Annotated in this window: 96 protein-coding genes, 2 tRNA genes and 1 riboswitch (1 of these 99 running past the window's edge); of the genes, 70 read left to right on the top strand and 28 right to left on the bottom strand. The window is 50.5% G+C overall.

The window, feature by feature from the left end:
* Both ACYZZ0_RS07100 and ACYZZ0_RS07095 read left to right on the top strand, forming a co-directional pair.
* Positions 1 to 371, top strand: partial view of a protein kinase domain-containing protein gene (locus tag ACYZZ0_RS07100; protein ID WP_461535903.1) — the end only. The gene continues 1,882 nt to the left of window position 1, outside the view; 371 of the gene's 2,253 nt are visible here — the last part of the coding sequence; its start codon lies beyond the left edge, outside the window; the stop codon is at positions 369 to 371.
* A 23-nt stretch (positions 372 to 394) separates the two neighbouring features.
* Positions 395 to 1,636, top strand: a complete 1,242-nt coding sequence (locus tag ACYZZ0_RS07095) for a hypothetical protein (protein WP_461535902.1) — start codon at positions 395 to 397, stop codon at positions 1,634 to 1,636.
* Between the two features lie 25 nt (positions 1,637 to 1,661).
* On the opposite strand, the gene waaA is transcribed toward ACYZZ0_RS07095, so the two are convergent.
* A complete protein-coding gene (gene waaA, locus ACYZZ0_RS07090) occupies positions 1,662 to 2,948 on the bottom strand; it encodes a lipid IV(A) 3-deoxy-D-manno-octulosonic acid transferase (protein WP_461535901.1) in 1,287 nt (428 codons plus the stop codon).
* A 175-nt stretch (positions 2,949 to 3,123) separates the two neighbouring features.
* Here waaA and ACYZZ0_RS07085 point away from each other — a divergent pair, with 175 nt between their 5' ends.
* The 13 genes from ACYZZ0_RS07085 (at position 3,124) to ACYZZ0_RS07025 (ending at position 18,523) form a co-directional block, all read left to right on the top strand.
* On the top strand, positions 3,124 to 4,362 hold the full coding sequence (locus ACYZZ0_RS07085; protein WP_461535900.1) for an FAD-dependent oxidoreductase: 1,239 nt from the start codon (positions 3,124 to 3,126) through the stop codon (positions 4,360 to 4,362).
* A gap of 37 nt (positions 4,363 to 4,399) precedes the next feature.
* On the top strand, positions 4,400 to 5,152 hold the full coding sequence (locus ACYZZ0_RS07080; RefSeq protein WP_461536177.1) for an aldo/keto reductase: 753 nt from the start codon (positions 4,400 to 4,402) through the stop codon (positions 5,150 to 5,152).
* A gap of 61 nt (positions 5,153 to 5,213) precedes the next feature.
* Complete coding sequence (locus tag ACYZZ0_RS07075) at positions 5,214 to 6,083, top strand: hypothetical protein (protein WP_461535899.1); 870 nt, start codon at positions 5,214 to 5,216, stop codon at positions 6,081 to 6,083.
* 13 nt (positions 6,084 to 6,096) lie between these two features.
* Positions 6,097 to 7,290 carry an alpha/beta hydrolase gene (locus tag ACYZZ0_RS07070; RefSeq protein WP_461535898.1) on the top strand — a complete coding sequence of 398 codons (1,194 nt, stop codon included), beginning with the start codon at positions 6,097 to 6,099 and terminating at the stop codon, positions 7,288 to 7,290.
* A gap of 17 nt (positions 7,291 to 7,307) precedes the next feature.
* The gene (locus ACYZZ0_RS07065; protein ID WP_461535897.1) at positions 7,308 to 7,694 is read left to right on the top strand and encodes a VanZ family protein; all 387 of its coding nucleotides are present in this window, start codon (positions 7,308 to 7,310) and stop codon (positions 7,692 to 7,694) included.
* The gene (gene tamA, locus ACYZZ0_RS07060) at positions 7,691 to 9,436 is read left to right on the top strand and encodes an autotransporter assembly complex protein TamA (protein ID WP_461535896.1); all 1,746 of its coding nucleotides are present in this window, start codon (positions 7,691 to 7,693) and stop codon (positions 9,434 to 9,436) included. The genes ACYZZ0_RS07065 and tamA overlap by 4 nt, the downstream gene beginning before the upstream one ends.
* Positions 9,433 to 13,137, top strand: coding sequence for an autotransporter assembly complex protein TamB (gene tamB, locus ACYZZ0_RS07055; RefSeq protein ID WP_461535895.1), 3,705 nt, complete (start codon positions 9,433 to 9,435; stop codon positions 13,135 to 13,137). The genes tamA and tamB overlap by 4 nt, the downstream gene beginning before the upstream one ends.
* A gap of 226 nt (positions 13,138 to 13,363) precedes the next feature.
* Positions 13,364 to 13,843 carry a ProQ/FINO family protein gene (locus ACYZZ0_RS07050; RefSeq protein WP_461535894.1) on the top strand — a complete coding sequence of 160 codons (480 nt, stop codon included), beginning with the start codon at positions 13,364 to 13,366 and terminating at the stop codon, positions 13,841 to 13,843.
* The gene (locus ACYZZ0_RS07045; protein ID WP_461535893.1) at positions 13,843 to 15,603 is read left to right on the top strand and encodes a DEAD/DEAH box helicase family protein; all 1,761 of its coding nucleotides are present in this window, start codon (positions 13,843 to 13,845) and stop codon (positions 15,601 to 15,603) included. The genes ACYZZ0_RS07050 and ACYZZ0_RS07045 overlap by 1 nt, the downstream gene beginning before the upstream one ends.
* 80 nt (positions 15,604 to 15,683) lie before the next feature.
* Positions 15,684 to 16,301, top strand: coding sequence for a hypothetical protein (locus ACYZZ0_RS07040; protein WP_461535892.1), 618 nt, complete (start codon positions 15,684 to 15,686; stop codon positions 16,299 to 16,301).
* A gap of 86 nt (positions 16,302 to 16,387) precedes the next feature.
* Positions 16,388 to 16,783: a hypothetical protein gene (locus ACYZZ0_RS07035; RefSeq protein WP_461535891.1), complete on the top strand. Its 396-nt coding sequence runs from the start codon at positions 16,388 to 16,390 to the stop codon at positions 16,781 to 16,783.
* A 156-nt stretch (positions 16,784 to 16,939) separates the two neighbouring features.
* Positions 16,940 to 17,710 (top strand): gamma-glutamylcyclotransferase family protein, encoded by a 771-nt coding sequence (locus ACYZZ0_RS07030; RefSeq protein WP_461535890.1) that lies wholly within the window; start codon positions 16,940 to 16,942, stop codon positions 17,708 to 17,710.
* Between the two features lie 105 nt (positions 17,711 to 17,815).
* Entirely contained in the window at positions 17,816 to 18,523 is a 708-nt protein-coding gene (locus ACYZZ0_RS07025; protein WP_461535889.1) for a class I SAM-dependent methyltransferase, read from the top strand.
* 54 nt (positions 18,524 to 18,577) lie between these two features.
* Here the strand turns inward: ACYZZ0_RS07025 and ACYZZ0_RS07020 are convergent, their stop codons facing one another.
* Positions 18,578 to 19,339, bottom strand: a complete 762-nt coding sequence (locus ACYZZ0_RS07020; protein WP_461535888.1) for a 5'-methylthioadenosine/adenosylhomocysteine nucleosidase — start codon at positions 19,337 to 19,339, stop codon at positions 18,578 to 18,580.
* A gap of 234 nt (positions 19,340 to 19,573) precedes the next feature.
* Between ACYZZ0_RS07020 and ACYZZ0_RS07015 the strand changes: the two genes are divergently transcribed.
* The 10 genes from ACYZZ0_RS07015 to ACYZZ0_RS06970 all read left to right on the top strand — a co-directional run bounded on the left by ACYZZ0_RS07015 (position 19,574) and on the right by ACYZZ0_RS06970 (position 34,716).
* Positions 19,574 to 21,850 (top strand): ATP-dependent helicase, encoded by a 2,277-nt coding sequence (locus tag ACYZZ0_RS07015; RefSeq protein WP_461535887.1) that lies wholly within the window; start codon positions 19,574 to 19,576, stop codon positions 21,848 to 21,850.
* Positions 21,851 to 21,920: 70 nt separating this feature from the next.
* Positions 21,921 to 23,294, top strand: coding sequence for a UDP-glucose dehydrogenase family protein (locus tag ACYZZ0_RS07010; protein ID WP_461535886.1), 1,374 nt, complete (start codon positions 21,921 to 21,923; stop codon positions 23,292 to 23,294).
* A gap of 8 nt (positions 23,295 to 23,302) precedes the next feature.
* A complete protein-coding gene (locus tag ACYZZ0_RS07005) occupies positions 23,303 to 24,313 on the top strand; it encodes an NAD-dependent epimerase (protein ID WP_461535885.1) in 1,011 nt (336 codons plus the stop codon).
* Between the two features lie 209 nt (positions 24,314 to 24,522).
* The gene (locus ACYZZ0_RS07000) at positions 24,523 to 26,541 is read left to right on the top strand and encodes a hypothetical protein (protein WP_461535884.1); all 2,019 of its coding nucleotides are present in this window, start codon (positions 24,523 to 24,525) and stop codon (positions 26,539 to 26,541) included.
* 397 nt (positions 26,542 to 26,938) lie between these two features.
* A complete protein-coding gene (locus ACYZZ0_RS06995; protein ID WP_461535883.1) occupies positions 26,939 to 27,424 on the top strand; it encodes a hypothetical protein in 486 nt (161 codons plus the stop codon).
* A 47-nt stretch (positions 27,425 to 27,471) separates the two neighbouring features.
* On the top strand, positions 27,472 to 28,287 hold the full coding sequence (locus tag ACYZZ0_RS06990) for an FTR1 family iron permease (RefSeq protein ID WP_461535882.1): 816 nt from the start codon (positions 27,472 to 27,474) through the stop codon (positions 28,285 to 28,287).
* Positions 28,284 to 29,708: an FAD-dependent oxidoreductase gene (locus ACYZZ0_RS06985; RefSeq protein WP_461535881.1), complete on the top strand. Its 1,425-nt coding sequence runs from the start codon at positions 28,284 to 28,286 to the stop codon at positions 29,706 to 29,708. Before ACYZZ0_RS06990 ends, ACYZZ0_RS06985 begins: the two co-directional genes overlap by 4 nt.
* Positions 29,709 to 29,743: 35 nt before the next feature.
* Positions 29,744 to 30,322, top strand: coding sequence for a hypothetical protein (locus ACYZZ0_RS06980; RefSeq protein ID WP_461535880.1), 579 nt, complete (start codon positions 29,744 to 29,746; stop codon positions 30,320 to 30,322).
* A 15-nt stretch (positions 30,323 to 30,337) separates the two neighbouring features.
* Positions 30,338 to 31,744, top strand: coding sequence for a hypothetical protein (locus ACYZZ0_RS06975; RefSeq protein WP_461535879.1), 1,407 nt, complete (start codon positions 30,338 to 30,340; stop codon positions 31,742 to 31,744).
* Between the two features lie 110 nt (positions 31,745 to 31,854).
* Positions 31,855 to 34,716 carry a cytochrome D1 domain-containing protein gene (locus ACYZZ0_RS06970; protein WP_461535878.1) on the top strand — a complete coding sequence of 954 codons (2,862 nt, stop codon included), beginning with the start codon at positions 31,855 to 31,857 and terminating at the stop codon, positions 34,714 to 34,716.
* A 209-nt stretch (positions 34,717 to 34,925) separates the two neighbouring features.
* On the opposite strand, the gene ACYZZ0_RS06965 is transcribed toward ACYZZ0_RS06970, so the two are convergent.
* Positions 34,926 to 35,708, bottom strand: coding sequence for a carbon-nitrogen hydrolase family protein (locus ACYZZ0_RS06965; protein ID WP_461535877.1), 783 nt, complete (start codon positions 35,706 to 35,708; stop codon positions 34,926 to 34,928).
* 52 nt (positions 35,709 to 35,760) lie between these two features.
* Entirely contained in the window at positions 35,761 to 36,687 is a 927-nt protein-coding gene (locus ACYZZ0_RS06960; protein ID WP_461535876.1) for a LysR family transcriptional regulator, read from the bottom strand.
* Positions 36,688 to 36,794: 107 nt separating this feature from the next.
* Between ACYZZ0_RS06960 and ACYZZ0_RS06955 the strand changes: the two genes are divergently transcribed.
* Positions 36,795 to 37,172, top strand: coding sequence for a YybH family protein (locus tag ACYZZ0_RS06955; RefSeq protein WP_461535875.1), 378 nt, complete (start codon positions 36,795 to 36,797; stop codon positions 37,170 to 37,172).
* Positions 37,173 to 37,255: 83 nt separating this feature from the next.
* Here ACYZZ0_RS06955 and panB read toward each other — a convergent pair whose 3' ends face one another.
* On the bottom strand, positions 37,256 to 38,125 hold the full coding sequence (panB, locus tag ACYZZ0_RS06950; RefSeq protein WP_461535874.1) for a 3-methyl-2-oxobutanoate hydroxymethyltransferase: 870 nt from the start codon (positions 38,123 to 38,125) through the stop codon (positions 37,256 to 37,258).
* A 425-nt stretch (positions 38,126 to 38,550) separates the two neighbouring features.
* On the opposite strand from panB, the gene nhaD reads away from it, so the two are divergent.
* Positions 38,551 to 39,798 (top strand): sodium:proton antiporter NhaD, encoded by a 1,248-nt coding sequence (nhaD, locus tag ACYZZ0_RS06945; protein WP_461535873.1) that lies wholly within the window; start codon positions 38,551 to 38,553, stop codon positions 39,796 to 39,798.
* Positions 39,795 to 40,043 carry a hypothetical protein gene (locus tag ACYZZ0_RS06940; RefSeq protein WP_461535872.1) on the top strand — a complete coding sequence of 83 codons (249 nt, stop codon included), beginning with the start codon at positions 39,795 to 39,797 and terminating at the stop codon, positions 40,041 to 40,043. Before nhaD ends, ACYZZ0_RS06940 begins: the two co-directional genes overlap by 4 nt.
* A gap of 94 nt (positions 40,044 to 40,137) precedes the next feature.
* On the opposite strand, the gene ACYZZ0_RS06935 is transcribed toward ACYZZ0_RS06940, so the two are convergent.
* Positions 40,138 to 40,224 (bottom strand) — tRNA-Leu (locus ACYZZ0_RS06935).
* An 88-nt stretch (positions 40,225 to 40,312) separates the two neighbouring features.
* Positions 40,313 to 42,154 (bottom strand): dihydroxy-acid dehydratase, encoded by a 1,842-nt coding sequence (ilvD, locus tag ACYZZ0_RS06930; protein ID WP_461535871.1) that lies wholly within the window; start codon positions 42,152 to 42,154, stop codon positions 40,313 to 40,315.
* A gap of 726 nt (positions 42,155 to 42,880) precedes the next feature.
* Here ilvD and ACYZZ0_RS06925 point away from each other — a divergent pair.
* The 4 genes from ACYZZ0_RS06925 (at position 42,881) to ACYZZ0_RS06910 (ending at position 47,685) form a co-directional block, all read left to right on the top strand.
* On the top strand, positions 42,881 to 44,293 hold the full coding sequence (locus tag ACYZZ0_RS06925) for a COG3014 family protein (protein WP_461535870.1): 1,413 nt from the start codon (positions 42,881 to 42,883) through the stop codon (positions 44,291 to 44,293).
* Between the two features lie 14 nt (positions 44,294 to 44,307).
* Complete coding sequence (lpoB, locus tag ACYZZ0_RS06920; RefSeq protein WP_461535869.1) at positions 44,308 to 44,937, top strand: penicillin-binding protein activator LpoB; 630 nt, start codon at positions 44,308 to 44,310, stop codon at positions 44,935 to 44,937.
* 72 nt (positions 44,938 to 45,009) lie between these two features.
* Positions 45,010 to 46,482 carry a DUF6844 domain-containing protein gene (locus tag ACYZZ0_RS06915; protein WP_461535868.1) on the top strand — a complete coding sequence of 491 codons (1,473 nt, stop codon included), beginning with the start codon at positions 45,010 to 45,012 and terminating at the stop codon, positions 46,480 to 46,482.
* A 15-nt stretch (positions 46,483 to 46,497) separates the two neighbouring features.
* Positions 46,498 to 47,685 (top strand): hypothetical protein, encoded by a 1,188-nt coding sequence (locus tag ACYZZ0_RS06910; RefSeq protein ID WP_461535867.1) that lies wholly within the window; start codon positions 46,498 to 46,500, stop codon positions 47,683 to 47,685.
* 137 nt (positions 47,686 to 47,822) lie between these two features.
* Here the strand turns inward: ACYZZ0_RS06910 and oppF are convergent, their stop codons facing one another.
* The 5 genes from oppF to ACYZZ0_RS06885 form a co-directional block, all read right to left on the bottom strand.
* Positions 47,823 to 48,830 carry a murein tripeptide/oligopeptide ABC transporter ATP binding protein OppF gene (gene oppF, locus ACYZZ0_RS06905; RefSeq protein WP_461535866.1) on the bottom strand — a complete coding sequence of 336 codons (1,008 nt, stop codon included), beginning with the start codon at positions 48,828 to 48,830 and terminating at the stop codon, positions 47,823 to 47,825.
* On the bottom strand, positions 48,827 to 49,822 hold the full coding sequence (oppD, locus tag ACYZZ0_RS06900) for an oligopeptide ABC transporter ATP-binding protein OppD (protein WP_461535865.1): 996 nt from the start codon (positions 49,820 to 49,822) through the stop codon (positions 48,827 to 48,829). Before oppD ends, oppF begins: the two co-directional genes overlap by 4 nt.
* Before the next feature lie 12 nt (positions 49,823 to 49,834).
* Positions 49,835 to 50,773 carry an oligopeptide ABC transporter permease OppC gene (gene oppC, locus ACYZZ0_RS06895; RefSeq protein WP_461535864.1) on the bottom strand — a complete coding sequence of 313 codons (939 nt, stop codon included), beginning with the start codon at positions 50,771 to 50,773 and terminating at the stop codon, positions 49,835 to 49,837.
* 3 nt (positions 50,774 to 50,776) lie between these two features.
* Complete coding sequence (gene oppB, locus ACYZZ0_RS06890; RefSeq protein WP_461535863.1) at positions 50,777 to 51,703, bottom strand: oligopeptide ABC transporter permease OppB; 927 nt, start codon at positions 51,701 to 51,703, stop codon at positions 50,777 to 50,779.
* Between the two features lie 243 nt (positions 51,704 to 51,946).
* Complete coding sequence (locus ACYZZ0_RS06885; protein WP_461535862.1) at positions 51,947 to 53,584, bottom strand: peptide ABC transporter substrate-binding protein; 1,638 nt, start codon at positions 53,582 to 53,584, stop codon at positions 51,947 to 51,949.
* A gap of 967 nt (positions 53,585 to 54,551) precedes the next feature.
* Here ACYZZ0_RS06885 and ACYZZ0_RS06880 point away from each other — a divergent pair.
* Positions 54,552 to 55,820, top strand: coding sequence for an OprD family outer membrane porin (locus ACYZZ0_RS06880; RefSeq protein ID WP_461535861.1), 1,269 nt, complete (start codon positions 54,552 to 54,554; stop codon positions 55,818 to 55,820).
* 99 nt (positions 55,821 to 55,919) lie between these two features.
* Here ACYZZ0_RS06880 and ACYZZ0_RS06875 read toward each other — a convergent pair whose 3' ends face one another.
* Complete coding sequence (locus ACYZZ0_RS06875; protein WP_461535860.1) at positions 55,920 to 56,585, bottom strand: outer membrane beta-barrel protein; 666 nt, start codon at positions 56,583 to 56,585, stop codon at positions 55,920 to 55,922.
* A gap of 366 nt (positions 56,586 to 56,951) precedes the next feature.
* Between ACYZZ0_RS06875 and queA the strand changes: the two genes are divergently transcribed.
* From queA to secF, 5 genes are all read left to right on the top strand, one after another.
* The gene (gene queA, locus ACYZZ0_RS06870) at positions 56,952 to 57,995 is read left to right on the top strand and encodes a tRNA preQ1(34) S-adenosylmethionine ribosyltransferase-isomerase QueA (RefSeq protein WP_461535859.1); all 1,044 of its coding nucleotides are present in this window, start codon (positions 56,952 to 56,954) and stop codon (positions 57,993 to 57,995) included.
* Between the two features lie 76 nt (positions 57,996 to 58,071).
* Positions 58,072 to 59,190 (top strand): tRNA guanosine(34) transglycosylase Tgt, encoded by a 1,119-nt coding sequence (gene tgt, locus ACYZZ0_RS06865; protein WP_461536176.1) that lies wholly within the window; start codon positions 58,072 to 58,074, stop codon positions 59,188 to 59,190.
* A gap of 198 nt (positions 59,191 to 59,388) precedes the next feature.
* The gene (gene yajC, locus ACYZZ0_RS06860) at positions 59,389 to 59,727 is read left to right on the top strand and encodes a preprotein translocase subunit YajC (RefSeq protein WP_461535858.1); all 339 of its coding nucleotides are present in this window, start codon (positions 59,389 to 59,391) and stop codon (positions 59,725 to 59,727) included.
* Positions 59,728 to 59,804: 77 nt separating this feature from the next.
* Entirely contained in the window at positions 59,805 to 61,673 is a 1,869-nt protein-coding gene (gene secD, locus ACYZZ0_RS06855; RefSeq protein WP_461535857.1) for a protein translocase subunit SecD, read from the top strand.
* Positions 61,674 to 61,683: 10 nt separating this feature from the next.
* Positions 61,684 to 62,616, top strand: coding sequence for a protein translocase subunit SecF (gene secF / locus ACYZZ0_RS06850; protein WP_461535856.1), 933 nt, complete (start codon positions 61,684 to 61,686; stop codon positions 62,614 to 62,616).
* Positions 62,617 to 62,708: 92 nt separating this feature from the next.
* On the opposite strand, the gene ACYZZ0_RS06845 is transcribed toward secF, so the two are convergent.
* From ACYZZ0_RS06845 to ACYZZ0_RS06825, 5 genes are all read right to left on the bottom strand, one after another.
* Positions 62,709 to 63,698: a hypothetical protein gene (locus ACYZZ0_RS06845; protein ID WP_461535855.1), complete on the bottom strand. Its 990-nt coding sequence runs from the start codon at positions 63,696 to 63,698 to the stop codon at positions 62,709 to 62,711.
* Positions 63,699 to 63,804: 106 nt separating this feature from the next.
* Entirely contained in the window at positions 63,805 to 66,099 is a 2,295-nt protein-coding gene (locus ACYZZ0_RS06840; RefSeq protein ID WP_461535854.1) for a nitric-oxide reductase large subunit, read from the bottom strand.
* A gap of 108 nt (positions 66,100 to 66,207) precedes the next feature.
* Positions 66,208 to 66,855, bottom strand: a complete 648-nt coding sequence (locus ACYZZ0_RS06835; RefSeq protein ID WP_461535853.1) for a hypothetical protein — start codon at positions 66,853 to 66,855, stop codon at positions 66,208 to 66,210.
* 126 nt (positions 66,856 to 66,981) lie between these two features.
* A complete protein-coding gene (locus ACYZZ0_RS06830; RefSeq protein WP_461535852.1) occupies positions 66,982 to 67,797 on the bottom strand; it encodes an inositol monophosphatase family protein in 816 nt (271 codons plus the stop codon).
* Positions 67,798 to 67,914: 117 nt separating this feature from the next.
* Positions 67,915 to 69,573, bottom strand: a complete 1,659-nt coding sequence (locus ACYZZ0_RS06825) for a DUF6931 family protein (RefSeq protein ID WP_461535851.1) — start codon at positions 69,571 to 69,573, stop codon at positions 67,915 to 67,917.
* A gap of 98 nt (positions 69,574 to 69,671) precedes the next feature.
* Between ACYZZ0_RS06825 and trmJ the strand changes: the two genes are divergently transcribed.
* The 10 genes from trmJ (at position 69,672) to iscX (ending at position 77,279) form a co-directional block, all read left to right on the top strand.
* A complete protein-coding gene (trmJ, locus tag ACYZZ0_RS06820; protein WP_461535850.1) occupies positions 69,672 to 70,427 on the top strand; it encodes a tRNA (cytosine(32)/uridine(32)-2'-O)-methyltransferase TrmJ in 756 nt (251 codons plus the stop codon).
* Positions 70,428 to 70,478: 51 nt separating this feature from the next.
* On the top strand, positions 70,479 to 71,276 hold the full coding sequence (cysE, locus tag ACYZZ0_RS06815; RefSeq protein ID WP_461535849.1) for a serine O-acetyltransferase: 798 nt from the start codon (positions 70,479 to 70,481) through the stop codon (positions 71,274 to 71,276).
* 297 nt (positions 71,277 to 71,573) lie between these two features.
* Positions 71,574 to 72,053, top strand: a complete 480-nt coding sequence (gene iscR, locus ACYZZ0_RS06810; RefSeq protein ID WP_461535848.1) for a Fe-S cluster assembly transcriptional regulator IscR — start codon at positions 71,574 to 71,576, stop codon at positions 72,051 to 72,053.
* A 106-nt stretch (positions 72,054 to 72,159) separates the two neighbouring features.
* Positions 72,160 to 73,374 (top strand): IscS subfamily cysteine desulfurase, encoded by a 1,215-nt coding sequence (locus ACYZZ0_RS06805; RefSeq protein WP_461535847.1) that lies wholly within the window; start codon positions 72,160 to 72,162, stop codon positions 73,372 to 73,374.
* 46 nt (positions 73,375 to 73,420) lie between these two features.
* The gene (gene iscU, locus ACYZZ0_RS06800; RefSeq protein WP_461535846.1) at positions 73,421 to 73,834 is read left to right on the top strand and encodes a Fe-S cluster assembly scaffold IscU; all 414 of its coding nucleotides are present in this window, start codon (positions 73,421 to 73,423) and stop codon (positions 73,832 to 73,834) included.
* A 54-nt stretch (positions 73,835 to 73,888) separates the two neighbouring features.
* Positions 73,889 to 74,221, top strand: coding sequence for an iron-sulfur cluster assembly protein IscA (gene iscA / locus ACYZZ0_RS06795; protein WP_461535845.1), 333 nt, complete (start codon positions 73,889 to 73,891; stop codon positions 74,219 to 74,221).
* Entirely contained in the window at positions 74,211 to 74,765 is a 555-nt protein-coding gene (gene hscB / locus ACYZZ0_RS06790; RefSeq protein ID WP_461535844.1) for a co-chaperone HscB, read from the top strand. Before iscA ends, hscB begins: the two co-directional genes overlap by 11 nt.
* A 55-nt stretch (positions 74,766 to 74,820) precedes the next feature.
* Entirely contained in the window at positions 74,821 to 76,692 is a 1,872-nt protein-coding gene (gene hscA / locus ACYZZ0_RS06785; RefSeq protein WP_461535843.1) for a Fe-S protein assembly chaperone HscA, read from the top strand.
* 5 nt (positions 76,693 to 76,697) lie between these two features.
* Positions 76,698 to 77,036 (top strand): ISC system 2Fe-2S type ferredoxin, encoded by a 339-nt coding sequence (fdx, locus tag ACYZZ0_RS06780; RefSeq protein WP_461535842.1) that lies wholly within the window; start codon positions 76,698 to 76,700, stop codon positions 77,034 to 77,036.
* A 42-nt stretch (positions 77,037 to 77,078) separates the two neighbouring features.
* Positions 77,079 to 77,279: a Fe-S cluster assembly protein IscX gene (iscX, locus tag ACYZZ0_RS06775; RefSeq protein WP_461535841.1), complete on the top strand. Its 201-nt coding sequence runs from the start codon at positions 77,079 to 77,081 to the stop codon at positions 77,277 to 77,279.
* A gap of 40 nt (positions 77,280 to 77,319) precedes the next feature.
* Here iscX and ACYZZ0_RS06770 read toward each other — a convergent pair whose 3' ends face one another.
* Positions 77,320 to 78,282: a hypothetical protein gene (locus tag ACYZZ0_RS06770; RefSeq protein ID WP_461535840.1), complete on the bottom strand. Its 963-nt coding sequence runs from the start codon at positions 78,280 to 78,282 to the stop codon at positions 77,320 to 77,322.
* A gap of 186 nt (positions 78,283 to 78,468) precedes the next feature.
* Here ACYZZ0_RS06770 and ACYZZ0_RS06765 point away from each other — a divergent pair, with 186 nt between their 5' ends.
* The 11 genes from ACYZZ0_RS06765 (at position 78,469) to der (ending at position 89,997) form a co-directional block, all read left to right on the top strand.
* On the top strand, positions 78,469 to 78,897 hold the full coding sequence (locus ACYZZ0_RS06765; protein ID WP_461535839.1) for a hypothetical protein: 429 nt from the start codon (positions 78,469 to 78,471) through the stop codon (positions 78,895 to 78,897).
* Between the two features lie 112 nt (positions 78,898 to 79,009).
* Positions 79,010 to 79,504, top strand: a complete 495-nt coding sequence (gene purE / locus ACYZZ0_RS06760) for a 5-(carboxyamino)imidazole ribonucleotide mutase (protein WP_461535838.1) — start codon at positions 79,010 to 79,012, stop codon at positions 79,502 to 79,504.
* Between the two features lie 150 nt (positions 79,505 to 79,654).
* Positions 79,655 to 80,731, top strand: a complete 1,077-nt coding sequence (locus ACYZZ0_RS06755; RefSeq protein WP_461535837.1) for a 5-(carboxyamino)imidazole ribonucleotide synthase — start codon at positions 79,655 to 79,657, stop codon at positions 80,729 to 80,731.
* Positions 80,732 to 81,097: 366 nt separating this feature from the next.
* A complete protein-coding gene (gene ndk / locus ACYZZ0_RS06750) occupies positions 81,098 to 81,529 on the top strand; it encodes a nucleoside-diphosphate kinase (protein ID WP_461535836.1) in 432 nt (143 codons plus the stop codon).
* Positions 81,530 to 81,609: 80 nt separating this feature from the next.
* Positions 81,610 to 82,770 carry a dual-specificity RNA methyltransferase RlmN gene (gene rlmN / locus ACYZZ0_RS06745; protein WP_461535835.1) on the top strand — a complete coding sequence of 387 codons (1,161 nt, stop codon included), beginning with the start codon at positions 81,610 to 81,612 and terminating at the stop codon, positions 82,768 to 82,770.
* Between the two features lie 154 nt (positions 82,771 to 82,924).
* Complete coding sequence (gene pilW / locus ACYZZ0_RS06740) at positions 82,925 to 83,704, top strand: type IV pilus biogenesis/stability protein PilW (protein ID WP_461535834.1); 780 nt, start codon at positions 82,925 to 82,927, stop codon at positions 83,702 to 83,704.
* Positions 83,694 to 84,791 carry a RodZ domain-containing protein gene (locus ACYZZ0_RS06735; protein WP_461535833.1) on the top strand — a complete coding sequence of 366 codons (1,098 nt, stop codon included), beginning with the start codon at positions 83,694 to 83,696 and terminating at the stop codon, positions 84,789 to 84,791. Before pilW ends, ACYZZ0_RS06735 begins: the two co-directional genes overlap by 11 nt.
* 199 nt (positions 84,792 to 84,990) lie before the next feature.
* A complete protein-coding gene (hisS, locus tag ACYZZ0_RS06730) occupies positions 84,991 to 86,259 on the top strand; it encodes a histidine--tRNA ligase (protein ID WP_461535832.1) in 1,269 nt (422 codons plus the stop codon).
* A 158-nt stretch (positions 86,260 to 86,417) separates the two neighbouring features.
* Entirely contained in the window at positions 86,418 to 87,188 is a 771-nt protein-coding gene (locus tag ACYZZ0_RS06725) for a YfgM family protein (protein WP_461535831.1), read from the top strand.
* Positions 87,163 to 88,347, top strand: coding sequence for an outer membrane protein assembly factor BamB (gene bamB / locus ACYZZ0_RS06720; RefSeq protein ID WP_461535830.1), 1,185 nt, complete (start codon positions 87,163 to 87,165; stop codon positions 88,345 to 88,347). The genes ACYZZ0_RS06725 and bamB overlap by 26 nt, the downstream gene beginning before the upstream one ends.
* A gap of 204 nt (positions 88,348 to 88,551) precedes the next feature.
* Entirely contained in the window at positions 88,552 to 89,997 is a 1,446-nt protein-coding gene (gene der / locus ACYZZ0_RS06715) for a ribosome biogenesis GTPase Der (RefSeq protein WP_461535829.1), read from the top strand.
* Between the two features lie 55 nt (positions 89,998 to 90,052).
* Here the strand turns inward: der and xseA are convergent, their stop codons facing one another.
* Positions 90,053 to 91,414, bottom strand: a complete 1,362-nt coding sequence (gene xseA, locus ACYZZ0_RS06710) for an exodeoxyribonuclease VII large subunit (protein ID WP_461536175.1) — start codon at positions 91,412 to 91,414, stop codon at positions 90,053 to 90,055.
* A 292-nt stretch (positions 91,415 to 91,706) separates the two neighbouring features.
* Between xseA and guaB the strand changes: the two genes are divergently transcribed.
* From guaB to ACYZZ0_RS06685, 5 genes are all read left to right on the top strand, one after another.
* Positions 91,707 to 93,176, top strand: coding sequence for an IMP dehydrogenase (gene guaB, locus ACYZZ0_RS06705; protein WP_461535828.1), 1,470 nt, complete (start codon positions 91,707 to 91,709; stop codon positions 93,174 to 93,176).
* A gap of 141 nt (positions 93,177 to 93,317) precedes the next feature.
* Positions 93,318 to 94,895 (top strand): glutamine-hydrolyzing GMP synthase, encoded by a 1,578-nt coding sequence (gene guaA / locus ACYZZ0_RS06700; protein ID WP_461535827.1) that lies wholly within the window; start codon positions 93,318 to 93,320, stop codon positions 94,893 to 94,895.
* Between the two features lie 212 nt (positions 94,896 to 95,107).
* Positions 95,108 to 95,298, top strand: a riboswitch (Lysine riboswitch).
* Positions 95,299 to 95,655: 357 nt separating this feature from the next.
* Complete coding sequence (locus ACYZZ0_RS06695) at positions 95,656 to 97,245, top strand: Na+/H+ antiporter NhaC family protein (RefSeq protein WP_461535826.1); 1,590 nt, start codon at positions 95,656 to 95,658, stop codon at positions 97,243 to 97,245.
* A gap of 126 nt (positions 97,246 to 97,371) precedes the next feature.
* Positions 97,372 to 97,815 carry a CesT family type III secretion system chaperone gene (locus tag ACYZZ0_RS06690; RefSeq protein ID WP_461535825.1) on the top strand — a complete coding sequence of 148 codons (444 nt, stop codon included), beginning with the start codon at positions 97,372 to 97,374 and terminating at the stop codon, positions 97,813 to 97,815.
* Positions 97,816 to 98,105: 290 nt separating this feature from the next.
* Positions 98,106 to 100,877 (top strand): DUF4135 domain-containing protein, encoded by a 2,772-nt coding sequence (locus ACYZZ0_RS06685; RefSeq protein WP_461536174.1) that lies wholly within the window; start codon positions 98,106 to 98,108, stop codon positions 100,875 to 100,877.
* 42 nt (positions 100,878 to 100,919) lie between these two features.
* Here the strand turns inward: ACYZZ0_RS06685 and ACYZZ0_RS06680 are convergent, their stop codons facing one another.
* From ACYZZ0_RS06680 to hemA, 8 genes are all read right to left on the bottom strand, one after another.
* The gene (locus tag ACYZZ0_RS06680) at positions 100,920 to 101,351 is read right to left on the bottom strand and encodes a tetratricopeptide repeat protein (protein ID WP_461535824.1); all 432 of its coding nucleotides are present in this window, start codon (positions 101,349 to 101,351) and stop codon (positions 100,920 to 100,922) included.
* 51 nt (positions 101,352 to 101,402) lie between these two features.
* Entirely contained in the window at positions 101,403 to 101,675 is a 273-nt protein-coding gene (locus ACYZZ0_RS06675) for an EscF/YscF/HrpA family type III secretion system needle major subunit (RefSeq protein WP_461535823.1), read from the bottom strand.
* 65 nt (positions 101,676 to 101,740) lie between these two features.
* Positions 101,741 to 101,989, bottom strand: coding sequence for an EscE/YscE/SsaE family type III secretion system needle protein co-chaperone (locus ACYZZ0_RS06670; protein WP_461535822.1), 249 nt, complete (start codon positions 101,987 to 101,989; stop codon positions 101,741 to 101,743).
* Positions 101,979 to 103,724 carry a type III secretion system inner membrane ring subunit SctD gene (sctD, locus tag ACYZZ0_RS06665; RefSeq protein WP_461535821.1) on the bottom strand — a complete coding sequence of 582 codons (1,746 nt, stop codon included), beginning with the start codon at positions 103,722 to 103,724 and terminating at the stop codon, positions 101,979 to 101,981. Before sctD ends, ACYZZ0_RS06670 begins: the two co-directional genes overlap by 11 nt.
* Positions 103,725 to 104,055: 331 nt before the next feature.
* Positions 104,056 to 104,793 (bottom strand): HesA/MoeB/ThiF family protein, encoded by a 738-nt coding sequence (locus tag ACYZZ0_RS06660; RefSeq protein WP_461535820.1) that lies wholly within the window; start codon positions 104,791 to 104,793, stop codon positions 104,056 to 104,058.
* Positions 104,790 to 105,650: a peptide chain release factor N(5)-glutamine methyltransferase gene (gene prmC / locus ACYZZ0_RS06655; RefSeq protein WP_461535819.1), complete on the bottom strand. Its 861-nt coding sequence runs from the start codon at positions 105,648 to 105,650 to the stop codon at positions 104,790 to 104,792. The genes ACYZZ0_RS06660 and prmC overlap by 4 nt, the downstream gene beginning before the upstream one ends.
* Positions 105,647 to 106,738 carry a peptide chain release factor 1 gene (gene prfA, locus ACYZZ0_RS06650; RefSeq protein WP_461535818.1) on the bottom strand — a complete coding sequence of 364 codons (1,092 nt, stop codon included), beginning with the start codon at positions 106,736 to 106,738 and terminating at the stop codon, positions 105,647 to 105,649. The genes prmC and prfA overlap by 4 nt, the downstream gene beginning before the upstream one ends.
* Positions 106,739 to 106,811: 73 nt before the next feature.
* Positions 106,812 to 108,140, bottom strand: a complete 1,329-nt coding sequence (gene hemA / locus ACYZZ0_RS06645; protein WP_461535817.1) for a glutamyl-tRNA reductase — start codon at positions 108,138 to 108,140, stop codon at positions 106,812 to 106,814.
* Positions 108,141 to 108,577: 437 nt separating this feature from the next.
* Between hemA and ACYZZ0_RS06640 the strand changes: the two genes are divergently transcribed.
* The 6 genes from ACYZZ0_RS06640 (at position 108,578) to ACYZZ0_RS06615 (ending at position 115,341) form a co-directional block, all read left to right on the top strand.
* A complete protein-coding gene (locus ACYZZ0_RS06640) occupies positions 108,578 to 110,368 on the top strand; it encodes a tetratricopeptide repeat protein (RefSeq protein WP_461535816.1) in 1,791 nt (596 codons plus the stop codon).
* A gap of 24 nt (positions 110,369 to 110,392) precedes the next feature.
* Positions 110,393 to 111,010, top strand: a complete 618-nt coding sequence (lolB, locus tag ACYZZ0_RS06635; RefSeq protein ID WP_461535815.1) for a lipoprotein insertase outer membrane protein LolB — start codon at positions 110,393 to 110,395, stop codon at positions 111,008 to 111,010.
* 113 nt (positions 111,011 to 111,123) lie between these two features.
* Positions 111,124 to 111,861: a hypothetical protein gene (locus tag ACYZZ0_RS06630; RefSeq protein WP_461535814.1), complete on the top strand. Its 738-nt coding sequence runs from the start codon at positions 111,124 to 111,126 to the stop codon at positions 111,859 to 111,861.
* Between the two features lie 101 nt (positions 111,862 to 111,962).
* Positions 111,963 to 114,173: a TonB-dependent hemoglobin/transferrin/lactoferrin family receptor gene (locus ACYZZ0_RS06625; RefSeq protein ID WP_461535813.1), complete on the top strand. Its 2,211-nt coding sequence runs from the start codon at positions 111,963 to 111,965 to the stop codon at positions 114,171 to 114,173.
* Positions 114,174 to 114,256: 83 nt separating this feature from the next.
* Entirely contained in the window at positions 114,257 to 115,195 is a 939-nt protein-coding gene (gene ispE, locus ACYZZ0_RS06620; RefSeq protein ID WP_461535812.1) for a 4-(cytidine 5'-diphospho)-2-C-methyl-D-erythritol kinase, read from the top strand.
* Positions 115,196 to 115,266: 71 nt separating this feature from the next.
* Positions 115,267 to 115,341, top strand: a tRNA-Gln gene (locus tag ACYZZ0_RS06615).
* The last annotated feature ends 2 nt before the right edge of the window (positions 115,342 to 115,343 follow it).

Here is a 115,343-nt window from a genome sequence, read left to right as displayed (position 1 = left end):
ACCGGGCTTATGAGGCTGAAATAAAAGGGCTTTTTGTGCTGCGGGTGACGATTATGCGGCAGGGTTTTATCCCTATGGCGCAAAAGGAATTCAGGAAAAAGGTTGGTTGGGATACGCAAAAACAAAAACTTGGTTCATTCGAAGAAATAATAGCAAGGCAGCTGGCTTTTTTTTACTGGCTTAATACAGGTAAGGGCATAAGGCCAGAACTTAGTTTAAAGGCACGAATATCTGAAGTGTACACGCATTTTCATATTGACGTATCTTCAGATGATCTTGATTTTGATTGCAGGCTTTTAGGAAGTACATCACCTTATTCAGATAAAGGTCAGGCTTCAGATTTGTTGAGAAAAGATCCTTATTTTAAGTAAGTGGTAGTGTGGAGGACAAAGCTATGAATAAGATTTTTCAGGCGTTTAAATGGTTAGCTTTTGTTTTTTCATTGTGTATTTTAAATTGTTTTTCTCAGGACTCGTATTATAAAATTTTTGATCGAGATAACGCTTTAAATCCTTTCGCCGTTCTGAAGGTTGAACATAAGGCTTCATCACATAAGGTAGTAATGAAGTTATATTACAGGTATCAAGGTTCGACTTATCCTCATGTGGTCCTGACCACTGACAGCCCTTTGTCAGTACATTTTGCTTTACCACAGCTTGTTCATATGCTGCACAGCCATTGTGCACAAACTAATGATTTTTGTGCAGCCCTTGTTTTGCAGCTGTCGGGAGATCCGGATTATAAATTGACCTGTAATATCGCACGGCCTCCTTCATTCAAGAATACTTCGGCTTTTACATCCAACTATGCGAAGGAAAAGGGAGAAGATATCAGTACTTTTTTTGTCTTACATCAGCCCAAGTTGCCTACTGTTGATGATTCTTCAGACGATGATGACGATGATGCTGCTTTTGTCACAGTCACTCGGGAAGAAGTTAAAACCAGAGCCAAATCAAAGTCTACAGCTAGTTCTGTTGATGCTGAAAAAGATTTGTACGACCCTTGGTTACTAGCCCTGCAAGGTATTAAAGAGTGTATATGCCAACTGGGTACTGTTTATCCAGATATAGTTACTGTCCCAGGTGAAATGAAAGTATGGGAAAGCTTTTCATCTGGTGAGTGCCATCATAAGATTGAGGATGATACTGTAGTTTATCGTTACGACCCTTCTTCAATGGAATTTGAAATTGCTTCCGGAGGTGTGTCTGGTATATGTGTCCAAGTCATAGTGCATGCTGAGTATGATAGTTTGAGAACATCTCTTATGAGGCAACCGACTGCTGGAGTGTTTGAGGAGGAAACACTTCAACAGCAGCTTGAAAGGCTATCTATGAAGGTTCCCGACAAGATAGAGGAAAGCAAGCGGAGAGGAGTTGAAGATCTTAACGATCAGCAGCTTGATAAGATGATTGTCAAAATAAAGCCATTTGTTGATCTACAGGGTTTAACTGTAGCTAAGATGAAAGAGGCGATGGAGAATGCAAAAGCCTTGGGTACATCGCTAGCATTACTGGTATGGGACGAGGACTTATTGAATATTGATTTTGAAGAGTTTGAAAAGAATAAACCGTTCCAGGAAAAGCTTTGTCAAAGACTGGTAGATCGGGCTATTGCGGCTCATCAAAGTGTGAATTAAATATGAATTAAACAACCAATGGCTCTTATAAAGAGCCATTGGTTGTTTTCTGGATATTTCGCATGAGTGAGGTCGTTACACCTTGGTTGCGTGTTATAACTTTATGAGCTGCTGATGACAAAGAGCTTCTTTTACTACTGTGATCACAAAGAATTTTAAATGTGGAAGCAATAGACTGTGTTGTATCTATTACCTGAATACCTCTTTCTTGATTAAGAAACCGAAACACTTCCGAAAAATTAAATACATGTGAGCCAGTAACAACGGGCTTCTTTAACGCTGCCGGTTCCAGCATATTATGCCCACCGGAAGGAATCAGACTACCCCCTACAAACGCAATATCTCCGGCCGCATACAAAACCAACAGTTCTCCCATGACATCAGCTACAACCACAGAGGTGTCTGCTTCAACTGGACCCTGAGTGCTGTAACGTGCCGTTTTTTCACCGGCCTTTACGCTGAGTTCGTAAACCTGATTAAACCGTTCCGGATGACGTGGAACCAGCACCAGTAAGGTATTCGGGTTTGTCTTTCTCAACTGTTTGCAGGCATCCAGCAACAACTCATCTTCACCTTCATGAGTACTACCGGCAACAATGATGCAAGTGTCATCAGGTTTATGCTGCAACCACTGCTGGCGCAGCGCCTTGCCTTTTTCATGGACACTGTCAGGGATGGAAATATCGAATTTGATATTACCGGTCACTTCCATTTTATCTGCCGGCAACCCCAATTCGATAAAACGCTGACCGTCGGGCTCGGCCTGGGCGGCGATCAGACTCACTTTGGACAGCATTTCACGGGTCAGTTTACCCAGTTTGCCATAACCTTTGGCGGAACGTTCTGACAACCGGGCATTGGCAATCATCACCGGAATATCACGCTGATGACATTGGTGAATAATATTGGGCCACAGCTCGGTTTCCATGATGATAGCGATTTCCGGCTGCAACCTGTTCAGGAAGTTGCTGACAGCCCAGGGGTAGTCATAAGGTGCATAGACATGAAACACCTTGTCGCCATACTGCTTTTTGACCTGTACCGAGCCAGTGGGCGTCATGGTTGTAACAGCAATGCGGTGATCCGGATATTGCTTTAACAGCGCTTTTACCAAGGGTGCTGCGGCAATACTTTCCCCTACAGAGACCGAATGCACCCAGATGCAGGGCTTTGACTCAGGCTTCGGGAAAAAACCAAACCGCTCTCCCCAGCGTTTGGCATAGGCCGGAGCCCGCCAGGCACGGTACAGCAGGCGCAGGAAAATGGCGGGAAATAGCAGGTGTAACAACAGGTTATAAAGTGTCCGGTTCATACCCGTGGCAGGCCGTCAGTTCATTGGTAAAGCGTAAATGTTACCTGTTTGCGGCAAATTGCAGAACAATTATTCGGGTACTTACGGCTTAAGTGTGGCCAGTATTGGGCGTATACTTCAGGTCTTTCCTCTATTTTAGTGAGGGCGTCAGCCCTGTTTCTTATCCATGAATGACATGTCTTCATCTGCACACGCAGAACTACAAACGCTTGAAACCGATGTTGTGATTGTTGGTGGTGGTATTGCCGGGTTGTGGCTGTTCCGTACTCTCAACAATCTGGGGTATCAGGCGGTATTGCTGGAAAACAAGACCCTGGGCGGCGGCCAGAGCACCAAGTCTCAGGGTATTATTCACGGTGGCATTAAATATGCTCTGTCCGGCAATCTGACCAAGGCATCCGAATGTATTGCCGGTATGCCGGGTCGCTGGCGCAACTGCCTCAATGGTGAGGGTGAAGTGGATCTGCGGGCTGCCCGAGTACTGTCCGAGCATCACTACATGTGGGCGCCAGGTGGTCTGTCCCGGCTGACTTCTTTCTTTGCCAGCAAGGCACTGCGGGGGCGGGTGGATTCCGTCAAGAAGAAAGATCTGCCGGAAGTTTTCAATAACCGCAAGTTCAACGGCAAGGTTTATCAGCTGAATGAAATTGTGATGGATATTGCATCCGTCAATGAGGCGCTGACCGAAGGTGTGATAAACCGCACGCTGGAAGTAAACTGGGATCAGGCTGATCATCAGGGCAGCACCAAACTGCTGGCAGAGAATGGTGAGATTCAGGGCATTGAAATTCAGGGTGCTGATCAGCGTTATATCCTCAAGGCCAAACGCTATGTGCTGACCGCCGGTGAAGGCACTGCAGATCTGCTGAAAGCCTGGGGTGTCTCCACTCCTGAAATGCAGCTGCGCCCGCTGCATATGGCTCTGGTAAAACACAAGTATCCACACCCGCTTTATGCTCACTGTCTGGGTACCAATATTGTTCCCCGCCTGACCATTACCAGCCATCCGACCGAAGATGGTGAATGGGTATGGTATCTGGGAGGCGATATTGCCGAGAATGGGGTGAAGCAGGAACCGGAAGAAGTGATTGCCCGTGGTAAAAAAGAGCTTAAAGATCTGCTGCCCTGGATTGATCTGAACGATGCCCAGTGGGGCACCCTGCGGATTAATCGGGCCGAGCCGAAACAGAGCAAGCTGTTGCGTCCGGATCAGGCATTCTGTAAAGCTGTGGGTAACGGGCTGGTTACCTGGCCGACCAAGCTGGCGCTGGCGCCGAATCTGGCAGATGAAGTGCTGAAAGAGCTTCGTGGTGCCGGGATTGAGCCTTCAGGTAATGATGGCTTTGCCATGCCGACTGACCTGAACAGTGCCCGTCATTGTGAACCGTTCTGGAGTGGCTGTTTTGATAAATGACCAACCTTTAACCCGACGCTCGCTGGGTGATACCGGAATGGATGTTTCGGTACTTGGCTTTGGTACGGTCAAGCTGGGTCGGGACAAGGGCGTGAAATACCCTCACGGTTTTACTATTCCAGATGACCGTGAAGCTGGTGACCTGATTGCCATGGCCCGCGATCGTGGTATCAATTTGATTGATACCGCTCCGGCCTATGGCACCAGTGAAGAACGGCTGGGCAAACTGCTGCAGGGGCAGCGTGATCAGTGGCTGATTTGCAGCAAGGTGGGAGAAGAGTTTGAAAATGGTGAATCCCGTTTTGACTTTACTCCGAAACATATCCGTTCCAGCGTTGAGCGCTCCCTGAAACGGCTGAATACGGATTGTATTGATATGCTGCTGGTTCATTCCGATGGCAATGACCTGCAGATTATCAATGACTATGAGGTATTCAATACGCTGGACCAACTGAAGCAGGAAGGTTTGATCCGGGCTGGCGGGATGTCTACCAAAACCGTGGAAGGTGGTATCGCCACTCTGAAGCACAGTGATATCGCCATGGTGACCTGGAATCTCAATGAGCAGGCCGAGATTCCGGTTGTGGATTATGCGCTGGAGCACAACAAGGGTATCTTTATTAAAAAGGGGCTGGCCAGCGGTCATGCCTGCCTGCAGGGTGAAGATCCGGTTCAGGCCAGTCTGAACATGTTGCTGGGCCACCAGGGTGTCAGCAGTGTGATTGTCGGAACCGTTAATCCGCTGCATTTGCACCACAATATTCAGGCTGCAACCAACGCCTGCAAGTAGCAACTCTGTGGATACAGAAGGTTGTGGATAAATAAAACCTGCGGCTGATTCAGGGAATTGAATGATTCTGAAAAATGAATCACCGGATGATTATCGTACTCGACCTGTCCGGGTACGGTTTGACGGTGAAAGCTATTGTGTCGAACCATTTGGTGACGCATACGATTTCAGTACCATGCGCAGCCGCAGACAACCTCTGAATGCGTCGGCATTGCCTGCCCCGGGCGAACCCTTCGAGCTTGAACTGGCCAACCTTGGCGTATCAACATGGCTGCGCCTCGAGATTGACGGTAAGAACTATCTGGCGCTGGTCTTTCACCGACGTAACCGGGGAGATCAGGTTTTAAAGCTGGTTTCGGGTTATGTACCAACAGAATACCTTGATGATCCCGGTAAGATGATTCTGCAGGAAATCTCTGAAGAGGTACTGCTGCAGACTAAAAAAGGCTTTTGTCGTTTTGCGCTGGATGATCAGAAGTTACCCTGGCCTTATCTTGACCTGAAACCTGACCCGGTATCGGTTTTATTGCAACCTGAACCTCCGCCTTTTGCAACCTGTCTGCAATGGTTTATCAATAATCAGGCAGCCAATGCCTGTGGATATATCGATACCCGGGTTTCATCACTGCAGCTTATTTATTCTTTTTCTGCGGTACTGCCAGAAACTGTGCTCAGAGCCAGTTCGGCGGAGGATGAACTGGTAGATGGCCAACTGTTAACCCGCTTTGATCCTGATTGCCAGCTGGTGTTCGCGGCACTCGGCAAGACTGATGACCTGACCGGTGACTTTTATTGTCTGGCTGACGGCAAGTTACAACCGGTGGACTGTAGTAACGCATCTCTGTCCGAAGCCTTTGTGCCACGGCAGGATGTTTTCGTATCGCAATCCAGTATAAAAGCGGGCAAACTGGTTTCATTGCCAAAATTATAAATCCTTCCGCTTTATGAAACGTTTACTGATTCTTTGTCTTTTCGCAGTCGGGTTGGGAATTTTTATCTTTTCCAGTCAACCCGAAGGCGAGCGCTTTCAGCCTGCAAAACGTGCCTTTCCCGAGCCGCAGCAAGACTTTCAGGCTTATATTGCAGAGGTACGATCCTATCTGGAAGAAGTACGTGTTGATCCGACACCGGAAGTCAAACAATTGGGTGTTGACCTTAATTCACCGGTACAGGTGTTTCCTCCTGAAGGTGTAACAACCCGGGGTCGTTTTTTACTGCTTCATGGACTTGGTGATTCTGCCTACTCATGGCGGGATATGGCCTTCAGTCTGGCCCAGCAGGGTTTTGAAACCCGCACCATTTTGCTGCCCGGACATGGCAGTCGCCCGGGCGATATGCTCAGGGTTAGTGCCCAGCAGTGGCTTGAGACCGCAAGGCAGCATTTTGCCTTTATGCGTGGAAACAATCAGTTGCCGCTCTATGTTGGGGGCTTCTCAACGGGAGGCCTTCTGGCAACTCAACTGGCGCTTGAGAACCCGGATATTGCCGGATTGTTGCTGGTGGCCCCGGCCTGGCAGGTTGAGGATCAGGATCTGCTCAAGCTGACTCCGTGGGTTGAATATATTCGGCCATGGTCTGAAATATCGGAAGATCTCGGACTGACACGTTACCGCAGTTATGCCACGCACTCCTATGCTGCATTTTATAACTTGCAACAGAAGCTGATGGCTGACTGGGGTGATAAAAGGCTGGCAATGCCGACAGTGGTTATCGCTACCAAAGAAGATTCAACGGTCGACAGTAAAGCTATTCAGCAGTTGTTTGAAGAACGTTTTGTCTCACCCAGTCGACAGCTGATCTGGTATGACGCCGACCAGAAAGAAGTTGAAAGCTCCCGGTATATGCAAGACTGGCCAGGTGCTGATCCGGTACTGCATATTCTGTCCCAGTCTCATATCAGTCTGATCAATTCACCGGTAAACAAACTGTTCGGTCGTCATGGCAGTACCCGCTTCTGCAAAGGACGGGATGAAGCCAGCCAGCAGCAATGTATGGCTAATCAACAGGTCTGGTACGGTGCCTGGGAAATGGAATCACCGGATCAAACGGTTATTGCCCGCACAACCTATAACCCGCGTTATGAACGACAGCTTGAGGTGATTATCAAAACCCTGACGGCTGGCAGTACCGCACAGTAAACGAAGAGAAACAGAGTGTGAGCTTTATCAAGAACCATTACACGACCCTGAACCGGATTGCTTTGGGGCTGGCGCTCACAGGTATCATGGCTGTTTGCCTGATGCCAGCCAGTCAGCTGCCCGCGGTAAATCTGTGGGACAAGCTGGAACATGCTGCGGCATTTTTTGTGTTGGCCATTTTGGCTGATGCAGCTTTTCCTGCAACCGGGTTTGGCTGGCTCAAGGGCAGTTTGCTGGCCTGTTATGGTGCACTGATTGAAATACTGCAGATCACTTTAACGGCAGACCGGATGTTTGAGCTGGCCGATATTGTGGCAGATGTCAGTGGCATCGGTTTTTATCTGCTGCTGATACCGGTTATCAGGATGATACCCGTACTGAGGTGGCGCTGGCAGGCTCTATGACCGTCGCTATGACCATTCGGCTTCGCTGGATACTACTGTCCCTTCTTGTTTTCGGTTTTCCGGCTCTGGCAGAGCCGGTTCGTCTTGTTTTATCCGGACTCCAGGGGCCTTTGGAGCGCAATGTCCGGCTCTATATTGATACTCTGCCGGCGATTGAACCACACCAGTTCAAGCTGATGCGACGAGAGATCCGGCAGTCAGTAGAGCAGGGGCTGATGGCACTGGGTTACTACCAGTCGACGATCACCATAGAACGAAATACCAGCGACCCGCAGCAAATTGATATTCATGTTGTCAGAGGTGCTCCGACAGTTATTCAAAAGCTGGAGATCAATATTTCGGGAGAGGCTTCAGGTGACAAGGCTTTTCAGAGTTTGCTGGAGCAGCTGGATATTAAACAGGGGCAGGTACTGAATCAGGGGCTGTATGAAGAAGTTAAAGACCAGTTAAATGACCTGGCTCTGTCCCGGGGATATTTTGATTCCCATATGAGTAAACACCGGATTCAGATATCAGAAGATCTGAAGTTTGCAAATATTGATATTCAGCTGGAGTCCGGTCAGCGTTATCGCTTTGGTGAAATTCGCTATGGTCCCATGTCGCCGGCGACCCGGGACCTGCTGCAAACCATGATCAATATCCGGCCGAACAGTCCATTCAAAGCGATAGAACTCAGTCGTTTAAACCGGGATCTCTCTGCTACCGGTTATTTTTCCCAGATAGATGTGCGGTTGCTGAAATCGGAAAGCAAAGATTTTGCGGTGCCCGTTTATGTTGGCGTTGTTCCGAAAATTGATCATGAAATCGAAACCGGGATTGGCTTTTCTACCGATGAAAAATATCGCCTGTCGTTAGGCTGGAAACGTCCGTGGTGGAATGAAAAGGGACATAGTTTTTCTACTGAAGCCAAGCTGTCAGGTGTGAATAGCGAGGTGCATTCCCGCTATAAAATTCCTGCCGGTGACCCGCTGAAAGAATATTACAGTCTCGAAGCCGGCTACAAAAAGAAGCAGATCAAGGATACAGACAGTGAGCTGTTGTCAGCCTCGGTTCATCGCTGGTCCCGCAGGACAGGAAGCTGGGATCGGGATGTATTTATCCGGGCTGAATATGAAGGTTACAAACAGGGGGTAAGTGACAGGGGGCGGAAGTGGTTGCTTATACCCGGTATTACCTTCAGTGACCGTAAGGTTGAAGGTGGCGGAAATCTGGATCCGGCGGCCGGTTTTTCGCATCAGGTGAAGTTTGAGTTTTCCAATGATCTTTGGGGATCCCGGGCTGATTTTGCCAAAGTCTGGCTGCGCACCAAATGGCTGAAAACTGTAGACAGGGATCACCGGTTTCTGGCCCGTGCCGAAGTTGGCGGCATGATTCTGGATGATATTACCGATGTTCCGCCTTCCCTGCGTTTCTTTACCGGTGGCGATCAGACCGTGCGTGGCTACAGCTATGAGAGTATTTCACCACGAGATGCTGCGGGAAAACTGACGGGTGGCCGTTATATGGCTGCCACCAGTATCGAATATAACTATGAATTTATAGAAAACTGGCGCTTCGCAACATTTATAGATAGCGGAACCGCGACCAATAATTTCCGTGAGAAGTGGAAAACGGGAGCGGGTATCGGTATCCGTTGGGTTACACCGTTAGGACCATTGAGAGTCGATTTGGCGCATCCAGTGGGTGATGACGATGATAAAAAGGGCTGGCGCTTTCATTTTTCCATGGGACCGGAAATATGAAAAAAATCTTGATAACTATCAGCGCATTACTGCTGTCTCTACTGCTTGGAGTAACCCTGCTGCTTTCAACACACACCGGCAGCGTACTGGTTTGGCAGCAGCTTACCCGCTACCTGCAGCACCTGGAGGGCGAACTGGTTTCCGGTCGTCTTGTCAGTGGCTGGCATATCAGGAATCTGAGCTGGCAGGATGAATCAACAATAGTTGCAGTAACAAAGCTGGAGTGGAGCTGGGAACCCGTGTCGCTATGGCATGGCAAACTACCTGTCAGTTCTCTCGATATCGAGGGAGCCCGTGTTGAGCTTTTGCCTGAAGTTGCCGAGTCTGGATTAACAGATAGAAAGACAGCATCAGAAACCACTCAGGATAGTTTTGTTTTACCTGTTGATCTGTCATTACCACAAATCAGTATCAGGGACTTCAGGTTTGAGAATGAAACGACTGAAATTCAGCTGGATAGCCTGGATTCTGCGCTGCAATGGAATGCGGAAGGGTTGGTCGTATCAAGATTGCAGGGGCACAAAGCACAGGTCCGGAATAAACCGGTAAAAGCCTCGAAGGAGACGGCTCAGGTTAAACTGCCGGAGGTTACGCTTCCTTTCCTGGTGCAAGTGAAGCAGGCAGTCCTGTTACAGTTGGAATTATCGAATGCTGGATCAACACAACAACTGTCTGATATCAGTTTGACGCTGGATGCAAAAGGCTCAACCATCAAGGGCATCGTGTTGAGCGCATCCCACTCTCTGATGACTGTCAGCTCTCATGGGGAAATTGAGCTGAAAGATGACTATCCCCTGTCTATTGAAATTAATGCCAGCCTGACCAGGGCTCTCCCCGCACTGAAGTTAACACAGCAGCAGGTGACTGCTGATATATCCGGCACCCTTGAACAGCTCAGGATCTCGCTGGAAGCACAGGGCGATATTACTGCCAGTATTCTGGGTTCTGTACATCCTCTGACGACAGGCCTTCCTTTTGATCTGGACGTAAACTGGCACTCGCTACAGTGGCCTATATCCGGTTCACCTCAGGTGACCGCAACAGCAGGTCAGCTGAGGGCCCAGGGAAGTCTTGCTGGATATCAACTGGATTTGGATAGTGATGCCACAATCCCTTCTCACCCCGAACTGCATCTGAGCCTGCAAGGGGAAGGCGATCTGGATGCACTGAATATTGCCAGACTTCAGGTCAAGTCCGTGGAAAAAATACCCTCTGATTTGTTGTTGTCAGGCAAGCTGGGGTGGAGCAAGGATATTTTCTGGCAGGGAAAAGCCGTTCTGAAAAACCTCAATCCGGGCATCTGGTTTGAAAAAGTGCCGGGCAGGTTGAATGGCACTATTCAGTCTGAATTGAGCCTTAAAGAGGCTGACTGGCAGCTTGAAATACCTGAACTCAATCTCTCCGGTGAGTTAAGAGGTTATTCACTGCATACAGCAGGTAGTCTGTCTGCCCGGAATATAGCGCATGACCTCATGCCATTATCGCTTTCGGTAAAGAATCTGGAAGCCAGAATTGGTGATAACAGCCTGCATGTTACCGGAAGTACTGCACAACAGTGGAATATGAATGTTGCAGTGAATGCGCCGCAACTGGATGAACTGCATCCTGAACTGAAAGGCAGCGTCACCGGTGTGATTCAATTAACCGATAAGCTGGAGACGCCGGCTGTTAGCCTGTCTCTGCAAAGTCCGAATATCAGCTTTCAGGGTTTTTCACTGACGTCGATGGATGTGAAAGGAAAGCTGGATATGCTTCAGGACTATCAAGGACAACTGAATTTGGCTGTTGGCGAACTGACTACCCGTTCAGGTGATTTTCATGATATCCGGCTGCAGGCTGAGGGTAATCGTCAGCATCATGTTGTTTCCTTATCGACAAAAGGGCAGCCGGCACACGGCAGTGTTGAGCTTGCCGGGAATTGGAGTAGTGGGTATTGGAATGGTGAATTGCAGCAGGCTGGAATCAGCACTCCGATAGATACCTGGCAATTGAAAGACTCCGTCAGCATCAAGGTTGACCCGTCGCTGCAAGAGGTTATGTTTTCGCAGCAGTGCTGGTTGTCCGGAGAAACCAGCCTTTGCATCGATACCGGACAGGTTTCCAGAGCAAAAGGCGCTGTTGGTATTGAGCTGAAACAGTTTGCAGTGCAGAAACTCAAGCCATTATGGCCCGATGAATTCAGCTGGCAGGCGCAACTGGAAGCTAAAGGTCAGTTGGGTTGGCAGGACAAAGACCTGAACCTTCAGCTTGATTTGCAGAGTACACCCGGCGTGCTGGGTACGGATGAACTGTCATTCGACTATCACAAGCTGAACTCTGCCCTGCGACTGGACCATGACCAGTTAACCGGACAGCTGGTTTTTGAATCGGAACAGTTGGGACAGGCCAATATCAACCTTGCCGTGGATGATGTTTCTACCCAGCAAAAACTTTCCGGAAAACTGCTGCTTAGTCAATTGAAACTGGATTTCCTGGCACCTTTCATCCCTGAAGTCAGCCGGTTTGATGGTGTACTTTCTGCTGATACCCGCCTGGGAGGGAGCCTTGAAAAACCATTGTTGTTTGGGGATGTTGATCTCAAGGAAGGTCGACTGGAAACAGATCCTCCCTTGCTGGCAGTCACCGCGATGGAAACACATCTGCAGGTTAATGGGAGCCAGGCAGATATCAGTGGCGTAATGCATACCGGTGAAAGCCAGACTGTTATCGGGGGAAATCTGAACTGGGGGCAATTGCCTGTCACCGGTAAATTAACGCTAAAAGGGCAGGATATAGAATCACGCTACCCCGGATTATTCCGGCTGAAAATGTCACCTGATTTACAGCTCGATTTCGGTCATCTGATTGAGCTGCATGGACAGGTTGTTATCCCCTGGGCGAGAGTTGAAGTTAAATCTTTGCCTAAAACAGCCGTCAGGGTTTCAGATGATGTTGTGATGCTATCTGCAGAAAAGAAAAAGTCACCCGAATCGACAGACAGTTCCAGCTTCAGAATGAATGTGAAAGTCATCCTGGGTAAAGATATCAAACTGGATGCTTATGGCCTGAAAGCGGGACTGGAAGGTGAACTGGGCCTGAGACAAGGCGCGGATTCGGTTCTGGCGGCCAATGGTTCGATTAATTTGAATAATGGACGCTATCGTTACCTTGGACAGGATCTGTTGATTCAGGAAGGACGCATTCTGTTTTCAGGCCCGATACAGAATCCTTATCTGGTTGTTGATGCGATAAGAAACCCGGAGGCTATTGCCGATAATGTTCGCGTGGGTATCAAGGTCACAGGTAGTGTGAAGCGACCGGGTTGGGAAATTTACTCAAACCCTTCCATGTCACAGCAAGAGCAGTTGTCTTACTTGCTACAGGGGCGAGGGCTGGATAATGGCGACAACTCTCCGGTGCAGGCATTGCTGGTTGATGTTGGGGTCAGCCAGTTTGGAGGACTGGCGTCGTCAGTCGGTGAGGTCTTCGGCTTTGCAGATGTTCGACTGGATACCGAGGGCAGCGGTGATGACACTAAAATCACGATTGGTGGCAATATTGCTCCGGGGCTACGGCTGCAATATGGCGCGGGTGTTTTCAATTCCTTGTCTGAAATCAAGGTACGTTATGAACTAATGCCTAAACTCTACCTGCAGGCAGTGAGTGGAGTCGGGCAGGCTGTCGATCTGCTATACCAGTTCAAAATAAAAGGTAATAAATGATGGTGCTGGATCAAAGGCTGATGCTATATAGCATGGACAGCCTATAGCCGATCTTATACGATCAATAATCTACATCCGGCTATAGCAAAATATTCTGCCGGATATAATCAAATGCTTCCAAGCAGCCCTGAGCGGAAAATACAGCCTGTCCCGAAATATGAATATGGCTTCAAAGCCATAGAGTGCTGTATTTTCATAGTAAACAATGCCACTGGAATGGTTCTTCATGCAAAACGCCGCAGCGCCTGAGCAGCTACCAGAAAAGGCTCAGCTGGATGCCCTTGATGAACAAGTCCGCAAGAGGATTCAGCAACTGGCCGCCAAACCGGATCAGCCCGTCCTGCGCTCTGAAGCGTTGTGGCTGGTGCGTGCCCTGTGGCCGGAAGCTTTCAGCCTGACCGATCCGAAACCACTGAAAATCGGCATCCATAAAGAGATGTTTAACAGTGGTCTGTTGCCCATGCCTGTGATTGAAACGGCGCTGCGTTATTACACCCGGCTTGAGCGTTATATGCTGGCAACTACCACGGGGGCCAAGCGTTACGATCTGCAGGGAAATGTCTGCGGCAAGGTGAGATTACAGGAAGCGGTCAGCACCGAAATCAAGCTGTATGAGCGGATGCTGGCCAGAGAACAGACTGTTGAAAACGCCAATGAACGTAAATTTATCGGCAAGTTGAGACTGGTTGCGCGCATAACCCGCTGATGGCCTTTAAACTTCGTCCCTACCAGACTGATGCAGTCCAGTCTGTTATTCAGCATTTTCGCAAAAGTGATGATCCTGCCGTCGTTGTATTGCCAACCGGTGCCGGAAAAAGTCTGGTTATCAGTGAACTGGGCCGGATTGCCCGGGGACGGGTGCTGGTGCTGGCTCACGTCAAGGAGCTGGTTGAGCAGAATCATGCCAAATATGAAAGCTACGGGCTTTCAGCCTCTATCTTCAGTGCAGGACTGAAACGAAAAGAAGCAACCGAGCAGGTTGTTTTCGGCAGTGTTCAATCTGTTGTTCGTAATCTCGATGCTTTTAATGATGATAACTTTACCCTGCTGGTGATAGATGAATGTCATCGGGTTTCAGCTGCCACTGACAGCAGTTACCACAAGGTTATTGATCATCTTCGCAGTCATAATTCTCGACTTAAAGTTTTGGGTCTGACAGCAACACCCTACCGGCTGGAACAGGGGTGGCTCTACAGATATCACTATCAGGGTGCTGTCAGAACTGAAGATGATCGCTTCTTCCAAAGCTGTATTTTTGAATTACCACTGTCTTTTATGATCAGGGAAGGTTTTCTGACGCCGGCAACACAGGTTGATGCGCCTGTTACCTGGTATGACTTCAGCCAGCTGGCACGGGACAAGTATGGCCAGTATCGCGAAGCTGATCTAAACAAACTGCTAAAAGGCAAGGGTCGGGTTACGCAGAAAATTATCGCTCAGGTTGTGCAGGATGCGGAAAAGCGACAAGGGGTGATGATCTTTGCTGCAACCGTCGATCATGCGCGGGAAATTTTTGGTTATTTGCCGGAAGCGGAAGCCGCTCTGATTACCGGTGAAACACCGGGTGCAGAGCGTGATCAGTTGATAGAACAGTTCAAACAGAAACAACTGAAATACCTGGTTAATGTTTCTGTCCTGACCACAGGCTTTGATGCGCCGCATGTTGATTTGATTGCGATTCTGCGGCCGACAGAGTCTGTGAGTTTATATCAGCAGATTGTCGGGCGTGGCCTGAGACTTGCATCTGATAAAAAAGACTGCCTGGTAATGGACTTTGCCGGAAACCGGTTTGATCTGTTTTGCCCTGAAATCGGCAGCCCGAAACCTGACAGTAACAGTGTGCCGGTGGAAATTGCCTGTCCCATGTGTGGTTTTGCCAATAACTTCTGGGGCATTGTCGATGCTGACGGTGATCTGGTAGAGCACTATGGTCGACGCTGTCAGGGTTTTGAGGAGGAAGACGGGGTAAAAAATCGTTGCAGCTTCAGATTCCGCTTCAAGGAATGTGACCAGTGCAATGCCGAAAATGATATCGCCGCCCGGCGTTGCGGTGAATGTGGCAAGGTGTTGGCTGATCCGGATCAGAAGCTGAAAGATGCCCTTAACCTGCGCAAGGCGATGGTGATTCGCTGCTCAGGTATGACGATGTCAGTTGATTATGACCGGGAGCATAAACCCCGAATCAAAATCAGTTATCATGATGAGGACGGTGCCGAACTTAACGAATACTTCCGATTGGAAACTCCGGCCCAACAGGGAGTGTTTTATCACCGGTTCGGAAAGTTGCACCAGATTAACCGGGGAGAGTATTTCAGGGCAAAAACCCCTGAAGATGTGGTGCAACAACACAAGAAGTTCCGCAAGCCTGACTTTGTTATCGCCGAAAAAGATAAACATTTCTGGCGAATTCGTGAGAAGATATTTGATTACGAGGGGCGTTACCGCAAGGCAGACTCAGCGGATTAAATCGTTGCAGTAAAAACAGCCAGCGCCCGGGCAGGATACCCGGTGCGAGTTATTAGTCTCGAGTAACAGAGGGATAACCCGTGATCATAGATCTTATCAGGACAGTTGTATCCAAGCTGCGTTCTTTACCGGATCTTCTGACATCAGAGCAGATGTCAGGCCGGGTAAAAATTGAACCGGTTCGGAAGCAGGAAACAAGCCAGCCAGAAACACCCGCTACAACTTCAGCAGAAGAGTCGGAACGTGTTGTTGTTGCGCGTCAGGAAGTTGAAGTCGTGGAAGATCAACTTTCAAATCTTCCTGAAAGGGATAGCACTGTAGAAAAGACCGAATCAGAAAATGTATCTGAACCGTCAGTGCTCTCAGAACAAACTTCTATAGAAAACAATACTGAGGTCACGCTGGAAAAGGCAGTGGACAGTAGCAGCTTGGAATTTGCAGCTGATGCAGGGCAGGAGCAGCCTTCCGATATAACTGCCGACAGTCTTGTACTGCAGGTAATCGAGCAGGATAAGGCAACCTTTGGTAGTTACAAGGTGCTGGTCAAACCACTGGCAACCCTGCTGAAGCAGGATCCAACCGTTGCTCAGGTGCTGGAAGTCAATGGTGACGACTTCCAACAGCTTCGCGGCATCGGCGCGGCGCGGGTCAAGGCATTGCACCAACTTCAGGAACTACTCAAGGCAAAGCTGGCATAAACAGTGCTGCACTGCACTTGCTACTGTCGAAGATCGGGCATGATATTTACCAGAGGTTTATGCTGTTGATACTCAGGAAGTACATCATGTCCGGTCAGTACATTATGCGTTTTTTTCTATTGTTAGTGTCGACCCTTCTTCTTGCATGTTCCACGCAGCCTGATACACCGGTCATAGATCCGTCCTCCAAGATCAGGTTTGATCTTGCCATACTGGATGATGCAGGGCTTTACGGCCCGGGTGACGGTCTTCGGTCGCTAAGCTATGAGTTCTGCATTCCTGCTGATGAGAAGCATATGGATGAAGTGCTGAAAATTGATCCAACTCTGGTTGTTTTCAAACACTCGCGAGGACGAATTGGTTGTACTTCGAAACAATACCTGTGCATTGGCAATACCTTTCAGGAAGATTTCGCCAGTGTGCTGGAGGAGCTGTCAAATAAGCATTATATAAAGTCGATTGAGCAATCTTTTTTTGAATAACGACACGGAAATAATATGTTTTTCGTCACAGCGTTGCTGCTGTAGCTAAATTAGATACAAATGGTGTGACTGTCAGCGAACTAACAGAATTAAAAAACCTTTCATTCATTAATCAAGACCAGTCGTCCTGTAATAAAAATATAAAGGGATTTGGTTATGAGTCTGGTGCGTTCGGTATATAAAATACTGCTCATATTGTTGTTATTCAGTGAAGCTGCGATGGCGGATCGTCAGGCTTATATCTTTGGCTATGGCAGTTTGATGCTTTCCGTTGCCCGAACGGCGACAGCACCTGATCCTGATGATGTTCATTTTATTCCCGCAAAACTGCAAGGCTACCATCGTGCCTGGAATTTATGGAATCGAAAACTCAAAATGCGGGTGGCTGCAGCTGAGCCCGCCGAAGAAAAAAGTATTAATGGAGTGATCTATAAAGTGAATGAGGCTGATTTGCCCAAATTTGATGCACGGGAAAATCCCAAGGCCTATCAACGAAAAGCTGTTAATAAATCAGACCTGTCTTTTTATTTGGATCAGGATTATCAGTGGCATAAAAACCTGCCTGAAGATACGAACATTTATATTTATGTTGCTATTCCTGATACAACACCAGCCGGCTTTTATCTCTCTACTAATGAAAACAGCACGGATAAAAAGATTGCCCGCTCATATTTAGAGGTCGTGCTTGGCGGGTGTGCCGAAATTGATGAAAATCACCGACTTAATGGTGTTTTTGTTCGTGACTGCAAGGCATCACTCGGAATCGCGGGTTATGAAATTGATGATGATCTTGCCAGTCCAAAGTACAGCCGACACCCGAAGGCTCTGAAAGATGCAGCTCGGGAAAAAGCAGAGATGCTTGATGATTTTTATAATTCGAACTGGGCACGATATCTCAAACAGATCAGAGTAGAGCTAAAGAATTAGCTGTATATAATCTGCCCCTGATATGGCTGCTTTAAAACCACTCGCAGGCTATTCTCAACTCCGAGTCCGGGCCAGTCCGGATTAGTCAGGGGTGTGTCAGAAAATATGCGTAGCCTGGAACAGTTTGGTGGAAATAATCTGATTGTCGGCTGCAGTCACAGCTATATGCACTATTTCTCGCTGTCAGGCTCAGGCGTTCCCGCGAATGAAATGCACCCTGCCGATGACTTTTTTGTGGTGGATATTTCCAGTGAGGCTGGAGATATTGATGCTCTGTTAGATATTACCGATTCTAATCTTGTCGAGAATTCAGGCTATCTTCAGCGATTCCAGTTTGTCTGCCTGGAGCGTACAACAGGCGTGTTTGAGGATCAGCACTCGATCAACGCAGCTTTTCATAACCTCTTCCGGCTTTTGAAACCGGGAGGTTTGGCGTTGCTGTACAAGTGTGGCAGGCATCAGCTGGAAACTGTGATAGAAGTTGCATTGCGCTTCTTTTCAAACGTAAAAGTGATTCTGAGTGGCGTTAATGAAGTCTGGTCTCTCTACTTATCGGATAGTGATATCGTTGCGATGACTCTAGCGGTGCGCAATTATTGCCGAATAATCAATGCTGACTTTGAGCGAAGTGCTTGTCACCAGGAGCAGGTTCTACGGCAGCAAACACCCTTTGGAGCTCTCGACAGTGGTTGGCTTGACCCGGACCTGTCTGCCGAAACTATTCGAAGCATGCTGCACTTTAACAGAGGGTTCTGGGCTTCAGAAAGTTTGGAAAGAAATCTAATTTCTCAGCTGGAGTCAGTTGTGGCTTAAAGGGAAAGTTCAGACAGGATACACATCGTACCCTGTCTGGAATCACCACAAATGTTACATGCTTTCCAGCATTTTCAAGGTGATGGCGGCAGAATTTGATGCTGTCAGCTGCTTAAGCTGGGAGTAGTCCATATGCGCTGAGCCATCTGCCTTGTCAGAGATGGTGCGAATAACAACCAGCGGGATATCGTACAGGAATGCCACCTGAGCGACGGCTGCGCCTTCCATCTCGACTGCAATGGCTCCAAACTGCTTATGGATCTTTTTTACTTTGCTTTTGTCGGCAATAAACTGATCGCCAGTGGCGATTACGCCCTGAAATACCTGCCCATTACCCACAACAGTATTTGCAGTTCGGGTAGCCATCTCTACAAGTTCCTGATTGGCGTAGAAGTTCCGGTCATCAAAACCATCGATCAGTCCGGGTTTGTTCCCGAAAACGGTCAGATCAACATCATGCTGAACCAGAGCTGTGGAGATCACAACATCGGCTGGTTCCAGCTCAAGCGATACAGCCCCGGCAATACCGGTAAACAGAATCTGATCAGCACCAAACTCCCGAATCAACTCGGTAGTAGTAATCGCGGCATTCACCTTGCCTATGCCTGAACGGGTAACCACCACGTCATGTCCGCGCATTTTGCCGGAGTAATAGATATGACCGCCTATTTCATGCTGCTGGCGTTGCTCGATCTCAGGTAACAGTTGAGCAATTTCAACATCCATGGCTCCAATAACAGCCGTTGTCTGCGCAGCGGATACGGAAAAGGAAAACAGAGTCAGAAAGGCAACGAGAAGAAGTCGGCTTTTATACATTTACTTGTACCATTATTTTTTCGTGCCGGAGTGTTCAGCTTTGCTTTGGTTCAATCAATTCCGGGAATACGGTTTTCTTGTTTATTTTGATATAAATCAGTTTTTTAAGGCGGTGAGTACCTGTGCTAATCCGGTAAAGCGTAAAAGCGGGTTTGTTTTGGTGGCAGGGCAATTTGCAGATAATTTCCGTTAAAATACTCTTCTCGTGTTTTTATTTTTCAGGTTGCAGTTGTCATGGAATGGACCGCCGAGCAGCAGGCCATCATCAATCACTCAAGCGGACATGCCATTGTCACTGCGGTTGCCGGTAGTGGAAAAACCAGTACGCTGGTCGATCATATCCTGAAACAGCTGGAACGGGGTCATGATCCGCTGCGTATTCTGGTGTTGATGTTTAATACCAGTGCCAAAAGGGACTTTGAGCGCAAGCTGGGTAAGCGCGCATCAGAATATCAAGCCCTGCCCGAAATTCGCACCTATCACTCAATGGGGCTGAAGCTCTATCGCAACTTTATTCGCCGTGGTTTGTTGCCGGCTTTTACCGGTGACCCCATGTCGGAAAAGGAGATGGATTTTCAGTGTTGGGAGACGCTCAAGGTTGTTGCGCCAGCGGCGGTGAAAGAAGAACTGCGACACAATAAAGCACCTCATGTTGAAGCCCTGAAAGGCTTTATTGATCTGGTAAAAAGCACGACTTCCACACCCGATGCCGTATTTGAAAAGTTCCAGCTGGAATCAAAGCAGCAATATCTGATTGATGCATTTGGTCATTTTGAACAATGGCGCAAGGCGAATTGCCGTATTACTTATGCCGATATGCTGTATGAGCCGGTCATGCTGATGTGTAGTCAGCCGGAAGTCGTTAGTCTGGTTGCTGACCGCATGGATATCATGCTAGTTGATGAATATCAGGACACGAATGAAGTTCAGCATCGGTTATTGCAGTTTATTGCCGGTCGCCGGGCGCAGGTAATGGCCATTGGTGATCCGGATCAGACGATCTATGAATTTCGTGGTGCCAGCCCGGAATATATTCTGCACACCTTTGCCCAGGATTTTCCGGAGCCTGCCCGTTATAGCCTGTCGTACACTTTCCGTTATGGTCATCGCCTTTCATTACTGGCAAACCATCTGATTACCGGCAACAGCAAGCGTGAAGATGTGCTGTGTGTTTCTCATGAAACCACTCCGGCGACAGCTGTTGAACATATTCAGCTATCCGGTACTGACGAACAACGAGAGCAGCTGACTTATATTCGAAGCGTGGTAGAGCAGCGCCAGCAGCAAGGCCTGCCATTAAGTGAAGTTGCTGTTCTTGTTCGGCTCTGGAGTCAGAGTGTGCCACTGGAACTGGGATTACTTGAAGCCGGTATTTCTTATCAATCCGGTGCCGGTAATACCCTGTTTGAGCGTCAGGAAATTCGCCGCCTGATGCTGCTGCTGGAAATGGCAGCAGGATACCTGAGACAAAAGACACCGGAGCAGCGGGAAAATGATTTATGGGAGCTGATGCAGTTTCCCCATATCGGTATCCGGCATCAGGATTTGCGGCCCGCAGTACATTCCCTGGCTCAGGCAGAGCAAAACTATGGCCATAAACTGGCAAGGCTGAAATTCGGCAAAATCTCTCGTTTCCAGCAGGAAAAAGTCGAAACCCGGTATCGGTTATGGCAAAGGTTTGAGCGCAAACCGGTGGAGGGAAAAGGTGGCATCCGGGCCGGTGCGTTACTGAGGCGTTATATCGAGCAGACCGAGCTCTACAAGGAAATTCAGGATAGTGCCTTTGACCGTGAACGGGCTGATGAGCAGATCAGTACCATCAAGGGGTTTGTGCGCTTTCTGCAAAATCATGATGTTGATGCATCGGGTGCCTGTGAGTTGATTGCTGCCCTGAGGGAACGTGGGCATGAAAAGGGTGGTGATCGTCTGTTACTGACCAGTATTCACAAAGCAAAGGGATTGGAGTGGCCCGTTGTTATCTTGCCCGGACTGACCGCTAAAAATATGCCTTATATGCGCCCGGGTTCGGAATCATCGGAAGAGCTGATCGAGAGCGAGCGGCGGTTATTATACGTCGCTATGACCAGAGCAAAGTCCGAGCTGCACCTGCTGACAGTCAAACAGGAAAAATCATTCAGCTTCAATCAGGATGACAGTCGCCCCAGTCGCTTTATGCGGGAAATGATGCTGGATCTGGCTTGTGATATTGGAGACCTCCTGAGTCGTGCAGGGCAGAGTGGCAAGGGATGGTTATCAAAGCTGAAGCATACGCTGTCGCCTGTTGCTCGTCGTTACCTGCAACAGGTTGCACCTGATGCTGAATTGCCTGAAGAGACTGCATCCGTAGAGAATGATGAGTCAAAACCCTGCTGGGAGCGCAAGCTGGTTATCCACAGTGTGCTGGGCGAAGGTAAGGTGATCAGTGAGTCAGGCAAAGCTTTTGAAGTAAAGTTTGGCGACGGTAAAACCTATAATTTCAGCAAACAGAGTGCCCACCTGTTCTTTTCCTGATGAATCCCATTCCCTTTTCTTGATAAACAAAGGCATTCGTTAACTATCGGATGCCTTTTGTGGAGTTTTCATGCATATCACTGTTTTTGGTACTGGCTATGTCGGTCTGGTACAGGCTGCTGCTTTTGCCGAGGCCGGGCACCATGTGCTGTGTGTCGATTGTAACCAGAGTAAGGTGGAGCGCCTGCAACGGGCTGAGCCTGATTTCTATGAGCCGGGACTGCAGTCGCTGGTGCAAAGAAACCTTGAAGCAGGGAGGCTCGACTTTACCTGTGATGCCAAACATGGCTTGAGTCATTCAGCCGTTATTATCATTGCGGTGGGGACACCCTCTGACAGCAATGGGGCTGCAGATATCTCTCAGGTTGAAACTGTCGTGGAACAGATTGCCTGGCAGGCTACCTGTGATCTGACTGTTATTTGCAAGAGTACTGTTCCGGTTGGAACTTGCGACCAGTTGCAGGTAACCATCAACGATATTATTGCCCGCCGTGAAGTTGCGGTGTCTGTTTCGGTTGTATCCAATCCCGAGTTTCTGAAGCAGGGTGATGCAGTAAATGACTGTATGAAGCCAAGCCGGGTCATTGTCGGTACGGATAGTGATTGTAGTCGCCAATTACTGTCTGAGTTGTATGCCCCTTTCTGCCGCAACCATAACCGGCTGATTTTTATGGATCGGCGCAGTGCCGAGATGACCAAGTATGCTTCCAACTGCTTTCTGGCGACCAAAATCAGTTTTATGAATGAGATGGCGGGCATAGCCGAACGTGCCGGAGCTGATATCGAAGCAGTGCGGTTGGGAATGGGAGCAGATCCGAGAATTGGTTATCAGTATATCTATCCCGGGCTCGGCTATGGCGGCTCCTGCTTTCCCAAGGATGTGAAGGCTCTGGCTCATATGGACCGCAGGCAAGGCGGTAGTCCGCAGTTGCTGAATGCAGTAGATGGTCGTAACCGGCAGCACCTGCATGACTTTTTCCATAAAATATCCAGTCATTTTGATCATGCTCTTGAAGGTCGATGCTTTGCTGTCTGGGGATTGGCATTCAAACCTGGAACCAGTGATATGCGGGAGTCCCCAGCGGGTAAATTGATGGAGTTGCTATGGAATGCCGGTGCCCGGGTTCAGGCTCATGACCCGCAGGCGATTGAAGAATGCCGACGGTTGTATGGCGAACGGGAAGGACTGTTGCTGTCGAGTAATCAGGAAGATGTACTGGAAGGCAGTGATGCGCTGATCATTTGCAGTGAATGGAGCGAATACCGTGCCCCCGACTTTGAATTGATGCATCAGCATTTGAGTCAGCCAGTGATTTTTGACGGTCGGAACCTGTGGCTCCCTGATGATATGGCGCGATATGGCTTTTGCTATTACTCCATTGGTCGTCCGGTGGTTTATCCCGTTGAACAGGTTATCCGGTTGAACAAGCTTCCAGGTAAGTGAGAAAAAGTTTGAAATATCTTGTTACCGGTGCAGCCGGATTTATTGGCTTTCACACGTCCCGTCGTTTATGTCATGAGGGTCATCAGGTTGTTGGTATAGATAATCTTGATCCTTACTATGAAATATCCCTGAAACAGGCCCGGTTACAACAACTGGAATCTGTGAATGGTTTTTCCCTTGAGATTATGGATATTTCAGATCAGGGGGCAATCACAGGCTTATTTGATAAGCACAACTTTGATCGCGTTATTCATCTGGCCGCACAGGCCGGTGTTCGTTATTCACTGGAAAACCCTCAAGCCTATATCAATAGCAATATTATTGGCTTTACCAATATTCTGGAGGCTTGCCGGCACAATCAAATCAAACATCTGATTTACGCCTCATCCAGCTCGGTCTATGGTTTGAATCGCAGCCAGCCCTATTCGACGGCCGATGCAGTTGATCATCCTGTTTCGCTTTATGCTGCCAGCAAACGTTCCAATGAATTGATGGCACACAGTTATTCTCATCTGTTTGGCCTGCCTGCTACGGGTCTGCGTTTTTTCACTGTGTATGGGCCTTGGGGCCGTCCGGATATGGCTTATTTCTCCTTCACCAAAAAGATTCTGGAAGGAGAAAAAATCCGGATTTTCAATCACGGTAATATGAGTCGTGACCTGACGTATGTCGATGATATTGTTGAAGGCATTATTCGAATTGCTGAAGAGATTCCTTCATCTTCTGACGTCCCCTCTATTGCTGATGGCATTATGCCTCCCCACTCAAGTTCGGCGCCTTTCAGGGTGTATAACATCGGTAACAATCAGCCGGTTCGACTCATGGATATGGTCAGTGAAATAGAGCGTGCTACGGGCAGGAAAGCAAAACTGGAATTCGCTCCCATGCAGTCCGGTGATGTGCATTCGACATGGGCTGATATAGACGACTTGTTCAATACGACAGGGTATAGCCCTGACACATCCTTTTCGACGGGAATCGATCATTTTGTTCAGTGGTACCGGAATTTTTATTGCTGATTATGTTTTGCGCCTGCGTTTCTAAATGAGAATGATTAGCAAAAAGATTGATCTGGATCACATTTTCCTGTTCAATATGCGCCCATAATGCGAATGGTTAACATTCATTTCATTTAGACAATAACAACCCAGCACCCTGACAGGATCACAAGGTCGGCCTTGATGCTGGCTGTTAGTGCTACCGGCAGTTGATGTTAGAGGAAGTCCAGTTGAAGAAGACGGTTCTAGGCGCTGCAATCTCCGCAGCAATTTTCGCGAATGCCCTTCAAGCTGCATCTGTAGAGGTGCTGGATAAGACCCATCGCCCCGCAGGTCAGTTCCTGGCTTACACCGAATTTGAACTGTCTGGCGAACCGCTGGCTGAAGGTCTGGGTCTGGATCTGGATATTCTGGATCCTAACCGCGCTGATGAACCGACTCCGTTTGACTTTGCTGCTGGTATCGAAAGCTACGAATACTCTGAAGAAGCCATGTATGCGCTGAACTATCAGTCCACCATGGGCCCGCATCTGGTAAACGGTCCGCTGAACATGGCGCGTGGCGGTAAGATGGAAACCCTGGGCAAGCGTGTTATTGAAATGGCCGCTGCTGTAGGTTTCCCGGCTAACGAAGTGCCGCTGAACATGTACCCGATTTCCATGCCTTACGCTTCCGGTAGCCCGGAATTTGCCGGCAAACCGGACACCTCTGTCGTAAATGGTGATGAGGTAGAGATCCGCACTGCCAAAGGCACTGAAAAAACAGTACAAACTGTTGTTCCGGCCTACTTCCGTGATTACAAGTCACTGGCCTGGAATCCGGCCAGCTTCGACAAATCCTTCAGCCCGGCAGCAACCGGCGGCATTATGCTGAAGGAAGTAATGTGGGCGCAGGACTTCCTGGGCGGCATGCACGTCACCAGGACTGATGAAGAAGTTGAAGCTGATTCCATGAAAATGGATCAGGACGGCGTTCACACTCTGGGTGTTTCCGCTGCTGATGGTTTCAACGGCATGCTGCTGACCGAAATCTCTCTCGACAAACTGTTGATGCTGCAAAACCAGCTGGGCTTTGACGGCAAGAACCTGGGCGTGAAGTTTGGTCCTGACTATGACCCGGCCAAAAAGCCGGTATGGTTTGCCAGCAAGGTTGCGGTAACCGAGAAGAAAGTAAACGGTGTTAATGCAGTAGACAGCCTGAAGGTAACTGACGGTGCTTCCACTCTGCGTGATACCTGGATGCTGCTGTGGCCGGTAAGCGAAATCTATGCGTTCAGTGACCAACGTACTGCCAACACTGCCCAGAATCCGGCATTCAAGGCAGTATTCGACGGTGTTCCGTTTGCCTCTGCTCCGGCAGCCAACATCGACGGCAAAGCCGGCAACGATGTTATCGGTTCCGATATGTTCTCTGTTGCCAGCAACGTTTCCAACATGCTGTTCAAAAACCTGGCTGCACTGCACTTCAACAGCAAGGCCGGTACTTTCGTAACTTCTTACGACGATGGCAAGCAGGGCAAGCAGGTTGACACTTATGACGCCGCTTACTCTCTGGTTGCACTGTCCATCTTCCAGCGTTCACAGGATGCACTGCCGGTAGGTTATGCAGCTGCTGACGGTGGTGATGTTGACCTGAAATCTGCACAGGGCAAGCAGGCTCTGGCTATGATCAAACAGCAGGCTGACTTTATTGTTAACAACTTGACTGGCAAGAATGGTCTGGTATTCGACGGCGTGACCCTGGGTGGTGATGTTGACAAGAGCCAGTCTCTGGATGCTCAGTTTGCAGCCATGCGCGGTCTGTCTGTTGCCTTCCTGGCAACCGGTGACAAATCCTACCGTACCGCTGCCCGTAACATCTACCTGGCGGTAGAGAAGCACATGTTTGATGCCAAGCTGGGTACCTGGGCTGCTGTACCGGGCAAGCCGACTGTTCACACCCCTTACACTGCCGCTGCAATTTCCGGTGGTCTGCGTGAAGCCATGCAGCAGCTGCGTAACGAAGAAGGTGAAAATGCGCCGGCGCTGGAACTGCAAGCCCTGACCGAGCGTTATGTCAGCTGGTTCCGGACTACTATCAACGGTGGTATGCAGCTGGCTGAGTGGATGGGCGACAGTGGTGAAAACCAGCTCAAGGGTAGCAACTCAACCGACACCGATGAAGATGGTGTTCCGCAGATTATTGCCTCCGGCGGCAAGTTCGGTACCGCCATGGTGATGGCTGCAGAAGCAAAAGTCAGCGTGAAATAACACGCAATCTGACGCTTAGCCTAGGGGCTGTTGAGGTCTTATCGTGATCTCAGCTAAAGCCAGCGTTTTCGTGCCGAGGCGCAGTAGCGTGGGAATACCGAGGTATTTCAAGCTGCTGCAACGACAGCATGGAAGCGCTGGCTTTAGCCCTTCGGGTGGTTCGTAAAGGGGGCTTCCGACTTCGTTGAACTGTCTTGATGTAGAGTCACTACATGCTGCAACAGTTCGCCTTGCGGAATCTCCCTTTACGAACCACTGAGAACACGATAAGACCTCAACAGTCCCTAATCAGGCATTTCAAAGGTGTTGGCGCTACTCCGGGCGTCAACACCTTTTGTCGTTTCAAAATTGGTCGTTTTCAGCATCACCCGACAGGTTGGTCGGGCAGGGAAAAGAGATGTCCAGTTCTACATATCAGGCGCCTTCCTCAGGCTCGTTTGTTATTTCAGGCCGTTTCTGGCAACGTCTGGCATACCGTCATAAATATGCCGAAGCCACGCTCTACCTGATGTTTATCAGCGGGATCGTGATCTGGGACTGGGTTGAGATTGGCTGGCAGGTCGAACGTATCATGCTGCTGGCACATCTGGTTGCCGGACTGACAGCTTTCCCCCTTTTGGTTGGTCCTTTCTGGGCATCTCACCGCTCACTTATTACCCTCTCAAACAAACCTTTTTTACGTGCAACCGGAAAATGGATTGAATGGCTGCTGATTATCTGTACCCTCAGCGGCATTTATCTACTGTTCTGGGGCAACCCGGGTAACTGGCTGGGAGAACTGATGCAGGATCTGCATTTTTATAGCTCGGTTCTGCTGGTGCCTCTGGTGTTTCGCCATGCAATGCGCTGGACAGTGCTTAAGGTTTTTCGTCGTCATAGCTGACAGACTCCTGTCAGCTACCCAACTAGATTTCGTTCAGGAAAACACAGATGTTTGCGAGTTTTCTGATTACCTTCCGCGAAGGGCTCGAGGCCTTTCTGCTGGTCGGTATAGCTCTGTCGTATCTCGCCAGATTGAATGCCTCACGACACAATAAATATATTTACTTGGGAGTTGGTGCCGGTCTGGTGCTGTCTCTGGTTATCGCTTTTATCTTCCAGGTGCTGGTCGATCAGTTCTCCAGTGAGCATTACCGTAATCTGCTGATGGCGGGGATTCTGCTGTTTGCGACTGCAGTACTGAGTTATATGGCCATCTGGATGCAAGGGCAGGCCAAAGCCCAGGTCGGGGCAATGAAGGAGAATATTGCCCAGTATGTCACCACCGGTAATTTGTTCGGACTGGTTTTTCTCTCGTTTCTGGCAGTGCTGCGGGAAGGCTTTGAGACCATTCTGTTTTTCTCGGCGCTGATGTACTCCGGTCAGGGAGTAACGCTGGAAAGTGGGCTGATGGGCGGACTACTGGGCCTGCTGGCTTCAGTGGTACTGGTTTGGATGTTGTTAAAGAGTACCCGTCAGGTGTCTCTGCAGCCGTTCTTCCGCTGGACCAGTCTGCTGATCATTATTATTGCCGCCGGCCTGCTGTCTTCGTCTATCAATATGCTGCAGGCAGCAGAGATGTTGCCGGTGATTAAAACCGCTGTATTTGATATTTCCCATATTCTTGATGACCGCGGTACTTTTGGTACTTTCCTGCGCGCCCTGTTTGGCTATAACTCTTCTCCGAATTTGCTGCCACTGCTCATCTGGGCAGCCTATCTTGCTGTATTTATCCGTTTCTGGAACAGGAGTTACCGTCCGTCATGAGTCAGGCTGCTGAACAAAAGCATGTAGCGGTACTGGGCGGTGGCCCGGCCGGATTAATGGCGGCCTGGGAGCTGGTTGAAGCCGGTTACCGGGTGACGATTCTGGATCGTGACAGCAAAGTGGGTGGCATGTGCGCCACCCTGAAATTTGCCGGCAAGCATGGTGACTATCGTTTCGATTATGGCGGCCACCGGTTTATTACCAAGAATCCGGAACTGCTGAAGTTTGTTGACGAACTGATGGCAGAAGATCTGCTTTATGCCGAGCGTAAAAGTGTGATCCGGTTCAAGGGGCGCATCTATCAATATCCGCTGGCTATTGGTGACTTGTTGAAGAATGCACCGTTTTCTCTGCTATTCGGTGCAGCTGTTGATCTTGTCATGCTGCCGTTTAAAAAACGTCCACAAAATCGCCGTGATTCCAGCTTTGCAGAATGGATTGAAAGCCGTTTTGGCAAAACTCTGTACCGCAACTTCTTTGAAGGCTATACCGGAAAATTGTGGGGCATTTCACCAGCCAAACTTTCTGCTGACTGGGCTTCCCAGCGTATCAGCTTGCTTGACCTGAAGGATGTTGCCCGTCGCCTGCTGCCGCAGAAAAAGGACACACCACGCACCTATGCCCGCAAGTATCGCTATCCGAAACTGGGCTTTGGTCACCTTTATACCCGACTGGGCGAAGAGCTGGAAAAGAAAGGTGTCGATATTCGGCTGAACAGCAATGTTGTGGATATGCAGACCACAGAGAATCGTATCAGTAGCATCGGCTTCAGTGAAAATGATGGCGAAGTGCAGCAGTTGGATGCTGACTATGTGATCTCTACGATTCCCCTGTCAGATATGTGTCGTATGACTGATTTTGACAGCGGGCTGGAGTTCCGCTCCCTGCGTTTCTTCAATATGCCGATGGAAACCGAGAATATTTCTGACAATACCTGGCAGTATCTGTCTGACCCGGAGATTCTCGGAACCCGATTGCAGGAACCTCGTCGCCGCTCGCCCTATATGGCCCCGGAAGGTCGTACTTCGGTGATGGTCGAGATTCCCTGTGATAAAGGTGATGAAGTCTGGAGTATGCACGGAGATCAGCTGCGAGAGCGGGTGCTTGATGATCTGGAAACCCTGGGTGTTGATCGAAAACTGTCCACCGGTGAATACTTTACCGCTTTCACCGAGCACGCTTATCCACTGATGGATATCGATTATCAGGACAAGCGAGAGAAAGCGATTACCCACCTGTGCAAATTCGACAATCTGGTAATGTCCGGCCGACAGGGCTCTTTCCGTTACATCTTTACTGATACGGCGATGGAAATGGGCCAGATGGCGGCACGTTCAATTATTGAAGGCACTGACAGACGACGCGAGATCTTTGATTACCGCAATGAGAATACGGTGATTGAAGTGCAGAGTGTTGCCTGAGTTATTGGCTGAAAGAGAAAAACAGGGGAAGTACGTTGAAAAGAAATCCTGTGTTCTGGACCTTTATATCGGCAATGCTGCTGGTGTTAAGTCTGAATAGTCAGGCCTACACCTATTCTGCAGCAGGCAAAGAGCCGCTGATTGATGGTCGTGAAGCATTACTGAAAGCAGCTGACAGTGGTGATTTTGAGGCGGCAACAGCCGCCTATGAGAAAGTTGCCAAAGAGATCCTGTACTTCAAAACCGAGTATGGCATTGACCTCGATACGCCGATGAAAAATGCGTTGAAGGCCAAAGATGCCAAACAGGTTAATCACGTACTCAATCAGGCTTACTTTGCCGAGATTGACCGTCGTCTGAAAGGTGCGGAGCAAAATGTTAATGACTATCAAGTGGCCAAGGTTCTGGTAGTTAAAAGCAAGCTGTTTCTGGATCTGCTGACGCCGCAGATGGAAGCAGAAGCCCGTCAGCAGGCGGAGCAGGCTATTCAGATTGCATTGAAAGCAATTGGTAACCCGGGCGTATTTGGTGTGGGTGCCGAACCGGCAAATCCTGAAGCGCTGGCGAATGCTCATCAGCAGCTTATTAAAGCGCTGCAGGCTTTCAGCCTGTAGGGTGAACTAACTGAAATGCCAGAACAGCAGCCATTAGCAGGCCTGATCAACTGTTTTCCGGGTTTCCCGGACAGGCAGCGTTTGTTGGTGTCTGCCTCGATTGCTGTTGCAGGCATTATCTGGCTGGTCTGGGTTGTATGGCTGTTTCAGTATCCACTGCAACTGAGTAGTGATGATGCGCTGTTCTTCTCCAGAGGCGTAGAACGGTTCTCAGTACTGGAGCTGCGGCCGCACTTTCCGGGATATCCGGTATTTGTTGCACTGGCCGGTGTTATCAGTCTTGGTTTTGCTGCAGATACAGCTGTCATTTTGACCAGTCTGTTATCAGCGGTTGTGTTGCCCTGGATACTGTTGCTGCTGTTGCGTGAAGTGAGTCCCGAGAGCTACAGGTCGCCACTGGCCACCATTGTTCTGATGCTGTTATGCGCACTGCAACCATTGCTGGCCGCGCTGGCTCTCAGTGGTTTGTCAGATGCGACCGGCCTGCTGTTTGCTGCTTTAGCGTTACTGTTAACCTGGCGCCGGCAATTCCTGACAGCAGGCATATGCTGTGGCTTGATGTTGGCATCCCGGCCATCGTACTTCCCTCTGGCGGCGGGACTGATTGCGATTATACCGCTGCTGTATAAACAGCAATTTCTCTCTGTCTGGCTTCGTGGCGCATCGGGTGTGGTGCTGGTTGGCATACCGGTTATGTTGTTTCTGCTGAGTCGTGACGGACTGGCTTTTTTTGAAGAAGGTCTGCGCTTTACCCAGGGGCACTTCCAGATCTGGGGTAACACCTTCGAAGGCCAGCGCCCGAACTGGCAGGAGTGGCTGGAACGGCTGACAGATGTGTACTGCTGGTCCGTGCTGTGTCTGTTGGCTGCGTCACTGTTATGGGGATTGAAACAAAGCAGTCAGCGTCCTCTCGCAGTTGTTATTACTCTTTATCTCGGGTGGATCTTGCTGGCGCAAAATCCGGATAATATGCGACATTTTGCGCCGGTTATGCTGCTGTGGTTGCCATTACTGGTATCCCAGATGCTTTGTTTGTCAGTTATCGTATACCGATTGAGCTGCGCGCTGAGTATCGCAATCGGTGCTGTTTTGTTTTTCTCCCAGGCTTCACTGACAGTATCGAGTGCTCCGGTGCAGCAAGCCGTGCAATGGCTTGACAGGGCAGCTTGTACTGATGGTGATGATGGCAGGACAGGCCTGACGCTTGGAACCAATTATTCAGTCAGTCTGCTGAGGGAAGCGCTGCCAGGCTGTCAGATTTTCGATATGTATTACCCCAGCAGTAAAGCACTGGTTCGACAGGCCGGGGGCTTCAGGCTGAGTGGTTCACCCCAGCAGGATATGCTGCTGATTACCGTTTTTCCGGCGCGTTTCCCGGGTGAAAGAACGCTGTATCTTTATCGTTTTTCGGAGTCCGGGTAATGACAGCAATCATCCGGAAGCCACAGGTTTTTATATCCAGACTGGTCAAAATATCAATGAAACGTCGTTTTTTAAGGCGGTGCTTTTCGCTGCTTTCGATATTAACTTTTTTGTCGATACTGCCTGTTCAGGCAATAGAGAAAAGTACGTCCATTTTATGGTCGACAGATAAAAGCCGGATTTACAGCAGCAACTTTGATGGCGGCAGTGTCAGCATTATTGACCGCAAATCCGGTGAGCTGGTCAAGGAAGCTGTGATCGGCCGGGATATCAGACGACTGGCACTGACGGCAGATCAGAGCCGGTTGCTGGCTTCGGATTACCTGAACGATGAGCTGGTATTGCTGAGTGGCAAGACACTGGATGTCGTAACCCGGATAAAAACTCCTGCCCGGCCTTTCGGTGTAATTTACGATGCCAAAAACAAACAGTTCTACGCCACGGCTTTTGAAGGCCGCAAGCTGCTGGTTGTCAGTGTCGATGGCAAGATCACTAAAACGATCGATACTGCAGACACTCCGCGTGGTCTGGCACTGACTGATGACCAGCGACTGCTGGTGACACATATGCTGTCCGGTGAAGTCTCAATTTATGATGTCAGCGAGACGATTCCCAGACTCAGTAAGGTGATTCAGCTGGTTGATTCACCCGCCAACAAAACCCTTTCAGTACCCCAGGGAAAGCCGCGGTTACTGGATAATATTGCGATTTCACCCGATGGCACCCGTGCCTGGTTGCCGCACTCACTGTGGTCGCTCGGCCATGATTTTCAGTTCCAGTCCACTATTTTTCCGGCGGTAAGCCTGCTTGACTTGACGCCCGGTAGTGAACAGGAGCTTGTCCAGCAGCGGAAGATGCTGTTCCGGCAGATCAATATTGTTGAAAGTGGTAATAAAACCCGGATTGTTTCCAATCCTCACGATGCGGTATTTGCCGATGACGGCAAAAAACTGTTTGTTTCAACCTCCGGTTCTGAAGATCTGATCGTGTTCGATCTGTCCCGGGAAGGTAAGCAAAACAAAAAGCGCCATCGTCGTAAAAAACACCAGGGTGGAGCCAAGGCGACCCAGATTTATCGCAATATTCCGGGCAATAACCCTCGTGGTCTGCTGATTAGCGAGAGTGATCTGTTTGTTCAGAATGCCATGAGCCTGAATCTGGTGAAGTTTGATACCGGTGCACCGGGACCTTTTGGCAAGGCAAAGGTTGAAAATGCTGACTTTGCAAAGATGGTTGCCAAAGATCCGCTGTCTCCCCGGATGCGGGAGGGCAAAACCCTGTTCTACAGTGGCAATACAGCAGATAACCCGAAGTTCCCGATGGCAGGTGATTTCTGGATGAGCTGTGGCTCCTGTCATATTGACGGCTTTAACTTCACTAACCGTCAGTTGATGGATGACGGCAAGAAAGACCGCTTTGTTAACGCCCTGACCGGACATCGCGATGTGCGCAAGATGATTGCTGGCGATCCGGTCGGTGCCTATGTGGATATGATCCAGAAAACGCAGGGAGGCATGGGCGCTGATCCCAAGTCCAAAGAAGCCGCCAGAGTTGACGTTGAAAATCCACCGGTTGAAGTCGTCAAGATGATGATGGCGCTGAACGAATATGTGAAGGCGCGTGAAAACCTGCCCTACCTGTCTACCTGGCTGCGACTGGATGACAAAAAGAAATTTACCCACAAGGAAGAGTGGCTGAACTCGGCTTCCTGTGCTTCCTGCCATACCGAGATTTATAACCAGTGGGCCGACTCCAACCATGGTATGCACATGGACAACCCTTACTATCGCCAGCATGAGGACTTTGCGGCTGAAGTTGAGGGTGAGGAATACCGTACGTTCTGCCGCGGCTGTCATACCCCGCAGATGATTATCAATGGTGACACAGGACCATTGAAGTTATATGGCGACATGCGTGAGAAGCGAGGCAAATCCTTGTTTGACGCCCTGGCCAAAGGTGAAGCTGTAAGCGAACCGGGTACCGGCTGTATGTTCTGTCATCGTATTACCAAGGCTGAAAACGCCGGTGGTAATGCCGACATGACGGTGAATCTGAAAGACCGCGAAGGGTATGTGTTTGAGGATTCTACCAACGCCATTGCCCAGTGGTTGGCAAACCGTCAGATCAATGCGGCGCCGGAGCATCACAAGGCTTCCTATTCCAACCCGGAGCTGTACAACACATCACTGTATTGTTCGACCTGTCATAATGAATTTACGCCGGGGCCGGGTGCCAGTGTTAATGATAACTTTGGCGAGTGGAAGAAGTCCCGCTTTAATAATCAGGATAATCCCGCCGAACACAAAACCTGCGTCGACTGTCATATGACTGCAGATGTAGTGAATTTTGATAACCGTGTAGGCGGTCAGTCTACAGACCATGGTCCAATGAAAAAGGATGTCCGGGTACATTACTTTACCGGGGGCAACTATTTCTTTGCCGGACTGCGTAATCCTGAACATGCCAAACTAAGCAAGGAGATGCTGAAAGGTTCGCTGTTGCTGGAGGTCGATAAGGAAGGCAATCAGCTTAATGCCCGTATCACCAACCACAATGCCGGTCACGCCATGCCGGGTGGTGCCCGTCGGCAGGTCTGGGTTGAGGTTATCGCTACGGACAAAAACGGAAATACAGTGTTTGAAAGTGGCGTAATGAAAGATGGTTATGTCCCCGCTGATGCCCGTAAATTTATCAAGGCAAGGGGCGACAGTCATGGCATGCCGGTCGGGCAACGCTTCTGGCGGTATGAAAAGATTACCAAAGATACCCGAATTCAGGCCGGTGAAACCCGGGTTGAGACCTTTGATCTACCGGAGAAAATTGAATTTCCGCTGACGGTGAGTACAAGAGTTCTCTATCAGGTCTTTGCCAAGCAACTGACTGAGAAGGTGCGTAAGGCGATACCGGATGAAGATATTCCTGATCCGGAAGTGATTGAACTGCAAAAGGTTGTTCAGACCTACAACAAATAATTCCAATCTCGGGGGATACCGGCTATAACCGGTGTCCTCCAGCTGTAACCCGGGTTTTTTTCTTGCGCTTTGCTCTCTAACTGGTTTTGGGCGTGATTAGGCTAGAAATTGATTGGCTATTAGGTAAAGCTAAATCAAAATACTACTTCTAAGTATTTTGTGGGTTCTGAAATGGTGTAACTAACTGTACGATTTCATTAGGTGATGTATCAGGTTTTAATTAATTTTTTGATTTCATTTTTCAGATCGACCCCAATGACCATTTTCTTTTGTGGACGGTGAATGGGTAGAGAAATGGTTTTTATCTGCTCTCTTTCACCAAATTGGGCAATGATATCACCGGAAGGGCTGACAACCTGGCTCTGGCCACGATATTGCCCGGAGATATCTCTGGTTTTTTCAGAACCAACACGATTACAGGTGACAACTGTCATGTCATTCTCTATCGCTCTGGCTCGGGCAATATGAAGGCTTTGTTCACCTCCGAAATTGGCTGGGTGCAGCAAAATATCAACATCCTGTTCCACATACTCACGGATAATCTCCGGAAACCAGATATCGAGGCAAATGGCCAGGCCAAAGTTGATCCCCTTATACCTGAATGTGGTGTGCTGGTTGCCCCTGCTGAAATAACGCTGGTCAACAGGAGATAGTGCCATTTTGCGGTAACTGTGAAGCAGGCCTGAGGCATCAATAACAGCGAGACTGTTAAAGTATTGAGTCTGATCTTTTTCGGGAATACCTGCAATGAACAAACAGTTATACAAGGATGCAAGGGTTTGCAGGCGGTTTATTGTCGGGCTGTTGTTAAAAGGTTCTGCCAGATTTTGAATTTCTTCTGGATCATTAAACAGGTAACCCGAAATAAACAGTTCCGGCAGAATCACTATGTCGCCAATATCATCAGACCCTTCGAGTAAAGTATCCAAATGTTCCAGATTGGCCTGTCTGTTCCCGTGGATGATATCCATTTGTATTAAACTGATTTTCATTAAGTTATCCTTTTTATTTTTGTATCTGTTCGCTTGAAAGGTATTCCTCTTATCATTTTGATTCATTCTTCAGGCTAGATAATTCGTTCATCTCTTCTTTTATCGCTTCAATTGCAAGTCTGACAAGTTTTGTCGGCTTCTTGTTAAATGTATGAACAGCATAGACCGGAACTGAAGCGAATACATGCTCTGGTAAAACAAAGTCCAGCTTTCCTGCATCAAAGCAGGGTTTGAATAAAAACCGGGGAATAAATGCAATGCCTGCTCCGGCACAGGCCATGGCAATAACCGCAGGCAGGGTATTAGCCTGGCGGGTGGCGTTGAAGTGCAGTTTAAGAATATCACCCGACTTACGGTGTTTACCTTGATGAGTGATATTTTGGCCCTGCCAGTGGTTGGCGATGTAATCACAGTCAGGGGCAAGGCTGGCGATAGTTTGCGGCGTTATATTATTCCTCTGCAGATAATCCGGGCTGGCACACAGTATTTCCTCAAAATGCCCGGCCAGTTGCTGCCGGTAATTACTGGATGGCATAGCGCCAACCCGGATTGCCAGATCAATATCATTTTCAATCAGATCCACCCGTGCGTCACTGACCAGTAGCTTGGGCTCTATCAGGTTATGATGTGATACCAATCGGCCAATTGCCGGAGCAATAATGCTTTCGACCAGGGCATGCGGGGCGCTGATGCGGATTGAACCTGCTGCAATCTCATGAGCCTCCCGTGCTTCATCCCAGGCTTCCCGACCAAGGTCAGTCATGGCTTTGCAGCGCTGGTAAAAATTTCTTCCGGCCGGTGTGAGCATCTGACGGCGCGTTGTGCGATTCAGTAAAGCGACACCCAGTTGATGTTCCAGTTGCTTCAGGTGCTGGCTTACAGCTGACTTGGAAAGATTCAAGGAGTCGGCAGCTGCAGTAACCGAGCCGGCATCAATAATCCGGACAAAAATTGCCATATGGCGCAGGTAGTCAAGCATATTGTTCAGTATATCTAAACAGTGTTTTAGCTATTGTCATGTTTTTCATTGGAAAACCGGCTTCTATTATAAGTGTCATATTCCCGTCGTCATTCAGGAAATACCCCATGACCGATAACCAGAGTGCTGTAGTTCTTGCTGCTGTTGAAAAAGCCAGTGCTGAATGGAAAGCCGCATTTAACAGTGGTAATGCCGCAGGCTGTGCTGCCCAGTATGAAGCGGATGCTGTGATGTATGCCCGCCCTTTCGGTACCTTTACCGGAACAGCTGAAATCCAGGCTTTCTGGCAGCAGCTGATTGATGATGGCTTTTCCGATGTCGATTACATCTCGCCGGAAATTGTCGTTCTGGATGACTCTTCTGCAATTCTGTCTTCAGGCTGGAAAATGAACAAGGCCGGAGGTGTTATCCATAAAGAGTTGTGGGTGCTGCAGGCAGATGGAACAGCCAAACTGCGGGAAGATGACTTCGAAGCAAAAGCATAAGACGGATGATAAAAGCCAGCGTGAACCGCTGGCTTTTATCGTTTGGTTGAGTTTGAAATAACTAGACTCGGAAGGTAATAACGCTATTTCCCTCCTGCCACTGCTTGAGATTTTTCACTTTCGACAGCGGCAACAGCGTCATTCTGGGCCGGAAGATAACATTCCTGCTCTGCCGGGAAGTCACCTGAACTGACATCCTTGGCAAACTGGTTTATGGCATGAACAAATAGCTGAGCCCCATCAAGATACTTTCTGACAAATTTCGGTTTGAAATCTACTGTCAGCCCCAGCATATCCTGTAGCACCAAAGCCTGCCCGTCGACGTGCAAGCCGGCACCTACACCAATCACCGGAATCTCCAGCGCCTCGGATACCATTTTGCCGACATGCGGGGGGACAGCTTCCAGTACGACGGCAAAACAGCCCAATTGCTCCATCAGTTTGGCTTCATCCAGAATCTCGATAGCATCTTCAGCTGTTTTTCCCTGCACCCTGAATCCGTCCACCATATGGTGTTGGGAAGGTTGTAAGCCTATATGACCAACAACAGGAATCCCTGATTCGATAAAGTGTTTAATCACCGCCTGATTGATTTTTGCGCCTTCTATTTTAATTGCCTGAGCACCGGCTTTTAATAACCGGTCGGCCATCTCTGTGGCGTGATCAAGCCCTTTTCGGGTCGAAAGAAACGGAAATGCGGCAACAATAAACTTCTCTGGTGCACCCTTGCAAACAGCACGGGTATGGGCCGCAATACTGTCGACAGTCGCCGATAATGTATTGTCATGGCCATGCATTACCATGGTAGAACAGTCGCCTACCAGGATCGCATCGATATCGCACATGGAAAGAATACGGGCACTCCAGTAGTCATAAGAAGTTGTGATCACAATTTTTTTGCCACTGGATTTTATCTGTCTGAATTTCTGCACGAGTGCCGGAGGGCGGGACATCTTTTAATTCCTTCTGGTCAGGTAACTGATTCTCTCAACGACTAGCTACCCGGAAATTCAGGCCAGAAGAGAAATGCTGTTATTAATTTTGAGTGTAGATTGGAATTTTCATTCGATCCAAAGAGCCGTGGATTGTAAAACCCTGTTTTTTGTGGGGTTTATGGTCAAAAGTAGATGAATTTTGGGGGATGGCAGGTATTTAAAACGTAGTCCGAAATCTTTGATATTAAATCCGGCATGCAGTGTTTGAATTTGTTGAAGTGGATTATACTCCGCCGCGCCGTCATAAAGCTCAATGTTATGTGTGTCTTGAGGGGCGTGAGCGGGTTTGAGGAACCAAGAGTGGAACTCATTCCTGCTGCTCTGAATCAGATATTTCAACAAAAATAGTCAAAAATTCTGTTCGGCAAAGGGAAAACTGCCAGATGTTACATGCTTTTCTGATTACGCTCGCCGTACTGGCTCTGCTGAGTATTGTGTTTGAGGAAGTCACCCACCTTAATAAAGCGAAAACGACCCTTTTCTTTGGTTGTGTTGCCTGGATAACCCTGTTTATTGCAGCAGACAGTCCGTCACAGGGAAAGCTTATTGAGCACGAACTCAATGAAAACCTGCTGGAAATTGCCACGCTCTGGCTGTTTCTGATGTCCACCATGACCTTTGTTGCCTATTTGAATGCCAAAGGCATGATTCAGGTGATGGTACAGAAGCTCTTTCCGCAAAAGGTTACTGTCAGAATGCTGATGATTCAGGTTGCTCTGTTCTCTCTGGTACTTTCTGCCATCTGCGATAACGTAACTGCAACACTGGTTTCGCTCGGCCTGTTAACGACCTTTGAGCTGAGTAAGCGCATGCGTCGTCGTATGTCTGTGCTGATTATCTTTGCGGTGAACTCGGGCGGCGTCGCGCTTATTACCGGCGATGTGACCACACTGATGATTTTTCTGGGTGGTCACCTGAAAATTTCCGAGCTGCTGATTCTGCTGCTTCCGGCAGCAATCAGTGTGATGTTGCTGGCAGTGCTGTTCTCAATGAGTGCCAAAGGCGAGGTGAGTACAACGCCGATCAAGCGACAGGTTCAAACCATTGATCTGGTGATCGGGGCGATTTTCTTTACCACCATTATCATGACTATGGCGATGAATGTTTTCTTCAGTATCCCTCCGGTGCTGACATTCCTTACCGGATTGTCAGTCATGTTTCTGGTGGGGCACTGGTTCCGTAGCAACAGGGAAGAGCTACGAATGCTGGAATATATCCGTCAGGTCGAGTTCGATACGCTGCTGTTCTTTCTGGGGATTCTGCTGCTTGTTGGCATGCTCAAGGAGATCGGCACGCTGGAATTACTGACCCAGGTCTACGCCAGCTTTGACCCGAATATCTCCAACTTCTTTGCCGGAGCTGGCTCGGCGCTGCTGGATAACGTTCCGCTAACCGCAGCCTTGCTCAAAGCAAACCCTCAACTGACAACGCCGGAATGGCTGGGTCTGACCTATGCCGTAGGTGTAGGCGGCTCACTGCTGGTGATTGGCTCTGCGGCAGGCATTATTGCCATGAGCAAGATTAAGGAGCTGACATTTGTCAGCTATCTGAAATATGTCCCCATGCTGACTATCAGTTACGCCTGTGGCTATGTGCTGACTCTACTGCTGGCACATCAGCTTTATGGTTGATTGTTGAATTAAACAGGGCGTCTGATGGCGCCCTTTATTTATCACTTACTTACGTAAAATCGGGCAGTATGATGGATAAAAACGACGTCGAGCAGAGCAAGCTTGAAAAGAATATTAAGGAACGCCGGGAAAAGAAGTTAATTGAAAAGCACAACTTGCAACAAATGCCCGGTAAAACCGCATTATCTGCCATAGCTTTTCTGATAACTTCTCAAAGGACCGAAGCGGCAAACGATTTATATTGATTGCTAAATTTTGGTATCAGGGGAAGGGTAAAGCAAAACAGGCAGGCACAAAAAAGCCCGAAGTGGTGATTAACCCTTCAGGCTTGATTGTTTATGGTACCAGTGGTCGGACTCGAACCGACACGCCCGCAAAGGCAACGGATTTTGAATCCGTCATGTCTACCAATTCCATCACACTGGCATCATCTTGAGGCTCTGCGTGGCAGAGCCATTGCGCAGAAGCAGCGGCAGTATAACAAAAGAGCTGCGAGTTGCAACAAGCCGTAGCTTTAGTCCAGCAGGCTGGAATCCCGCACAGCTCCCTTGTCAGCACTGGTAACCATTTTGGCATAGGCTTTCAGCGCTACTGAAACCTGTCTAGGACGCTCGTTTTCCGGTCTCCATGCGGCCTTGCCGCGGGCGATCATGCGCTGGCGACGCCGGCTCAGTTCATCATCGGAAAGCTGCACTTCGATCTTGCGCTGGGGAATATTAATGGCAACCGGATCGCCATTTTCCACCAGACCGATATTGCCTCCGGCTGCAGCTTCCGGAGAAACATGGCCAATAGACAGGCCGGAGGTTCCGCCGGAGAAGCGGCCATCCGTCAGTAATGCACATGCCTTGCCCAGCCCTTTAGATTTGAGATAGCTGGTCGGATACAGCATTTCCTGCATGCCGGGGCCACCTCTTGGGCCTTCATAACGGACAATGACGACTTCGCCAGGCTGCACTTCATCATTAAGAATGGCTTTAACCGCATCATCCTGACTTTCACAGATGCGTGCAGGGCCTTCAAATATCAGATTGTCGTCGTCAACTCCGGAGGTTTTAACGACGCAGCCATCTTCTGCGAGATTTCCAAACAGTACAGCAAGGCCACCTTCGAGACTGAAAGCGTGTTCAATGCTGCGGATACAGCCGTTTTCACGATCCAGATCGAGATCAGGCCAGCGAGTTGCCTGGCTGAAGGCTTCAGTCGTACGAATACCGGCAGGTCCGGCACTGTACATGGTCTTTACTTCTTCAGAAGCTGTAACCCGGATATCCCACTGAGCAAGCGCTTCTTCCATAGAATCACTGTGAACTGTAGGAACATCGATATGCAGCAGGCCTGCCCGGGAGAGCTCTCCCAGAATGCCCATTACACCACCGGCGCGGTGTACGTCTTCCATATGATACTTCTGGGTATTGGGCGCGACTTTACAAAGCTGGGGCACTTTGCGGGATAGCCGATCGATATCCTTGAGGGAGAAGTCAATCTCACCTTCCTGGGCTGCTGCCAGCAAGTGCAGGATAGTGTTGGTTGAACCGCCCATGGCAATATCGAGGCTCATGGCATTTTCAAACGCACGGAAGCTGGCGACATTGCGAGGCAGAACCCTGTCGTCATTCTGTTCGTAATAACGCTTGGTAATTTCCACAATTCGCTGACCCGCGGTCAGAAACAGCTGCTTACGATCAGCATGAGTGGCCAGCAGGGAACCATTGCCGGGAAGAGACAGACCCAGTGCCTCAGTCAGGCAGTTCATGGAATTGGCGGTAAACATGCCGGAGCAGGAACCACAGGTCGGACATGCAGAACGTTCATATTCATCAACGGTCTCTTGATCGGCATCCGAAGCGGCAATCACCATGGCATCAACCAGATCAAGATTGTGCTTGGCCAGTTTGGTTTTACCGGCTTCCATCGGGCCACCGGAAACAAAAATCACCGGAATATTCAGCCGCATGGCGGCCATTAGCATGCCGGGAGTGATCTTGTCGCAGTTGGATATGCAGACCAGAGCATCCGCACAGTGGGCATTGACCATATATTCCACCGAGTCGGCAATAATATCCCGACTGGGCAGGGAATAGAGCATGCCATCATGTCCCATCGCGATGCCGTCGTCTACGGCAATGGTGTTGAACTCCTTGGCAACACCGCCATGTCTTTCAATTTCACGGCAGACCAGTTGTCCCATATCTTTCAGGTGAACATGGCCGGGAACAAACTGGGTAAAGGAGTTGGCGACAGCAATAATCGGTTTCTGAAAGTCCTCATCGGACATGCCGGTGGCGCGCCACAGTGCGCGGGCACCTGCCATATTGCGGCCATATGTCGATTTACGGGAGCGATATTCTGGCATAGGCGTTCTCAGCTACTTCTTATTATGGAGGGCGTTATCATTGTTTTGTGTTCAGATATGGTTGGCAACATATTCTGAGTATCAGGCAAGTCGGATAGTATCAGCCTGTTGGCCTAAAACCCAAACGTTCATTTTGTCGGTGCTCCCTGAACCATTACTGACGCTCTCTTCTATACTGCGTTTCGGGCAGTATCTTTGAACGTTACAGGCTCAGGAGTTTGAGGTGATGTGCCAGCATTGCAATAAAGAAACCCGGTTATACCGGCTTCATCGCAGTTTTATGGAGCGACACATCACCCGGCGTAATGAAAAAAAGTATCAGTGCTCGGAGTGTGGGCAGATATTTTTCTGGCCGGCGGATAGTAAACCTGAGCAGGGGTTTATAACCTGAGTTGTTGATCTTCCGGATAGTTCGGTTGTAATACCTGTAAGGTCAGGGTTGCTGCCAGACAACTATATATTCTTTTATCCAGCCTTGATTTATCTCACCCGTCACCTTTCGGAAAGCGTTATTATTTACGACTGTTGTTGCAGGATTTGAGTACATATAATAACAACCTGTTACACAACGAAATGACAAGGCTGTCTGATTTTTTCTTCTGTTTGCTCTGTTATTTGCAGGGCAAAGTATGCTCAATGTCGTTCGGATAAAAACCATTAGCTGACACAAGTATCAGCCAGCACAGTACGTTTGATAATTCCACACACAGGGACTTCAGAATTAACATGTTTAACACCAAACAGGCCGTTAGCCGGTTGCTGCCGGTATGTGTTGCCGTGTCTTTTATGACCGGTTGTACCACTGTCATGCAGAATCAAACCTACGGCGACTACGAGCAGAAAATTACCAGTGGCGAGCTTGATGCCGCTGTAGAAATGGCCATCAATGAAGCCGAAGTTGATGCCAAGACCGGAGAAGCAGAAGATCTGCTGTGGTCACTTGAGGCGGGAGCCCTGCTGCGAATGAAGAGCAGCTACAAGCAAAGCACCGCTTTCTTTGATGATGCCGAATTCCTGATGAAAGCTGAAGACACTGAAGATGTTGCCGGCAAGGCTGTTGATGGTATTGGCAGCATGCTGCTGAATGATACTGCGGCAGACTACGAGCAGGCTCATTACGACGGCATTATGGCCAACAGCTACAAGGCGCTGAACTTTATGTTCGAGGGTGATGTTGCCAATGCCCGGGTTGAGTGGAACCGGGTGGATGACCGTCAGCGCCGTGCAGCAAATGACTTTGCAGACAAGATTGCAAAGCAGAAAGAAGAACTGCAAAAAGAAGCAGAAGACAAGAACAAAGCGGAGCAAACTCAGAAAAGTGTGAGTGAAGCGGAAAAAATCATGGCTTCACAAGGCGTCGACTTCTCTGAGTGGAAAGCCTATGAGGATTATGTCAATCCGTTCAGCACTTACATGCACGGTCTGTTTTTCATGCTGAATGCCCAGGGCCGTAGTGATTTTGGCAAGGCATATGAGAGCTTCCAGCGTGCCGCGGCCATGACCGGTAACAAGATAGCTAAGGCTGATCTGGCTTTGGCGGACTCCCTGCGCAAAGGTCGCAAGTCTATCAAGAAAGTGAAGCCTACTGTCTGGGTTGTATTTGAAAATGGTCTGGGGCCCAAGCGCGAAGAGTTCCGGATTGACCTGCCGGTGTTCCTGCTCAGTAATAATGTGAAATATACCGGTATCGCCTTGCCGAAACTGGTTGAGCGTGATCAGGCCTATCCGGCACTGAATGTGGCCGGTACTTCTACCGAAGTCCTGTCCGAAATGGATCGGGTGGTAAAAGCCGAGTTCAAGGCCGAATTCCCTTACATCCTGAGCCGTGAAGTAGCCCGTGCAGTAGTGAAAACCATTGCCCAGAAACAGCTGAATGACCAGAGCCAGGTGGCTGGTATTCTCGGTGCCGTAGCCCAGATGGCGACAACCGGAGCCGACCTGAGAATGTGGAACAGCCTGCCGAAAGACTTCCAGCTGGCCCGCATCAGCAAGCCGAAAGACGGCAAGCTGACCATTACTGCTGAAGGTATGGTTGCTCCATTGACTGTAGAACTTGACCCCAAGGCTCAATTCAGTGTCGTATATGTCCGCGCCGTAAGCCCCCAGGCTGCTCCGGCTGTAGACGTTCTTGATATCTGACAGGAAGCCGAACAATGAAACTTAAAACTGCTGCAGGGATTGCCCTGAGCGCGCTGGTCCTGACCGGCTGTGCAACCAATAAAACCTATTACGTAGACCAGGCAACAGGTCAGACCACCAGTCAGGAAACAGTTGCCGGCCTGAACTACCGCGATTTTGCCAATGCGGCCAACGAGATGGTGCAAACCATGCTCACAAACCCGCGTTTGCAGCACCCCAATGCGGATAAGGGTGCCGTTTATATTGTTGCTGTTTCTGACATCATAAACGACACCACTCAGCGTATTGATACGGACCAGCTGGCTAAAAAGATCCGCATCGATCTGCTGAATTCCGGCCGCTTTATGACGACCACCGCTGTAGGTCTGCATGGTGCTGAAGATCAACTCACCGAAAAGGTTCGTCAGCTGAAAAACTCCAGCCTGATCAACCAGAAAACAGTTAAAGGCAATAACAAGGTTATTGCCCCGGACTTCAGTCTGAGTGGCAAGATTATCCAGCGTAACTTCCAGATCTCTGGCAGCAAGCAGGAAATCAACTACTACCTGCAGCTGACCATGACCAACCTGGAAAATGGTCTGGCCTACTGGGAAGGTGAAGTGCCGATCGTTAAAAAGGGTGATGGCCGTTCTGTCAGCTGGTAAGACAGATCCGGTTTGATATCTGTTCCGGGGCAGGGCAATCCTGCTCCGGGATTTTTATTTTTTGGGGGTTTCATGAATTTTCGTCAGAAGGCTGTCGTCGCAGCCGTGTCTCTTGCCTTGTCTTCTCTATTTATTCATACATCAGCCAGTGCCAATCAGTCGCCGGTAGCGCAGGATGCTACGGTCGCGATGGCCAGTCAGCCACAACCGGCTGAATACAAAGGCCCTGATGTTACCGATAACCCGCAGCCAGCCCAGACCAAGGAGGAAGTTGTATCTTCCGCCAAGGCCAAGGTGCAGGATGCAATGGCTGACGTTGATCGCCGGGCAGGAGAGGCAGTACGCCAGCAGCGGAAAAAACTGCGGGAAAAAGGCAAGAAAGATGTACGTGTGATGTACGGCACAGCGCTGGTAAATGCCAAGTCAGCTGATCCTGACTGGGGTGATCGCCGGGTTATTGCCTATCAGCGGGCAGTGGTTTCAGCCCGGGAAAAGCTGCTGAAGCAACTGTACGGCGAGGTGACAACCCGAACCCTGCGGGAGAACTTCAGAACCAATCAGCTGCCGGAATTTACTCCGGAAGAAATCCAGACCCAGAAAGGGCTGGACGCGGCACTGGGTGTTGTTGTTGCAATCGCTGATACCGCAGTAGGTGGTCGCCTCGAAGAAATGGGCATTGACAGCAAAGCCTATGAGGCGGCAACTCCCACCAAACGTAAAGTCATGATGAAAAAGGCATTCAGCAAGATGACTCAAAGGGAATCCCGTGGTGAGCTGAGTGGCGCCATTGTTACCCGTACCTTTGAAACCACTGATGCCAATGGTAATACCGCTGTTGGTGTAGTGCTGACAACGTCCAACAAACTGAAAAACACGCTGGAAAACTTCAGGGTCAGCAAGGGTCGAATTGCTCCCAACCCGAAGCGCGCCAAAATCAGCATTGATGACTTCCTGGAGCAGAACTACAGCAACCTGATGTACCAGCATGGCATTACCCTGATGTACGACGAAGAAGGGTATCCGGTACTGATCTCTTATGCCCAGGCAGGCAATGAGTGTAATCCGGTTGATTATGAAGAGTGTGTTGATAACCGGGAGTTCTCGTTTATCGAAGCGGAAAACGACGCTTACGCCAACTTTGCCGAGGTGTACAACCTGCAGGGCGTACTGACTGCTGAAAGCCGCAAGGGTGAAGAGAAGATCAAGGATGCCACCCTGACCCGCACAGAGTCCGGTGACCAGACGATTGAAGGCACGACTTCACGACTGCTGAAAGAAGTCAGCGAAATGTCTGAAATGAACTCTGCGGTGAAAGATCTGGTAGGTATCGAGGAAGTCAAACGCTGGACTGAAAAGCATCCGGTAACTGGCAAGGAAATCAACGGTATCGTGCTGGCCTGGCATCCTAAAAATGAAGCCTCCATTCGCAGCTTCAAATCCAATAAACCACAGCCGAAGCCTCAACCGGCAGTTAAAGCTCCGCAGACTCAGAGCCAGTCTGGTCAGGGGCAAGGTATTGATACCTTTGATGATGCAGACTTTTAAATCAGGAGTGCAGGCATGAGATGGTTTACAACCTTGCTGTCTGTACTGGTTTTGCTTCCCTCCCTGGCTTCTGCCGGGGAGGTGGAAGTAACAGCCAAAGGGACAGGATTATCCGAAGAGTTTGCGATTGAGCAGGCTCTGGTTCAGGCCGTACGACAGGTTAATGGTGTTGATATCAGCAGCACTCAGGCATCTGAACAAAGCCGGCTGAGAGTTAATGGCGAAGGACTCAGTACAGAACGGGTAGAACGTGATGTACTACTGAAAGCCAAAGGTCAGATTGCAGGTTATGACGTTATCAGCAACCGCTGTAACAATGGCAACTGCACCGCTGAACTGAAGGTGCGAGTCTACAGCTACAAGGCTCCCGGTCTGGCAACTGACAAGCGTCGCCGTATAGCGGTGCTGCCTTTTACCGGCGGAAAACAGTTCCGCAAGATGGTTACTCGTGAAGTACAGGATCAGCTGGTGCAAAGCCGCCGTTTTGCTGTGCTGGATCGTGAACAGGAGCGGGCATATAAGGCTGAAAAATCCCTGTGGCTGAGTGATGATGCGGCTATTTCTGAAAAAGCACGCTTGGGCAAGGTGCTGGGGCTGGATTACATTCTGGTTGGTAATATCGTCCGTGCCGGTGTGAATCGCTGGACCACCAAGGTTGAGTTGACCGGGGAAAAGAAAAGCCATGTCCGTACAGCAGCTACCGTACGTTACCAGATCATTGCTGTGGCAACCCGACAGGTGAAGTGGTCAGACACCGTATCGGTAACGCTGAATAATGTTGGCAGTCTGAACCGTGCCGCATCCGCTATCGGCAAGAAAATTGCCGGTGAAGCGCTGGGGAATATTTATCCGCTGCGTGTCGTCAGCCTGAATGGTGGCCAAATCATACTGAATCAGGGCGGGAAAACCATCAGACAGGGCAGCTACTACAATGTCTACTCTCTGGGTGAAGTGATTAAGGATCCCTACACCAATGAGTCTCTCGGTCGGACTGAAACCCGTGTTGCCACTGTTAAAGTAACCCGTGTAGAGGCCAAGATGGCTTATGCCAAAGTGGTTGATGGTAAAGCAGGTGATATCAAGCAGGGCTTTATTGTACGGCCCGGAAAAGCGGTTGCCCGTCCGGCAAAGAAAAAGACCGGAACATCGACATCCAAAGAGTCTGATGTTGAAGTGCCAGCTGCGGGTGGTGTGATTCTTTAACTATTGATGTGATTGTTAGCTGAAAAAAATCTGCCTCTCCCCTGAAAAGCCGGGCGATCAAGTCCGATTATATAAGCTTTTCAGGGGAGAGGCAGAATTCGTTTAGCTGTCAGGTCTAGCGATACAGCAAGCAGCTCTTAACTTTTAGGGCAGGAGGCAAAGTGCTCATTGCCCAGATCGCGCAGGCTCGGACGATCTTTTGCACAGTCATCATCGGCCTTCGGGCAGCGGGTGCGGAATACGCAACCACTTGGTGGACTGATAGGTGACGGCAGTTCGCCTTCCAGCAACTGAACCTCTTTGTTGCGCTCCAGGTCCGGATCCGGGATCGGTACGGCAGACAACAATGCCTGAGTATACGGGTGGCGCGGATCAGCATAGAGGGAGTCGGATGTTGCCGCTTCAACCTCATTACCGAGATACATTACCAGTACACGGTCACTGATATGTTTGACCACGCTCAAGTCGTGGGCAATAAAGATCAGTGACAGACCCATTTCTTTCTGCAGTTCTTTCAGCAGGTTTACGACCTGAGCCTGAATAGATACGTCCAGCGCACTCACCGGCTCGTCACAGATAATCATCTTGGGTTTCAGAATCAACGCCCGGGCAATACCGATACGCTGACACTGACCGCCGGAAAACTCGTGCGGGTAACGGTTGATAACGTTCGGCAGCAGACCTACCTTGGCCATCATTTCCCGTACCTTATCCTGAACTTCCTCTTTAGGGGTTTCCGGATAGTAGTTGCGCAGCGGTTCGGCGATGATGTCGCCGATGGTCATCCGCGGGTTCAGGGATGCCAGCGGATCCTGGAAGATCATCTGGATATCCTTGCGGACTTCCTTCATGGCCGCATCCGACAGGCCGGCGATATTTTCACCTTCCCAGTCAACACGGCCACTGCGGGTCTTGACCAGACCTATGATGGCACGGGCCAGAGTGGACTTGCCGCAGCCGGACTCACCTACAACACCAAGCGTTTCACCCGGATAGAGGTCAAAACTGACACCGTCGACCGCCTTCAGCAGTGGTGCTTTATCCCATGGCCATTTTTTGGCCTTTTCAATCGGGAAGTGAACCTTTATGTCACGAACCTTGAGAATCGGCTCGACAGTATCGATTGCGATTGCTGCTTCGCTCATGCCGCGTTCTCCTCGTTCTTGATCGGGCGGGTACTGTCTGGGGTCCAGAAACAAGCCTTCTTGCGTCCACCATCAAAGATTTCCAGCGGTGGCATGGCTTGTCTGCAGCGATCGGATACAACGCCACAACGATCCTGGAACGGGCAGCCTGTCGGCAGGCTCAGCAGGTTCGGCGGATTACCCGGGATGGTCGGCAGTACTTCGCCTTCGGTATCCATACGCGGAATCGCTTCCAGCAGGCCGCGGGAGTACGGGTGGCGTGGATCGTAGAATACGTTGTCAGTGGTGCCGTATTCCATGGTCTGACCGGCGTACATTACCATTACGTTGTCGCAGATACCGGCAACTACACCCAGGTCGTGGGTGATCATGATGATTGCCGTATTGAAGTCATGCTTCAGTTCGTTCAGCAGTTCCATGATCTGGGCCTGAACGGTTACGTCCAGTGCTGTTGTCGGTTCGTCGGCAATCAGCAGCTTTGGACGACACAGCAGTGCCATTGCGATCATAACCCGCTGTCGCATACCGCCGGAGAACTCGTGCGGGTACATGCTCATTCGCTTGCGAGCTTCAGGAATTTTTACCGCATCCAGCATCCGTACGGATTCTTCAAAGGCTTCCTGCTTGCTCATGCCCTTGTGCAGCTGCAGTACTTCCATCAGCTGCGGGCCGACCTTCATGTAAGGGTTGAGCGAGGTCATCGGGTCCTGGAAGATCATTGAGATCTGTTCAGCCCGGATCTTGTTCAGTTCGGTTTCCGGCAGGTTAAGAATCTCGCGGCCTTCAAATTTGGCGGAGCCTTCAACAATACCGTTCTTGGCCAGCAGCCCCATCAGGGCAAAAGCGGTCTGGCTTTTACCGGAGCCGGACTCACCTACAATACCGAGGGTTTCACCCGGATTAAGGGAAAAGGTTACATCATTTACAGCGGTAACTTCGCCGTCCGGTGTCGTGAATCGAACGCGGAGATTGTTTACATCCAGCAGTGTCATTGAAACCTCCGGTTAGCGATCTTTCGGGTCGAGGGCGTCACGCAGGCCATCGCCGATAAAGTTAAAACAGAACAGAGTGACAACCAGGAATGCGGTCGGGAAGGCCAGCTGCCAGATAGCAACTTCCATAGACATGGCACCTTCGTTTACCAGTGCGCCCCAGCTGGTCATCGGCTCCTGTACGCCCAGACCCAGGAAGCTGAGGAAAGATTCAAACAGAATCATGCCCGGAACCAGCAGGGAGGCGTAGACCACCACGATACCCAGCAGGTTGGGGATCAGGTGGCGGAAAATAATCTGACGGCTGTTGGCGCCGCTGATAATCGCTGCTTCAACGAATTCCTTGCTCTTCAGGCTCAGGGTCTGGCCCCGAACAATACGCGCCATATCGAGCCAGGATACTGCACCGATAGCCACGAAGATCAGCAGAATGGAACGCCCGAAGAAGGTGATCAGCAGGATAACCAGGAACATGAACGGAAAGGACTGCAGAATTTCCAGTGCCCGCATCATCAGGTTATCGACCCGGCCACCGAGGAAGCCGGCCATGGAGCCGTAAACAGTACCGATGATAACCGCTACCAGCGCACCCATGGCGCCTACCAGAAAGGAGATACGTCCACCTTCAAGGGTACGGACAAACAGGTCACGTCCCAGGCTGTCGGTGCCGAAGAAATGCCCGGTTTCAAAGGACGGTGCTGCAGCCATGTTGGCCCAGTCAATTTCATCAAAGGTGTACTGGCTCAGCATCGGGCCGAACAGTACCATCAACAGCACAGCAAACAGAATGGCCAGACTGGCTACCGCGGCTTTGTTGTGCAGGAAACGGCGACGGGCATCGTCCCACAGACTGCGTCCCTGAATTTCGAGTTCACTGGAGAATTTTTCTACAGCGTCAATGCTGTCTTTTTTAACCATTGTGTTGGATTTTATTGCAATAGATCCAGCCATGACTTATTTCCCTACCCGGATTTTCGGATCGATCAAGCCGTAGAGAATATCGACGATCGCTGTAAACAGAATGGTCAGGGCACCGATGATAATGGTCAGGCCGAGTACCAGAGAGTAGTCACGGTTCAGGGCGCCGTTAACAAAGTGCTGTCCCATGCCGGGCAGGCCAAATACGGTTTCGATAACAACCGAACCTGTGATGATACCTACAAAGGCCGGGCCGAGGTAGGAGATAACAGGCAGCAGCGCCGGCTTCAGGGCATGACGCAGAATAATCACCCGCTGTGGCAGACCCTTGGCCTTGGCCGTACGGATGAAGTTACTGTTCAGCGTCTCGATCATGCTGGAGCGCATGATACGGGCAACGGAAGCCATATACAGAATTGCCATGGCAGATACCGGCAGAATCATATTGGCCCAGTTACCGTCATTCCAGCCACCGGCAGGCAGCCATTGCAGGGTAACGGCAAAGATCAGCACCATCAACGGAGCAATCACGAAGGAAGGCAGCACGATACCGATCATGGAGAAGGTCATGACTGTGTAGTCTACCCAGGAGTTCTGCTTGAGTGCCGCCAGGGTACCCAGTGTGACACCGGTGATTACAGTGAAAATAAAGGCAACACTACCAATGGTCAGGGATACCGGCAGGCTTTGAGCTACCAGTTCATTAACGGTGTAGTCCTTGTACTTGAATGAAGGACCCAGGTCGCCCTGCATCAGGTCGCCAAGGTAATACATGAACTGTTGCCATAATGGCTTGTCCAGGTGGTATTTGGCCTGCAGGTTGGCCAGGATTTCCGGTGGCAGGTTAAAGTCCCCGGTAAACGGACTGCCGGGTGCCATCTGCATCAGGAAGAATGACAATAAAATAAGAATAAACAGCGTCGGAATGGCAACTGCCAGACGCTTTATCGTAAATGCAAACATAGGTACCGTCTGATGAATTCCTTCGCGGTTAATACAAACCTGAAGCTTGAACCAGTGAAGCGGTGAGGAGAGGGGGATTGCCTCTAACCCGGTGACGGGCCCCTGGGGGGGAAGGCAAACAGCCATGAACCAATAATTTCATTTAATTAACAGTTACATGGCTGATGTGAGCAGGATTCCCGTTCAGGGATTCCATTCCCGGGGGAATGAAACCCCTTCACTCTTTGCGCTGACTGGTCAGGCTTACTGCTTTATATACAGGTCTCGGGTGAACACATTGTCTTCAACGTTGTTCAGCGGATAACCGCCAACGTGGTTTTTAACCAGACGGCTGGTGACGTACTGGTAAACCGGAGCGATCGGCATATCTTCTGCCAGGATCTCTTCCGCTTCGGCGTACAGCTTGGCACGCTCTTCGTCACTGGTTACCACCCGGGACTTGGCCATCAGCTGGTCATAGCGCTTGCTGGAGTATTTGCCGTCGTTGTTACCGTGAGTCGTGGTGTTCAGGTCCAGCATAGTGGAAGGTTCATTGTAGTCACCAATCCAGCCGGCACGGGCTACCTGGAACTTGCCTTCGTCACGACTGTCGAGGAAAGTCTTCCATTCCTGGTTTTCCAGAGTGACCTGAACGCCCAGCGGCTTCCACATCTGGGAAATAGCAATTGCTACTTTCTTGTGTGATTCGCTGGTGTTGTACAGCAGGTTCAGCTTGAGCGGGTTGCTCTTGTCGAAGCCGGCAGCCTTCATCAGATCACGAGCCTTTTGGTCACGTTCTTTCTGGCTCAGCTTGCTGTACTCGGTAGCAGGCGGAGTAAAGCCGGCTACAGCTTGAGGGGTAAAGGTGTAGGCCGGGATCTGACCCTGCTTCAGGATGTAATCGGTAATCGCGCTACGGTTGATAGCGTAGGACAGCGCCTGACGGATGCGAACATCGTCAAACGGCTTTTCCTGCAGGTTGAACGCGTAGTAGTAGGTACCCAGCTGAGGGGTGGTTTTGATCTGCTCCGGAATCTGCTTCTTGAGCGACTTGTAGTGCTCCAGTGGGATTTCGTTGGTCATGTCCAGCTCGCCAGCCTTGTAACGGCTCAGCTCGGCGGTCTGGGAGGTGATTGGCAGATAGGTCACCTTGTCGATAACGGTTTCTTTATCGTTCCAGTAGTTGGCGTTGCGCTCCAGAACCAGTTTCTCGTTAACAACCCAATCCTTCAGAGTGAAGGCACCGTTGGTTACGATGTTTTCCGGACGGGTCCAGTCGTCGCCGAATTTTTTAACGACGGCTTCAGGTACCGGGAACATGGTCTGGTGTGCCAGCATTTTAACAAAGTAGGGAACCGGCTTTTCCAGGGTTACCTGGAAGGTTTTGTCGTCCAGTGCCTTAACGCCCAGGGTTTCCGGCTTCATTTTGCCGTTAACAATATCGGTAGCGTTGATGATGGTCGGGATTTCCATGTACCAGGCATAGCGGGAAGCCAGTGCCGGATCAACTGCACGACGGAAGGCGAATACGAAGTCGCTGGCTTTTACCGGCTCGCCGTTGGACCACTTGGCGTTGTCGCGGATCTTGAAGGTAAAGACTTTGTTGTCGTCGGAAACTGTCCAGCTTTCAGCCTGGCCCGGAATCACATTACCATCAGCGTCCTGGGTAATCAGGCCTTCAAACAGGTCCTTGGTTACAGTAGAACCCGGAGTACCTTCTACTTTCTGAGGGTCGAGAGAAGCCGGTTCGGCACCATTGCCCCGTACAAGCTCCTGCACAGAAGCCAGTTTGGTGCCTTCAGGCACGATGGCTGCAGATGCAGTGGTAGAAATGATAGCTGAGGTAGCAATAGCCAGAAGTGACATGCTGGCAATCGGCAGAGCCTTGAATGGCTTCTTCATATAAATCCCCTAATCAACAGTCTTTTATGGTCCGGAGTACTGCTATTGAATGCAGCAAACCCTTCAATAAGATTTATTCTGAAACTCGGTCATTGTGTGTGTTGGTTACAGGTGACGCGGAATGAACTTCTTAAAATAAACCCATGGATCAAACACTTACGATATTTCGATAACCCGCAATCTATCCGGAACGAAAGGGGCAAATCAAGCGCTTTTTATTGCACATCTGTGCCCAGTTAGTGTTTTTCAGGGCTGTTTTGAAAGCGAAATTTTATGGCTGTGCAGGGGATTTTCATGATGAGGCTTTACTTGACCTGAAGCAATAAAATCGGGCTTGGGCTAGTAACGACGCTATTTTCTGTAAAATCGTTTGTAAAGAGTTGGTATTTGGGTGTCAGAAAAAAACGTTGCAATACCCGTGCCTGCAGAGACTTTTTTCTGTCGTCTAATTTGTTTCAAACAAAATGATAACTTTTTGATTTACATCAATTTTGGTATTGACGTTTACGGCTATTTATATGCCCCAAATATGAAATATGGCAAGCAAGGGAATAGTTATTCTTATATAGGTGCTTTTTAGTCGAGTTTGGAAGCGATTTGATGTGCTGGAGCTCATAAGGCAATGGCTGAATATTTGCTTTTGGATTTCTACGTATAGAACAGGTTTGAATGGCCGCAGGCGGGGGATAGCTGTATTTCCAACAGTTTCTCTGTTGCAAGTTCTGTGCATTTGGCGACAAAAAGCGATTATTTTTGGCAAGTATTAAAGATGCAGATTTTTTTATTGCTTTTTAACGATGGCTATTGAAGAATGACTAACCTGCGGTATGTATAAGGCATGAACAGCCTGAGGGGCTCACCCGGAAAGGGTGTGCAGACTGTTTGTGTAAAATGGATGTGCTTATCAATCGCCGTATATCTCCAGAATTCGACACATAAGAACAACACCCATAAGGAGTTGGCACGCATGAAATTGCTGTCCAAAAGTGCCCTGAGCGTAGCCATTGTTGCTGCCATGGCTGCATCTGCGACCCAGGCTGAGTCTGTTACCATCGATCCAAGCCTGACCCTGACCTACAAGAACTACTACTGGAAAGAAGACAACAAGACCAAGACCACTTCCGAGCGTGATGAATGGGTACACGCTCTGGTGGCTGACTTCGATACCGGTTATGTCAATGACATGGTTGGTGCAGTAGTGACTGTTGGCGCAGCTGATAGCATCGATACACTCGATACTTCTAAAGGCTCAACACCACGTAACATTACCAACCTGGCAACCGGTGACGATGGTAAGGCTAATGGTATTGCCGGTGTTCAGCAGGCATACCTGAAAGCCAAGTACAAGGTCGGTGAAGTTGCCCTGAAAGGCACCTACGGTGTCAAGAAGCGTGGTTATGAGCTGTACTCTGACTCCGGTTCCCGTATTCTGGCAGCCAGCACTACCGGTCTGGATCTGAGTGCCAGCGGATATGGTTTCACCGTTTACGGTGCCCAGATTGACGGTCACAGCGAGCGTAACCAGTCTACCCTGAATGCTGATCTGACCAACAAAGCTGGCAAGAAAATCGACAAGCTGCAGATTTTTGGTGCTAACTACAATGTTGCCGGTGTTGGCCTGACTGCAGAATTTGCCAAGTCTACTGATTACCTGAAGAAGTCTTTCTTCAAGGCTGACTACAGCGTCAAGATCGACGACAACATGTCTGTTGATCTGGATGGCCGTTACAGCAAAGCTGAAGAAGATGGCAGCCTGTACGCTACCAAGGGCTTCGAATCAAGCTTCATTAACCTGAATGCCACCCTGAACTACGGTCCGGCATTTGTAGGTCTGGGTTATAACAAGACCAAAGATGGTGACTACGATAACGGCTTCTTCAACAACGACTACGGCAAGATGAACTCTAGCCTGGCTGGTTGGGAAGACTTCTCTCTGGAAGACGAAAAAGCATACATCGTTAACGCTGGTTACGACTTTGCTGACATGCTGCCAGGCCTGAAGTGGGACCTGTGGTATGCCAAGGGTAAAGACGCTAAAAACGTTAAAGACTTCAAGCGTCGTGAAATCGGCAGCTATGCTTCTTACGCTTTCGACGGTCAGCTGAAAGGTCTGTCTCTGTCCTGGCTGCACATCAACTACCGTGCAGAAGGTACCCGTAACGGTGCGGCTGTAGGTGGCCTGTATGACCGTAACGTGAACCGCTTCTACCTGAAGTACAGCGTTTCTGTATTCTAAGATCTGTCTGAATACAATCTGAGTCTGTTATATCAAACCCGAAGCGCCGGCAATTTTGCCGGCGCTTTTTTATTTGGGAAATGAATTGTTTGGAGCTTATTAATAGTAGAAGCGTACCCCTACGTTAAGTGAGCCGAAGCGTTCACGGTTGGGACCTTTGGGGCTGAAGCTGTAGCCAACTTCAACACCAAGGTTTTCAGTAATCGGGGTATTACCGCCAATAGAGAAGTAATTGGCTTTGTTGATGCGGGAGTAGAGCAGGTCCAGATCACCCCAGTTACCCAGATCAAATTTTAAACCGGTCTCACCGTAAAACCCGGTTTTGTTGGTATCAGTTTTGGTAACTGTCTGCTTGCTGTTGCCCTTGATAGTGCCGGTGGCGGTGTATTTGTCAGTACTGCGTGCGATACCAAAACCGGCTCTCAGGTCAATGCCGTCTGTCACGGGAAAAATAACACCGGCCAGAGCGCCAATGTTCGTTGTGTTGCCATCAAGCTTGTAGCGCGTGATACCGACACTCTTGCTTTGGTCAATTGTTCTACGAGAGAAGACGCCTTTAACATAAACACCTTCAAAAGGTGAGTATTGCAGCTGGGCATTAAAACCCTTGCCGGAAAAATCCGGTTTATGGTTACCGGTTTTGAATTCAGTTTTATCAAAGGCTGCACCGAGCTGCAGATAGTTGTAATTGAAATTGTCGGCAAAGCTTGCTGCAGAGAAGAGAGTTGATGAGGCAGCGACCAATACTGCAGGCAGTAACTTCATTCGTGGTTATCCTATAACTTGTGTGGGTGAATGACAGGAGAATCAAGGTGCAGCCTTTATATGCGGGGCAATGAGTGCCTTGTTGGGCTGCAAGAGTGGCTGCAAGAGCGGCTGCAGATTATCACTGTGCCGATTGTCACAAGTGTCCATTTTTGCGGACGTCAGTACTTAAGAGCCTGTTCTCAACATTTTCTCTATCCACGAAAGATGATGAACAGGCTCTAAGAGCTAAATGAAGCAGGTTAAGGCTGTGATCTGCGTTGCAGAAATCCATGCCTGAAAACGGGGAAAGTATTACTACTACTGACCTGAGGCCCGTTATTGGGTATCCTTCCCGCCTTTTTGAATAACCAGAGCAGAACCCGAATGCGCGTCAGTGATTTCCATTTCGACCTTCCCGATGAGCTGATTGCCCGCTACCCGATGCCGGAGCGGACAGCCAGTCGCCTGCTGGTAGTCAATGGCGACGCTGAACCAGCTCATGGCACCTTTAAAGACCTGCTGGATTTCCTTCAGCCTGATGACCTGTTGGTACTGAACAATACCCGGGTTATCCCGGCACGAATGCACGGTCGTAAAGCTTCCGGAGGCAAGATTGAGGTTCTGGTGGAGCGAGTGCTTGATGAGCAGCATGTGCTAGCGCATGTGCGTTCCAGCAAGTCTCCAAAACCGGGTGCTCAGCTGATTCTTGAAGATGAAGTGCAGGCGGAAATGGTTGAGCGTCAGGATGCGCTGTTCAAGTTGAAGTTCCTCGGTGAGGAAACAGTTCTGCAGGCGCTGGATCGTCTGGGCCATATGCCACTGCCTCCTTATATTGACCGTGCCGATGATATGGGCGATCGCGAGCGTTATCAGACGGTGTTTGCCGAGCGTAAAGGTGCGGTTGCTGCACCGACTGCAGGTCTTCACTTTGATGATGAATTGCTGCAGGCGCTGGAAGAAAAAGGGGTTCGCAAGACCTTTGTGACCTTGCATGTTGGCGCAGGCACCTTCCAGCCGGTCCGGGTTGATCGGATTGAAGATCATCATATGCATTCGGAATATCTGGAAGTTTCCGAAGAAGCCTGTCAGGCCATTGCTGAAACCCGTGCCCGTGGTGGTCGAGTGGTGGCCGTCGGTACCACTGCCGTGCGTAGCCTGGAAACCGCCAGCCAGAGTGGGGAGCTGAAGCCCTACAGCGGTGAAACCGACATCTTTATTTTCCCCGGTTATGAATTCAAGACGGTGGATGTTCTGGTGACCAACTTCCACCTGCCGGAATCTACCCTGTTGATGCTGGTATCAGCATTTGCCGGGTACGACGAAATGATGAATGCCTACCGGGTTGCGGTAGAGCAGAAGTATCGCTTTTTCAGTTACGGGGACGCGATGTTGCTAACCCGCAAGCAGCCTGAAGTGGATTCGAAGTAAGCAGGCGTAAAGCTGCTACTGAAAAGCGTTTGAATTATTGAAGGAATATGGAGTCAGCATGCGTAACGAATGCTTCATGAAGTTCGACAAGCTGGGTGAAGACGGCATGGCCCGTCGTGGCCGGGTAACCTTTCCCCGTGGCACCGTCGAAACACCCTGCTTTATGCCGGTGGGAACCTACGGCACGGTAAAGGGCATGCTGCCCCGTGATATTCATGAGATCGGTGCAGAAATTATTCTGGGCAACACCTTTCACCTGATGCTGCGTCCGGGTACCCAGGTCATTCAGGAACACGGCACCCTGCACGACTTCAATGGCTGGGACAAGCCGATCCTGACTGACTCCGGCGGTTTCCAGGTATTCAGCCTGGGTGAGCTGCGCAAGATCACTGAAGAAGGTGTTTCCTTCCGTTCTCCGATTGATGGTGCCAAGGTCTTCATGAGCCCTGAATCCTCCATGCAGGTTCAGCGTGAGCTGGGTTCCGATATCGTCATGATCTTTGACGAATGTACGCCGGGTGATGCGGATCACGATCAGGCCCGTGAGTCAATGGAACTGTCTCTGCGCTGGGCCAAGCGCAGTCGTGAAGCTCACGCTGACAGCCCGTCTTCCCTGTTCGGTATTATCCAGGGCGGTATGTTTGAAGATCTGCGTGACCGCTCTATGGAAGGCCTGCTGGAAGTCGGCTTCGACGGTTATGCCATCGGTGGCCTGAGTGTGGGTGAGTCCAAGGAAGATATGATCCGTATTCTGGATCACACACCGCACCGTATTCCTGAAGAGTACCCGCGTTACCTGATGGGCGTTGGCAAGCCGGAAGATATTGTTGAAGCCGTGCGCCGTGGTGTGGATATGTTCGACTGCGTCATGCCGACCCGTAATGCCCGCAACGGCCATCTGTTCACTGATCAGGGCGTAATCAAGATCCGTAATGCGGTACATCGTCATGCTGAAGTACCGCTGGAAGACAACTGCGACTGCTACACCTGCCGCAACTTTACCCGTGCTTATCTGCACCACTTGGACAAGTGTAATGAGATTCTGGGCTCCATGCTCAACACCATTCACAACCTGCGTTACTACCAGCGACTGATGGCCGGTTTGCGAGGTGCTATCGAACAGGGTAAATTGAACAGTTTTGTAGAGAACTTCTATCGCATGCGCGGAGAAGTGACTCCGGAAATGCGCGGTTAAGGCTTTAGCCGGGTATTTCGGGTACAAGGAAAGGTACTGACAAGTACCACAGGTACAAAAAAGTATTACAGTTGTGGTTGTCTGAGCATCAAACCGGGATAAGGGGCGATGTCTGGTGCAATGGTTGGTAAGCGGAACCTTTGCACCAGTTTCGGGTCATGACTTTTAATCGTTGCTTATTCTTCAGGAGTGAGAAGCATGCTTTCGTTAATTCCCGCGGCCCACGCCGCCGATGCAGCGCAGGTGGCCGGTCCAAGTATGGTTGGTCAGCTGCTGATGCTGGGCGGTTTTGTTCTGATTTTCTGGCTGCTGATCTGGCGCCCCCAGAGCAAGCGTGCCAAGGAACATAAAAACCTGCTGGAAGGCCTGTCCAAGGGGGATGAAGTGGTAACCACCGGTGGTATCCTCGGTAAGGTAACCAATGTCAGCGAAGGTTATATTACCCTGCAGGTTGCCGACAATATTGAGCTGAACTTCCAGAAAGCTTCTATTGGTGCTGCCCTGCCGAAGGGTACTATCAAGAACGCTTTCAAGTGATAGAGTGCCGGCCGGTTCATTAATGAACCGGCCGGTTTATATGGACTTACAGGAACTCTGACAGGAACAACGGCCTTATGCTAAACCGTTATCCTCTGTGGAAATACCTGCTGATTCTGTTCGTAGTCGCAGTTGGTATTCTCTACGCGTTGCCCAACCTTTATCCTGATGATCCTGCCGTTCAGATTTCCGGTGGCAGTGCTTCCACTCCGGTGGACAGTGCGGTACTTAACCGTGCCGTCAAAGCGCTCGAAGCGGCAAATATCGACGTCAAGGCATCAGAAGAACAGGATCGCGGTTTGCTGATTCGCGTCAAGCGGGCAGACCAGCAGCAGCGTGCGCGCAGCGTGATCAAGGACAAACTGGGAGACGAATATGTTGTCGCCCTGAACCTTGCACCAACCACGCCGGACTGGCTGACATCCCTTGGTGCTTACCCCATGAAGCTGGGTCTGGACCTGAGCGGCGGCGTACACTTCCTGCTGGAAGTTGATACCGATCGCGCCGTGGCGACCCGTCTCGAAGTCTACAATGGTGAAATTCGTACCCTGCTGCGTAAAGAGAAGCTGCGCTACCGCACTGCTCCGAATTCAGCAGACGGCAAGCGTCAGCTCATGTTCGCAGATGCTGCCATTCGGGAACAGGCGGAAAAGAAAATCGCCAAGGAATTCCCCGACCTGTTGATTGAAAATCGTGATGTCGGCGACAAATTCCTGCTGGTTTATGGCTTCAATGAGCAGCGCATCAAGGAAATTGAAGACTATGCCGTCAAGCAGAACCTGACCACTGTCCGCAACCGGGTTAACGAACTGGGTGTGTCCGAGCCACTGGTTCAGCGTCAGGGTCGCAACAGTATTGTGGTCGAACTGCCGGGTGTGCAGGACACCGCTGAAGCCAAGCGTATTCTGGGTAAGACTGCCAACCTTGAGTTCCGTCTGGAAGCGGCATCCGATGCCTCTCGTACCAGTACTGAAACTTTCGGTTTCCGGAATAACCCGAGCTATACCGCCCAGCTTGAGCGTGATGTGATTCTGACTGGTGACCAGGTTTCCAATGCCCAGTCCAACTTTGATACTGAATCCGGCCAGCCGCAGGTAAGTATCAGTCTGGATAGTCGTGGTGGTCAGATGATCAACCGCGCGACCCGCTACAACGTTGGTCGCCGTATGGCCGTGCTGTATATCGAGCAGAAACCGGTAACCCGGATCAAGACCGAAATGGTCGACGGTCAGCCGGTGAAAGTGAAGGTGCAGGGCTTCAAGGAAGAGAAGAGCATTATCAGTCTGGCGACCATTCAGAGTGCGCTGGGTAACCAGTTCCGGATTACCGGTCTGGACTCGTCCCGTGAATCTTCCGAGCTGGCTCTGCTGCTGCGCTCCGGTTCTCTGGCTGCACCGATGTACTTTGCTGAAGAACGTACCATCGGCCCGAGCCTGGGTGCAGACAATATCCAGAAGGGTGTTATCTCCACGATTGTGGGTATGGCCTTTGTGTTGCTGTTCATGGTCATCGTTTACAAGGTGTTTGGTCTTTTCGCCAATGTTGCACTGGTATTGAACCTTGTACTGTTGCTCGCAGCCATGTCGATGCTTTCTGCAACGCTGACTCTGCCGGGTATTGCCGGTATCGTTCTGACACTGGGTATGGCGGTCGACGCCAACGTGCTGATCTTCTCCCGTATCAAGGAAGAGATTAAGAAAGGGCTGTCGGTTCAGCGTGCAATCCATGAGGGTTATGACCGGGCGTTTGTTTCTATCTTTGACGCCAACATCACTACCCTGCTGGTGGGTATCATTCTGTACGCTGTGGGTACCGGGCCGGTCAAAGGCTTTGCGGTAACCCTGTCACTGGGTATTGTGACTTCCATGTTTACAGCAATCGTCGGCACCCGGGCGCTGGTGAACCTGATGTACGGTGGTCGCAAACTGGACAAGATTCGGATCTGAGGTGGCATCAATGGCAACGCCTGAAACCATTAACGGAGTCAGAATCTTTGACTTCATGAAGATCCGCCGACTGGCGGGTATGCTTTCGATCATCCTGGTACTGGGTTCACTGGTTACTCTGGGTGTGAAGGGCATTAACTGGGGACTGGACTTCACAGGTGGTACGCTGGTCGAGCTGCGTTATGATCGTGCTGCTGACATCAGTGAAGTGCGTGACCAGCTGAGAGCGGCCGGGTACACAGATGCTGTCGTGCAGGAATACGGTTCTGCCAGTGATGTGCTGGTACGTATTCCGGGTGATGAGCCGACGCTGGGTGACAAGGTCGCCAGAATGCTGGATAACGCCTATGAAGGCGATGTAGAAACCAAGCGGGTTGAGTTTGTGGGTCCCCAGGTTGGTGAGCGTCTGCGTGAACAGGGCGGACTGGGCATGCTGCTGGCACTGGCTGTTGTGATGGTTTACATCGCATTCCGGTTCCAGTTCAAGTTCTCTGTGGGTTCTGTAGCCGCTCTGGCACACGACAGTATTATCGTGCTGGGTGCTTTCTCGCTGTTTGAGCTGCAGTTTGACCTGACAGTACTGGCGGCGATTCTCGCGGTTATCGGTTACTCCCTGAACGATACCATTATCGTGTATGACCGTGTGCGTGAGAACTTCCGCAAGGTGCGTGACACCAATGCGGTAGAGATTATTAATATCTCCCTGAGTCAGACCCTGGGTCGTACGCTGGCAACCTCCGGTACAACCTTGTTTGTACTGTTGTCACTGTACATTCTCGGTGGCGAGATGATTCACGGCTTCTCTACTGCACTGCTGATCGGTATTGGTGTGGGTACCTACTCCTCTATCTATATCGCATCCAACCTGCTGCTGGTACAGAACATCTCTCGTGATGATCTGATCGTGCCGGTGAAAGAAGGTGAAGTAGACGAGATGCCCTGATCTTTCGGTTGGTTCAACAAGCAACCAAAGATTGAAAAAGGCCGTTATCTGAAAAGATAACGGCCTTTTTTTTATCAGGATTGAAAAGCGATTCAAGGTAGTCGGTGGCGCAGGGACTCAGGCAGACTCGCAGTTACACACGCTCTTGCTTTATGCCAGAACGCTGAAAGCAGCAGCAGGGCGCTACCGATAATGACGCCGGTAATAGCCAGGCTGTAGCTGATAAAACCATATTCCTTGAACAGTCCGGACAGCGCATAAAGTACATAAGCCAGTGATGACACCATAAAGGCCCGGCGATCGATAACCAGTGATATCAGCGTCATCAGAATATAAAGCAAAACCACAATCAACATATTCAGCAGGCTTTCGTCTCCGCCCAGAATACCGAGGTTGCTGAAAACAGGGTGTACCAGCAGTGGTGCGGCCAGCAGATGCAGCCAGAATGCGACATCGGAGCGACGTGTGGTCCGTTCCTTATCAGAAAGGTCCCAGGACATTGCAATAATAAATGCGACCAGACCCGCTGCCAGCAACATAGGTTCTATCCAGCTGAGTGCTGATTCCCGAAATTCTGCAAAGATAAGGGATGTCACAAAACCGATTGCAGCCGCAGTGCCTGCTGCCACGGTAATTGGCACCTGGAATCGTTTCCAGTGAAGCAGAGTGGCGATAACGGTAACCAGAGATGCTGCAATTGCAGAATGTTCGATTTCTGCCGGATAGAAATCCATAACGGCAAAAAAGACACCGGCTACAAAGGTGACTAGCAAAACGATGGCCGGTAGTGCCATTCTGCGTTTTTTAACAAAAAACTCTGATAATCCCCAGGACAGAACAGCAAGTATTGTCATTGCAATACCGTCACTGATATCCCGGGTGGCATAGACACTTGAAGACAGCAGCAGAAGGCAGGCGATGACAACAAAAATATCGTTAAAGCCGGAAAGCAGGCGAAAGTTCTCTTCGTCCACTGCAGACACCCGACGGTGCTGGCTGATAAAGTGCCGAAATTCCGACACCTGTTCAGCCGAAAATATGCCGTTGTCTGTTGCCCTGTTCAGGTCTTCATCGGTGTACATTGACTCTCCTTGCCATTATTCGCAAAACCCAAAATTGATGTTGTTCTGAGTCTTAATATACCAGAGGGTTTGCTGGAGCACCGGAACGATGCTCCAGCAAACCAGGTTAGCCTTCAGGCTTACGAAGTTTAAGGTAGCCCAGACAGCTGGCAATGGTAATCGGTACCACGCCAAACAGAATAAATACAACATCCCCGGGAAGGCGTAGCCACTCATAAAGTCGGGCCAGATCCTGTCCCGTATACTCAAGGCTGCGGGCGTGCCAGTAACCGTGATCAAGTACATCCAGCAGCTGCATAACTCCGGCAGGAAACAGACTGAGAAACAGCATTAAGGCCAGTCCGATATTCAGTCCCCAGAATGAGGTGCGGATATATTTTTCCAGCTCACCCCAGGTTTTATCTGAAGACACCTGACGTAAACAGAACACCATCAAGCCGAGAGCCAGCATGCCAAAGACGCCCATCATGGCAGCATGACCGTGATTCGGGGTCAGCTGGGTTCCCATTTCGTAATAACTCACAATGGGAAGATTGATCAGAAAGCCAAAAACGCCGGCCCCGACAAAGTTCCAGAATCCAACCCCCATTAAAAAGAAAAATGTCCATTTATGCGGGATATATTCCGGTTGCCCGGAAGCCTGACTTTTCTGTCGAGTGATTTTGACAAAGTCCCAGGCATCGAGAGTTATCAAGGTCAGAGGAACAACTTCCAGTGCCGAGAACACAGCACTGAAAGCCATATTCATATTGGTGTGGCCGGTAAAATACCAGTGGTGACCGGTACCAATCAGGCCGCCGCCAAAATAAAGAATGGCATCCAGATAGATTACCCGGGTTGCAGTGACACGGCGAACTACGCCCAGACGATAAAGAATAACGGCAACCAGTACGGTTACAAACAGTTCAAAAAAGCCTTCAACCCACAGGTGAATAATCCAGAATCGCCAGGTATCAACAATGGAGTAGTGAGTCTGACCATCGAAAAACATGGCCGGTAAATAAAAGACAGGAATTGCCAGGGCTGACAGGATAAACAGAATGCTCATTTCCTTGTGTTTTTTATCCTGCAGGGAAGGTGCAACGGCTCTGAAAACCAGAAAGAACCAGAACAACAAACCGATAGCCAGCAGAATTTGCCAGAATCGACCGAGTTCAAGATATTCCCAGCCCTGATGACCAAACCAGAACCAGCTGTCGGGCAGCCATTGAGATATTCCGGCCCATTCACCCAGCAGGCTGCCGACGACGACAGCAACCAATGCCCAGAATAACAAGTGAGTAAAGCCTTTCTGTAGTGGTGGCTCATGTTTACCGAGGGCGGGTGCCAGAAACAGAGCGCCAGCGACGTATGCTGTGGCGATCCAGAAAATAGCCAGCTGCAGGTGCCAGGTCCGAAGAATGTGGCTGGGGAAAACGTCGGAAATATCAAAGCCGTAAAAGCTGGCAGGATCGGCGCGATAATGAGCCGTCGCTCCGCCGATAACCGTCTGGGCAAGGAACAGTAGTCCGACAATGGCAAAGTATTTTAAGAGTGCTCGCTGACTTTCAGTTACAGGGCCGGGCATTAATCCGGGAAAGGTATGGTTATTGTCTTCGGTGCCGCTCCAGCCAAGGTAATCGAATTTACCGAACGCCAGCAGGACGGTGCCAATGCCTCCCAGCAAGAAGACCAGGCTAATGGCACTCCACAACAACGCATGTCCGGTTGGCAGGTTACCTACGCTCGGGTCATAGGGGAAGTTGTTGGTGTAGGAGTAATTCTCTCCTGGGCGGTTGGCAACTGAGGCCCAGGCTGTCCAGGCAAAGAAAGCAACGAGCTGTCGCATCTCTTCCGGATCCTGCACATAGCCTGCCGGCAGGCCACCATTGTTTGCAGGGTGAGCAAAGTAGTTGCGCCACCATTCCATTTGTAGCAGGAATGACTCAACTTCTGGAACCGTCAGATAAAGTACCCTGCGGGAGGGATCGTAGCGATTGGTTTTCAGGGTCGTGATCACTGCCGCATCAACCAGAGCCTGCTCACTTTGATTCAAGTGCTTCTGGTTCCTGCCAAATTCTGCTCTGGCAATAAAGTCCTGCGCAGTTTCAGAAAGATTATGCAGATACTGTGCGGAAAAATCGGGACCAAGATAGGCACCATGTCCCCAGATTGTTCCGTTATCCATCAGGCCATGTTTGAGAAATACCTCCTGCCCGGCAGAGATATCCTTGCCGGAGAACAGCACCTCTCCGGAGGGTGTCACCGCAAACTCGGGGATAGGCGGGGCATCCTGGTGAACTTTGAAAGTGATAACACCAAGAATGCTGAAGCCGAGCAGCATGACCAGCAGCAAGGCTATACGCCAGCGGTTAAAGTTGACGGTATCTTCTGATTCTGAGTGCGCCTGATGGTTTGTCATGGGGGAACCTGACAGGAGTTGGCGGGAAGACGGTAGATCGTGTTGGATTAACCAGCCAAGCATATGCAAGGTTGGTAATTACGCAAATTTTGCCTTGGAAAATGTTTATTATGTTGTGCGCTCGTACCGACGCCAGTTGCTTGGCAGATGGTTCACAATAATCTGGCTTCTGTCGTCAATTAGCGGAGGGAATGAGTCGATGCCGGTTTCTGTATCCAGCATTTTCCTGCGTTCATGGTTCCAGTGTTTGAGGGTGCTGTTAAGGATTGTCGGATAGTGGGTGGCAGGGCAGACGACATTTATCCACGGATCGGTAATCACAACTTCACGGCCCAGTGAGGGAAGGCCACTTTCCAGTCTAATCTGGCCATGCCCCCAGTTGATCTCCGGGTAGTTATAACCGGCAGTACAATGAACACCATCGTCACTGATGATAATGATATAAACCGGATTCGGTGCTTTTTGATTATAAAGGTACTGACAGGCAAGTAGGGACAGGCTGCGGCACTCTCCGGTTCCACAGGCTTTGATGAGGTCGCAGGTGGTTGTGAAATGTTTTTCCGATTTGAAAAATGACTCACCTTTCTTCTGCTGGTTTTCAAAAATTTCGATTGAGGCTTTCAGGCGGGCGGTTTTTTCACGTGTTTTGGAGCGATCAAGCCATTCATCATGAGAGAGGATGTTGGCAGCACCTTTAGGCAGGGTGTAGAACTCGACATAGTGGTTGGCACACATGCCAAAGCTGAAGTCAGGCATAAACAGGGCTCACAAAGATGCCTGTAATCGGGGTAAGCTACTTCAGAATAGAGAAGGGAATTATCAGAATCAGATATTCCCGCCACTAAAAGCGGGAATATCTGATTAAAGGCCGTTACGCGAAGATCAGTGTTTCATGCCTTCGTTTACAAACGGCTGGATGTTCTGCAGCATGGCCTTGAAGCACTTCGGCGCGCCACAGATAATCTGACCGGATTCCAGGAAGTTGTGACCGCCCTGGAAGTCGGAGACCAGACCGCCGGCTTCAGTGACCAGCAGACTGCCCGCAGCCATATCCCACTGACTCAGACCAAATTCCCAGAACGCATCGTAGCGACCGGCAGCCACGTAGGCCAGGTCCAGAGAAGCAGCACCGGCACGGCGAATACCTGCAGTCGGGCCGATGACTGTACGCAGCATGTTGAAGTAGTTTTCCACATGGCCCAGCTGGGACTGACGGAACGGGAAACCGGTACCGATCAGCGCACCGTCCAGGCTCTTGCGACGGGAAACGCGAATTCGGCGACCGTTCATAGCTGCACCGTGACCACGGCTGGCGGTGAATTCTTCACGACGGATCGGATCCAGCACAACAGCGTGCTCCACCCGGCCCTTATACAGGCAGGCGATGGAGATAGCAAAGTGAGGCATTCCGTGGATAAAGTTGGTGGTGCCATCGAGCGGATCGATGACCCATGTGTAGTCGCTACCTTCGGCTGTGCCAGCCTTGTAGCCGCTTTCTTCGCCATAGAACCCGTGGTTCGGGTAGGCCTTGCTGAGAGACTGGATAATCTTGTATTCGGATGTACGGTCAACTTCGGTTACGAAGTCGTTAACATCCTTGGATTTGATGAGAAGGTTATCCCGCTCATCAAAGGCGGTTGCAATATAATCGCCGGCAATGCGCGCAGCGCGCAGTGCCATGTTCAACATTGGCTGCATGGTGCTAGGCTCGAAAGCTATGGTGTTAAAGAACGTTGTGAGGGTAAACGAGCATTATATCTCACGAATGGCTGCCTCGGATACTGCAGCTAATACGGATTTGTAATTTAGTTGAAATTAAAGGGTGCCGCTTGTCCCCTCATCATTGTTTTCTGACCCTTCTCCTTCTTCATGATCTGGTTCCAGAGTGATCAGGTCTTCGTCGGGATTTGAAATTGTGCCGGGAGAAGTTGGCTGCTCAAATCCAGTATGAATTGTTGACTCCATCCCGGATACCTCTGTTGTGGTATAAGCCGGGGGCGGCTCAGTATGTCGGGATTCAGGTTGCAATATTGCTTCCGAGTATGTGGGAGGAAAATCATTCCCGGTGATGGTTTCATTGTCTGGAATTGGAGGTTTGTCAGGAACAGGTGTGGGCGTGGTATCAGAAATGCCCTCTGACTCCTGATAAGTCGGCAGTCCATCACGCTCAGGTGCTGGTGGTGCTGAAGCGCCGGATAGTTCGTCAGTGACTGCGGTCATGGAGGTGTCTGATGCTACTTCCCTGCGGCTGTTATAGTGACGGATGCCAGAGATGCCCATTGTGCGATAGGTGCGTGACCGTGAGCGCTGGCGATTCAGCATAACCAGTGTGGCAGTGCCTATCAGGGCAGTTGCCAGCAAACCTGCACAGCTGGCTGCGGGTGACATCATGCCGAAGCCTCCCATAAAAGGTGAATATCCCATTCCCCCCATGCCAAACCCGCCTGCCATCATCGGGTTATACCCCATTCCTCCCATACCAAATCCACCGCCCATCATCGGGTTATACCCCATTCCTCCCATACCAAATCCGCCGCCCATCATCGGGCTGTAACCCATCCCGCCCATGCCTCCCATACCAAGGCCACCTGCTGGTGGACCATAACCCATACCCGGCATGCCGGCTCCCATTCCAGTGCCCAGGTTCATATCACCGTCCAGCGTGCCGTAGCCGCGGCGGCTGAACTCACCGTTGGTCTGGCCGTTCACTATCTGGTCTGCCAGGGTATTTGCCTGTTCATAGCTCATTCGATGTCCCCGGCCGCCAATCACATTGCCGTAATCATCGGTCACAACGCCGCCACGTCCCCGGTGCAGATCTCTGGCAATCTTGTCCCTGTACTCCTGTAGATCACGCCAGTAACGTTCCGGGTCATTTCGGTACCTAAAGGAGTTCGGATCAGGTGCATTGCTGTCACGGCTATCGCCAAACATCCGGTTGAGGGCGCTATCGAAGCGGATATCAGATGGATCTCTGGACTGCCAGCGAGGGCGGTAATGTAGCCGCGAACCACTCATACCCATTGGTGGGCCGTAACCACTTAACCCTCCATATCCAAACTGAGGCCCCATTCCCCAGGCATACCCTCCGGCCTGACCTATCATCCCGACCGGTGATGTGCTGGAGACCGATGACATGCGGGAGCGCATAACCGTATAGCGTCTTCGGCTTGGGCGGGTTGCCCAGCTATTGGCGCTTTGCAGCGCCTGCTGCTCATTCGGGGACCATTGGAATCCGGACTGCTGCATACTGCTTGTAGCCCAGCGAATACCCTGTCTTGGTGGCAAGGCATGAGACATAAAGGTGATATTGTCTTCATCCCGACCGTTGCGCATTAAAGCCTTGCTGTAGCCAACGGGTGTCATTCCCGGTTTGAGCAGAGCTTTGGTCTCAGGGGAGGGTTGATAGCGCCGGGTGACTTGCCGTGCTGATGGTTTTTCAACGGCAGTATAGGGTGGTGGCTTGTCAGGCATTTATCTATTCCTGTATAGCCCTTTGATTCTAGCCGTTGTCAAGGCTTTCCATGATGCAGTAGACTCCGCCGTTTAGGCTTTTCAGGAAGTCCCTTCCGGTGTTGGACTCAACGCGAATCGTTCTGGTTAAACCTTCTCATCCCGGCAATATCGGTGCGGTTGCCCGTGCCATGAAAACCATGGGGTTATCTCATCTGGTTATGGTCGAGCCGGATAACTTTCCTTCGGATGAAGCTTTTGCCCGCTCCAGTGGTGCGAAAGATGTGCTGGAGAATGCAACTATCTGTAGCACCGTGGAGGAAGCGCTGGAAGGGTGTGGCCTGGTCATCGGCACAAGTGCCCGTAACCGCAAGATTCCTCGCCCGTTGTTGAATCCACGCACCTGCGCCGAAACCATTTCAGAAAAAGGGCTGCCGGCAGCGATTATGTTTGGGCGTGAGCGGACGGGGCTGACCAACGATGAGCTGGAGCGATGTCACTACCATGTGCACATTCCGACCAATGCCGAGTACAGCTCGCTGAATCTTGGTGCTGCAGTGCAGGTGCTCTGTTATGAGCTCCGGATGGCCAGTCTGGCCGCAGGTGAAGTGGAAAACAATGCTGTGGTAAAGACTGCAGATATTGCTTCGGCCGAAGCGGTGGAAGGCTATTTCAGTCATCTGGAGCAAACTTTGGTTGAGATTGATTTTCTTAACCCCGATAACCCGGGCAAGCTGATGAACAAGTTGCGTCGTTTATATATGCGGGCCGGGCTGGAAACCAATGAGTTGTCGATTCTGCGCGGTATCTTGTCTGATACCCAGCGAACCATACGGCTAGCGGCAGCTAAAGAAGTGGTTAAAAACGAAAAGTAAAGCGAGTGCCGGTTTGCCGGCACTCAGCTCATGAAGCGGGTGGGATACTTCATGTTTGAGCGAACACGGGAAGATATTGCCAGTGTCTTTGATCGGGACCCGGCGGCACGTAACTGGTTTGAAGTGCTGACGAATTACCCCGGACTGCATGCGCTGTTATTGCATCGACTGGCACATGGCTTATGGAAAAGAGGCTTTAAATGGCTGGCCAGAACCCTGTCGACATTCAGTCGCTGGCTGACCGGGGTTGAAATTCATCCCGGTGCAACCATCGGACGGCGTTTCTTTATTGACCACGGTATGGGCGTGGTGATTGGTGAGACGGCCGAGATTGGCAACGATGTAACTCTTTATCAGGGTGTTACCCTGGGTGGCACCAGTTGGAACAAAGGCAAGCGACATCCGACTATTGGCGATAATGTTGTGGTTGGTGCTGGAGCCAAAATTCTGGGGCCTTTTGAGGTGGGTGCCAATGCCAAGGTCGGTTCCAATGCGGTGGTGACGAAAGAAGTTCCCGCGGGAGCAACCGTTGTCGGCATTCCTGGCCGGATTATCAAAAAGGTCAGCAAGGAAGAAGATCAGCGTCGCAAGGTAATGGCCGCCAAGATCGGATTCGATGCCTATGGTGTCAGCAAGGATATGCCGGACCCGGTAGCTGAGGCTTTTGACAAGCTGCTGGATCACATGCACGCCGTTGACTTCAAGATTGAGCAGATGTGCTCAGCCATGCAGGAACTGGGTAGCTGCAATCCGGGGCAGGAGCTGCCGGAGCTTCGTGATGAAGACTTCGACAGCCTGAAAGACTGTGATGGATCAGAAAAAGATCAAGGAAAAGAAAAGGTTAGCTAACGCTACGGGCTGTAAATAGCTAGTTGTTATTTTCCGAAGCGTTTATCAAAATCTTGTGTTATAATCGCGCCGCCTCTGATACCTCTGCCAAGAGGTGGCGCATCCCTTCGGGTTTTATTGAATTCCCCGCCTGTACTCTGCAATCCCGCCTGTCTGCCCGATATGAATAATAGTTGACTGTTTTGGTCAGGTATTTCATAATTTTGCATAGATTCCCGTATTTCTGTCCGGCAAGGGGCTGTAGAAGGCAGATGCAGGAGATCCCGATTATTGACGGATGAGGCCACTAGCTGAAATATGCGCCTGACAACAAAAGGTCGATATGCTGTAACTGCAATGCTGGATCTGGCGCTTCATGCGAGCTCAGGCCCGGTTGCTCTGGCTGATATTTCCCTGCGTCAGGGTATTTCCCTTTCTTACCTGGAACAGCTGTTCTCACGTCTGCGTCGCAGTGATCTGGTGTGCAGTATCCGTGGTCCGGGTGGTGGTTACCGTCTGAGCCGGGATGTGAAAGAGATTTATGTTGCCCAGGTCATCGATGCCGTTAATGAATCGGTTGATGCAACCCGGTGTCATGGTGAAGGTGGATGCCAGAAGGGGGATATCTGCCTGACTCATCACCTGTGGTGTGATCTGAGTGACCAGATCCACGCGTTTTTGAGCGGGATCAGTCTGGCAGACCTGGTCGCCAGAAGAGAAGTGCAGGATGTTGCTACGCGCCAGGACAACCGGGTGCAGCACGAACAACATATTATTGACGCCGAGCGCATTGCCTGAAGCTGTGCCGGTCTGACCAAGAAACAAACAGAAAATACCGTCTGCTCCTGAATAACCGATGTGACGGCATTTTCAAAATAGAGCCTGATTGTGGGAGATGTATAGAATGAAGTGTCCGATCTACCTGGATTATTCAGCAACAACTCCGGTGGATCCCCGTGTTGCCAAGGCGATGGCGGACTGCCTGACGCTGGATGGCAATTTCGGTAATCCTGCTTCACGTTCCCACTTGTTCGGTTGGAAAGCCGAAGAAGCGGTAGAAAACGCCCGTCGTCAGGTTGCGGAGCTGATTAACGCTGATCCGCGTGAAATTGTCTGGACTTCCGGTGCGACCGAGTCGGATAACCTGGCTATTAAGGGTGCTGCTCACTTCTACCAGAAGAAAGGCAAGCACATTATTACCTCCCGTATTGAACATAAGGCGGTACTGGATACCTGTCGTCAGCTGGAGCGGGAAGGTTTTGAAGTAACCTATCTGGATCCGGACAGTGACGGCATTATTCAGCCGAAAGCTGTAGAAGAAGCGATCCGCGAAGACACCACTGTCGTTTCCCTGATGCACGTTAACAATGAAATTGGCGTTGTTAACGATATCAAGGCAATCGGTGAGTTGACCCGCCCACGTAAAATTATCTTCCACGTGGATGCCGCCCAGAGTGCCGGCAAGCTGGATATCAACCTGGAAGAACTGAAGGTCGACATGATGTCCTTCAGTGCCCACAAGATTTATGGCCCGAAAGGCATTGGTGCCCTGTATGTTCGCCGCAAGCCGCGGGTACGTCTGGAAGCCCAGATGCACGGCGGTGGTCATGAGCGTGGTATGCGTTCCGGTACCCTGCCGACTCACCAGATTGTCGGTATGGGTGAAGCATTCCGTCTGGCTAAAGAAGAAATGCATGACGAGCATGCCCGGGTTCTGGCCCTGCGTAACCGCTTCTGGAATCGTATCCAGGATATGGAACAGGTGTTCATCAATGGCAGCCTGGAACACCGTGTCGTTGGTAACCTGAACGTCAGCATGAACTTCGTGGAAGGCGAGTCGCTGATTATGGCGCTGAAAGATCTGGCTGTTTCTTCCGGATCTGCCTGTACTTCTGCCAGCCTGGAGCCCAGCTATGTACTGCGTGCGCTGGGTCTGAATGATGAGCTGGCTCACAGTTCCCTGCGTTTCTCTTTCGGTCGCTTTACTACAGAAGAAGAAGTCGACTTTGCCGCAGAGAAACTGCGCGATGCGGTCACCAAACTGAGAGAACTGTCTCCGCTGTGGGATATGTACAAGGATGGTGTCGATCTGAGCAAGGTTGAGTGGGTAGCCCACTGATAAAGAGATTTTCAGCCGGGCATGGCCCGGCTGTGGAGGTGTCAAAATGGCTTACAGTGAAAAAGTAATCGATCATTACGAAAACCCCCGTAATGTGGGCAAAATGGATGCTGCTGATCCTCACGTTGGTACCGGTATGGTCGGTGCGCCTGCGTGTGGTGACGTAATGCGACTGCAAATCAAGGTAAACGATGAAGGTGTGATCGAAGACGCACTGTTCAAAACCTACGGCTGCGGTTCTGCAATTGCTTCCAGCTCACTGGCAACCGAGTGGATGAAAGGCCGCACCCTGGATGAGGCAGCCGAAATCCGCAATACCGATATTGCTGAAGAACTGGAGCTGCCTCCGGTTAAAATCCACTGCTCGGTACTGGCCGAAGATGCGATCAAGGCAGCGATTGCTGACTATCGTGGCAAAGGTGATGGTGCAGAGAGTCAGGAAGCCGCCGGCGCAGCATAAGTCGCCGGCACGATATGGCCCTGACAAGGGCTTCGTGTATTACAGGATGCATGCATGACAGCAGCAATCAGCATGACAGAAGCCGCAGCTAGTCACGTCAAGCGGCAGTTGGAACAGCGTGGTCGTGGTCTGGGTATTCGCCTGGGCGTTCGTACTTCCGGTTGCTCCGGTATGGCTTATGTACTGGAATTTGTTGATGATCTTCAGCCTGAAGATCAGCAGTTCGAATACTTCGGTGCCAACGTTATTATCGACCCCAAGAGTCTGGCCTACCTGGACGGTACCGAGCTTGATTTTGTAAAGGAAGGCCTGAACGAAGGCTTCCGTTTCAATAATCCTAATGTCACCAGTGAATGCGGTTGCGGTGAAAGCTTTAATGTCGGCTGATACGGTAAATTTCGAGGCCAGTTATTTCGAGCTGTTTGAAATACCGGTCAGTTTTCAGGTAGAGCGTTCGCAGCTGGATCGTCGTTATCACGATCTGCAGAAAGTAGTTCACCCTGATCGTTTTGCGGCAGCAGATGATGCGGAAAAACGACTGGCGGTTCAGTACGCGGCACGCATCAATGAAGCCTATGACACTCTGAAGTCTCCGCTGAAACGGGCAGACTACCTGCTGGCTCTGAAAGGAGTCGAAGTCGGGGCCGAAACCAATACCGTCATGGATCCGGCGTTCCTGATGGAGCAGATGGAGTTGCGTGACGAATTGTCCGAGCTGGCATCACAGCCAGACCCGGAAGCGGCTGTCGACAGTTTCAGACGGGGCGTGTCCAAATCCCTCCGTCAGTATCAGACAACATTTGGTGAACATCTGGCAGACGGTTCTGAGAGTGCGCTGCACAAGGCAGCTGAACTGGTCAGAAAGATGCACTTCCTGGAAAAGCTGGATGCAGAAGCGTCAGCACTGGAAGAGCGACTGCTGGATTACTGATATCGCCATTTTACGTTTCCTGCCCATTTCACCAAAAAGCATAGAGCGGTAGCACATGGCCTTGCTGCAGATATCCGAACCGGGATTGAGCCCGGAACCCCACGCCCGCAAGCGCGCTGTAGGCATTGACCTGGGAACCACCAACTCTCTGGTCGCCACAGTTCGGGAGCAGGGAGCTGAAACCTTGCCGGATCTTGCCGGCCGCCATATTCTGCCGTCTATTGTTCATTATGGTGAAGAGCATCAGATTCTGGTGGGACACGATGCCCGGGCGCGGGTAACCGAAGATCCATTGAATACCCTTATTTCTGTCAAGCGCCTGATGGGGCGTGGCAAGGCTGATGTGCATACGCTTGATGGCGTGATGCCCTATAACTTTGCTGATAAAGAAGGCATGGCGGCGATTCAAACCCGCCAGGGTGCAGTGAGTCCTGTTGAAGCCTCCGCTTCGATTCTCAAAGAACTGAGCGACCGGGCACAGGAAACACTGGGTGGAAGCCTTGTGGGTGCCGTTATTACCGTGCCGGCCTATTTTGATGACTCCCAGCGTCAGGCAACCCGTGATGCTGCCCGACTGGCAGGCATCAATGTGCTGCGCTTACTGAACGAGCCGACTGCTGCAGCGGTGGCCTACGGACTGGATCAGGCCGAAGAAGGCGTTATTGCTGTCTATGATCTGGGTGGCGGTACTTTTGATATCTCTGTGCTGCGCATCAGCAAGGGTGTATTCGAAGTGCTGGCAACCGGCGGTGATACTGCGCTGGGCGGAGATGACTTTGACCAGGCTGTTGTTGGCTGGGTGCTGGAGCAGGCCGGTGTTGCTGCAAACACTCTGAATGCTTCTGAACTGCGTCAGTTGAGCTTGAGCGGCTGTGCTGCAAAAGAAGCGCTGACGACTGCTGAAACAGCAGAAATACTGTTCAGGGAAAAAAGTTATACCCTGTCTCGTGACAGCTTTAATGAACTGGTTGATCCTCTTGTTGATCGCACATTAAAGGCTTGTCGTCGTGCATTGCGTGATGCCGGCTTGCGTGCAGATGATGTTGGCGAGGTGGTAATGGTCGGTGGTTCCACCCGTGTACCAAGGGTGCGTGAGCGTGTAACCGAACTGCTGGGCCGCAAGCCGCATGTCGATATTGACCCGGATCGGGTAGTGGCTATTGGTGCAGCCATGCAGGCTGATATTCTGGCCGGTAACAAGCCTGCCGATGAAATGCTGCTGCTGGATGTTATTCCTCTGTCGCTTGGTCTTGAAACCATGGGCGGACTGATGGAAAAGGTTATTCATCGTAATACCACTATTCCAGTTGCCCGCGCCCAGGAGTTTACTACCTTCAAGGATGGCCAGACGGCGATGTCCATCCATGTGCTGCAGGGCGAGCGAGAACTGATCCAGGATAACCGTTCGCTGGCGCGTTTCAGCCTGCGCGGTATTCCTCCCATGCCGGCGGGTGCTGCTAAAATCCGGGTAACTTTCCAGGTTGATGCCGATGGCTTGCTGAGTGTTCGGGCTCAGGAACTGTCCAGCGGAATTGAAAGTGAAGTTCAGGTTAAACCATCATACGGTCTTACTGATGGTGAAATTACCCGTATGCTGCAGGAGTCCTATACCCATGCAGTAGACGATAAAGACCTGCGCGCTCTGCGTGAGCAGCAGGTTGAAGCAGACCGGATTCTTGACGCTCTGAACGTGGCTTTGGAAGCGGATGGTAAAGCGTTGCTTTCAGAACAGGAATTCAATGGTCTGCTGGCAGAGGCAGAAAAGCTGCAACTGGCACGCAACGGCTCTGATGCCGGGGCGATCAAGCAGGCAATTGATGCTACAAGCAAAGCCAGTGACTTTTTTGCCGCTCGTCGTATGAATAGCAAAATCAAGACAGCCTTGTCCGGGCATTCAGTGAATGAGTTTGAGAATAAGGCGGAGTAAATTCAGTGCCTAAAATAGTATTTTTGCCTCATGAAGAGCTTTGTCCTGAAGGTGATGTGGTTGAGGTCGAGGCTGGTGTCACTGTGTTGGATGCGGCCTTGAAGCAAGGCATTGATATTGAGCATGCCTGTGAAAAATCCTGTGCCTGCACAACCTGTCATATTGTCGTGCGTGAAGGTTTTGACTCACTGGAAGAGCCGGATGAGCTGGAAGAAGACATGCTGGATAAAGCCTGGGGGCTGGAGCCTGAGTCACGACTGAGCTGTCAGGCTATTGTCGAGGATAAGGATCTGGTGGTTGAAATTCCCCGTTACACCATTAACCAGGTGTCCGAGCGGCATTAAGAGCAATAAGGCGTTGCAAGCGCCGGAAGTGAGGTAGTAAAGATGAGTCTGAAATGGGTGGATGTTCAGGATATCGCCATTGAGCTCTCTGAAGCCTATCCGGATACCGATCCGCGTTATGTTAACTTTCTGGACCTGCGCAACTGGGTAATGGGTCTGGATGATTTTGATGATGACCCAGAACGTTGCGGTGAAAAAATCCTTGAAGCAATCCAGATGGCCTGGATTGAAGAAATGGATTAAGGGTGAGATATAAAAAGGGTTGCAAAATTGCAGCCCTTTTTTACGAAGCACCTTTCTTTAAGGCTCTAAGAAAAGTTTTCTTTGCCAGTGCTATCAGTTCCTGATCGTACCCCCCATCGCGTAATGCTGTGGTCAGTTTCGTTAGTACTTCAGGACTGCGCTGCTTTTTGATAAGGGAAATTGCATCTTCGCGTTTTCCTTGCTCCAGTAAAGACCTGATTGTCCATAACGCAGGACTTTTTTCTGGTCGTCGTGCCTCTGATCCTCTTGGAATGGATTTTCTGGTAGGGCCGGATTCCTGTCGTGCATGACTGATAATGAGCTTCAACTCTTCAATTTGAAGTCTCATAAGAGATATTTTTGGGTTTTCCGGGTCAGAACTTTTCAGTCTGGTTATTCTTCGCTGCAAGTAATCAATCTGGTCCTCTATATCATCTGGAGAGGTTCCGTTAACCACGGCATACACCATAAACTGCTCGTCGGTTATTTTTTCTGCTTCCTCAATTGCCGCGTTGAGTGGTGCTGAGTGTTGATGTGTACAGTCCTTGCGTAAGTCCTCGCAAAGCTGTTCGAAGTTATCAATGCGTTTTTTCTCGTTGCTGCGGGTTGTCAGGTCGTTGAGGCGCTGTGATATCAGTAGTTCAACAACGTCTGATTTCTGGTCAGCATAAAGTAAGTCCAGTGCCAGCTTGCGCAACTCTTGTTTTTGCAGAGTGCGGGCCGGAACATGATGCTCCTGCGGGGGCTCTTCAGAGAAGCGTGCTTGCTTCCTCTGTTTCTTTCGTGTCTGTCCCTTACGTTTGAGAATAGGCTTGGGTTCACTTTTGCTGGAATGAGCATCAGCTTGAGTTGAAGCAACGGATGCCTCTCCCTTAGCTGGAGTTACAGAGCTGAGAGTGGGGTGTTTTCCAGTAGGTGGGGCGTCAGTAGAGTGATCTTCTGGTAGCTGTGGAGTGTATTCAGCCCCTGACGGGTGTACATCCCCTGGTATTTTGCCTGACATAATAAGAGTGCATCCTTGCAGTATAAATGTAATTTTAGCTGACTATCGAAAGCATATGCGTCAATAGAAAAGAATGCTGTTAGCTGTCTATCAGCACTATTGCTATTTTTGTGATTAACCTTCGCATACCCCTTTCATATGCTGTGGCGATACACTCAGGACTTCATTCTCGTCTCTGTGTGAGCTATGAAAACCTTGATTCTTATCGCTCTGGCTACAGCTTATTCCTATGGTATCTCGGCGGGTGGAGCCAAGTTCAGCCGTGAAATTGAAGTCATCTGTGGTATTCAGATTGATGATGCCCTGGGTGAGCTGTTTTTCAATGATACTGTCAGCAAAGAAAAAGAAGATCTGGCGGGTTTCAGTCTCAGTACCAACGCCGAGCATCAAACTGTTCAGGTCAGTATCAGTAGTCTAAGAACCTCCGTTCCCGGACTGCAGCAGAGTGATATCTTTCTGACCGTCACAGATCTGGTGGTAGCAGCCAACAAGTTCAAAAATCTGGCGCTGATGTCCGGCAGCCATAGTCTGAAAGTACGGGCTGACAGGGAACGAAGGGATGTACCCGCTGGAACACATGAGGTGGAGCTGGTACTGGACGTCGCTTGCATCTGATTGGCGTGCAATAAGATCGGTCATATCCCTGTGCTATCTTCTTTAGGATGGGGTACTGCTCTAAGTGGCAAGCCAAACCCTGTCCCCTCAAGAATAAGGAATTATCAGGAATATGACTGCTCTCGTTGGAATCATAATGGGCTCGAAAAGTGACTGGCCTACCATGCAATTTGCAGCTGACATGCTTGAAGGGCTGGGCGTTGAATATGAGGTCAAGGTGGTATCTGCCCATCGTACTCCTGATCTGCTGTTTGAATATGCCGAAGCTGCTGTATCCAGAGGCCTGAAAGTCATTATTGCCGGCGCAGGCGGTGCGGCACATTTACCTGGCATGGTTGCTGCAAAAACCTCTCTTCCTGTACTTGGGGTGCCGGTCAAATCCCGGGCTTTGAACGGACTGGACTCATTGCTGTCTATTGCTCAGATGCCAGGCGGGGTAGCTGTGGGAACATTGGCTATTGGTGATGCCGGGGCTAAAAATGCAGGATTGCTGGCAGCGCAGATACTAGCCACCTCTGATACAGATTTGCTATCCCGGATTGATGACTTCAGGGCGCAACAGCAGGCGACTGTGCTGGCTCAACCTGATCCACGCATCGAAAGCTGAATAGTCTCTGTCTGGGTCTGACTGGCCTAATTGGTCTGACAGACCTGATAACCTGATATAAGCCTGGCTCGATATAAGCTGAAGTCAGCTTACCTGTTAATTCTTTCAGAACGTTCTCCGAACTGATTTAAAGAAAAGGCAGCCTGATTCATGAAAATTGGTGTTTTGGGTAATGGACAGCTAGGTCAAATGCTGGAACAAAGCGTTACTGACCTGACCGATATCGAGATCAGTCTTTATGATCTGAGAGCGCATGATGACGCGCTGTTGGCAGAATTTTTGAAAGAGGCAGATATTGTCACTTTTGAAACAGAAAATATCCCGGATCATATTGTTAGTCTGGTTGAGCCGGTCAAAGATAAAACCCTTCCTGGTATTGATGCCCTGAAAACCTTTCAGAACCGTTTGCTGGAAAAACGGGCGCTGCGCAATGCCGGTATTGCGACTGCAGATTTTGCGGCAGTCACTTCCCTTGATGAACTGGAGCAGGCGGTTGATAGTCTGGGCCTGCCTGTTGTGCTTAAAACAACAACAGCAGGGTATGACGGCAAGGGGCAGTTCCTGATTCGAAGCAGGCAGGATGTCGAGAAGGCATGGCAGGCTATCGGTGGACGGGAACTGATTGCCGAGGCTTTTGTGCCCTTTGTACGGGAAACATCCATTATTGCCAGCCGTGACCGTCAGGGGCATATGGTTATATGGCCTATGACTGACAATATGCATCATCGCGGTATGCTGCGCTATTCCCTCTATCCAGCGCAGGGGCTATCACAGCAAAAAATGGCGTTGGCGGAGCAGTATATTCGCAGTCTGGCAGAGCATTTTGATTATGTCGGCACGATTACTCTTGAGCTGTTTGAAACCGCTGATGGCCTGATAGCCAATGAAGTTGCCCCCAGAGTTCATAACTCCGGGCACTGGTCGATCGAGGGGGCTGAGGCGAGCCAGTTCCGTAATCATATTCTGGCTTTGGCGGGTCAAAAGCTGGAGCCTGCAGCAGCGATATATCCGGCTGTAGCCATGCTCAATGTTATCGGTGATGAGCAACCGGCTGTAATAGCTGACGGCCGGAAGAATGTTTATCGCCATTCCTATGGTAAGGAAGCCAGACCCGAACGCAAGCTTGGGCATATCACGATTGTGGCAGATAGCGTGGAGCAGCGGGACCTGGCAGTAGCGCAGCTGGCTGTGGTGATACCGGCAGAAATTCGTGATCAGGTTATGTAAAAAGAACGTGATGGACAGCATCGAATAACCGGTTATTCCGGTTTCTACCACCTTATTTACCTGCAGGTTTTACAATAAGCTACGCCCGGCTTTCCCGTTCCGTTGTGGCAAGCCAGTACTGCCTTCCCCGTTTACGGGCAGTTTGTCATGTTTTTGTATAGGTGTATTTACCGAATAATTGGAGTTTGTACTGCAACCCGGTGCCGTAATCGTATAGAATCTGCGGTCAATTATTCGGTGCGTTCCTGAAGTATAAGGAGAAGTTGCTTTAGAGGGCGCTCTGTTACCTATAACAAGTAACGCGTAATAATGACCGGCAGCAGAGGATGGCGCAGCCGGCAAATAATGACAAACTGGAGAGTAATAATGGCTGTAGAACGTACTTTGTCCATCATCAAGCCGGATGCAGTTGGCAAGAACGTTGTTGGCGAAATCTACGCCCGTTTTGAAAAGGCAGGCCTGAACATTGTTGCAGCTAAAATGCTGCACCTGTCCCGTGAAAAGGCAGAAGGATTCTACGCAGAGCACAAAGAGCGTCCTTTCTTTGGTGCCCTGGTTGACTTCATGACTTCCGGTCCGGTTGTTGTATCCGTACTGGAAGGCGAAAACGCTGTTGCGCTGCACCGTGAACTGATGGGCGCAACCAACCCGCAGGAAGCTGCTGCTGGCACCATCCGTGCGGACTTTGCAAGCACTATTGACGAGAACGCTGTACACGGTTCTGATGCTCTGGCATCTGCCGAACGCGAAGTGGCTTATTTCTTCGAACCGACTGAAATCTGCCCGCGGACTCGCTAAGTCCTGAGTTAGTACCTGAGGACGGGCCGGCGGCGGTGAATAACTGCCCCGGCCCGTCTGTCATTCACTTGGAGTGATTGATGACCGACGCTGTTATAGCAACCGATAATGTTTCCAAAACCAATCTGCTGGGACTGACCCAGAAAGGTCTGGAAGAGTTTTTTGTATCCATCGGTGAAAAAAAGTTTCGTGCACAGCAGATCATGAAGTGGATTCATCACTTCGGGGTGAGTGATTTCGATGAAATGACCAATATCAGCAAGGTGCTGCGCGAAAAGCTCAAGCAGGTTGCTGAAGTGCGTGCGCCGGAAATTATTTCCAGCGACTTCTCTACTGACGGTACCCGTAAATGGGTGGTACGGGTAGAAAGTGGCAGCTCTGTGGAAATGGTATTTATTCCGGATGGCAAGCGCGGCACATTGTGTGTTTCTTCCCAGGCCGGTTGTGCCCTGGACTGCAGTTTCTGTTCTACCGGTAAACAAGGCTTTAACTCCGACCTGACAGTCGCCGAGATTATCGGTCAGGTATGGATCGCTGCCCGTTCCTTTGGCAGTATCCCTGCGACCAAAGAGCGTGCGATCACCAACGTCGTACTGATGGGTATGGGTGAGCCGCTGCTCAATTTTGACAATGTCATTGATTCCATGAATCTGATGATGGATGACTTTGGCTATGGCCTGTCCAAGCGCCGTGTCACCCTGAGTACCTCCGGTGTGGTTCCGGCGATGCGCAAGATGATCGGTCTGACTGACGTGTCTCTGGCAGTATCCCTGCACGCGCCGACAGACGAGCTGCGTGATATTCTGGTACCGATTAACCGTAAATATCCTATTCGCGAGCTGAAGCAGGCGATTGCGGATTATATGGGTAGCCTGAGTGACCGTGCCCGGGTAGTTACCATTGAATACACCCTGCTGGCCGGTGTTAACGATCAGCCCGAGCATGCGAAAGCACTGGTTAAGGTACTGAAAGATGTGCCTTGCAAGCTGAATCTGATACCGTTTAATCCATTCCCCCATTCCGGTTATGAGCGCCCGAGCAACAATGCGGTAAGACGCTTCCAGACTCTGATGCAGGAAGCCGGTTTGAATACCACTGTGCGTAAAACCCGGGGCGATGATATTGATGCCGCCTGTGGTCAGCTGGTGGGCCAGGTTGAAGATAAGACCCGCCGCAGTGCCCGTTATCAGGCCCTGCGTGAAAATCAGAATGAGGTAGTTCAGGTCGAGCAGGCGGGCTGATAAGCCTTTTGCTAAACAGGCCTGAACATAGAGTTACTGCGGGATATTAATCATCGATTTTTGATGCTCGCAGTAACTTTTGCTGTATATCCAAACAATAAAAATAGCCGGACATGTGTTATGTCTAAGGGATATCAGATTACAAGGGACTGAAATGAACAGCAGATTACTGCGCACCGCAGCAAGGGTAGTTGGCCTGATACTGGGTTTGGCTATGCTGGGGGGCTGTTTCAGTAGTAATAAAGAGCCCAATATTGACCGCCAAAAGGTCGCCACCAGTTACCTCAATCTCGCCCGGGGATACATTTCGGAAGGAATGCCCGAGCGCGCCATCAAGCCTCTGCAGCGTGTGTTGGAGGTCGATAAAAATTCAGCTGAAGCCAATGCTCTGCTTGCCACCGTATACCAACTTCAGGGAGAATCCGGGCTGGCAGAAACGTATTTTATTAAAGCGTTGAAACAGAAGCCCGAGGCATCAGACATTCACAATAACTATGGTGCTTTTCTGTTTGCCGAAGGCCGGCTGGATGAAGCCTGGCATCAGTTCGGTATAGCCAGCGCGGATGTGCACTATAGTGAGCGCAGCCGTGCCTACGCTAATCTGGGGCTGGTGATGCTGGCAAAAAGCCGGTTGTATGAGGCCGAACAACATTTTCGCAAGGCTCTGAGACTGAATCGTAATCTGGGCCAGGTACAACTTGAGCTGGCGTCTTTACTGTATCGACGTCAGGCCTATAGGGAAGCGCAGCAGCACTACACTCTGTTCCGGAGGGGAGCGCCACAAACGGCAGCCAGCCTGTGGTTGGGAATACGGCTGGCAAGAGTGTTGGGATTGAAGGATGATGAAGCAAGCTACGCGTTATTGCTGACTAAACGGTATCCGCAGTCAGCGGAAGCCAAAGAGTATTTGAAAGCGCAAAATTATGACAAATGAAACGACTGATGCTCCTGAACAAGAGGTCCTTCCCCTCGAACCAGGGCTGATGCTGAGGCAAAAACGGGAAAGCCGTAACCTCAGCCTCAGCGAAGTTGCAGAACGATTACATATTACAGTGCAGTACGTCGCTGCACTGGAAAATGATGCCTACGACGAACTGCCCGGCGACACCTTTGTTCGGGGCTACCTCCGCTCCTATGCACGTCTGCTGGGACTGAATCCGGATGAAGTCATTGATGCTGCCAATAATCTGCTGCCTGAACAGGCCGAAGATCAGGGGCGTCGCCTGGATATGTCCGGTGAACCGGTTATTGCAGCGCGTAAGCGACCGGGAATCGGTGCTTTACTGACGGGTACCATTGCACTGGCGCTGGCTGTTGGTGGTGTGGCCTGGTGGCAACAGCAGCAAAAAGCGGATGCGATCGTTGACAGTGCCCCGGCCGTATCAGCGCCGGCTGTAGTTGAAAAGGCTGTAGTTGAAGCGGCTCCAGCCGGAGATGCGACCGAAATTCCTTTGACAGAAGGCGATAATTCACTGGAATACAGTGCACCGGATGAAGATGGCGCACAGGATCCGGCAACGCTGGCAGAGCCTCTGGATATTGATGATGTATCCTTTGCTACGGTAGAGGATGAGGATACTGGGTTGACGCAGAATGAGCTGCAGTCAGAACCGGTATCAGAACAAGTTAAAGTCACTAAAATCAGTAGCGCAGCGCCTGATGCAAGCCAGCAGAAACAAAAGGCAAAACCGGTGGAAGCATCTGAGGTGCCCAAAGATGTAACCACTGTCACCAAAAAGTCAGCGGCGGTTATCAAGACGCCAGCCAGCGGTCGCCTGGCTATGGAATTCAGTGCTGATTGCTGGGTTAAAATTACTGACCTGAAAGGCAAAGTGCTTTACATGGATGTGCAGAAAGCGGGCAGCAAGCTGGATCTGAATGATCTGGGTGCGGTGAAGCTGATACTGGGTAATGTACACGGCGTTTCCGAACTGCGATTCAATGATAAACTGGTTGCACTTGACACATCCGATGGACGCGGTAATGTCGCCAGATTGACACTGGGTTTGAACCAGGGCTGATATTTTGACTGTTACGGCACCACCGGATGGTGCCGGACAGATGCTTTCTTTTATTTTCATATTTTCGAACCTGCAGGCTTCGCTGCCGGATGAGGTAATCAGAGGCGGGCCGGGTTTGCACATGCTGCTTCATGACAGAACAGTGGTCGTGTGACTCCGGAGCCGGTTTTCGGGCTTCAGGTTGTATCAAGGAGTTATTTTGGCCAAGCAGTTGAAAGCCATTCGTGGCATGAATGACCTTCTTCCGGAGCAGTCCCCGGTATGGCGCTACCTGGAAGACAAGATCAAGTCAGTGCTCGGCGCTTATGGCTACCGCGAAATCAGAATGCCTGTGGTTGAATCGACCGCCCTATTCCAGCGTGGAATCGGTACGGCCACCGATATCGTTGAAAAGGAAATGTACACTTTTGACGATCGCAACGGCGACAGCATGACTCTGCGTCCGGAAGCGACTGCTGGTTGTGTGCGTGCCGGTCTGGAACACGGACTGTTTCATAACCAGGTGCAGCGCCTGTGGACCATGGGGCCGATGTTCCGCTACGAGCGCCCCCAGAAAGGTCGTTACCGTCAGTTCCACCAGGTCAGTGTTGAAGCGTTCGGCATGAACGGTCCGGATATTGATGCCGAACTGATTCTGCTGACAGCCCGCCTGTGGCGCGAGCTGGGGCTGCTGGATCATGTCCGTCTTGAACTCAATACACTGGGTACTCTGGAATCGCGCAAGGCGCATCGTGAAGCGCTGGTGAATTATCTGCGCCAGTACGAGTCTGAGCTGGATGAGGACAGTCAGCGCCGTCTCGAAACCAACCCGCTGCGTATTCTGGACAGCAAAAATGCCCGTACCCAGGAAATTGTGGCTGATGCGCCGTCGCTGATGGACTATCTGGATGATGAGTCCCGTGAGCATTTTGAAACGCTGCAGGCTATGCTGGATCAGGCCGGAGTAAAGTACACTCTGAATCCTAATCTGGTGCGGGGACTGGATTACTACGGTCGTACCGTATTTGAATGGATTACCACCGAGCTGGGCGCCCAGGGAACTGTTTGTGGCGGTGGCCGCTATGATGCACTGATTGAGCTGCTGGGTGGTCGCCCGACACCGGCTATCGGCTTTGCCATGGGACTTGAGCGACTGGTGCTGATGCTGGAAACTCTGGATCTGGTGCCGGCTGATGTACATCAGTATGTAGATGCTTCAGTTGTTGCTGTTGGTGATGTGGGCGGGTACGCTCTGAGCCTCAGTGAGCAGCTGCGCAGCCGGATGCCGGAACTGAAGCTGCAGTTCAACTGTGGTGGTGGCAGCTTCAAGAGTCAGATGAAAAAGGCTGACCGCAGTGGTGCCCGCTATGCCCTGATTATCGGTGAAGACGAAATGCAGGCAGGCGAGGTAACGGTCAAACCACTGCGTCATGAAGCAGAACAGCAGCGTCTGGATCTTGACGGGCTGGTTGCGCTGCTGCAGGGTTGATAGGCCGAAATCAGCCGTAATGAAAATGCCGTCGAGAACATGTGTCAGGTTCTGTTAATTGAACCTGGGCTATCGGCGGCATTTTTATGATGAATATCATTACGAGGACGGTCAGGCGTGGATGCCACGACCGATAATTCTGGTCTGAGGAGAGCAGGGTGAGTACACATCACACCGATGAAGAACAACTGGCGTTGCTGAAGCGTTTTTGGGATGAATACGGCAAGTCACTGGTAGCCGGTGTTGTCATTGCGATGGTATCCGTTTTTGGTTACAAAGCCTGGAACAAGAGTCAGGTCGAGTCTGCCGAGCAGGCTGCGACGCTGTACCAGCAGGTTGTGGATATCATGGTTTACGAAAGTGAAGCGGCCTTGAGTGAAGAGCAGGAAGCCACACTGAATCATGTGGTTTCTACCCTGAAGCAGGAGTATGATGATACCCCCTACGCGGGCTATGCCATGCTGTTCAGTGCTCGCCATGCGGTTGAAACCGGTGACCTGGCTGCAGCGAAAGAACAGCTGCAGTGGGTGATTAACCAGAAAGAAGGTCGTGACCAGGAGATTGTGGCACGCATTCGTCTGTCTCGGGTCCTGCTGGCCACTGAAGGTGACAATGCGACAGCTGCACTGAAAGTGCTGGATGAGATTAAAAAGCCGGGTGGCTACAAGGCATCTGTCGATGCCGCCCGTGGTGATGTGCTGCTGGCTCTGGGACGTACTGACGAAGCTCGCACTGCTTATCAGGCTGCACTGGATGAGGCGCGTATTAATGGCGAACAGCGCCCGGTGGTACAAATGAAGCTGGATGACCTGGCACAGCCGGGTCAGAAAGATGTACAGGAAGATACTTCCGCAGCGGCGGAAAAAAGCTCGGATGAAGGGCAATCTGGCGGAGATAATGTGAATGACGAGTCTGCAGAAGCAAAATAACAAAAGCCGTTTTCAGCAGATGAAACTCGCCTTGCTGGCCTCTGTGGTATTGCTTGGGGGATGTAGTCTGTTTTCCGGTAGTGGCGGTGAAACACGGGAGCCGAACAAGCTGCCGGAAATTACCAACACTATCACGCTGGAAAAGGTCTGGAGCCAGAGCGTTGGTAATGGCGCTGACGGCAAGTATCTGAATCTGCGTCCGGCGCTCAGTGGTAATACACTGGTAGCGGCTGACGCGGAAGGTCTGGTCAAGGCGTTTGATCGTGATACCGGCAAGAGCCTGTGGGCAACCGAGCTGGAGATTCCGGCATCCGGTGCGGTATCCGCTAACCGTGGCCTGGTGCTGGTTGGCAGTCTGAATGGTGATGTTGCTGCACTGTCACTGGAAACCGGTAAGGAACTGTGGCGCAGTACTGTCTCCAGTGAAGTCCTGTCTGCTCCGGTAACTGACGGCAGTGTCGTGATTGTTCACTCCATAGATGAAAAGCTGACAGGCCTGAATGCCAGCAGCGGCGAGAAAATCTGGGAGCAGAGTGTCAGTCAGCCTGTACTGCGCCTGCGTGGTGCCAGCACACCGCTGATGACCGGTGGTCTGGTGATTGACGGTTTTGCCAATGGTGAAGTGCGGGCATATGACGCAGCCAAAGGTGTTCAGGCGTGGGATACTCGCATTGCCGCGCCCAAGGGTAACTCTGAACTGGAACGTCTGGTTGATATCGAAGGCCGTCCGCTGCTGATCAGTGATGTGCTCTACGTTGTTGGCTTCCAGGGTAATATTGCTGCCCTGGATCCGGCTACCGGCCGTGTTCGCTGGGCTCGTGAGTCTTCCAGTTACCAGTCTATGGCCGCCGGCTTCGGCAGCCTGTATGTTGCGATGGCCAATGGCTGGGTGTCTGCTGTTGATCAGCGTACCGGTGCAACCAACTGGCGTCAGGAAAAGCTTGAAGGCCGTCGCCTGAGTGGCCCGGTTACTCACAGTAGTTATGTTGCTGTGGGCGACTATGAAGGCTATGTTCACTTCATTTCTCAGGTGGATGGTCAGTTTGCCGGCCGGATTCAGGTTGATTCCGACGGCCTGCGCACCCAACTGCTGAGTGATGGCGAGCTGCTGTTTGCTTATGGCAACGGCGGTGATCTGGTTGCGCTGAAGATTCGCTGATAGTTATAGGTTAAATCCCTTTACTGAAGCGAAAAGAAGATTTTTAAGGTTGTACGCTGGGGCAGTTCTAGACTGCTCCGGCGTTTTGTTTTTCAGGATGTCTGTCCTTTTTCCGAGAGCAGTAATTGTGGCTGGGTATAATAATCCAGTCTCGAGTGCTCACCGGCAGTGGCAGGTATTAAGTTGTTCTAAGGTAACGATTCCATGGTACCGGTGATCGCTCTGGTAGGGCGTCCAAATGTTGGTAAATCCACTCTCTTCAATCGGTTAACCCGCTCGCGCGATGCGCTGGTAGCGGACTATGCCGGTCTGACCCGTGATCGCAAGTACGGCGAAGGACGAATGGGTGAACGTGACTTTGTTGTAATTGATACCGGCGGTATCAGTGGTGACGAAGAAGGTATTGATGCAGAAATGGCTTCCCAGTCGCTGGCAGCGATTGAAGAGGCTGATGTCGTGTTTTTCATGGTTGATGCCAGAGCGGGTCTGACCGCCGGTGACGAAATGATTGCCCACCACCTGCGTCGTCGTAACAAGCTGACCTGGCTGGTGGCCAACAAGATGGACACCACCAACCCGGATGTGGCTTTTAATGAATTCTACAGCATGGGTATTGGCGAGCCGGTAGGTATTGCAGCTGCTCATGGTAAAGGCGTACGCAATCTGTTGGATGACGCGCTGGATGCCTATGAGGAAACCCTGCCGCCAGAGCCTGAGCTGGATGAGGTCGAAGGTGAGGAAGATTTTGAGCAGCCGGACAGCATTCGTATCGGTGTGGTCGGTCGCCCGAATGTCGGCAAGTCCACACTGGTTAACCGGATGCTGGGTGAAGAGCGGGTTGTTGTTTATGACCAGGCTGGCACCACCCGGGACAGTGTTTATATCCCTTACGAGCGTCATGGCAGCCATTACACCCTGATTGATACTGCGGGTGTGCGTCGCCGTGGCAAGGTTAAGGAGACGGTTGAAAAGTTCTCCGTTATCAAAACCCTGAAAGCGGTTGAAGATGCTCATGTTGCCGTTGTAGTGATCGATGCCCGTGAAGGTCTGGTCGATCAGGATCTGCATATGCTGGGCTTTGTTCTGGAAGCAGGACGAGGTACCGTTATTGCGGTCAACAAGTGGGATGGCATGACAGCCGAGGACAAGGCTCAGGTCAAGGAACAGCTGGAGCGTAAGCTGCACTTTGTTGATTTTGTCCGGATCCACTTTATTTCCGCGATGCATGGCACCGGTGTGGGTAACCTGTATGAGGCCATTGAAGAAGCTTATGAGGCTGCTACCGGACGCTGGTCAACCAACTACCTGACCCGTGTGCTGCAGGATGCTGTGGGTGAACACCAGCCACCGATGGTGAATGGTCACCGGATCAAGCTGCGGTTCTGTCACATGGGTGGTATGAATCCGCCACTGCTGATTATTCACGGTAATCAGACAGACTCAGTACCGGCATCTTATCGTCGCTATCTGGAAAATACTTTCCGTCGTGTATTGAAACTGGTTGGTACTCCGGTACGGTTTGAATTCAAGTCGAGTGAGAACCCGTACGCAGGAAAGAAAAACAAACTGACAGACCGTCAGCTTCACAAGAAGCAGCGTCTGGTAAGACACGCCAAGAAAGCGGAAAAGAAGAAAAAGAACAAGCGCTAGGCTCTCTGAAACAAAACAGGCTGGTTTATACCAGCCTGTTTTGTTTCAGCTCTTTTTAGCTATCTGTAATCACATCTTCAACCCGGCAGCTCAGTTGTCCCTTGCCGAGTCGGGCGGTAATTATTTCGTCTTTGCTGACATCGCTTTGTTGTCTGACGACCTGACCATCTTCCTTTTGCAGAATTGAGTATCCGCGTCCTAACGTGGCCAGTGGGCTATAGGCGTTCATGCGGCCGACGTTTTCTGACAAACGGTGGCGATGCAGTTCGAGCAGCTGCTTGATGGCGGCATCAAGGCGGGCATGGAGATTAGTCAGCGGAATACGTTTGGCTTTCAGCTGATTCAGTGGAGAGTTCTGATGCAAGCGGCTTTGGATATTGCCCAGCTGACTTTTTTTGTTCAAAAGCTGGTGCTTGATGGCTTGCTGTAGCCGGACTTCAAGATCATCCAGTCGCTGACTTTGTTCCTGTAGCTTATATCCCGGATGGCGCAGCCGCTTGTGTAAATGTTGCAGCGCCTGTCGCTGATTACCCAGTAACCGGTTCATGGTCATCGCTAACTGCTGCCGCCAGGCTTCCAGAGTGTTGTGCCAGTCAGCTTGGTCGTGGCTGAGTACTTCTGCGGCTGCAGAGGGAGTAGGTGCCCTGTAATCGGCAACAAAATCAGAAATGCTGAAATCAATCTCGTGGCCCACAGCGCTAACAGTGGGGATTGGGCAGGCTGCGATAGTCCGGGCGACATATTCATCGTTAAATGGCCACAGATCTTCCAGTGAACCACCGCCCCGGCTGAGCACCAGTACATCAAGATCCGGCAATTGCTGAGCCAGTTGAATAGCCCGGACTATTTGAGGTGCTGCTTCATTACCCTGAACCAGCGTCGGAATAATGGTGACTCTGGTTGAAGGAAAGCGTCGCTCCAGAACCGTCAGGAAATCTCGAATAGCGGCTCCGGTGGGGGATGTTACGATGCCAATATGTTTTGGCATCTGGGGGAGCGGTTGTTTGCGCTCGGGAGCAAATAAACCCTCGGCAGCCAGCCTGGCCTTGAGCTGTTCAAAAGCCTGTTGCAGCGCCCCGGCACCTGCAGGCTCCATATTTTCGACAATCAGCTGATAATCGCCCCGACCTTCATAAAGGCTGACTCGGGCGCGAACCCGAACCTGCATGCCCTCTTTAACAGCAAAGCGCAGTGCCTGATTACGGTTGCGGAACATGGCTGAACGCACCTGGGCACCGGCATCCTTCAGGGTGAAGTACCAGTGTCCGGAGGCCGGACGCGCCAGGTTGGAAATCTCCCCCTCGACCCAGATTGAGGAGAATGTCACTTCCAGCAAGCGCCGCGCCTGACTGTTCAGCTCGGACACACTCAGTATGTTGCGTGGGGTACCGGTGTGTTCTTGCTTTGGTTTCAGCATGGCGTTTTCAGTAAGTCCGACGTTTTCAGTAGATCCTGCAATAAAGCTTCCGGCCACAGGCAGATATCAGGCACATTTGTCTGGCTATTTTTGTCTGACTATCGCTATAGGCGGGCAAACCCGAGAATTATCCCTGAAAAAAAATGAAAATGTAAGAATTGTTGGCGCAATTCGAGACCGATATAATTGTTGGAATTTACTCGATTTTCCCGCGGCGAGGCTGAACCCAGACAGTGTTGCCGAGGACTTTCCTTATACTATTCAAATGAAATGAATCGGTAGGCGAACGAATATGTTGCGTATAGCAGAAGAAGCTTTGACCTTCGATGATGTATTGCTGGTCCCGGGGTATTCTGAAGTCCTGCCAAAGGATGTTTCACTCAAGTCTCGTGTTACCAGAAACATTGAGCTGAATATCCCGCTGCTGTCATCAGCCATGGATACCGTCACCGAAGCCCGTCTTGCCATTGCGATGGCGCAAGAAGGCGGACTTGGTATTATCCACAAAAATATGACCGTAGATCAACAGGCAAATGAAGTAAAAAAGGTAAAAAAACACGAAAGCGGGGTAGTAAAAGACCCTATTACCATTGAGGCTGATGCCACTGTACGGGAATTGATGGAGCTGCGTCAGCAGCACAGCATCTCCGGTGTGCCGGTATTGCAGAATGGTGATCTGGTGGGGATTGTTACCAGTCGTGATGTGCGTTTTGTTGCTGATGTCACTAAAAAGGTCTCCGCTGTTATGACCCCGCGGGATCGCCTGGTCACTGTACCTGAGGGTACTTCTCAGAGTTCCGTACAGGCTCTACTGCAGCAGCACCGGATTGAGAAGGTGCTGGTAGTCGACAAGGCCGGCAAACTGGCCGGTATGATGACCGTCAAGGATATTCAGAAGGCCCAGGATTACCCCAACGCCTGCAAGGATGAGCATGGTCAGCTGCGAGTTGGTGCGGCAGTAGGCACCGGTGCCGAAACTCCGGAGCGTGTTGCTGCTCTGGTTGAAGCCGGTGTGGATGTTATTGTGGTTGATACCGCACACGGACACTCCAAAGGCGTTATCGAGCGTGTGGCCTGGGTTAAAAAGAATTACCCGCAGGTTGATGTTATCGGTGGCAATATTGCTACTGCTGCAGCGGCCAAGGCTCTGGCTGAAGCCGGTGCCGATGGTGTGAAAGTGGGTATTGGCCCTGGCTCCATCTGTACGACCCGGATTGTGACCGGTATCGGTGTGCCCCAGATCTCTGCCGTGGGTAATGTTGTTAAAGCACTGGAAGGTACCGGTATCCCGGTTGTTGCTGATGGCGGTATTCGCTATTCCGGTGATCTGGCCAAAGCCGTTGTGGCCGGTGCCAGCGTCATCATGATCGGCAGTATGCTGGCCGGTACCGATGAAGCGCCGGGTGAAATCATTCTGTATCAGGGCCGGAGCTATAAGTCATACCGTGGTATGGGCTCGCTGGGTGCGATGTCTCAGGCCAGTGGTTCCAGTGACCGTTACTTCCAGGATGCCAATGCCGGTGCTGAGAAACTGGTGCCGGAAGGTATCGAAGGCCGAGTACCCTACAAAGGGCCGCTGACTGCCATTGTGCACCAGCTGATGGGTGGTCTGCGGGCTTCCATGGGTTATACCGGTTCTCCGGATATCGACACCATGAGAACTTGTCCAGAGTTTGTCCGGGTGACTAATGCCGGGATGAAAGAGTCTCATGTGCATGATGTGACAATCACCAAGGAAGCGCCGAACTATCGCGCTCACTGAGTTGTCTCAGGGTTTTATCTCTTAATCCGGCCCGGTTATCGGTAGTGATAGCCGGGCTGATATTTATCTTCCATATAAAAGCCGGATGCTGCAGGTCATCAACCTGTAGTCAGAGGCCATAACTTGTTTTCGAGCGGATTCATGACCCAGGATATTCATTCCCAACGTATTCTTATCCTTGATTTCGGGTCCCAGTACACACAGCTGATTGCTCGCCGGGTGCGGGAAATCGGTGTGTACTGCGAACTGCATGCTTTTGATATGCCGGAAGCAGATATCAGGGCCTTTAATCCCAAAGCCATTATTCTGTCTGGTGGGCCGGAATCTGTTACCGAGGGTGATACCCCGCGGGCTCCTGATGTCGTATTTGATCTGGGTGTTCCGGTGCTGGGCATCTGCTACGGTATGCAGACCATGGCGGCCCAGCTGGGCGGCCAAGTATCGACTTCTGACCTGCGTGAATTTGGCTATGCCGAAGTTGATATTGAAACACCAACCGCGTTCCTGAAAGGCATTGAAGACCACATCAACGATACCGGCCGCATGAGCCTGGATGTGTGGATGAGCCATGGTGACAAGGTCAGCCAGCTGCCGCAAGGCTTTAGCCTGATGGCATCCACTGACTCCTGCCCTATTGCAGGGATGGCAGATGAATCCCGCCATTTCTACGGTGTCCAGTTCCACCCTGAAGTCACCCACACCAAGCAGGGCGAGCGGATGCTGGAACGCTTCCTGATTGATATCGCCGGCTGTGAAAAACTGTGGACTGCCAGTGGCATTATTGATGATGCCGTTGCCCGTATCCGCGAACAGGTTGGTGATGAACAGGTTCTGCTGGGGCTGTCTGGGGGTGTTGACTCCAGTGTGGTTGCAGCCCTGCTGCACAAGGCTATCGGTGACCAGCTGACTTGTGTGTTTGTGGATAACGGCCTGCTGCGTCTGAACGAAGGTGATCAGGTAATGGCCATGTTTGCAGAAAACATGGGCGTTAAAGTCGTACGCGTAGATGCTGAAGAGCGGTTCCTGACCAAGCTGAAAGATGTAGCCGATCCGGAACAGAAACGGAAGATTATCGGTAATACCTTCATTGATATTTTTGATGAAGAATCTTCCAGACTGTCAGAGGTTAAATTCCTTGCCCAGGGAACTATCTATCCGGATGTGATTGAGTCTGCAGCCAGCAAGACCGGCAAAGCTCATGTCATCAAGTCGCACCACAACGTAGGTGGCCTGCCGGATGATATGAAAATGGAGCTGGTCGAGCCGCTTCGTGAACTGTTCAAGGATGAAGTGCGCAAGATCGGTCTGGAGCTGGGGCTGCCTTACGATATGGTTTATCGCCATCCGTTCCCGGGACCGGGTCTGGGTGTGCGTATTCTGGGTGAGGTCAAGAAAGAGTACGCTGATACCTTACGACTGGCTGATGCAATCTTTATCGATGAGCTTCACAAAGCTGATCTGTACCACAAAACCAGTCAGGCCTTTGTCGTCTTCCTGCCGGTCAAGTCGGTTGGTGTTGTGGGCGACGGACGTCGTTATGAGTATGTGGTTTCACTGCGGGCTGTGGAAACCATCGACTTCATGACTGCGCGCTGGGCTCACCTGCCGTATGACTTCCTGGAACGGGTTTCCGGTCGAATCATCAATGAAATCTCCGGTATTTCCCGGGTGACTTACGATGTTTCCAGCAAGCCGCCGGCAACTATTGAGTGGGAATAATAATCCGGCATAAATACATATCGGGTTAACCCATCCTATAAAGCCCACGGTAGATATTATTTCTATCGTGGGCTTTTTTGTGGAATTCAGGCAATGCCTGAAACGTACAAAGGTAATACGACCAAAAAAGAAATTGATATTGGTCAATTTATTTCGAATGAGTCTCAACTGCCTGTTGTGTCAAAAACCGGGCTGTGGATAATTTCGGGTTCGATTGTGGTAGAGGCGCATCACTTCAAGAGTACATAGCGAGAGGCTGGCAGCTGTAGACCGTTATGGAAAGGGAAGGATGCCGAAGTTTTCAGTCTGACCAGGGCTGAATACTGGTGCACCAGTTAATAGCTGCTGCACTGTCACAGAGTATGTCGTTGTTTGACATTGACTGTGGAGTGCTATCCGGAAGAGGTTTAGTGACAGGTGCAGGATGCACTGAATAAAGCACTGGCCATTTCCAGACGCAAGTAGGGCTCCAATAAACTAGAATGAAACGGGTTGGTCGTTTTGATCAGTGGCGTTTCCGCTCTCACAACTACAGCGTCTGGAAATCTGGTGTTAGATATAGCGATATAGATAGTTTAAGCAGATTCCCCAGATTGTTATTGTCGTTACTCAGCTTCCTTCAAGCAGTTCATGCTGCCTGATTTGGGCAAGCGGGTACTGACGCCTTGTTGCTTGTGATGTCTTTCCCGGTATCTTGACGGGAAATGCTGCGGAAATGCCGGTGTCTGACAGGATCGCCCGCAGCTGAGACAGCCCCATTATGGAACTCGCAAGTTACAGTAATTCCTTTCTCTCTTTGCTTGCACCGATAGTTGCTATCGGACTGGCAGTTATTACCCGAAAAGTCGTGATCTCGCTAGGGGCCGGTATTCTGGTTGGTGCCTTGCTGCTGAATGAGTTCAGCGTAGGAGCGGCTTTCCAATATATCGCTGATGTCTTTATCTCTATCTTCTGGGACGATGGCCTGAATACAGGCAGTATCTTCCTGCTGTCCTTCCTGCTGTTGCTGGGTGGTATGACCAGTCTGATTACCCTGGCCGGAGGCACAGGAGCTTTTGCGGACTGGGCCCGGGAACGGGTCAAAACCCGTCAGGGTTCACAAGTATTGGCTGTTGCGCTGGGCTTTATCATCTTTATTGATGACTACTTCAACAGTCTGGCCGTTGGTCAGATCAGCCGTCCGATCACGGATGGTCAGCGTATTTCCCGTGCCAAGCTGGCGTATCTGATTGATTCTACAGCTGCTCCGATCTGCGTGCTGACTCCGATCTCCAGCTGGGGTGCGTATATTATTGCGCTGATTGGCTCGATTCTGGTGGCGCATGAGGTGACTGATATCAGTGCGCTGGGTGCGTTTGTGACCATGATTCCGATGAATCTGTATGCATTTCTGGCGCTGATTCTGGTCGTTTGCTCGGCCGCTATGGATATCAATGTGGGGGCGATGAAGACCCACGACCAGAAAGCCCGGCAAGGTGAGTTGTTCGATGAAGGCAAGGGGCGCCCGATGGGTAGCTCTGAGCTGGAAGCATTATCCGGTGGGCAGGTTAAGGATCTGATCGTGCCTGTTGTCGTGCTGGTGCTGGCAACCGTCTTTGCCCTGATCTGGACCGGAGCTTCTGTTCTGGCTGCTGAAGGTCAGCCATTCTCATTGCTGGGCGCGTTTGAGAATTGTGATGTGAATACTTCTCTGGTGACTGGTGGCCTGATTGGCATTGGTACCAGCATCGCTATGCTGCTGCGCCAGCGTCCGGGTTCCAGTCGTGCGGCAGGAGCAATGATCAGTGGTTTTCGCTCAATGATGCCAGCAATTTATATTCTGGTTCTGGCATGGATCCTGGTGGATGTTATCAGTGGTCTGGAAACCGGTAAGTATCTGGCGGGCCTGGTCAGTGATTCAATTGAAGCACGCTGGCTGCCAGCCATCCTGTTTGTGGTTGCCGGTGTGATGGCGTTTGCTACCGGTACCAGCTGGGGAACCTTTGGCATCATGCTGCCTATCGCTGGTGATATGGCTGCCGGGACCGAGATCGCGCTGATGCTGCCGATGCTGGCGGCTGTTCTAGCCGGTGCGGTATTTGGTGATCACTGTTCGCCAATATCCGATACAACCATTCTTTCTTCCACGGGTGCTGCCTGCCATCACATTGATCATGTAGTCACTCAGCTGCCTTATTGCCTGTCTGCAGCAGGTGTGGCGCTGACTGGTTATATTGTGATGGGACTGACAAACTCTGCCTGGACTGGCGTTGCTGTTGCCCTGCTGCTGTTTGTTGGTGTTGTGATTCTACTCAAGCGCTCCTCTGACCGTGGCGAAGAAAAGCTGGCTTCGGATATGGTTAGCTCCTGACTTCCCCTTCCGTTATATCCCTGTTTCAGCTGGTGTGCTGGAACAGGGGGCGGCTTCCTGCCTAAACTGATTAGAACAAGGTCCGAATTTCAGGGCTTATTGATTCAGCGTACGGGCAGGGACGCCATGTCTTTCCAGAAAGTTATCGAACAGTTTCGTGAACGCAAGGGCATTCGTAACCTCAGCCAAGTGGATGGCAAGTACCGGTTGGTTATTGATGGTGGCCTGATTATTCAGTGTTTTGCCGCAGCTCGTTCTGTCTATCTCTATTCCGAGCTGGATGCTTTACCTGAAAAGGATCAGGAACTTCATGACCTGCTGGATAACCTGCTGAAAAAGGCACTGGCTACCATTCAAGGGCAGCGTCCAGGGCTGAGTATTGATAAGGAAACCGGTCGACTGGCGCTGTGCCTGAAAATGCCGGAACCCCAGCTGGATCTGGAAAAATTTGAGAATGCCATTGCCGAATTCGCGACCAATTTCGAGTTCTATTACAGTCAGGCCCAAAAATTCAAGGGTTCAGGGGGCCCAAGGGGTAATGGCACTCCGGCACCGATGATCATGCCGTGAAGATCCTTGGCTGCCTGTATGCAGCGCAGGATCTTGAACAGGTAGGTATTAACGGATTACGTATTGCCAATACGGCTTTTCTTGATGCTCTGATTTGTTATTCCAGCGTTGACTGCATTCATATCTTTTCTCCCCCAGCTGCCATCGATCGCCTTAAAGGTCAGTGGCGAGAAGCCTACTCTTCAAAGCGCATCAGATTCTTTCCAATACACCAGCTTGCCCAGTGCCTGCAGCAGATAAATTATTTTGCCTTTCATACGGGAGAGCCCTGGATTGATTCGCTGGTGGATATGCGGCAGATGTATGCACCTGCTTTGTTTCCTGTAACAGGCAGGGCGCATACCTTGAGCCAGGATATAGGGCTGAAACAGCTTAAGAATGTCATGCTGTCTGAGCATGGTCCCTGGGATAGTATTATTTGCAGTTCTGATGCCAGTCGGGAAGTACTGGAGAAAATGACCAGTGCTGTAGAGCAGCATTATAAAGGCAGGGTTCAGTGGCAGGGTCGTCTGGATCGATTGCCTCTCGGTGTAAACCAGATTGAGCAATCTGACCGAAAGCAAGCCAGAAAAGAGCTGGGTATTGCTGATGATTGCTTTGTAATGTTGGGGCTGGGGCGTTTTTCGGCTGTGGATAAAATGGATCTGCATCCATTACTGCTGGCCGTCAGGGAACTGGTGCTGGGTTCTGACAGGGATATCTCGCTTTATCTGGCTGGCGCGGGAAACCCGTGTAGTAATTATATTGGATCCCTGCTGTCTTCTTCCTATGAGTTGTTGATTGATAGCTGTGTACATTTTGAACTTGATATTGATGATGCACGAAAATCGCTGTTATTAGCCGCCGCAGATGTTTTTATTTCTGTCTCGGACAGTTATCAGGAAAGTTTTGGTATAGCTCCGGTAGAAGCCATGATGGCCGGTTTACCTGTTGTTTTGTCCGAGTGGAATGGCTACCGGGAACTTATATGCAACGGGGTTGAAGGTTACCTGGTGCCAGCAAGCCGCTTTGGCTCTGTATCGAAAGCTGTTAAACCCTATGCTGCAGCAAGGGATAGCCTGGTTCAGGCTCAAACTACAGCCATTGATGTTGGCTCTCTTGTTGAAACTCTTAAAGAACTGAGTGGCAACAAGAAGCTTTGCCAAAAGATGGGGCAGGCAGCCAGAAATAAAGCCATAGAGCGCTTTGAGTGGTCAAAACTGACATTGCAGTATGATGCATTAATTGAGCGGCTCAGCCGACTTGCCAGAGAGCATTCGAACTGGAAATCTGGATTCAGTAATCTGTATGCTCAAGACGACTTCTTTTCGCACTACGTAACAAAACTCCAGAGTGATAACCAGCTGTATACCCTGACTGATCGAGGGTTAAGGGTTTTACTGGGGGCTGAAAAACTATTGGCTTCAGATGAAGTAGCTGAAGCTATGCCTCTTCAGGATGCACATCTGGTGCTTCAATATGCAGGTAACCTGGGAAGACCGTTGTCAGTGGCGGAATTATCACCTGGCCTGATACTCGAGCCATCAAGAAGTCGAGCGGCTGTTATATGGATGCTCAAATATCACTTGTTAGCTTGTGCTACAGAAAAAAAAGATGAACGCTTCGTATCTGGGAGAGTCATAAATCTGCTGCCAAAGATTGCCCGTCGGGCGGAAAAGATCAGAAAACAAAAAAGATATTCTAGCCTGATAGCTTTGCTTGAGTGTGATGTGCTGAATGAAGGCGTTGATAGCACCGCTACTGCGAATATTGTACTCAGTGTTGGCACCTTATTGATGGACCAACTGGATGGCCGGCTTAAGAAAGTAAAAACGGCAGGCTTGATCGTGGACTTGATGCACCCGTTCGCCAATTGGTTGAAAACAGTCAAGTGGGAGCAGGTTTCAATGAATGCGGCCTACGCCCGACACCTGTTTAGGGTAGCGCGCCAGTGGGTTCATGCTGCTGAAACTTTTGTTGAACGGTTAAGTAGGGATCTGTGTGACCTATGTCTGTGGATAAATATAAAGCCTGATAATCTTCAGTCCATACAGCTTCAGGTTATGCCGGAAGTTGAGTACTTCGATGTAGTAAAAATCACTTTCAATGGCGCTCACTCAATAGTCTATAAAGACCGGGATTTGAGCGTTGAGAATGCTCTGCTTGCCCCTGAAAAAGGTTTAATAGACCAGCTGAACAAGTGGAATCGTTCAGTGCTTTTGAAAACTGTCTCCTGTCTGTGCTGCTCTGATCAGGTGGATCGCAACTACGGGTATATGACCTGGATTGATTCGGATAGATCTACAAAGCAGAGATCTGGTAGCTGGTATAAGGGCATGGGAGCATTATCCGCTTTAGCTCTGCAGCTTGGGATTAAGGATCTCCATGAAAATAATATGTTGGTGTCTGATGGTCTGCCCTGCCTGATCGACGCTGAACTGATGTTTTCAGAGGATGTGATTTCAAGGCTACAGCAAGAGATTAGCGGAAACAGAGCAGTAACCGTTGATGATCTGGATATATCTTCGCTGGGGAAAACCAATATTCTGGATTCTGACTGGGCTCCTGTTGGAATCACGTCAAAGCAGGTTGATTTGGTTCGAGAAGGCTTTTTGATTGTTTTTGATTTGTTTCGGTCACACCACAAAGAGATTATGGAGTGGAAAAAGAGTCTTGCAGGCCTTTTTGTCAGGTTTTGCGAGATACCAAGGGTGTATCAGGAAGAGCATTTGCAAAAAATCAGTGAGGCACATAAGCTGCCGATTGAATCCGATCAAATTCGTAGACTTGGTCAGTGGTTGGCTGCAACAGGCCTGCGTGAACAGTACTGTGCTCTTTCGGAAGAAAAAAGGTTTACACCTGAGAAGCGAATTTTAGAGCGCTACCATCATCAGTGGCTAAAAGGCCGGGTCGTAAATCAAAGCAGGATTGTGGGTGAGCTTTGTCAGCCGGCTTATTTGCCTCATGCACTAGATGTGGATATGGATTGGGAGAAGCTTCAGACCGACCTGTTTAGTGCTGAGGGAAAGAAGGCGATAACTCTGTTAACTGAGAGCTATACACATTGGCTACGGACAAAATAAAAAGGCCTGCTATTCAGCAGGCCTTTTTGAAAAATATCGGAATTATTTAGCTTTTTTCTGCCCCTTGGTGAGCAGTTCAGTGAATTTGGCATTCACTTCCTTGGTGCTCTCGAAGATTTTGATCAGCCCCTGAGTTGTCTCAAAATGGTTGGTGTCGGGGTAGTCATTCTTGATCTTGTTGAGCAGATCTTCACTGTCATCGTTTTTTCCGGCCATTTTGTAAGCTGCGCAGAGCAGGGCCAGTGTCATGGGATCAATCTCTTCTGCACTGTCGGCCTGCCCCTTAAGCAAGTTGACGGCATCATCAAACATGCCGGTCATGATATGCAGGTGTGCCATACCATTGTAGGGAACGGAGTTGTCAGGGTAGTTTGCAATCAGAGCGGTGAAAATTGCATGAGCGGCTGGACGTTGCTGATAAGCTGATGCCATGAAACCGATGTCGGCGAGCATTTTAGCGGTTTCGAGATTCATCCCTGTAAGGCTCCTTGCCCTGATTGAGTCGTGGTAACTGAAATAAATGACTTACTTCATGTTATTGATGGACTGTGACTGGGAGTCCTTCAACGACTTGATAAAGTTGGTCTGGAAACTCAGTATCATCAGATACTCGTTCTGCAGCTCCTGATACTTTACAAGTGTTGCCGGATCAGACAGGTTCCCGCCATCAAGGAATTCATTCATTTTGTCTTTCAGGCCGCTAAGTTCATCGTTGAACTTATTTAGAACTGCATCTGTATCAATTGCATGCTCATCAGCCTTGAAATTGGCATTAACACCATCAACCTGGCCTACCATAGCAAAACTCCTTTTTCTCTAATTGTAGTTGACGAAATCGCCAATATTCATAAAGGCCTGTTGGGTTAGCTGTTATGAAAGTGTTTCCAAGCTGTTTTGACAGCGTTCTTTGCTTCTTCAAGAGCCCCCATTGAGAGCAGGATCTTATCGTGCTCTTCGGGTGCAACCCCTTGATTCAGCTTGACTTTAAGCCTTGAGGCTTCCATATCCAGCTTTTCCAGGGTTTCGTCACGCTTTTTCCCGGAGGTATCACCCATCAGGGTGTCTTCGATTTGGGAAAAGCTGATAGATACAGGCTTTTCGTTAGCGTCCATTGCCGTGATAACCTCCGAGTGGGTATCTGATCCTGTTTATTCCGTTACTTAATATAAGATATTCCAACTGAATATCTTCAAGTATATACCCATTAGGAAGCTGTGCACCGGGCAGGTATTTGCCGCCATTTCCCAGAATAACGTATGGAATCGCCCCCATATTCACTCCGCGAATATTCAGAACCGGGAATTCCTGTTGCTGAGGGGCAGGCATTCCAAAATACGGGTCATTAGAGAATGCCGGAGAATTATCAGGTGATGGCTGCTGAGACTGAGATGAAGCTGCTGAATTGCCCCGAACTTGTTGCTGACCTGACGGTGTAGCCTGCATTGGCTGGCCGGGTGCAGAAGGCACCATCGGGGCCGAGGCTCCCTGGGGTGTAGATGCCATATTTCTGCCGGAAGGATGACGAGGCCGCTTGTTGCGAGGAATATGCCTTCTTGCCTTGGTACTGACTTTCAATTTAGGCATATCGCCATAACGTGCACGGAAATCGGCAATAACATTTTTCAGTCGGGCATATTCTTCCGGGTTGCTGACTGTGCCGCGTACAACCAGGAGTCCGGGCTGTTTTATGACATGAATATTTCGAGCCAGACCAACTTCAGCCAGCATGCCTTTCAGCAGCTTCATCCGTGAGGACTGGTCTTCAACCTTGTCGATTACAGAAAGCAGACCGTGAACTTCCTGCTTAAGCAGCATTTTGATGGACTCGGTATCCCGGGCTTTTTCCGTATAGCCGTACAGCACTAATACACCTGCTTGTGGGCCAGATTGAAATTCAAGTTCCTTGTAGCCATAGAGCTTGAGGACGGCTTCGGCATTGGCAAGCATTTCGGGAATAACAACAATCTGGCTGTTGAAGGGAACTTCATTGGTTTGCAGTTCGCCTTCCAGCAGCTCTTTTTGTTCCTGGCTGCTGACGTAACCACTAACGGATATCCAGGAAGAGTCGGGCAGAGATTCGATTTTTATATCGTTAAAGGCATATTGCTGTTTGATTGCACGAGCCACCTGCTGATAATCCACCGGGGGCTTGGGGGCAATCTCCGGTCCCGAGAATGCAGCAATAAAGAAGCTGGTGGTACCAACCAGCAGAAAACCTATGCCGGTACCAAACCCCCACAGTGTGGGGTTTGATTTAATATGTTGTTTGATGTCGCCGAGGGATAAACCGTTGAAGCCGGATAGAAGATTGCCGAAGTTCGGTAACCCCTGCAGGAATGATGTGTTGGCTGCCTTTTTAGCTTTCTTTCTGGGAGCGGCTTCTTCTTCCTCTTCTGCTTCATCTGAATCATCTTCTGCTTCAGAGGCTTCTTCAGGCTCGGTGCCTTCTTCCAGTGAGGTTTCATCCTCCAGTATCGGAGGCTCGTCATCAGCATTTTCCGGTGCCGGGGCTTCTCCGGGCTGAGGGATCGTAAGCTCTGGCCATTCTTCATTTTCAGGGCCAAAGGCAAAGTTTAATCCTGCAATGGTAACAATATCGAAGTGGTTAAGACTGGCATCAGTATCGGCGGGCTGGCCATTGATAAATATCTGGGTGTCAGGCGCCCTGTTATGGATGGCAATGCCGGTATCGGAGATTTCTATAACCAGCTGCTCATCAGCCAGACCTTCATCCATCAATGCCAGATCACAGTCATCATTCTGACCGAGCAGGTAGCTACCGGGCTCCAGCGTCAGCTCTGCACCTTCATGGGAACCGGACAGTATTCGCAGCAAGCGTTCAGCCATCAGACCGTCCTCGCTGCAAATAAACGTACTGCCCGGGCAATACCTTCATCCGGTATTGCAGCAGCACTGTTTTTGATCCCTTGCAGGACAGCAGGAAACGACATTGAAACATCCTGTTTCGGTTGTGACCTGGAAATGATCTGTCCGCGGCGTTAGATGACGCGAATAAATCTCCGTGACACCTGCCAGCTTCTTCTGAACCCTTATTCTTTCAGTGATTCAATGAAAATTTACGAAGCTGGCTTGGTGCATCTGAGAGAGTTATCGGCCGCTGATTCAAAGCCTGCACAAGAGTTTTAAAGGCTGTACCGGGTCAGTACAGCCGGGAAGGTCAGGAGCAAACGGGGCAGTGATTATCTTTGGAGAGTTTTAATGTCTGCCATTGGGAATACAAACCATCAAACATCAGCAGTCGCCCGTGCAGGGTTGGCTGACCAGCAAGAAGTTTGACCGCTTCCAGTGCCTGCATGGAACCAATCACTCCAACCAGTGGAGAGATCACACCGGATTCGGAACAGGTGAGGTTTTCATCACCATTATCCGGATACAGGCAGTGGTAACACGGACTGTCATCCTGCCGCCGGTCAAAGACAGTAATCTGGCCTTCAAAGCGAATGGCCGCACCACTGACCAATGGTGTTGAAGTGGCAACAGAAACCCGATTAATCAGATGGCGGGTGGTAAAGTTGTCGGTGGCATCAATAATCAGGTCGGCCTGATTCGCCTGCTCGGTGAGCTGCTCTTCATCGAGCTTGTGGGTAATAGCAGTGATGCGGGTATCCGGATTCATGGCCCACAATGCTTCGGCAGCAGACTCTGCTTTGGGTTGGCCCAGTGCCCGGGTCCGGTGAATGATCTGACGCTGCAGGTTGCTCATTTCAACCCGGTCATGATCAACGATGACCAGTTCACCTACACCGGCAGCCGTAAGATACATCGCAATCGGAGAGCCCAGTCCGCCAAGCCCGATCAGCAGTACCTTGGCATTGAGCAGCTTTTCCTGACCAGCAACTTCTATTTCCGGCAGCAGCAGATGGCGGCTGTATCGCAGTAACTGGTCATCATTCATGATGTTGCTTCCTGTTGAAAGTCGGGCCGCTGGCCCAGGGTAACCCGGTCATGGCCGGCCAGATCCTGTCGGGTCATAACCTGTTGAAAACCTGATGCCTGCATAATATTGCGCACAGCTTCGCCCTGATCATAGCCATGCTCCAGCAGTAACCATCCGTCTGCTTCCAGCCATTCGGGAGCTCTGGATACAATCTGGAGAATATCGTCCAGTCCGTCATTACCGGATGCCAGTGCCTGCAGTGGCTCGAACCGGACATCACCCTCTTTTAAATGAGGATCGGAATCCGGAATATAGGGCGGATTACTGACAATCAGTTGAAAGCGGGTATTGTCAGGCAAAGGTTCAAACCAGCTGCCTTCAAAGAACTGTACCCGTTCCAGTTTATTGCTGAGGGCATTGCGCCGGGCAACGGCCAGTGTATCCGGATTACGTTCGACAGCATTGACCAGCCATTCAGGACGCTCCGAAGCCAATGCCAGCGCAATGGCTCCGGTTCCGGTACCAAGGTCTACAACTTTATGAGGGCCGCGCTGACCATATTCCAGTGCCAGCTCAACCAGCAGTTCTGTATCCGGGCGAGGAATCAGGGTGTCCGCAGAGACTTCCAGCTCCAGTGTCCAGAAGTCGCGACGTCCGGTCAGATGAGCCACAGGCTCACCAGTTACGCGACGCTGTAGTAAGTGTTCAAACTGCTCAAGATTTTCTTCAGAAACGGTTTCATCAGACCATGCCATCAACCATGTTCTGGATTTATCCAGTACATGGCAAAGCAGCAGTTCTGCATCCAACCGGGCCGTTGGCGATTGTACCAACTGCTGTTCGGCTGCTTTTAACAGGTCGGAGACAGAGCTCATGCCTGCTCATCCGCCAGCGATGCCAGCAGTTCGGCCTGATGTTCCTGCAACAGCGGGCCAATCACCGGATCAAGATCACCGACGATAATTTCCGGCAGTTTGTACAGGGTCAGATTGATGCGGTGATCAGTGACACGTCCCTGAGGATAGTTGTAGGTACGAATCCGCTCGGAACGATCACCACTACCAACCAGGCTCTTGCGCTGGTCAGCCATTTCTTGCGCGGCACTGTCACGGGCAGCAGTGCGTAGCTTGGCACTCAACAGCGCCATGGCTTTAGCCTTGTTCTTGTGCTGAGAACGTTCGTCCTGGCACTCAACCACAATACCGGAAGGCAAGTGAGTAATACGAATAGCGGAGTCAGTGGTGTTAACGTGCTGACCACCGGCACCGGAAGAGCGGAAGGTATCGATCCGCAGATCATTCTTATTGATATCCACTTCTTCCTGTTCATCCGGTTCCGGCATTACCGCAACGGTACAGGCAGACGTATGGATGCGGCCTTGGGATTCAGTTTCTGGTACCCGCTGTACCCGGTGAGCACCGGATTCAAACTTCAGTCGGCCGTAGGCATCAGCACCGACCACCCGGCTGATAATTTCTTTATAACCACCGTGTTCGCCCGGACTGTCGCTGATGACCTCAATCTTCCAGCCCTGCTTTTCAGCGTAACGGGAGTACATCCGGAACAGATCACCGGCAAAAATAGCAGCCTCGTCACCACCGGTACCGGCGCGGATTTCAAGGAAGGTGTTGTGGCTGTCGTCCGGGTCTTTTGGCAGCAGCAGTAACTGCAGCTCATGAGACAACTCTTCCAGTCTACCAGTACTGGACTGCAGCTCTTCTTCAGCCATGGCACGCAGATCCGGGTCGCTGTCTTTCAGCATGACCTCGGCTTCCTCACGATCGGCAACCACGCCCTGATACTCCTGGAATGCCTTGATAACCGGCTCCAGCTCGGCGTATTCCTTGGACAGGCTGCGAAAGCGGTTCTGGTCGGTGATGACATCCGGGTCAGACATCAATGCGCCAACTTCCTCGTAACGCGCATCGAGGCTGTCCAGTTTGGCAAGAAGAGATTGTTTCATCGGGTTAACGGATCCAGAAATAGAATATTTTTCAGAAGCTGATGCCGGTATTCATTAAAGCAGCTCATTCGGCTCATGAGTTTTCTTCGCAGGGGGCCACAATAGAGGCAATTCTGCCAGGCCGGTTTTCCTGCGGCTTACCTTCTGAGGTCGATGTCAGGGCATACAGTTCACGGGCGCCTGAAATCAGTTCGGTGCGGCCATCGGCTCCGGCATGGCGCAGCTGTACTGTCGGGGTGTGAATCAGCTTGTTGGTCAGACCCCGGGCCAGCATTTTAAGGGCATCTTCAGCGGGCATGCCGGCGTTGAGCTGGCGCATGGCGCGGGCGAGTTCATGGTCTCGCAGCAGTTCTGCCTGTTCCCGCAGGGCTTTGAGAACATCCACTGCAGCCAGTGAGCGCAGTTGTCGCAGTAGCTGTTCAGTATGCTCAAGAATGAGGGTTTCAGCTTTCTCTGCTGCCTGCTGACGACTTTTCATATTGTCTTCGATAACTTCACGCAGATCGTCAACAGAATAGAGGTAAACGTCGGGCAGCTCGGCAACTTCAGGTTCGATATCCCGTGGTACGGCAATATCGACCATAAATACCGGCTGGTGCTTACGTTTCTTCAGCGCGCGCTCCACTGCACCTTTACCCAGAATTGGGAGCTGGCTGGCAGTGGAAGAAATAATAATGTCGGCTTGTGCCAGATGCTCCGGAATATCGGCCAGCAGCATGGGGGTGGCATCAAACTGCTCTGCCAGACGGCGGGCACGGTCCAGTGTCCGGTTGGCCACCATAATATCGCGCACACCCTGTTCATGCAGATGACGGGCAACCAGTTCAATGGTTTCTCCGGCACCGATCAGCAGCGCCTTGTTATGACTCAGATCCGAGAAAATCTGTTTCGCCAGGCTTACGGCGGCAAAAGCAACAGAAACCGGGTTCTCACCGATGGCTGTCTGGCTTCTTACCCGTTTGGCGGCAGAGAAACTGGCCTGAAACAGGCGGCCGAGTTCTGTCCGGGTTGTACCGGCATCAACGGCTACCGCATAGGCGGACTTAAGCTGTCCCAGAATCTGGGGTTCTCCCAGAATCATGGAATCCAGTCCGCAGGCTACCCGCATCATATGGACAATGGATTCTTCGTGGCCATGGACATAGCCGTGCAGACTGACTTCATCCAGCGGCAGTTCATGCCAGTTAGCCAGCCATTCAAATAAGTGGGAGTGCAGCAGTTGATCACCGGCACAGTACATCTCTGTACGGTTACAGGTAGAAAGGATGGCTGCCTCACTGACACCCTCCAGCTGCAGCAAACTGTTCAGCGCTTTAGGGGTTTGATCCGGGGTGAAGGAAACTCTTTCCCGCAGTTCAACCGGTGCTGTTTTATGGTTAATGCCTAGTGCCAGAAACCCCATACTATCCTGCGTTGCGTGCTGTTCTCATTGACTGGGTGCTTGTCCCGCAAGCTCATCTGAAAAGGTGTTGAGCATTAAAAACCCTGCGGAAAGGCGGGATTTTCCTATGTAAGGCACAGTATCGCAACCGGTTGCCTGACATTTTCCGCTCAAGGTTGTATTTCTTCTGCTCAGGGCTGTATTTCTGCTCTTATACCCATGTTTTTCCCGGTGCCAGGTTTTGCCCATAAAAGAATCAGGCAGAAATTCTGATAACAGGGTATGTTTGCATAATGGGCTGAGGGATCATGCTGCATAATAACAGCTGTGCGCCGATAGGCTTATTTATGACCTTGTGTCATGATTTAAGCCTGAACTGCAGTTTTATCCTGACCTGGTGATAACAACAGCACTCAGGGCCGCCCTAATTATTTGATACTTTCAGGATGCACAATTCCATGACGGGCTCCAGAATCGGCTTTCTTCTTCTCTTGATGACGCTAACTGCATGCAGCATGACGGGGGGCAAACAACCGGGGAAGGGGGATGACAGACAGGTAGCTGCTACCGGGCAGACAGAAGAACAGCAGCCTCAGAAATACGGATCATTTGAACCGGATACAATGTATGACCTGCTGGTGGCAGAAATGGCCGGTCATCGCCAGCGTTTCGATATGGCGCTGGGCAATTATCTGCAGCAGGCGCACAAGACCCGCGATCCAGGCATTGCTCAACGTGCCTATCAGATTGCTGTTTATGTCAGCGCCCGTCAGGCTGCACTTGATGCGGCTGTACTCTGGGCTGATGTTGCACCGGAAAACCGGGTTGCACTGCAGGCCAGTGCTGTTGAACTAGCCCGTGCCGGCAGGCTGCAGGAAGCTGCGGCACGTATGAACCGTGTGCTGGAACTCAAGGGCCGCACCAGTTTTGATTTCCTGGCGGTCAATGCCGCAGAGCTGACCAACGATGAGCGTCAGGGGTTGATTGATACCTTTGATGAAGCACTCAAGAAGCATTCAGGTGATGCATCCCTGTTACTTGGTAAAGCCATCCTGCTGCAACAACAGGGAGAAACCCAGGCTGCCCTGAAACTGTGCAACCAGTTGTTGCGCAGTAATCCTGGAATGCCCAAGGCTATCGTCCTGAAAGCTCGTCTGCTGTCCCGTATGGATCAGGCTGAAGAGGCGCTGAAGCTGCTTGCCGGAAGTCTTGAAGAGAACCCTGATAATACCCGGATGCGCCTGCTTTATGCTCGCATCCTGATCAGTCTGGAGCGTCTGCCGGAAGCTCAGAAACAATTCGAAAAGCTGGTAGAGCTGTCACCCTATGACGGCGATATGCTGATGTCGCTGGCATTGATTACGCTGGAAAACGATCTCCATGAAGATGCCAAGCGCTATTTTGAAAGGTTGCTGGTGTTGCGTCACCGTGTCAGTGCTGCCCACTATTATCTCGGGCGCATTGCTGAAGCAGCAGAAAGTGAAGCAGAAGCAAAAGCGCACTATCTGAAAGTCGGTCCCGGCAAAGAGTTACTGCCTGCCTACAGTGCATTGGCTGAAATGCTGGTAAAGAAGGGCGCTTATAAAGAAGCACTGAAGTATGTGGAAGAGGCCCGCATGCGTTATCCGGCTTTTGGTGCCCAGTTCTTTATGATTGAGTCTGAAGTGCTGATCTCCCAGAAACAGCTGGCCGAGGCCATGAGCCGGCTCAATGATGCGCTGGAACGCTTCCCGGAAAATATTAACCTGCTTTACAACCGGGCGATGCTGGCTGAAAAGCTGGATAACCTGTCCCGACTGGAAACAGATTTGCGGGCTATTTTAGTGTTGGATGAGGATAACGTGCCGGCACTGAATGCACTGGGTTACACCCTGGCGGATAAAACCGACCGACTGGAAGAAGCAGCCAAACTGGTGCGTCGAGCCTATAAACTGGATAGTGAAGATCCGGCAATTATCGACAGCCTGGGCTGGATCGAATATCGGTTGGGTAATCTTGAGGAAGCCCTCAAATATCTGCAAATGGCCTATGACAAGTACCCCGATCCGGAAATAGCAGCTCACCTCGGAGAAGTACTCTGGATGCGCAAGCAGCATGGAGAAGCCATAGAAGTCTGGCGCAAGACACTGGAGCAGGTGCCTGACAGTGCGATTATCCTGCAAACAGTTGAGCGTCTGAATGCCGAAACCTTGCTGAAAAAGGCGACTGCCGCCGAAAGTCACCATGCACGCGAGAAGCGTAGTCATTGAGATTTAACAGGATAGTTTGTCGTGATGCAGTTGATGTCCCTTCGTTACTTTCGGGTTGCATGTCTGGGTGTTGTCGTATTTCTTGCGGGTTGTGCCGGACAGCAAAAAGTAACCCCTGCTCAGAAACCGGTTGAGCTTTCCAGTTACTGGAAGCTGGAAGGCAAACTGGGTATTAAAGCTCCTGAAGAGTCCGGCTCAACCCTTATTGGTTGGAACCAGACCGGTGACAACTATGATATTACTCTGACGCTTCCCTTTGGCCGCACGCTCGCCAATATCGAAGGTGCGAATGGCAAAGTAACCCTGCGAGTACCGGGACAACCGGAACGTACTGCCGATTCTGCCGAATTACTGCTTTGGTATCAGCTGGGATGGCGTATTCCGGTAAGCCAGTTGTTTTATTGGGTACAGGGTGTTCCTGCACCGAATATGCCTTTGACCCGCATTCAGCATGAAAACAGGAATGACAGCAGCCTGGTGGCTGAAATCGAGCAGGGTGGCTGGGTAATCAGTTATGACCGGTACGGTGAATATGATGGCATGACGCGTCCCGGCAGAATCAAGGCACACTATGCTGATTTGAAACTGACACTGATTATCAAAGAGTGGCAGAGTAAAAAATCCCCAAAAATTTCAAAATAAGAAACCAAAACGCAGCACTTCCATTTCTTTTCTTTCAAACTATACGTTGTAGATACAGTCGGTCTGTTATACCGACTGTTGAGACTGCTTTCTCAATAAAAGGCAACAGACATATGTACCTCGAGATAGAGGAAAGGTTTGTTGATGCCACCACGCTGATCACCCAGCACCGTCCGGAAGAAGAGTGGTTGCTTAAAGGCTCTGCTTCCTACGATATTACTGCCGGTATGCCTGAGTATGAACGCAGGCAAATAGAGCTTGAAGCAACAGCCGGACGACCATGGTCTGGAAGGCGTTTAAATCCCCGCATGCCACGTCACTACTTTTCGGGTTTTGTATTAAGAGCGGACAGGCGAGCCAGCAGTATTATCTTTGCTGAAGGCTTCAGGCTACAGAACCGCAGTAGCTGGAATGAAGCCAGCAAGGCCAGAGTGGCAATGGCAATGGGTGCTGCTCTCGAAGACCCTTATACATATGGAGAAGGAATCTCCACGACCTGTCGCTACAGCACCGCAAATATTTATACCCGCAGCAATGAGGGTTCTATTTACCTGATAGATGGCCGTGGTATCTGGGGTGTCATCATTGAAGGTTTACAGCGAGCTGGCTGCCCCGGAAGAAAAAAACCGCCTTACGAAGAGATCAATTATCTGCAGGATATTCCGGCACATGCTGTGGCTGGTGTGCTTGAGAGTAAAACCCGGCTTCAGTGTAATCCGGCATATTACGGTGTTGACTCTACTGGCGCTGGCGACTTATCAAAACTGAAAACCTTTTTGAAAGAGGGCATGCTTGTTAGCGAACAGCTGCGCCTGCTTGTCCAGCCCGACATTGCTGAAACAGCTTTTTAGCATCAAGGTTTAGTTTATTGTTGCAAATGCGAATGGTTTGCATTTAAAATCCCGCCGCTTTCATAGTCTTCTTTCCAGCCCAGTTTTCAGGAAGTCATAAATTGAATAAGTGGACACCCTGCATTGCAGTCCTCGGGGGGATTGGTTGCAGCCTTGGCTATGCATCCGAGATTGTCAGACAAAATGCGCTCGAGCTTCCGCCAGTCACAGTCATTGCCAGTAAAGTTGATTCAACCAATGCCAGTCAGTCGACCCTGACTCAGGATGACATTACCACCCAGCAGGCGTCTACAACCCAGGAGCTGCTGGACACCTTGCCGGGTGTGGCAATGGCTGGGAGTCCCAGACCGGGAAGCCAGACAATCAATATCCGTGGCTTCGGTACTTATGATGTGGAAGATGTTCAGCTCAGACTGGATGGTGCTCCGAAACTGTTCCAGAAATATCAGCAGGGCTCACTGTTTCTCGAACCTGAACTTCTGAAAAGTGTTGAGGTTAACAAAGGACCCCACTCCGCCCTGTACAGTAATGGTGGCACGGGTGGTGTTGTGAACATGACAACCAAGGATGCCGATGACCTGCTGCTGCCCGGACAGGAATTTGGCGGTATGGTTAAGGGCGGGTACCAGTCTAATAACTCTACCGAAGTGTATTCCGGCTCGGTTTATGCCGGCGGTAAGGATAACCCCTTTGATCTGGTGGTGAACTTCACCAAGCGTCGCTCTGACAATATCAAGGATGGTGAGGGTAACGAGTACAACTACTCAGGCGCTAACAGTAAATCAAGTCTGGTAAAGCTGGGTTATACCTTTGAAAACGGGCACAAGGTTAGTTACAGCTATATCGAGCTGGACGATGCCAGTCGTACACCATGGGCAGCCAAAAGAGGTCTGTTTACTGTAACGGATTATGAAAGAAGACGTTATGGCGTGGCCAACGCACTGTTACGCAAAACGGTATGGCGTGAAACAAAAGACAAGACCAGTGTTTTCAAGCATGAATATATAAGCCCGAATTATGAGTGGCTGAATACCAGTCTGACACTGTCACATTCAAAATCATCGCAGAAAGATACCCGTCCTGACGGTGCCTCCAAGTATTCGGGCAGCAATATGGGTAACAAGAGCTGGACTGATTACAAGACGCTGTATGCAGAATTCAAAAATACCCAGGATATTGAGCTGGGAGACTGGATTCATACCCTGACTTATGGTGTTCAGCTCTCCAGGGAAGAGCGTGACATTACCATGATTGACCTGAGTAAAGAGGGCAGGGAGGAATATAATAACGGTCGTTATCAACCCTGGTACATGCCATCAGGTCGGCAGATTGTCTCTTCTGTTTTTGTTCAGGATGAGATCAGCTTTGGTCAGCTGACAGTGACACCTTCACTGCGTTATGACTATGTTCGTAACAAAGGTACTGGCAATGATGCACCGCGTTTCAGCAACCCGGCTCAGGGGCATGATTACAGTGCTAAAAGCTATGATGGCCTGTCGCCAAGGCTGGGCCTGTTCTACAAGCTTTCTCCGGAAATGGCGGTGTTCAGCAACCTGAGTTATACCTTCCGGGCTCCGGGTGTGGATGAAATTTATGATGTGGGCAGCACCCAGCCAACCAGCCGCAAGCTGAAGGCTGAAAAAGTGTTGGCTGCAGAAGCGGGTGTGATCCGGTCATTCAGTAACCTGTATCAGGAAAGTGATAACCTGCAAATCCGGGCTTCATTGTTCTATACCCGTGTAGATGATGCTATTTCCAGACGCTTGGGTATGTACTACAAGAAAGACGAAAATGGTCGTAGTGTTCCGAGCCAGTCGCCTTACACCAATATTCGTGAACAGTATGTTCGTGGTATTGAAGCTGAAATTTTCTACGACTCTGATTCTGTATTCGGGCAAGTTAACCTGACAATGATGGACAGCAAAATGTCAGGTACCCCGAGGGATCCTCATGGTCCGGATGTGCCGGTTAATGAGGTACCGCCACCGGAAGTCAATATGACGCTTGGTTACAAGTGGGACACTTCACTGAAGTTTGGCTGGAAAGGCAAATACGCCCATAAGTCTGACAGGAATGCCAGAGATATCGATCCTGAGAACGCACCAAACTATGCGCCGTTTGTAGAAACGCCAAGCTACTTGCTGCACCATCTGTTTCTGGAGTGGAAGCCGCACTGGAACAGCAATATTGCCGAAACAACCGTTAATGTTTTCGCCGAAAATATCACCAACAAGCAATATACGCCTTATCTGAATGAGGGTATTGCCGGAATGGGACGTAATATCAAGGTATCTGTAACCCAGAAATTCTGATCTCAGGTTCTGCAACAGAATCCGCGGCAGGCCGCCATGGCTTAGCCGCGGAATACCCGTTACAAATCTTGCGGGGGCTTTACTTGGTCTCTGATCTTGTTTATCACTATACTGCGCCCCTACCTGAACAAGATGTGCTGCACTCTATGACGGCGACTCTCACTCTGCCTGCACCGGCCAAACTTAACCTGTTTCTTCACATCACCGGCCGGCGTGAAGATGGATATCATAATCTTCAAACTCTGTTTCAGTTTCTCAATATCAGTGACACCCTGACTTTTGAACGCCTGGATCGTCAGGCTGATATCGAACTTATGACAGAAATTCCGGGAGTAGAGCCAGAACAAAATCTGGTTGTCAGGGCTGCCCGGTTATTACAGGAGCACCGGAATGTCAGTCAAGGTGCTCGTATCTGGCTGAACAAGCGCTTGCCGATGGGCGGTGGTATTGGTGGTGGAAGCTCCAATGCGGCAACAACCCTGCTGGCACTGAACCGGTTGTGGAAAACCGGGCTGACTTTTGACGAGCTGGCGGATCTCGGACTGCAGTTGGGAGCTGATGTGCCTGTCTTTGTTCGTGGTCATGCGGCTTTCGGGGAAGGGGTCGGGGAGCGGCTGACACAGGTGAATCCACACGAATACTGGTACCTGGTGCTAGTGCCAGAGGTCGGTGTTAATACGGCCATGATGTATAACCATCCGGAGCTGACAAGAGATACGCCTCTGATTGAAGTAGCAGATGTATTACAGCAGTCATTCCATAATGACTTTCAGTCTTTGGTTTGCAAACTGTATCCGGAGGTTGATAACTGTCGGAGGTTACTGGATAATTCCTGCTTCGCTGGATCCGGCCCGGCCTGTCTGTCAGGTTCCGGAGCCTGTGTTTTCAGAGCATTTGGCAGTGAAGAGGATGCTCTGGCTGCCGCTGATGACATACCCGGAGATGTGCGCCGTTTTATCGCCCGAGCCTGCAATGAATCACCATTGCACCGGGCTTTGATTGAGCACGGCCTGCAGGAGTAACTGCTGTCAGAACCGGTTGTTTCTGTTGGTAAGGGCCGAGAAAAATCCAGTGTTCCGGTTTCGGAAATAACTGGGGTGTCGCCAAGTGGTAAGGCAACGGGTTTTGATCCCGTCATGCGCAGGTTCGAGTCCTGCCACCCCAGCCATA

Origin of the sequence: Spongorhabdus nitratireducens (genome assembly GCA_947387575.1) — a bacterium.
Lineage (GTDB): Bacteria > Pseudomonadota > Gammaproteobacteria > Pseudomonadales > Endozoicomonadaceae > CANDOC01.
The sequence above is the reverse complement of the archived record's forward strand: the minus strand, read 5'-3'. Positions and strand labels throughout refer to the sequence as shown.

Bases quoted from the DNA above. Each gene is read 5' to 3' on its own strand.
- hscB (WP_461535844.1), top strand. From the start codon at position 74,211: ATGTCGGCTGATACGGTAAATTTCGAGGCCAGTTATTTCGAGCTGTTT.
- nhaD (WP_461535873.1), top strand. From the start codon at position 38,551: ATGTTACATGCTTTTCTGATTACGCTCGCCGTACTGGCTCTGCTGAGT.
- oppC (WP_461535864.1), bottom strand. From the start codon at position 50,773: ATGGCTGGATCTATTGCAATAAAATCCAACACAATGGTTAAAAAAGAC.
- ACYZZ0_RS07050 (WP_461535894.1), top strand. From the start codon at position 13,364: ATGCAAAACGCCGCAGCGCCTGAGCAGCTACCAGAAAAGGCTCAGCTG.
- der (WP_461535829.1), top strand. From the start codon at position 88,552: ATGGTACCGGTGATCGCTCTGGTAGGGCGTCCAAATGTTGGTAAATCC.
- guaB (WP_461535828.1), top strand. From the start codon at position 91,707: ATGTTGCGTATAGCAGAAGAAGCTTTGACCTTCGATGATGTATTGCTG.
- ACYZZ0_RS06830 (WP_461535852.1), bottom strand. From the start codon at position 67,797: ATGCAGCCAATGTTGAACATGGCACTGCGCGCTGCGCGCATTGCCGGC.
- hemA (WP_461535817.1), bottom strand. From the start codon at position 108,140: ATGGGGTTTCTGGCACTAGGCATTAACCATAAAACAGCACCGGTTGAA.
- ACYZZ0_RS06660 (WP_461535820.1), bottom strand. From the start codon at position 104,793: ATGAATGATGACCAGTTACTGCGATACAGCCGCCATCTGCTGCTGCCG.
- bamB (WP_461535830.1), top strand. From the start codon at position 87,163: ATGACGAGTCTGCAGAAGCAAAATAACAAAAGCCGTTTTCAGCAGATG.
- ACYZZ0_RS06910 (WP_461535867.1), top strand. From the start codon at position 46,498: ATGAGATGGTTTACAACCTTGCTGTCTGTACTGGTTTTGCTTCCCTCC.
- ACYZZ0_RS07025 (WP_461535889.1), top strand. From the start codon at position 17,816: ATGCGTAGCCTGGAACAGTTTGGTGGAAATAATCTGATTGTCGGCTGC.
- ACYZZ0_RS07020 (WP_461535888.1), bottom strand. From the start codon at position 19,339: ATGTATAAAAGCCGACTTCTTCTCGTTGCCTTTCTGACTCTGTTTTCC.
- xseA (WP_461536175.1), bottom strand. From the start codon at position 91,414: ATGCTGAAACCAAAGCAAGAACACACCGGTACCCCACGCAACATACTG.
- ACYZZ0_RS06735 (WP_461535833.1), top strand. From the start codon at position 83,694: ATGACAAATGAAACGACTGATGCTCCTGAACAAGAGGTCCTTCCCCTC.
- ACYZZ0_RS06630 (WP_461535814.1), top strand. From the start codon at position 111,124: ATGTACCTCGAGATAGAGGAAAGGTTTGTTGATGCCACCACGCTGATC.
- secD (WP_461535857.1), top strand. From the start codon at position 59,805: ATGCTAAACCGTTATCCTCTGTGGAAATACCTGCTGATTCTGTTCGTA.
- iscR (WP_461535848.1), top strand. From the start codon at position 71,574: ATGCGCCTGACAACAAAAGGTCGATATGCTGTAACTGCAATGCTGGAT.
- ACYZZ0_RS06835 (WP_461535853.1), bottom strand. From the start codon at position 66,855: ATGCCTGACTTCAGCTTTGGCATGTGTGCCAACCACTATGTCGAGTTC.
- lolB (WP_461535815.1), top strand. From the start codon at position 110,393: ATGCAGTTGATGTCCCTTCGTTACTTTCGGGTTGCATGTCTGGGTGTT.
- ACYZZ0_RS06840 (WP_461535854.1), bottom strand. From the start codon at position 66,099: ATGACAAACCATCAGGCGCACTCAGAATCAGAAGATACCGTCAACTTT.
- ACYZZ0_RS06885 (WP_461535862.1), bottom strand. From the start codon at position 53,584: ATGAAGAAGCCATTCAAGGCTCTGCCGATTGCCAGCATGTCACTTCTG.
- ilvD (WP_461535871.1), bottom strand. From the start codon at position 42,154: ATGCCAGAATATCGCTCCCGTAAATCGACATATGGCCGCAATATGGCA.
- iscX (WP_461535841.1), top strand. From the start codon at position 77,079: ATGAGTCTGAAATGGGTGGATGTTCAGGATATCGCCATTGAGCTCTCT.
- lpoB (WP_461535869.1), top strand. From the start codon at position 44,308: ATGAAACTTAAAACTGCTGCAGGGATTGCCCTGAGCGCGCTGGTCCTG.
- ACYZZ0_RS06845 (WP_461535855.1), bottom strand. From the start codon at position 63,698: ATGTACACCGATGAAGACCTGAACAGGGCAACAGACAACGGCATATTT.
- ACYZZ0_RS07015 (WP_461535887.1), top strand. From the start codon at position 19,574: ATGGAATGGACCGCCGAGCAGCAGGCCATCATCAATCACTCAAGCGGA.
- ACYZZ0_RS06880 (WP_461535861.1), top strand. From the start codon at position 54,552: ATGAAATTGCTGTCCAAAAGTGCCCTGAGCGTAGCCATTGTTGCTGCC.
- ACYZZ0_RS07085 (WP_461535900.1), top strand. From the start codon at position 3,124: ATGTCTTCATCTGCACACGCAGAACTACAAACGCTTGAAACCGATGTT.
- ACYZZ0_RS06805 (WP_461535847.1), top strand. From the start codon at position 72,160: ATGAAGTGTCCGATCTACCTGGATTATTCAGCAACAACTCCGGTGGAT.
- ACYZZ0_RS07070 (WP_461535898.1), top strand. From the start codon at position 6,097: ATGAAACGTTTACTGATTCTTTGTCTTTTCGCAGTCGGGTTGGGAATT.
- ACYZZ0_RS07010 (WP_461535886.1), top strand. From the start codon at position 21,921: ATGCATATCACTGTTTTTGGTACTGGCTATGTCGGTCTGGTACAGGCT.
- tamA (WP_461535896.1), top strand. From the start codon at position 7,691: ATGACCGTCGCTATGACCATTCGGCTTCGCTGGATACTACTGTCCCTT.
- iscA (WP_461535845.1), top strand. From the start codon at position 73,889: ATGACAGCAGCAATCAGCATGACAGAAGCCGCAGCTAGTCACGTCAAG.
- queA (WP_461535859.1), top strand. From the start codon at position 56,952: ATGCGCGTCAGTGATTTCCATTTCGACCTTCCCGATGAGCTGATTGCC.
- ACYZZ0_RS07030 (WP_461535890.1), top strand. From the start codon at position 16,940: ATGAGTCTGGTGCGTTCGGTATATAAAATACTGCTCATATTGTTGTTA.
- ACYZZ0_RS06990 (WP_461535882.1), top strand. From the start codon at position 27,472: ATGTTTGCGAGTTTTCTGATTACCTTCCGCGAAGGGCTCGAGGCCTTT.
- hscA (WP_461535843.1), top strand. From the start codon at position 74,821: ATGGCCTTGCTGCAGATATCCGAACCGGGATTGAGCCCGGAACCCCAC.
- purE (WP_461535838.1), top strand. From the start codon at position 79,010: ATGACTGCTCTCGTTGGAATCATAATGGGCTCGAAAAGTGACTGGCCT.
- tamB (WP_461535895.1), top strand. From the start codon at position 9,433: ATGAAAAAAATCTTGATAACTATCAGCGCATTACTGCTGTCTCTACTG.
- ACYZZ0_RS06695 (WP_461535826.1), top strand. From the start codon at position 95,656: ATGGAACTCGCAAGTTACAGTAATTCCTTTCTCTCTTTGCTTGCACCG.
- prfA (WP_461535818.1), bottom strand. From the start codon at position 106,738: ATGAAACAATCTCTTCTTGCCAAACTGGACAGCCTCGATGCGCGTTAC.
- ACYZZ0_RS06675 (WP_461535823.1), bottom strand. From the start codon at position 101,675: ATGGTAGGCCAGGTTGATGGTGTTAATGCCAATTTCAAGGCTGATGAG.
- waaA (WP_461535901.1), bottom strand. From the start codon at position 2,948: ATGAACCGGACACTTTATAACCTGTTGTTACACCTGCTATTTCCCGCC.
- ACYZZ0_RS06875 (WP_461535860.1), bottom strand. From the start codon at position 56,585: ATGAAGTTACTGCCTGCAGTATTGGTCGCTGCCTCATCAACTCTCTTC.
- ACYZZ0_RS07075 (WP_461535899.1), top strand. From the start codon at position 5,214: ATGATTCTGAAAAATGAATCACCGGATGATTATCGTACTCGACCTGTC.
- ACYZZ0_RS06755 (WP_461535837.1), top strand. From the start codon at position 79,655: ATGAAAATTGGTGTTTTGGGTAATGGACAGCTAGGTCAAATGCTGGAA.
- yajC (WP_461535858.1), top strand. From the start codon at position 59,389: ATGCTTTCGTTAATTCCCGCGGCCCACGCCGCCGATGCAGCGCAGGTG.
- ACYZZ0_RS06640 (WP_461535816.1), top strand. From the start codon at position 108,578: ATGACGGGCTCCAGAATCGGCTTTCTTCTTCTCTTGATGACGCTAACT.
- rlmN (WP_461535835.1), top strand. From the start codon at position 81,610: ATGACCGACGCTGTTATAGCAACCGATAATGTTTCCAAAACCAATCTG.
- ACYZZ0_RS07045 (WP_461535893.1), top strand. From the start codon at position 13,843: ATGGCCTTTAAACTTCGTCCCTACCAGACTGATGCAGTCCAGTCTGTT.
- pilW (WP_461535834.1), top strand. From the start codon at position 82,925: ATGAACAGCAGATTACTGCGCACCGCAGCAAGGGTAGTTGGCCTGATA.
- ACYZZ0_RS06985 (WP_461535881.1), top strand. From the start codon at position 28,284: ATGAGTCAGGCTGCTGAACAAAAGCATGTAGCGGTACTGGGCGGTGGC.
- ACYZZ0_RS06825 (WP_461535851.1), bottom strand. From the start codon at position 69,573: ATGCCTGACAAGCCACCACCCTATACTGCCGTTGAAAAACCATCAGCA.
- ACYZZ0_RS06915 (WP_461535868.1), top strand. From the start codon at position 45,010: ATGAATTTTCGTCAGAAGGCTGTCGTCGCAGCCGTGTCTCTTGCCTTG.
- ACYZZ0_RS06685 (WP_461536174.1), top strand. From the start codon at position 98,106: ATGCGGCAGATGTATGCACCTGCTTTGTTTCCTGTAACAGGCAGGGCG.
- tgt (WP_461536176.1), top strand. From the start codon at position 58,072: ATGAAGTTCGACAAGCTGGGTGAAGACGGCATGGCCCGTCGTGGCCGG.
- ACYZZ0_RS07095 (WP_461535902.1), top strand. From the start codon at position 395: ATGAATAAGATTTTTCAGGCGTTTAAATGGTTAGCTTTTGTTTTTTCA.
- ACYZZ0_RS06670 (WP_461535822.1), bottom strand. From the start codon at position 101,989: ATGGACGCTAACGAAAAGCCTGTATCTATCAGCTTTTCCCAAATCGAA.
- cysE (WP_461535849.1), top strand. From the start codon at position 70,479: ATGTTTGAGCGAACACGGGAAGATATTGCCAGTGTCTTTGATCGGGAC.
- ACYZZ0_RS06965 (WP_461535877.1), bottom strand. From the start codon at position 35,708: ATGAAAATCAGTTTAATACAAATGGATATCATCCACGGGAACAGACAG.
- panB (WP_461535874.1), bottom strand. From the start codon at position 38,125: ATGTCCCGCCCTCCGGCACTCGTGCAGAAATTCAGACAGATAAAATCC.
- oppD (WP_461535865.1), bottom strand. From the start codon at position 49,822: ATGACACTGCTGGATGTAAACAATCTCCGCGTTCGATTCACGACACCG.
- ndk (WP_461535836.1), top strand. From the start codon at position 81,098: ATGGCTGTAGAACGTACTTTGTCCATCATCAAGCCGGATGCAGTTGGC.
- secF (WP_461535856.1), top strand. From the start codon at position 61,684: ATGGCAACGCCTGAAACCATTAACGGAGTCAGAATCTTTGACTTCATG.
- ACYZZ0_RS07035 (WP_461535891.1), top strand. From the start codon at position 16,388: ATGTCCGGTCAGTACATTATGCGTTTTTTTCTATTGTTAGTGTCGACC.
- guaA (WP_461535827.1), top strand. From the start codon at position 93,318: ATGACCCAGGATATTCATTCCCAACGTATTCTTATCCTTGATTTCGGG.
- ACYZZ0_RS06690 (WP_461535825.1), top strand. From the start codon at position 97,372: ATGTCTTTCCAGAAAGTTATCGAACAGTTTCGTGAACGCAAGGGCATT.
- ACYZZ0_RS07080 (WP_461536177.1), top strand. From the start codon at position 4,400: ATGGATGTTTCGGTACTTGGCTTTGGTACGGTCAAGCTGGGTCGGGAC.
- prmC (WP_461535819.1), bottom strand. From the start codon at position 105,650: ATGAGCTCTGTCTCCGACCTGTTAAAAGCAGCCGAACAGCAGTTGGTA.
- ACYZZ0_RS06765 (WP_461535839.1), top strand. From the start codon at position 78,469: ATGAAAACCTTGATTCTTATCGCTCTGGCTACAGCTTATTCCTATGGT.
- oppF (WP_461535866.1), bottom strand. From the start codon at position 48,830: ATGAGCGAAGCAGCAATCGCAATCGATACTGTCGAGCCGATTCTCAAG.
- iscU (WP_461535846.1), top strand. From the start codon at position 73,421: ATGGCTTACAGTGAAAAAGTAATCGATCATTACGAAAACCCCCGTAAT.
- ACYZZ0_RS06960 (WP_461535876.1), bottom strand. From the start codon at position 36,687: ATGCTTGACTACCTGCGCCATATGGCAATTTTTGTCCGGATTATTGAT.
- sctD (WP_461535821.1), bottom strand. From the start codon at position 103,724: ATGGCTGAACGCTTGCTGCGAATACTGTCCGGTTCCCATGAAGGTGCA.
- ACYZZ0_RS06955 (WP_461535875.1), top strand. From the start codon at position 36,795: ATGACCGATAACCAGAGTGCTGTAGTTCTTGCTGCTGTTGAAAAAGCC.
- ACYZZ0_RS06975 (WP_461535879.1), top strand. From the start codon at position 30,338: ATGCCAGAACAGCAGCCATTAGCAGGCCTGATCAACTGTTTTCCGGGT.
- ACYZZ0_RS06925 (WP_461535870.1), top strand. From the start codon at position 42,881: ATGTTTAACACCAAACAGGCCGTTAGCCGGTTGCTGCCGGTATGTGTT.
- oppB (WP_461535863.1), bottom strand. From the start codon at position 51,703: ATGTTTGCATTTACGATAAAGCGTCTGGCAGTTGCCATTCCGACGCTG.
- ACYZZ0_RS06995 (WP_461535883.1), top strand. From the start codon at position 26,939: ATGTCCAGTTCTACATATCAGGCGCCTTCCTCAGGCTCGTTTGTTATT.
- ACYZZ0_RS06770 (WP_461535840.1), bottom strand. From the start codon at position 78,282: ATGTCAGGCAAAATACCAGGGGATGTACACCCGTCAGGGGCTGAATAC.
- ACYZZ0_RS06680 (WP_461535824.1), bottom strand. From the start codon at position 101,351: ATGAATCTCGAAACCGCTAAAATGCTCGCCGACATCGGTTTCATGGCA.